The 113436-nt window shown below is 65.8% G+C and carries 109 protein-coding genes and 2 riboswitches (1 of these 111 only partly in view); of the genes, 59 read left to right on the top strand and 50 right to left on the bottom strand.

Annotated elements, in window-relative coordinates:
* Together ACRCUN_RS26715 and ACRCUN_RS26710 are read left to right on the top strand one after the other, a co-directional pair.
* Positions 1–216: the 3' portion of a hypothetical protein gene (locus ACRCUN_RS26715; protein ID WP_462144638.1), read on the top strand. It extends 36 nt beyond the left edge of the window; 216 of the gene's 252 nt are visible here — the last part of the coding sequence; its start codon lies off the left edge, out of view; its stop codon occupies positions 214–216.
* Between the two features lie 48 nt (positions 217–264).
* The gene (locus tag ACRCUN_RS26710; protein ID WP_462144637.1) at positions 265–924 is read left to right on the top strand and encodes an MOSC domain-containing protein; all 660 of its coding nucleotides are present in this window, start codon (positions 265–267) and stop codon (positions 922–924) included.
* Between the two features lie 9 nt (positions 925–933).
* On the opposite strand, the gene ACRCUN_RS26705 is transcribed toward ACRCUN_RS26710, so the two are convergent.
* Complete coding sequence (locus tag ACRCUN_RS26705) at positions 934–1497, bottom strand: sigma-70 family RNA polymerase sigma factor (RefSeq protein WP_462144636.1); 564 nt, start codon at positions 1495–1497, stop codon at positions 934–936.
* A gap of 10 nt (positions 1498–1507) precedes the next feature.
* On the bottom strand, positions 1508–2161 hold the full coding sequence (locus tag ACRCUN_RS26700; protein ID WP_462144635.1) for an HD domain-containing protein: 654 nt from the start codon (positions 2159–2161) through the stop codon (positions 1508–1510).
* Between the two features lie 210 nt (positions 2162–2371).
* Here ACRCUN_RS26700 and ACRCUN_RS26695 point away from each other — a divergent pair, with 210 nt between their 5' ends.
* A complete protein-coding gene (locus tag ACRCUN_RS26695; protein WP_462144634.1) occupies positions 2372–3343 on the top strand; it encodes a GlxA family transcriptional regulator in 972 nt (323 codons plus the stop codon).
* An 11-nt stretch (positions 3344–3354) separates the two neighbouring features.
* On the opposite strand, the gene ACRCUN_RS26690 is transcribed toward ACRCUN_RS26695, so the two are convergent.
* Complete coding sequence (locus ACRCUN_RS26690; protein ID WP_462144633.1) at positions 3355–4419, bottom strand: aldo/keto reductase; 1065 nt, start codon at positions 4417–4419, stop codon at positions 3355–3357.
* 84 nt (positions 4420–4503) lie between these two features.
* Between ACRCUN_RS26690 and ACRCUN_RS26685 the strand changes: the two genes are divergently transcribed.
* A complete protein-coding gene (locus tag ACRCUN_RS26685; protein WP_462144632.1) occupies positions 4504–5049 on the top strand; it encodes a TetR/AcrR family transcriptional regulator in 546 nt (181 codons plus the stop codon).
* A gap of 6 nt (positions 5050–5055) precedes the next feature.
* Here the strand turns inward: ACRCUN_RS26685 and ACRCUN_RS26680 are convergent, their stop codons facing one another.
* From ACRCUN_RS26680 to ampC, 3 genes are all read right to left on the bottom strand, one after another.
* Positions 5056–5745 (bottom strand): Rv0518 family GDSL lipase, encoded by a 690-nt coding sequence (locus ACRCUN_RS26680; RefSeq protein WP_462144631.1) that lies wholly within the window; start codon positions 5743–5745, stop codon positions 5056–5058.
* Between the two features lie 132 nt (positions 5746–5877).
* Positions 5878–7143, bottom strand: coding sequence for an acyltransferase family protein (locus tag ACRCUN_RS26675; protein ID WP_462144630.1), 1266 nt, complete (start codon positions 7141–7143; stop codon positions 5878–5880).
* Positions 7144–7377: 234 nt separating this feature from the next.
* The gene (ampC, locus tag ACRCUN_RS26670; protein ID WP_462144629.1) at positions 7378–8544 is read right to left on the bottom strand and encodes a class C beta-lactamase; all 1167 of its coding nucleotides are present in this window, start codon (positions 8542–8544) and stop codon (positions 7378–7380) included.
* A 75-nt stretch (positions 8545–8619) separates the two neighbouring features.
* Here ampC and ACRCUN_RS26665 point away from each other — a divergent pair, with 75 nt between their 5' ends.
* Positions 8620–8934: a hypothetical protein gene (locus ACRCUN_RS26665; protein ID WP_462144628.1), complete on the top strand. Its 315-nt coding sequence runs from the start codon at positions 8620–8622 to the stop codon at positions 8932–8934.
* A 4-nt stretch (positions 8935–8938) separates the two neighbouring features.
* On the opposite strand, the gene ACRCUN_RS26660 is transcribed toward ACRCUN_RS26665, so the two are convergent.
* The gene (locus ACRCUN_RS26660; RefSeq protein ID WP_462144627.1) at positions 8939–9454 is read right to left on the bottom strand and encodes an Rv1352/Rv1906c domain-containing protein; all 516 of its coding nucleotides are present in this window, start codon (positions 9452–9454) and stop codon (positions 8939–8941) included.
* Between the two features lie 84 nt (positions 9455–9538).
* On the opposite strand from ACRCUN_RS26660, the gene ACRCUN_RS26655 reads away from it, so the two are divergent.
* The 5 genes from ACRCUN_RS26655 to ACRCUN_RS26635 all read left to right on the top strand — a co-directional run bounded on the left by ACRCUN_RS26655 (position 9539) and on the right by ACRCUN_RS26635 (position 15373).
* Positions 9539–10675 carry an alkaline phosphatase family protein gene (locus tag ACRCUN_RS26655; protein ID WP_462144626.1) on the top strand — a complete coding sequence of 379 codons (1137 nt, stop codon included), beginning with the start codon at positions 9539–9541 and terminating at the stop codon, positions 10673–10675.
* Between the two features lie 47 nt (positions 10676–10722).
* Entirely contained in the window at positions 10723–11061 is a 339-nt protein-coding gene (locus tag ACRCUN_RS26650; protein WP_067855814.1) for a DUF732 domain-containing protein, read from the top strand.
* Positions 11062–11107: 46 nt separating this feature from the next.
* A complete protein-coding gene (locus ACRCUN_RS26645; protein WP_462144625.1) occupies positions 11108–11569 on the top strand; it encodes a DUF5078 domain-containing protein in 462 nt (153 codons plus the stop codon).
* Positions 11570–12005: 436 nt separating this feature from the next.
* Positions 12006–12479, top strand: coding sequence for an MmpS family transport accessory protein (locus tag ACRCUN_RS26640; protein ID WP_462144624.1), 474 nt, complete (start codon positions 12006–12008; stop codon positions 12477–12479).
* A complete protein-coding gene (locus ACRCUN_RS26635) occupies positions 12476–15373 on the top strand; it encodes an MMPL/RND family transporter (RefSeq protein WP_462144623.1) in 2898 nt (965 codons plus the stop codon). Before ACRCUN_RS26640 ends, ACRCUN_RS26635 begins: the two co-directional genes overlap by 4 nt.
* A 7-nt stretch (positions 15374–15380) precedes the next feature.
* Here the strand turns inward: ACRCUN_RS26635 and ACRCUN_RS26630 are convergent, their stop codons facing one another.
* Complete coding sequence (locus ACRCUN_RS26630) at positions 15381–16097, bottom strand: ArsR/SmtB family transcription factor (protein WP_462144622.1); 717 nt, start codon at positions 16095–16097, stop codon at positions 15381–15383.
* 537 nt (positions 16098–16634) lie between these two features.
* Here ACRCUN_RS26630 and ACRCUN_RS26625 point away from each other — a divergent pair.
* Together ACRCUN_RS26625 and yaaA are read left to right on the top strand one after the other, a co-directional pair.
* A complete protein-coding gene (locus ACRCUN_RS26625; RefSeq protein WP_462144621.1) occupies positions 16635–17291 on the top strand; it encodes a C40 family peptidase in 657 nt (218 codons plus the stop codon).
* 62 nt (positions 17292–17353) lie between these two features.
* Positions 17354–18100, top strand: coding sequence for a peroxide stress protein YaaA (gene yaaA / locus ACRCUN_RS26620; protein ID WP_462144620.1), 747 nt, complete (start codon positions 17354–17356; stop codon positions 18098–18100).
* A 25-nt stretch (positions 18101–18125) separates the two neighbouring features.
* On the opposite strand, the gene ACRCUN_RS26615 is transcribed toward yaaA, so the two are convergent.
* The 5 genes from ACRCUN_RS26615 to ACRCUN_RS26595 form a co-directional block, all read right to left on the bottom strand.
* Complete coding sequence (locus ACRCUN_RS26615) at positions 18126–19043, bottom strand: TauD/TfdA dioxygenase family protein (RefSeq protein WP_462144619.1); 918 nt, start codon at positions 19041–19043, stop codon at positions 18126–18128.
* A 19-nt stretch (positions 19044–19062) separates the two neighbouring features.
* A complete protein-coding gene (locus ACRCUN_RS26610) occupies positions 19063–20103 on the bottom strand; it encodes a PhnD/SsuA/transferrin family substrate-binding protein (protein ID WP_462144618.1) in 1041 nt (346 codons plus the stop codon).
* A gap of 66 nt (positions 20104–20169) precedes the next feature.
* A complete protein-coding gene (locus ACRCUN_RS26605) occupies positions 20170–20913 on the bottom strand; it encodes an ABC transporter ATP-binding protein (RefSeq protein ID WP_462144617.1) in 744 nt (247 codons plus the stop codon).
* Positions 20900–21787 carry an ABC transporter permease gene (locus tag ACRCUN_RS26600; protein ID WP_462144616.1) on the bottom strand — a complete coding sequence of 296 codons (888 nt, stop codon included), beginning with the start codon at positions 21785–21787 and terminating at the stop codon, positions 20900–20902. Before ACRCUN_RS26600 ends, ACRCUN_RS26605 begins: the two co-directional genes overlap by 14 nt.
* On the bottom strand, positions 21765–22733 hold the full coding sequence (locus ACRCUN_RS26595; RefSeq protein ID WP_462144615.1) for a TauD/TfdA dioxygenase family protein: 969 nt from the start codon (positions 22731–22733) through the stop codon (positions 21765–21767). The genes ACRCUN_RS26600 and ACRCUN_RS26595 overlap by 23 nt, the downstream gene beginning before the upstream one ends.
* 458 nt (positions 22734–23191) lie before the next feature.
* On the opposite strand from ACRCUN_RS26595, the gene ACRCUN_RS26590 reads away from it, so the two are divergent.
* The 6 genes from ACRCUN_RS26590 to ACRCUN_RS26565 all read left to right on the top strand — a co-directional run bounded on the left by ACRCUN_RS26590 (position 23192) and on the right by ACRCUN_RS26565 (position 29441).
* Positions 23192–23812, top strand: coding sequence for a hypothetical protein (locus ACRCUN_RS26590; RefSeq protein ID WP_462144614.1), 621 nt, complete (start codon positions 23192–23194; stop codon positions 23810–23812).
* Positions 23813–23863: 51 nt separating this feature from the next.
* Positions 23864–25339 (top strand): amidase, encoded by a 1476-nt coding sequence (locus ACRCUN_RS26585; protein WP_462144613.1) that lies wholly within the window; start codon positions 23864–23866, stop codon positions 25337–25339.
* Positions 25340–25363: 24 nt separating this feature from the next.
* A complete protein-coding gene (locus tag ACRCUN_RS26580) occupies positions 25364–26770 on the top strand; it encodes a pyridoxal phosphate-dependent decarboxylase family protein (RefSeq protein WP_462144612.1) in 1407 nt (468 codons plus the stop codon).
* Positions 26771–26888: 118 nt separating this feature from the next.
* A complete protein-coding gene (locus ACRCUN_RS26575) occupies positions 26889–27791 on the top strand; it encodes a fructose bisphosphate aldolase (protein ID WP_462144611.1) in 903 nt (300 codons plus the stop codon).
* A 27-nt stretch (positions 27792–27818) separates the two neighbouring features.
* Complete coding sequence (locus tag ACRCUN_RS26570; RefSeq protein ID WP_462144610.1) at positions 27819–28733, top strand: alpha/beta fold hydrolase; 915 nt, start codon at positions 27819–27821, stop codon at positions 28731–28733.
* Between the two features lie 60 nt (positions 28734–28793).
* On the top strand, positions 28794–29441 hold the full coding sequence (locus tag ACRCUN_RS26565) for an MBL fold metallo-hydrolase (protein WP_462144673.1): 648 nt from the start codon (positions 28794–28796) through the stop codon (positions 29439–29441).
* Between the two features lie 7 nt (positions 29442–29448).
* On the opposite strand, the gene ACRCUN_RS26560 is transcribed toward ACRCUN_RS26565, so the two are convergent.
* The 5 genes from ACRCUN_RS26560 to ACRCUN_RS26540 all read right to left on the bottom strand — a co-directional run bounded on the left by ACRCUN_RS26560 (position 29449) and on the right by ACRCUN_RS26540 (position 35923).
* Positions 29449–30714, bottom strand: a complete 1266-nt coding sequence (locus ACRCUN_RS26560; protein WP_462144609.1) for a competence/damage-inducible protein A — start codon at positions 30712–30714, stop codon at positions 29449–29451.
* 48 nt (positions 30715–30762) lie between these two features.
* Complete coding sequence (locus ACRCUN_RS26555) at positions 30763–31992, bottom strand: enhanced intracellular survival protein Eis (RefSeq protein WP_462144608.1); 1230 nt, start codon at positions 31990–31992, stop codon at positions 30763–30765.
* Between the two features lie 75 nt (positions 31993–32067).
* Positions 32068–32292: a hypothetical protein gene (locus tag ACRCUN_RS26550; protein WP_085150463.1), complete on the bottom strand. Its 225-nt coding sequence runs from the start codon at positions 32290–32292 to the stop codon at positions 32068–32070.
* Between the two features lie 9 nt (positions 32293–32301).
* Entirely contained in the window at positions 32302–35040 is a 2739-nt protein-coding gene (locus ACRCUN_RS26545) for a glycoside hydrolase family 2 protein (RefSeq protein ID WP_462144672.1), read from the bottom strand.
* A gap of 145 nt (positions 35041–35185) precedes the next feature.
* Positions 35186–35923 carry a glucose 1-dehydrogenase gene (locus ACRCUN_RS26540; RefSeq protein ID WP_462144607.1) on the bottom strand — a complete coding sequence of 246 codons (738 nt, stop codon included), beginning with the start codon at positions 35921–35923 and terminating at the stop codon, positions 35186–35188.
* Positions 35924–36002: 79 nt separating this feature from the next.
* On the opposite strand from ACRCUN_RS26540, the gene ACRCUN_RS26535 reads away from it, so the two are divergent.
* On the top strand, positions 36003–37079 hold the full coding sequence (locus ACRCUN_RS26535) for an NAD(P)H-dependent amine dehydrogenase family protein (protein WP_462144606.1): 1077 nt from the start codon (positions 36003–36005) through the stop codon (positions 37077–37079).
* A gap of 20 nt (positions 37080–37099) precedes the next feature.
* Here the strand turns inward: ACRCUN_RS26535 and ACRCUN_RS26530 are convergent, their stop codons facing one another.
* Positions 37100–37837 (bottom strand): HAD family hydrolase, encoded by a 738-nt coding sequence (locus ACRCUN_RS26530; protein ID WP_462144605.1) that lies wholly within the window; start codon positions 37835–37837, stop codon positions 37100–37102.
* A gap of 56 nt (positions 37838–37893) precedes the next feature.
* On the opposite strand from ACRCUN_RS26530, the gene ACRCUN_RS26525 reads away from it, so the two are divergent.
* From ACRCUN_RS26525 to ACRCUN_RS26510, 4 genes are all read left to right on the top strand, one after another.
* Complete coding sequence (locus ACRCUN_RS26525; protein WP_462144604.1) at positions 37894–38259, top strand: VOC family protein; 366 nt, start codon at positions 37894–37896, stop codon at positions 38257–38259.
* A gap of 98 nt (positions 38260–38357) precedes the next feature.
* Positions 38358–39488 (top strand): nitronate monooxygenase, encoded by a 1131-nt coding sequence (locus ACRCUN_RS26520; protein WP_462144603.1) that lies wholly within the window; start codon positions 38358–38360, stop codon positions 39486–39488.
* Between the two features lie 135 nt (positions 39489–39623).
* On the top strand, positions 39624–40199 hold the full coding sequence (locus ACRCUN_RS26515) for a TetR/AcrR family transcriptional regulator (RefSeq protein WP_462144602.1): 576 nt from the start codon (positions 39624–39626) through the stop codon (positions 40197–40199).
* Positions 40196–42421, top strand: coding sequence for a molybdopterin-dependent oxidoreductase (locus ACRCUN_RS26510; protein ID WP_462144601.1), 2226 nt, complete (start codon positions 40196–40198; stop codon positions 42419–42421). The genes ACRCUN_RS26515 and ACRCUN_RS26510 overlap by 4 nt, the downstream gene beginning before the upstream one ends.
* 3 nt (positions 42422–42424) lie before the next feature.
* Here the strand turns inward: ACRCUN_RS26510 and ACRCUN_RS26505 are convergent, their stop codons facing one another.
* Complete coding sequence (locus ACRCUN_RS26505) at positions 42425–42808, bottom strand: dopamine receptor D4 (RefSeq protein WP_462144600.1); 384 nt, start codon at positions 42806–42808, stop codon at positions 42425–42427.
* A gap of 221 nt (positions 42809–43029) precedes the next feature.
* On the opposite strand from ACRCUN_RS26505, the gene ACRCUN_RS26500 reads away from it, so the two are divergent.
* Positions 43030–44298, top strand: a complete 1269-nt coding sequence (locus tag ACRCUN_RS26500) for a cytochrome P450 (protein WP_462144599.1) — start codon at positions 43030–43032, stop codon at positions 44296–44298.
* On the opposite strand, the gene ACRCUN_RS26495 is transcribed toward ACRCUN_RS26500, so the two are convergent.
* Entirely contained in the window at positions 44237–44593 is a 357-nt protein-coding gene (locus ACRCUN_RS26495) for a hypothetical protein (RefSeq protein WP_462144598.1), read from the bottom strand. The genes ACRCUN_RS26500 and ACRCUN_RS26495 overlap by 62 nt on opposite strands.
* 92 nt (positions 44594–44685) lie before the next feature.
* On the opposite strand from ACRCUN_RS26495, the gene ACRCUN_RS26490 reads away from it, so the two are divergent.
* The 3 genes from ACRCUN_RS26490 to ACRCUN_RS26480 are packed head-to-tail and all read left to right on the top strand — an operon-like array spanning position 44686 to position 46909.
* Complete coding sequence (locus ACRCUN_RS26490) at positions 44686–45477, top strand: helix-turn-helix domain-containing protein (RefSeq protein WP_462144597.1); 792 nt, start codon at positions 44686–44688, stop codon at positions 45475–45477.
* Between the two features lie 59 nt (positions 45478–45536).
* Positions 45537–46259 (top strand): FadR/GntR family transcriptional regulator, encoded by a 723-nt coding sequence (locus ACRCUN_RS26485; RefSeq protein ID WP_462144596.1) that lies wholly within the window; start codon positions 45537–45539, stop codon positions 46257–46259.
* Positions 46256–46909, top strand: a complete 654-nt coding sequence (locus ACRCUN_RS26480; protein ID WP_462144595.1) for a sterol desaturase family protein — start codon at positions 46256–46258, stop codon at positions 46907–46909. Before ACRCUN_RS26485 ends, ACRCUN_RS26480 begins: the two co-directional genes overlap by 4 nt.
* Here ACRCUN_RS26480 and ACRCUN_RS26475 read toward each other — a convergent pair.
* The 3 genes from ACRCUN_RS26475 to ACRCUN_RS26465 form a co-directional block, all read right to left on the bottom strand.
* Positions 46893–47672, bottom strand: a complete 780-nt coding sequence (locus ACRCUN_RS26475; protein WP_462144594.1) for a L,D-transpeptidase — start codon at positions 47670–47672, stop codon at positions 46893–46895. The genes ACRCUN_RS26480 and ACRCUN_RS26475 overlap by 17 nt on opposite strands.
* 126 nt (positions 47673–47798) lie before the next feature.
* Complete coding sequence (locus ACRCUN_RS26470) at positions 47799–48401, bottom strand: Pr6Pr family membrane protein (RefSeq protein ID WP_462144593.1); 603 nt, start codon at positions 48399–48401, stop codon at positions 47799–47801.
* 22 nt (positions 48402–48423) lie between these two features.
* Positions 48424–49782 (bottom strand): DUF7159 family protein, encoded by a 1359-nt coding sequence (locus tag ACRCUN_RS26465; protein WP_462144592.1) that lies wholly within the window; start codon positions 49780–49782, stop codon positions 48424–48426.
* 258 nt (positions 49783–50040) lie between these two features.
* Here ACRCUN_RS26465 and ACRCUN_RS26460 point away from each other — a divergent pair, with 258 nt between their 5' ends.
* On the top strand, positions 50041–51498 hold the full coding sequence (locus ACRCUN_RS26460; RefSeq protein WP_462144591.1) for a peptide MFS transporter: 1458 nt from the start codon (positions 50041–50043) through the stop codon (positions 51496–51498).
* Here the strand turns inward: ACRCUN_RS26460 and ACRCUN_RS26455 are convergent.
* On the bottom strand, positions 51495–52442 hold the full coding sequence (locus ACRCUN_RS26455) for a threonine ammonia-lyase (RefSeq protein ID WP_462144590.1): 948 nt from the start codon (positions 52440–52442) through the stop codon (positions 51495–51497). The two genes, ACRCUN_RS26460 and ACRCUN_RS26455, sit on opposite strands and share 4 nt — an antisense overlap.
* Before the next feature lie 99 nt (positions 52443–52541).
* Here ACRCUN_RS26455 and ACRCUN_RS26450 point away from each other — a divergent pair, with 99 nt between their 5' ends.
* The gene (locus tag ACRCUN_RS26450) at positions 52542–52964 is read left to right on the top strand and encodes an acyl-CoA thioesterase (RefSeq protein ID WP_462144589.1); all 423 of its coding nucleotides are present in this window, start codon (positions 52542–52544) and stop codon (positions 52962–52964) included.
* A 58-nt stretch (positions 52965–53022) separates the two neighbouring features.
* Complete coding sequence (gene speB, locus ACRCUN_RS26445) at positions 53023–54060, top strand: agmatinase (protein WP_462144588.1); 1038 nt, start codon at positions 53023–53025, stop codon at positions 54058–54060.
* A gap of 18 nt (positions 54061–54078) precedes the next feature.
* Here speB (ACRCUN_RS26445) and ACRCUN_RS26440 read toward each other — a convergent pair whose 3' ends face one another.
* The gene (locus tag ACRCUN_RS26440) at positions 54079–54966 is read right to left on the bottom strand and encodes a cyclopropane mycolic acid synthase family methyltransferase (RefSeq protein WP_462144587.1); all 888 of its coding nucleotides are present in this window, start codon (positions 54964–54966) and stop codon (positions 54079–54081) included.
* A gap of 145 nt (positions 54967–55111) precedes the next feature.
* On the opposite strand from ACRCUN_RS26440, the gene ACRCUN_RS26435 reads away from it, so the two are divergent.
* Both ACRCUN_RS26435 and ACRCUN_RS26430 read left to right on the top strand, forming a co-directional pair.
* Positions 55112–55351, top strand: a complete 240-nt coding sequence (locus tag ACRCUN_RS26435; RefSeq protein ID WP_462144586.1) for an Rv3202a family protein — start codon at positions 55112–55114, stop codon at positions 55349–55351.
* Positions 55352–55368: 17 nt separating this feature from the next.
* Complete coding sequence (locus ACRCUN_RS26430; RefSeq protein WP_462144585.1) at positions 55369–55695, top strand: hypothetical protein; 327 nt, start codon at positions 55369–55371, stop codon at positions 55693–55695.
* Here ACRCUN_RS26430 and ACRCUN_RS26425 read toward each other — a convergent pair.
* From ACRCUN_RS26425 to ACRCUN_RS26415, 3 genes are all read right to left on the bottom strand, one after another.
* Entirely contained in the window at positions 55637–56536 is a 900-nt protein-coding gene (locus tag ACRCUN_RS26425) for a cytochrome c biogenesis CcdA family protein (RefSeq protein WP_462144584.1), read from the bottom strand. The two genes, ACRCUN_RS26430 and ACRCUN_RS26425, sit on opposite strands and share 59 nt — an antisense overlap.
* A gap of 7 nt (positions 56537–56543) precedes the next feature.
* Entirely contained in the window at positions 56544–57062 is a 519-nt protein-coding gene (locus tag ACRCUN_RS26420) for a disulfide bond-forming protein DsbE (RefSeq protein ID WP_462144583.1), read from the bottom strand.
* 103 nt (positions 57063–57165) lie between these two features.
* Complete coding sequence (locus tag ACRCUN_RS26415) at positions 57166–58047, bottom strand: TIGR03854 family LLM class F420-dependent oxidoreductase (RefSeq protein WP_462144582.1); 882 nt, start codon at positions 58045–58047, stop codon at positions 57166–57168.
* An 87-nt stretch (positions 58048–58134) separates the two neighbouring features.
* Here ACRCUN_RS26415 and ACRCUN_RS26410 point away from each other — a divergent pair, with 87 nt between their 5' ends.
* Positions 58135–58578, top strand: a complete 444-nt coding sequence (locus ACRCUN_RS26410; protein ID WP_462144581.1) for a DUF6188 family protein — start codon at positions 58135–58137, stop codon at positions 58576–58578.
* A gap of 52 nt (positions 58579–58630) precedes the next feature.
* On the top strand, positions 58631–59092 hold the full coding sequence (locus ACRCUN_RS26405; protein WP_462144580.1) for an SRPBCC family protein: 462 nt from the start codon (positions 58631–58633) through the stop codon (positions 59090–59092).
* On the opposite strand, the gene ACRCUN_RS26400 is transcribed toward ACRCUN_RS26405, so the two are convergent.
* Positions 59089–59541 carry a hypothetical protein gene (locus ACRCUN_RS26400; RefSeq protein WP_462144579.1) on the bottom strand — a complete coding sequence of 151 codons (453 nt, stop codon included), beginning with the start codon at positions 59539–59541 and terminating at the stop codon, positions 59089–59091. The two genes, ACRCUN_RS26405 and ACRCUN_RS26400, sit on opposite strands and share 4 nt — an antisense overlap.
* A gap of 276 nt (positions 59542–59817) precedes the next feature.
* Here ACRCUN_RS26400 and ACRCUN_RS26395 point away from each other — a divergent pair, with 276 nt between their 5' ends.
* Complete coding sequence (locus tag ACRCUN_RS26395; RefSeq protein ID WP_462144578.1) at positions 59818–61092, top strand: cytochrome P450; 1275 nt, start codon at positions 59818–59820, stop codon at positions 61090–61092.
* Here ACRCUN_RS26395 and ACRCUN_RS26390 read toward each other — a convergent pair.
* A complete protein-coding gene (locus ACRCUN_RS26390) occupies positions 61089–62411 on the bottom strand; it encodes an FAD-dependent oxidoreductase (protein ID WP_462144577.1) in 1323 nt (440 codons plus the stop codon). The genes ACRCUN_RS26395 and ACRCUN_RS26390 overlap by 4 nt on opposite strands.
* A gap of 45 nt (positions 62412–62456) precedes the next feature.
* On the opposite strand from ACRCUN_RS26390, the gene ACRCUN_RS26385 reads away from it, so the two are divergent.
* Together ACRCUN_RS26385 and ACRCUN_RS26380 are read left to right on the top strand one after the other, a co-directional pair.
* Complete coding sequence (locus ACRCUN_RS26385) at positions 62457–63101, top strand: TetR family transcriptional regulator (protein ID WP_462144576.1); 645 nt, start codon at positions 62457–62459, stop codon at positions 63099–63101.
* Between the two features lie 66 nt (positions 63102–63167).
* Positions 63168–64286: an Rv2629 family ribosome hibernation factor gene (locus tag ACRCUN_RS26380; RefSeq protein ID WP_462144575.1), complete on the top strand. Its 1119-nt coding sequence runs from the start codon at positions 63168–63170 to the stop codon at positions 64284–64286.
* On the opposite strand, the gene ACRCUN_RS26375 is transcribed toward ACRCUN_RS26380, so the two are convergent.
* The 4 genes from ACRCUN_RS26375 to ACRCUN_RS26360 form a co-directional block, all read right to left on the bottom strand.
* The gene (locus ACRCUN_RS26375) at positions 64279–64665 is read right to left on the bottom strand and encodes a cupredoxin domain-containing protein (RefSeq protein WP_462144574.1); all 387 of its coding nucleotides are present in this window, start codon (positions 64663–64665) and stop codon (positions 64279–64281) included. The genes ACRCUN_RS26380 and ACRCUN_RS26375 overlap by 8 nt on opposite strands.
* Before the next feature lie 85 nt (positions 64666–64750).
* Positions 64751–65977 (bottom strand): acyl-CoA dehydrogenase family protein, encoded by a 1227-nt coding sequence (locus ACRCUN_RS26370; protein WP_462144573.1) that lies wholly within the window; start codon positions 65975–65977, stop codon positions 64751–64753.
* On the bottom strand, positions 65974–67317 hold the full coding sequence (locus tag ACRCUN_RS26365) for a glutamine synthetase family protein (protein ID WP_462144572.1): 1344 nt from the start codon (positions 67315–67317) through the stop codon (positions 65974–65976). Before ACRCUN_RS26365 ends, ACRCUN_RS26370 begins: the two co-directional genes overlap by 4 nt.
* Positions 67314–68744, bottom strand: a complete 1431-nt coding sequence (locus ACRCUN_RS26360) for an APC family permease (protein ID WP_462144571.1) — start codon at positions 68742–68744, stop codon at positions 67314–67316. Before ACRCUN_RS26360 ends, ACRCUN_RS26365 begins: the two co-directional genes overlap by 4 nt.
* A gap of 141 nt (positions 68745–68885) precedes the next feature.
* Between ACRCUN_RS26360 and ACRCUN_RS26355 the strand changes: the two genes are divergently transcribed.
* A complete protein-coding gene (locus ACRCUN_RS26355; RefSeq protein ID WP_462144570.1) occupies positions 68886–69215 on the top strand; it encodes an MmcQ/YjbR family DNA-binding protein in 330 nt (109 codons plus the stop codon).
* A gap of 8 nt (positions 69216–69223) precedes the next feature.
* Here ACRCUN_RS26355 and ACRCUN_RS26350 read toward each other — a convergent pair whose 3' ends face one another.
* Together ACRCUN_RS26350 and ACRCUN_RS26345 are read right to left on the bottom strand one after the other, a co-directional pair.
* Positions 69224–70348 carry a glycosyltransferase gene (locus ACRCUN_RS26350; protein WP_462144569.1) on the bottom strand — a complete coding sequence of 375 codons (1125 nt, stop codon included), beginning with the start codon at positions 70346–70348 and terminating at the stop codon, positions 69224–69226.
* Positions 70349–70552: 204 nt separating this feature from the next.
* A complete protein-coding gene (locus ACRCUN_RS26345) occupies positions 70553–71473 on the bottom strand; it encodes a dienelactone hydrolase family protein (RefSeq protein WP_462144568.1) in 921 nt (306 codons plus the stop codon).
* Positions 71474–71540: 67 nt separating this feature from the next.
* Here ACRCUN_RS26345 and ACRCUN_RS26340 point away from each other — a divergent pair, with 67 nt between their 5' ends.
* From ACRCUN_RS26340 to ACRCUN_RS26330, 3 genes are all read left to right on the top strand, one after another.
* Positions 71541–72467 (top strand): SDR family oxidoreductase, encoded by a 927-nt coding sequence (locus tag ACRCUN_RS26340; protein ID WP_462144567.1) that lies wholly within the window; start codon positions 71541–71543, stop codon positions 72465–72467.
* A gap of 99 nt (positions 72468–72566) precedes the next feature.
* Positions 72567–74354 carry an N-acyl-D-amino-acid deacylase family protein gene (locus tag ACRCUN_RS26335; RefSeq protein WP_462144566.1) on the top strand — a complete coding sequence of 596 codons (1788 nt, stop codon included), beginning with the start codon at positions 72567–72569 and terminating at the stop codon, positions 74352–74354.
* Positions 74344–74787 carry a nuclear transport factor 2 family protein gene (locus ACRCUN_RS26330; protein WP_462144565.1) on the top strand — a complete coding sequence of 148 codons (444 nt, stop codon included), beginning with the start codon at positions 74344–74346 and terminating at the stop codon, positions 74785–74787. The genes ACRCUN_RS26335 and ACRCUN_RS26330 overlap by 11 nt, the downstream gene beginning before the upstream one ends.
* On the opposite strand, the gene ACRCUN_RS26325 is transcribed toward ACRCUN_RS26330, so the two are convergent.
* From ACRCUN_RS26325 to bfr, 5 genes are all read right to left on the bottom strand, one after another.
* Positions 74784–75149, bottom strand: coding sequence for a VOC family protein (locus ACRCUN_RS26325; RefSeq protein WP_462144564.1), 366 nt, complete (start codon positions 75147–75149; stop codon positions 74784–74786). The genes ACRCUN_RS26330 and ACRCUN_RS26325 overlap by 4 nt on opposite strands.
* A 40-nt stretch (positions 75150–75189) precedes the next feature.
* Positions 75190–76560 carry a type I glutamate--ammonia ligase gene (locus tag ACRCUN_RS26320; protein ID WP_462144563.1) on the bottom strand — a complete coding sequence of 457 codons (1371 nt, stop codon included), beginning with the start codon at positions 76558–76560 and terminating at the stop codon, positions 75190–75192.
* Positions 76561–76589: 29 nt separating this feature from the next.
* A complete protein-coding gene (locus tag ACRCUN_RS26315; RefSeq protein ID WP_462144562.1) occupies positions 76590–77072 on the bottom strand; it encodes a carboxymuconolactone decarboxylase family protein in 483 nt (160 codons plus the stop codon).
* 41 nt (positions 77073–77113) lie between these two features.
* The gene (locus ACRCUN_RS26310) at positions 77114–79171 is read right to left on the bottom strand and encodes an MDR family MFS transporter (protein ID WP_462144561.1); all 2058 of its coding nucleotides are present in this window, start codon (positions 79169–79171) and stop codon (positions 77114–77116) included.
* A gap of 157 nt (positions 79172–79328) precedes the next feature.
* Positions 79329–79808 carry a bacterioferritin gene (gene bfr, locus ACRCUN_RS26305; RefSeq protein ID WP_067859523.1) on the bottom strand — a complete coding sequence of 160 codons (480 nt, stop codon included), beginning with the start codon at positions 79806–79808 and terminating at the stop codon, positions 79329–79331.
* Between the two features lie 240 nt (positions 79809–80048).
* Here bfr and ACRCUN_RS26300 point away from each other — a divergent pair, with 240 nt between their 5' ends.
* Together ACRCUN_RS26300 and ACRCUN_RS26295 are read left to right on the top strand one after the other, a co-directional pair.
* Positions 80049–80681: a fatty-acid--CoA ligase gene (locus tag ACRCUN_RS26300; protein ID WP_462144560.1), complete on the top strand. Its 633-nt coding sequence runs from the start codon at positions 80049–80051 to the stop codon at positions 80679–80681.
* Positions 80682–80693: 12 nt separating this feature from the next.
* Entirely contained in the window at positions 80694–80912 is a 219-nt protein-coding gene (locus ACRCUN_RS26295; RefSeq protein WP_067859463.1) for a (2Fe-2S)-binding protein, read from the top strand.
* Here the strand turns inward: ACRCUN_RS26295 and ACRCUN_RS26290 are convergent.
* Entirely contained in the window at positions 80909–81673 is a 765-nt protein-coding gene (locus ACRCUN_RS26290) for an enoyl-CoA hydratase/isomerase family protein (protein WP_462144559.1), read from the bottom strand. The genes ACRCUN_RS26295 and ACRCUN_RS26290 overlap by 4 nt on opposite strands.
* 25 nt (positions 81674–81698) lie before the next feature.
* The gene (locus ACRCUN_RS26285; RefSeq protein WP_462144558.1) at positions 81699–82439 is read right to left on the bottom strand and encodes an EthD domain-containing protein; all 741 of its coding nucleotides are present in this window, start codon (positions 82437–82439) and stop codon (positions 81699–81701) included.
* Between the two features lie 71 nt (positions 82440–82510).
* On the opposite strand from ACRCUN_RS26285, the gene ACRCUN_RS26280 reads away from it, so the two are divergent.
* Positions 82511–84508, top strand: a complete 1998-nt coding sequence (locus tag ACRCUN_RS26280) for an FUSC family protein (protein WP_462144671.1) — start codon at positions 82511–82513, stop codon at positions 84506–84508.
* 4 nt (positions 84509–84512) lie between these two features.
* Here the strand turns inward: ACRCUN_RS26280 and ACRCUN_RS26275 are convergent, their stop codons facing one another.
* Both ACRCUN_RS26275 and ACRCUN_RS26270 read right to left on the bottom strand, forming a co-directional pair.
* Entirely contained in the window at positions 84513–85142 is a 630-nt protein-coding gene (locus ACRCUN_RS26275; protein ID WP_462144557.1) for a PaaI family thioesterase, read from the bottom strand.
* 19 nt (positions 85143–85161) lie between these two features.
* Positions 85162–85860 (bottom strand): DUF5701 family protein, encoded by a 699-nt coding sequence (locus tag ACRCUN_RS26270; RefSeq protein WP_462144556.1) that lies wholly within the window; start codon positions 85858–85860, stop codon positions 85162–85164.
* Positions 85861–85958: 98 nt separating this feature from the next.
* Between ACRCUN_RS26270 and ACRCUN_RS26265 the strand changes: the two genes are divergently transcribed.
* Genes ACRCUN_RS26265 through ACRCUN_RS26255 form a run of 3 tightly spaced genes read left to right on the top strand, consistent with a single transcriptional unit; the run spans position 85959 to position 89493 of the window.
* Positions 85959–87665, top strand: a complete 1707-nt coding sequence (locus ACRCUN_RS26265; protein ID WP_462144555.1) for a tetratricopeptide repeat protein — start codon at positions 85959–85961, stop codon at positions 87663–87665.
* Between the two features lie 26 nt (positions 87666–87691).
* Complete coding sequence (locus tag ACRCUN_RS26260; protein ID WP_462144554.1) at positions 87692–88174, top strand: nucleoside deaminase; 483 nt, start codon at positions 87692–87694, stop codon at positions 88172–88174.
* Positions 88171–89493, top strand: coding sequence for an alpha-amylase family protein (locus ACRCUN_RS26255; protein ID WP_462144553.1), 1323 nt, complete (start codon positions 88171–88173; stop codon positions 89491–89493). Before ACRCUN_RS26260 ends, ACRCUN_RS26255 begins: the two co-directional genes overlap by 4 nt.
* 4 nt (positions 89494–89497) lie before the next feature.
* On the opposite strand, the gene ACRCUN_RS26250 is transcribed toward ACRCUN_RS26255, so the two are convergent.
* Positions 89498–89941, bottom strand: coding sequence for a DUF1810 domain-containing protein (locus ACRCUN_RS26250; RefSeq protein WP_462144552.1), 444 nt, complete (start codon positions 89939–89941; stop codon positions 89498–89500).
* A 90-nt stretch (positions 89942–90031) separates the two neighbouring features.
* Here ACRCUN_RS26250 and ACRCUN_RS26245 point away from each other — a divergent pair, with 90 nt between their 5' ends.
* From ACRCUN_RS26245 to ACRCUN_RS26235, 3 genes are all read left to right on the top strand, one after another.
* Positions 90032–92200, top strand: a complete 2169-nt coding sequence (locus ACRCUN_RS26245) for an adenylate/guanylate cyclase domain-containing protein (RefSeq protein WP_462144551.1) — start codon at positions 90032–90034, stop codon at positions 92198–92200.
* On the top strand, positions 92197–93597 hold the full coding sequence (locus tag ACRCUN_RS26240; protein ID WP_462144550.1) for a mechanosensitive ion channel domain-containing protein: 1401 nt from the start codon (positions 92197–92199) through the stop codon (positions 93595–93597). The genes ACRCUN_RS26245 and ACRCUN_RS26240 overlap by 4 nt, the downstream gene beginning before the upstream one ends.
* Before the next feature lie 159 nt (positions 93598–93756).
* On the top strand, positions 93757–94764 hold the full coding sequence (locus tag ACRCUN_RS26235) for an esterase family protein (RefSeq protein ID WP_462144549.1): 1008 nt from the start codon (positions 93757–93759) through the stop codon (positions 94762–94764).
* 122 nt (positions 94765–94886) lie between these two features.
* On the opposite strand, the gene ACRCUN_RS26230 is transcribed toward ACRCUN_RS26235, so the two are convergent.
* Together ACRCUN_RS26230 and ACRCUN_RS26225 are read right to left on the bottom strand one after the other, a co-directional pair.
* Positions 94887–96122, bottom strand: a complete 1236-nt coding sequence (locus tag ACRCUN_RS26230) for an AAA family ATPase (protein WP_462144548.1) — start codon at positions 96120–96122, stop codon at positions 94887–94889.
* A 68-nt stretch (positions 96123–96190) separates the two neighbouring features.
* Positions 96191–97360 (bottom strand): DUF262 domain-containing protein, encoded by a 1170-nt coding sequence (locus ACRCUN_RS26225; RefSeq protein WP_462144547.1) that lies wholly within the window; start codon positions 97358–97360, stop codon positions 96191–96193.
* Between the two features lie 251 nt (positions 97361–97611).
* Between ACRCUN_RS26225 and lon the strand changes: the two genes are divergently transcribed.
* Positions 97612–99945, top strand: a complete 2334-nt coding sequence (gene lon / locus ACRCUN_RS26220) for an endopeptidase La (RefSeq protein WP_462144546.1) — start codon at positions 97612–97614, stop codon at positions 99943–99945.
* A gap of 87 nt (positions 99946–100032) precedes the next feature.
* On the opposite strand, the gene ACRCUN_RS26215 is transcribed toward lon, so the two are convergent.
* Positions 100033–101640, bottom strand: a complete 1608-nt coding sequence (locus ACRCUN_RS26215) for a PucR family transcriptional regulator (protein ID WP_462144545.1) — start codon at positions 101638–101640, stop codon at positions 100033–100035.
* Between the two features lie 99 nt (positions 101641–101739).
* Between ACRCUN_RS26215 and ACRCUN_RS26210 the strand changes: the two genes are divergently transcribed.
* The 8 genes from ACRCUN_RS26210 (at position 101740) to ACRCUN_RS26175 (ending at position 113387) form a co-directional block, all read left to right on the top strand.
* Positions 101740–103107: an MFS transporter gene (locus ACRCUN_RS26210; protein WP_462144544.1), complete on the top strand. Its 1368-nt coding sequence runs from the start codon at positions 101740–101742 to the stop codon at positions 103105–103107.
* Positions 103108–103149: 42 nt separating this feature from the next.
* Positions 103150–104178, top strand: coding sequence for an agmatinase (speB, locus tag ACRCUN_RS26205; protein WP_462144543.1), 1029 nt, complete (start codon positions 103150–103152; stop codon positions 104176–104178).
* Positions 104179–104264: 86 nt separating this feature from the next.
* Positions 104265–104363: riboswitch (glycine riboswitch) on the top strand.
* Positions 104364–104523: 160 nt separating this feature from the next.
* Positions 104524–105987 (top strand): D-serine/D-alanine/glycine transporter, encoded by a 1464-nt coding sequence (cycA, locus tag ACRCUN_RS26200; RefSeq protein ID WP_462144542.1) that lies wholly within the window; start codon positions 104524–104526, stop codon positions 105985–105987.
* Positions 105988–106120: 133 nt separating this feature from the next.
* Positions 106121–106211, top strand: a riboswitch (glycine riboswitch).
* A 147-nt stretch (positions 106212–106358) separates the two neighbouring features.
* The gene (gcvP, locus tag ACRCUN_RS26195; protein WP_462144541.1) at positions 106359–109205 is read left to right on the top strand and encodes an aminomethyl-transferring glycine dehydrogenase; all 2847 of its coding nucleotides are present in this window, start codon (positions 106359–106361) and stop codon (positions 109203–109205) included.
* Positions 109202–110317, top strand: coding sequence for a glycine cleavage system aminomethyltransferase GcvT (gene gcvT, locus ACRCUN_RS26190; RefSeq protein ID WP_462144540.1), 1116 nt, complete (start codon positions 109202–109204; stop codon positions 110315–110317). Before gcvP ends, gcvT begins: the two co-directional genes overlap by 4 nt.
* A 15-nt stretch (positions 110318–110332) precedes the next feature.
* Positions 110333–110737 (top strand): glycine cleavage system protein GcvH, encoded by a 405-nt coding sequence (gene gcvH, locus ACRCUN_RS26185; RefSeq protein ID WP_462144539.1) that lies wholly within the window; start codon positions 110333–110335, stop codon positions 110735–110737.
* Positions 110734–112002, top strand: coding sequence for a serine hydroxymethyltransferase (gene glyA, locus ACRCUN_RS26180; RefSeq protein ID WP_462144538.1), 1269 nt, complete (start codon positions 110734–110736; stop codon positions 112000–112002). Before gcvH ends, glyA begins: the two co-directional genes overlap by 4 nt.
* Before the next feature lie 2 nt (positions 112003–112004).
* Positions 112005–113387, top strand: coding sequence for an L-serine ammonia-lyase (locus ACRCUN_RS26175; protein WP_462144537.1), 1383 nt, complete (start codon positions 112005–112007; stop codon positions 113385–113387).
* Positions 113388–113436 lie beyond the last annotated feature (49 nt).

Here is a 113436-nt window from a genome sequence, read left to right as displayed (position 1 = left end):
CTGTCGGCCGCGGCACTCGCGGTCACCCCCATGGGGGTGACCACCATCGTGACGCCGGCGGTGAGTGCGGCCTGCCTGCCGGGTGAAACCGGCGTCACCAACGGATGTGCGCCGTTCTGCGTGCCCGGGAAACAGTTGGACACCGCGACCGGACTGTGTCTTCCGGTGCCGCCGCCACCTCCGGTGCCGAACAGCATCGCGACGCCACTGCTTTAGCGGTCACACCGAGTCGAGACATCCCTTGCGGCCCACTACGCTTGGCTGATGCCCACCGTCTTGACCGTCAATGTCGCTCACCCGCGCCCGAATCCGGCCAATGAGCGGCTTCGCACCGGCATCGACAAGCGACCGGTCGACGGTTCGGTCGGTGTGCGTGCGCCGGGTCCGATGCAGGGTGGGCTCGGCAGTGGCCTGATCGGCGACACCATCGGCAATCAGCAGTTCCACGGCGGTGACGACCAGGCCGTCTACGCCTATGCGCGCGAAGACCTCGACAACTGGCAGATCGAACTCGACAGGGAGATTGCCAACGGTGTGTTCGGCGAGAACCTCACCACTGCCGGTATCGACGTCACCAACGCCCGCATCGGAGAACGGTGGCGGATCGGGTCGGACGGGTTGGAGCTCGAGGTCTCACGGCCACGTATCCCCTGCCGGACGTTCGCGGCCTGGCTCCAGATCAACGGTTGGATGAAAACCTTTACGAAAAGCGCGGTTCCGGGCGCCTACCTACGGCTCGTAAACGCAGGCTCGGTTCGCGCCGGCGACTCGATAGTCGTCACCGAACGGCCCGACCACGACATCACGGTCGGTTTCGTGTTCCGCGCTCTCACCCTGGAGTCGCACCTGCTGCCGGAGATCCTGCAGGCCGACGCGTTACCCGACGAGCTCAAGGAACTCGCAGGCAGGCGCGTCGGTACCTGACCGCGAACATCATTCGTCTGGATGCTCGAGCACCAATCGGCGCCGGCACGCGACTTCCCGAAGAGAACTGCGAAGTTGTTTGCGGCCGCGGTGAACTCGCGACATCACGGTGCCGACGGCGGTGCCGGTGAGGAAGGCGATCTCCTTGTGCGACCGCCCTTCCACGTCGGCGTAGTAGACCGCGATCCGGTACTGCTCACGCAGCGCGTCGAGCGCCGCCTTGAAGTCGTCGTCGGGCAGCGAATCCAGTGCGGCCACCTCAGCGGACCGCAAACTGCCGCCGGGAGGCAGTGATTCGCAACCGTCGAGACGCTCGATCGAGACTTCGGGCGGGCGGCGCTGGCGCGCACGGTATTGATTGATCCACGTGTTGTGCAGGATCCGGTACAGCCACGCCGATGTGTTGGTGCCCGGTCGGAAAGTGTGAAAGCCCGAGTATGCCCGCAGCATCGTTTCCTGCAGCAGGTCTTCGGCGTCCTGCCGGTTTCCGGCCAGGCGCACCGCCGCGCCGTACATCCGGTCCGACAGCGGCAGCACGTCACGCTCGAATCGCGCGGCCAACTCGGTGCACACAGGTTGACCGCTATTCGGGCCAGCTGTTCTGGCGGATCACCTCGACGAAATCCTCACGCACGAAAGCACTGTCGAAATGTGCGAGCACGTCGTCGTTGACCGTGCCGAACGTCGAGTGCGGACGGTGCTTGAACCCGTCGTTGAATGCGCGCAGGATCCGGTTCTTGAAATCGGGTCGCGGGTGTACCGCCGTCACCGCGGCCAGCGCGTCCGGTGTCAGATCGTCCCGGCCGATGCCCAGCACGTCCGTCTCGACGCCTGCGGTGACCAGAGCGATCTCCGGATCGAGGAACTCCGGCACGCCCGGGGTCGTGTGCAGCGCGATGCCCAGCCACACCTTGCGCGCCGCGGCCTCGTCGACACCACGCTGAACTAGGAAATCCCGGGCGGCGTTCGCCCCGTCCACCTCGAACCGCAGTGTCGACGACGACCGGAACGGCTCGGTGAGCCCGAGGTCGTGGAACATCGCGCCGACATAGAGAAGTTCGAGGTCAGGCTGCAGACCGCGCCGCACGCCCTGCAATGCGCCGAAGAAGAAGACCCGGCGGGAATGATGGAACAAGAGGTCGTCCTCGGCATCGCGGATGTACTCCGTCACCTCGCGAACGAGTGCGGTATCGGGCACCTCGATGCCGGCGATCGCATCGGTCATCGGAACTGTCATGGCGAATCTCCTTACTGCTTGTCGCGTTCTGGTGTGTCAGTCGCGCCAGGGGCGACACTGCGACTCGCCCATTCGCTCCTGATAAACGACGCCGGCGCGGATATGGGTCACACTCCGTTTCGGCATCTGCATGCCAGTCTGCGACGGCCGGCGAGGCACAGGGTATGGCCGATGCGCCACGTATCCCACAAGAAGCGACACAATGTTCGGATGAGCGAAGGTCGTCGCCCGCGGGTCACAGTAATCGTCGTATTCGACGGGGTGAAGCTACTGGATGCTGCCGGTCCGGCCGAGGTGTTCGCCGAGGCCAACCAGTTCGGCGCCGACTATCTGCTCAAGGTCGCCTCGGTCGACGGCCGCGATGTGACCACGTCGATCGGAACGACATTCCCTGCGACCGAGACGATCTCGTCGGTCGATCAGGCCGATACGGTCTTGGTGGCCGGCGGTGACCGGTTGGTCGGCATGCCGATCGATCCCGCACTCGTAGCGGCCGTTCGGGAACTGCCCGGCCGGACCCGTCGCCTGGCGTCGATCTGTACCGGCTCGTTCATCCTCGCCAAGGCAGGTCTCTTGGATGGACGGCGGGCCACCACACACTGGCGACACACCGGGCTCCTCGGCCGGGCGTACCCGCAGATCTCCGTCGAACCGGACGCGATCTTCGTGCGCGACGGCGACATCTACACCTCGGCCGGTGTGTCGGCCGGCATCGACCTGGCCCTGGCCCTGGTGGAAATGGACTACGGCAGCGATCTGGTTCGCGACGTCGCGCGCTCACTTGTGGTCTATCTCAAGCGGGCCGGCGGACAGTCACAGTTCTCCACTCTGGTCGAGGCCGATGCACCCCCACAGTCCGTGTTGCGGCACGTCACCGATGCGATCGTGGCCGATCCCGCTGCCGACCACAGCGTGAGAAGCCTGGCCAAGCGTGCGTCGGTGAGCACGCGGCAACTGACCAGGCTGTTCCACACCGAACTCGGGACCACGCCGGCGCGGTATGTCGAACTGGTCCGTATCGATGTCGCCCGAGCGGCACTCGACGCCGGCCGGCCGGTCGGTGACACCGCCCGGCTGGCCGGATTCGGCAGCGCCGAAACACTGCGCCGAGTGTTCGTCAATCACCTCGGTGTGTCACCCAAGGCGTATCGGGATCGCTTTCGCACCACCGTGCGGGACTGACCCCTCATGGGCTACTCAGCCACCGTCTTCGCATGCACCTCGGCATACCGGTTGCCGGAGATCCGGTCAGGCGCGAAAACCTTTCCTAGATAAGCAATGTCGTCGGCACTCAACGCAACTTTCGTGGCCGCCAGATTCTCCCGTACGAATTCGACACGTTTGGTACCTGGAATCGGCACCACGTCGAGGGGCTGCGCGAGCAACCAGGCAAGGGCCAATTGCCCTGGCCGGCAGCCCTTCTCGGTAGCCATTCCGATGAGCGTCTCCACGGGCTGCAGGTTGACCGCCAGATTCTCCGGCGCGAACCGCGGGTTGCTGGCCCGGAAATCGCCGTCCGCGAAGGTTTCTCCGGCTTTCAGCGTACCGGTCAGCGCGGACCGGCCGAGTGGGCTGTACGGGACGAGAGTGATTCCGAGCCGGCGACACGTCTCGGCGACTCCGTTCTCGACACCGCGTTCCCACAGCGAATATTCACTCTGCAAGGCCGTGACCGGGTGTACGGCGTGGGCCCGGCGAATGAGATCGCTTCCTATTTCACTGAATCCGATCGCTCGGACCTTACCTGCGCCTACCAGCTCGCTCATCGCTCCTGCCGTGTCCTCGATCGGCACGCCCTTGTCGAGCCGGTGGCAGTAGTACAGGTCGATCACATCGGTTCCCAGTCGGCGCAGGCTCGCGTCACACGCGGACCTGACGTATTCGGGTCTGCCGTCGATGACGATCCCGTTGCGATCGTCGTTGAGCTTTGCGCCGAACTTCGTCGCGAGCACGACATCGTCGCGCCGGCCCGCGATTGCCCGGCCGATCAGCTCTTCGTTGTGCCCGAATCCTCTGATGTCGACACCGAAGGTGGCGTCGGAGGCACCGTAGACGTCGGAGGTGTCGAGGAAGTTCACGCCCAGGTCGAGTGCGGCCCGGATCGTATTGGCCGACTCGGTGTCGTCAGCCCTTCCGTAGAACTGCGACATCCCCATGCAGCCCAATCCGATCGGACGCACCGTCAAGTCGGAATGGCCGAGGCGGATGCGTGCCGCGCCACCGGCGCCCGGACGCTGTTGGTGAGCAATCGTGGTCATGTAATCCATCCCTTCGTCACAACTAACTGATAGCGTAACTATCACTTAATCGGGTTTGTTCCCGCTCATCGGAGGGAGAGAACAGTGCGCAGCGACGCGTCGGCCAATCGGGAACGGCTGCTGGCCGCCGCCGAGCAGGTTTTCGCCGCACAAGGAACGACAGCCACGCTCGACGACGTCGCCAAGACCGCGGGGGTCGGGCCTGCGACGCTGTATCGGCGGTTCGGCAACAAGGACGCGCTGGTTCGAGAAGTGCTGAGGGTGTTCTTCACCCGGTTGTTGGTGCTTGCGCAGGAAGCCGAGCGCGAACCCCCGGCCACGTGTGTCGACCGATTCCTCGAAACCGTAGGCTACGAACTGGCCGACAAGGCCGGGCTCACCGCCAACATCTGGGGCGACCTCGCGCCGCGCGACCTGGTCGACGAGCTGAGCCGGCGCTCGGCCGCGCTGCTGGCCCGCGCGCAGGAGGCCGGCGCGATGCGCCGCGACCTCACCCGAGCCGACATCACCACCACGGTGTGGGCCATGCGGGGAATCGTGCAGGCCAGCCGGGTCACCGCCGAAGACTCAACCCGTGATGCCTGGCGCCGGCATCTGGGTTACGTGCTCGACAGCTTCCATCGCTGCTGAGCGGTTTCAGATCCAGCGCGGCAGTTCCGCCCCGATCAGCGGGGCGATCTTGTCTGCCATGTACTTGTGGCCGGCATCCGTCGGGTGGATGCCGTCGCCACCGATGAGTTCCGGTCTGCCGACAAACCAGCCCTCCGCGATCGGGTCGATGAACGTCGCACCCGCGTCCCGCGCCTGCGCCCGCAGGATGTCGCGAATGTGCAGCACGGACGGCGGCACGTCGGCGGTGGGCCATGGCGGACCGATGACCAGCAGGCGCGCGGCGGGGGCGATCCGCTCGGCCGACGCCAGGGCGTCGTGGCTCATACGGGTGATAGCCGCCGGATCGGCGTCCTTGTCGTTTCGCGAGCCGAAGAACACGATGAGCGAGTCGTCGGGCTGCACGGCCCTGGTGGTGAGATCTCCGAAGATACTGCCCCGATTGCCGCGCACCACGTAGCCGGCGCCGCCTTCCGCCACGACATCTGCAGTCACCTGCACGCCGCGTTGGGCCAGTTCCTGCCAGGCGATGGTGGTCCAGCCCTTGGGCCCCATGCCACCCTCGGCGGGCGTACCGGTGGTGTAGGAATCGCCGATCACGGCGATGCGGTTGATCTGGGGGTCCAGACCCGAAGTCGTGTACCGCTGGGTCGGGACCTGCCCGAACAGCCCGATGAGCAGGCCAAGCGAGACGATGAACGTGGTCAGACGACCCACTGCTACCTCCACTGCCCGTGAGACGCTGCCGTCCCGCACCGCGATTCCCGATCAGACTCCCAGCCGACGATGACGCGGCGATAACGGCACCATAACAACCTGCGCCGCAGCGTGATTCGGCGTGTTCCAGGTCTATCCTGCACGGGCCGAGATTGCCGGTCTGTCATCGAGGTCCCCGTCGATACGATGCAACTTGCTGTTCGTCGGATCGGCAGGCCTGATGTTGACCATCCTGCGCATCCACCGGCGGGCCGGCTCCTCAACGAGGTGGTACAGCAGGACCGCTCCGACGACACTTATCGCGAAGAGCGCGAGCAGCGTTACCTTGCCCGACAGGTTCGGAGAGAGCGTGAGCTCGAACTGCTTGACCGTCCATATCCACGCCGTGTGCACGAGTTCGTGGACCATGTACAGGCCGAACGAGATCTGACCGCCGTACACCAGCGGCCGGATCGCCAGCAGCGCAGGCAGGCTGCCCGTACCGACCGACAGGGCGACGACCAACGGGACGAACAGGATGTCGACGATTCCACCGGCGTCTCCGACCGTGTTCATCGGGTGGGCGTCGAAGAAGTAGAGGCCGCCGACGATGACCGCGGCCAACAGGATCGATAGGTAGCCCGCGGTGCGGCGGGCGGGATCGGTGAGCTCGAGCTTGCGCACCGCCGCGCACGCGAGCGCCCCGGCGGTGAATTGCATGACGATCCGCGGTAGCCAACTCCACGGCGTATAGAAGTGGCCCGTCGCCATCAGCAGCACCACCGGAGGTAGCGAAACCGCCATGGCCAGCAGCACCAGGCTCCGTGCCCTGGTCGCGCGGGCGATCCGGAAAACCACCAGAATGAGGCCGCCGAACAGCAAGTACGCCAACCATTCCGCGCTGATCGACCACGCCGGACCGTCCCAGCTCGACCCGTCGAAGTACGGCTGGAACCACAACTGGACCAAGAAGAGCTGGCGCACGTAACTCACGGCGTTGTAACCACTGGTGTCTTCGGGCGGTACGTGGCCGACATTGAGGGTGAAGATCAGCCACAGCGCGGCCAGGTGGAGCGTGACCAGATAGACCGGCCACACCCGCGACAACCGCAGCCACAGGAAATGCAGGGTGGCCCGCGTCGACCACGACGGCCCCATGCGATCGAAGTAATTCCACGTGAGCACGAAGCCGCTGAGGATGAAGAACAGGTCGACACCTTGGGCGCCGCAGTCGAGTACCGGCGCGAGTGCCTCGGTGAAATCGGGCGCGACCTCGTACAACAACGGCCGGAAGTGGAACAGCACCACCCATACGGCTGCGACGATGCGCAGTCCCGTCAGGGCTTTTATCTCTGCGCCGCGCACAACACTCTTTCCGTATCCACCCACGCTGTTTCGCCCGCGCCATTGCCGCGGCATGCCGGGCGCATAACGTTCTCACGACCTGGCACCCGCAGCTCTCGCAGACTAGCAGCGTGGGTGCGGCCGTCGCGCGCCCGCAATCCTGTGCGATACCTGGACGGCGCCTGCCAATTCGCCGACTCGAACCCGGGTTGCGTTGCGCAGCAAAATGTTTGCGTGTGCTTGCGGCGGTCACGCGACGATGCTCGCCAGGGCGGTCACGGCGTGTCGGCAATCGCCGGGCTATCGGGCTCAACTTTGCGTGTCGAGTTCCTGCAGAACCGCGTGCGCGGCCGCGACCCGCGCCGGTATGGGAAAGTTCTTGTTGGCCAACATGACGATGCCGATACGGCGATCCGGCACGAATGCGACGTAGCTGCCGAAGCCGTCCGTCGACCCCGTCTTGTTGAACAACGCGGGCCCGGCGGGAAGTTCACCGGGCTCGATCGGCTGCGCGGGCTGCGGTTCCATGGCCATGGTGCTGGAGTTGCCGGCGAGCAGCGCATCCAGCGACACCGGATACGAGTATCGCTCCCAGCCCAGGCCCTGCACCATGTCACCAACCCGGTAGTAACCGATGTGCGTGCCGTCGATCGCGCGCTGCAGCGACGCGTCGAATCGGTATGGCGCAATGTTGGCCTCGATGAACCCGATCAGGTCCGCGGCAGTGGTCTTGACGCCGTACGCTTCGGCGTCGAAGACCCCGGGACTGACCCGGGTCGGCTGATCGGCTTTGTCGTATCCCCAGGCGTATCGGTCCATGGCGCTGTCCGGCACATGGATGTACGTGCTGGACAAGCCGAGCCGCGAGAAGACCTGCGCCTGCATCAGATCAGCGAATTCCCCCCGCATCGCGCGGCTGGTCAGATGACCGAGCAACCCGATGCTCGGATTCGAATAGCGGCGGCTCTCCCCCGGTGCTGCGGTCGGTGCCCACTCGCGGAAGTAAGCGCGCATTCCCGCGTCGTCGGTGACGTTCGCCGGGAACTGCAAGGGCAGCCCGCCTGCGGTGTAGGTGCCGAGCTCGCGCAGCGTGGCGGCGTCGAGCGCGCTGCCGCGCAACTCCGGCAGGTACGCCGACGGGTGCGCGTCGAGCGAGATGGCCCCGGTGTCCTGTGCATACGCTGCCAGCGTTGCGGTGAAAGCCTTACTGATAGAGCCTATTTCGAACAGCGTATGCCGCGATACCGCGGGACCGCCCTGGTTCGTTGCCAACCCGTATTCGGTGAAGTATCTGCGGCCGTCCACCGTGATCGCGACCGCCATCCCGGCAATGCCGTACTGCTCGAGCAGCGGCCGAAACGCCCGGTCGACGGCGGCCTGGACGGGGTCGGGGACGGCCGTTGCGTGCGGCACGGCGCAGACGAGGGCAAGCGCCGCAACAACCGCCGCGCTGACTGCTCGCAGGAGTGCCGCCATCACGTCATCACTCCTTCTGTGGCCGGGGGCGATCCGGTTACGCTCGAATGAGCCGATCTGATGGGGAGGTTCGAGATGACAAGCGTCGTTCGCCGACTCGCCGCAGGCGTCGGGGTGGCACTGGCCCCGCTGGCCACGATGGCGGCCGTCACGGTCGCGGCACCGGCAATCAGCTCAGCGCAATGCGAGGGCGGTTCGTGGTGGGATCCGGTGGCCAACACCTGTCGGCCGCCGGTGGTTCCGTTGCTGTGCGAAAACGGCTGGTGGTGGGATCCGGTCGGAAATACCTGTCGGCCGCCGGTGGTGCCACCGCCCCCGCTGTGCGACAACGGCTGGTGGTGGGATCCCGTCGGCAATGCCTGCAGGCCCCCGCTGATCCCCCCGGCCTGACACATCAGGGCAAGGGCACCTGCGATCCGTCGAACTGACGGGAGTTGGCGTTGAGGGAATTCAGCCAAGCCCACAACTTGGCTTTGGCCACCAAAGCCGGGATGTCGCCGGTGGCGGGCACATCGGCGCTGACCGCATCCGTCTTCTGCCACGCCTGGCAGCCGCTGGTCTTGAAGGCCTTGTCGGTGGCGTCGATCTGAACCGCCTGCGGTTTCTTGGTGAACGCGTTGTCGATGATGTCGCCGCCGTGCAGGTCGGCCATGCGTTTCCAGTAGCAGGTCCCGTTCTCGACCGGCCCGGCCGACGCATAAGTGCCGGGCTCGATGTCCGTTCCGACGACGAATATGCCGTCGTGGTCCATCGCTGTCGCGGGAACGGCCGGGGCCGGCGGCGCCGCAACGCCGGGGGGCGGTGGCGCCGGAGCCGGCGTCGTGGGATCGGCGCTCGCGATACCGCTTGACATGCCGCCAGCAACGATCGCCAACGCGGCAGCGACGGTCACTGCTTTGATCGGCTTCATAAATCGTCAGCGTACCGGTTTCTCCATGAACATCCCCACCGTTGCCCAGACCTGTAGGTGTGACTTCTGTGGCAGGCTCGCCTCGTGGATGTGCCGCAGCCTGATATGAACCTGGCCCATCTCGCCGATGTGGTTCCGTCCGTGCTTGCCGCGATGGGCGCGGCAGGTTTCGAGGCGCGCATCGACCTGCCCACTCCACTTCGCGGTGCGTGCGTCCTGCTGATCGACGGGCTCGGCGCCGAACTGTTGGATGCACACGCCGCCGACGCGCCGGTGCTGGCGGGTCTGCGTGGGCAGACATTGCAGGTCGGTTTCCCATCCACGACGGCCGCCGGAGTTGCCGCCGTCGGCACCGGCTGCCGCTCGGGTGAGCACGGCCTCGTCGGCTACTCGTTCCGGGTGCCCGATGCGGGTGTCATCAACGCCCTGCGCTGGCGGCCACACCCCTGGGGCGAGGACCTGCGCGACACCGTGCGGCCCGAAGGCGTCCAACCGTTGCCCACCACGTTCGAACGGGCTGTAGACGCCGGTGTCGCGGTCAGTGTCGTATCGGGTGCGGAGTTCGCGAGATCCGGACTGACCCGCGCCGTGCTCCGCGGCGGCGAGTACATCGGCGTTCACGCGGCCGGCGAGTTGGCCGCCGCCGTCTCCGGGGCGATCGACTCCGGTGGATTCTGCTACGGGTACCACGCGGACCTCGACCTGGTCGGTCATCTGCACGGACCCGGCTCGACCGCATGGCGCATGCAGTTGCGCCAGGTCGATCGACTGGTCGAATCCGTGGTCGAGACCCTGCCACCGGATGGGTTGCTCGCCGTGGTCGCCGACCACGGCATGGTCACCGTCGACCCCGCCGAGGTCGTCGACATCGACGCGACCACGCCGCTGCAGACCGGCGTGGCCGCAGTGGGCGGCGAAGCGCGTGCGCGCCACGTCTACGCTGATGCCGGGGCCGCCGACGACGTGTTGGCGGCCTGGCGCGAGACACTCGCCGATACCGCGTGGGTGTTGCCCCGCGACGAGGCGATCGCCGCGGGATGGTTCGGTGAACGGGTTCGCGACGACGTATTGCCACGCATCGGCGATGTCGTCGCGGCCGCGCGTGGTGCGGCAGCACTCATTCGGCGTACCGCCGAACCGCTGGAATCGGCGTTGATCGGCCACCATGGTTCGATGACCAGCGCCGAACAGCGAATCCCGCTTTCGATTGCAATGGGTTGACCGGGCAGCGCTCCCGACATCGAGTTAGATGAGCTAAGATTCACCGCATGAAGCTTGCAGGGCTGGCAGTACTCGGCGCCGCCGCGGCCATCGCGTTCGCAGCGCCGGCGCATGCCGAGATCGACACGGATTTCGCCAACGAGCTGCACACGTACGGCATCTACGGGCCACGTGACTACAACGCGTGGATCGGCAAGCTCACGTGTAAGCGGCTGCACAACGCGGTCGATCACAACGCCAACGACTCCGTGGCGTTCCTCAGCAAGAACCTGGACAAAGACAGCACCACGGCGCAGCACTGGCAGTTCTTGGGCACGGCCATCAATTACTACTGCCCCGACCTCCGACACGTGATGGAACAGGCCGCGGCCGACTCGGCCAGATAATCTTCCTGCCGCCTTCCCGAGAACCTGGAGCGATATGTTGAAGCGCATGCGTCCCACAAATCTGATCCGCGCGGGTGTCGCCGCGTGCGCGGTCGCCGGATCGCTGGCCGCCGCACCGGCCCTGGCCTCTGCCGACGCGACCGATGATTACCCGATCCCGAACCGCATCCTCAAAACGCAGTGCGATGCCGAGCAGATCATGGCCGCGGCCCGCGACGTCGAGCCGATCTATTACGAGCGGTACATGATCGACTACAACAACAAGCCGCCGGCCGACCAGCAGGGTGCCCGCGACCGCATCCATTGGTTCTTCTCGCTGGACTACGCCGGCCGCCGGCAGTACTCGGAGAACACCGCGACCAACGCGTTCTACGAGCAGATGTCGTGGCGGTGGCCCAACTGGGCCAAGCTCTTCTTCAACAACAAGGGCGTGGCCGCCAACACCACCGACATCTGCATGAACTACCCGCGCGGCGATATGTCGCTGTGGCACTGGGCAGCTGACTGACGTCTCGCAGGGCCGACGCCCCCGCGTTTTTCGCGGGGGCGTTTGCATTGCTCCAACCGACGGGACTGGGGCGCGGCGTTAGCCGCGTCACTGTCGACCGCGGCGCAGGAGCGCCTAGGGAACCGAGCCGGGCGGAGTGCGCCGGGGGTGACCACCTGTTATGGATCATGGGAACGTATCGTCGCGTGAGCACGCCAAATGCCGCGGCGGTCGTCCTTCCGGCACGCGGGCGGTCAGCGTTTTGCAACTCTGTTAAATCAGCTAATATCTCGCAGTACTTAGTCAACCGGCAAACTGGCAGACCGATGGCGAGGCGTATCGAGGTGCACATGGCACAGAGCAGCTACGACAACCGGGGTCGTATCGACCTCGCGGCAGGATTGTGTGCCAATGCCGTGGTCTCGAATCGGGTCCCCGTGACGGGTGTCGTCGCCTGATGGCCAAAGCTACGAGAACCTCGCGGGGGAAGCAGTTCTCGATCACCGGCCTGGCGCGGCGGTTCTGGATTCCGTTGCTCATCATGGTCGTCGTGGTCGTCGGCGCATTCACCGTCATGCGGGTACGCACCTTTTTCGGTGCCGGGGACGGGACCGGCATCGCCAGCGCGAAGGTCGACGACACCAAGCCGTTCGATCCCAAGGTCGTGGTCTACGAGATCTACGGCGAGCCGGGCGCGACCGCCGACATCAACTATCTCGACCTCGACGCGCAGCCGCAGCGGATCGACGGGGTCACGCTGCCCTGGTCGCTGCGGCTGGAATCCACCGCGCCATCGGTTTTCCCGAACATCGTCGCGCAGGGCAACGGTGACACCATCACCTGCCGCATCACCGTCGACGACGAGCTCAAGGACGAGAGAACCTCCAACGGCGTCAATGCCCAGACCTTCTGCTTGGTGAAATCTGCATGAGCAACCACGACGCCCCCACCGACGCCTTCCCGGCCGCCGGTCCTCCACCGGCACGCCACGGCGGGATCGCGAAGTGGATCCGGCGGCTCGCGATTCCGATCATCCTGGTCTGGATCGCGATCATCGCCATCCTGAACACCGTCGTCCCGCAGCTCGAGAAGGTCGGCGAGATGCGGTCGGTGTCGATGACGCCGGACGACGCGCCGTCGATGATCGCGATGAAGCGCGTCGGCGAGGTGTTCGAGGAATTCAAGTCCAACAGCTCGGTGATGATCGTGCTCGAGGGCGAGGAGCCCTTGGGCGACGATGCGCACAAGTTCTACGACGAGATCGTCGACAAGCTCGAGGCCGACAAGAAGCACGTCGAGCATGTCCAGGACTTCTGGGGCGACCCGCTGACCGCATCGGGCGCCCAGAGCTCGGACGGCAAAGCGTCGTACGTGCAGGTCTATACCGCGGGCAACCAAGGTGAGGCACTGGCCAACGAGTCGGTCGAGGCCGTCCAGGACATCGTCAACAGTGTGCAGGCGCCGCCGGGCGTCAATGCCTATGTGACGGGCCCGGCCGCGTTGTCGGCCGATCAGCAGATCGCCGGCGACCGCAGCATGCGCATGATCGAGGCGCTGACCTTCACGGTCATCATCATCATGCTGTTGCTCGTCTATCGCTCCATCATCACCGTGATCCTGACGCTGGTCATGGTGGTGTTGGGCCTCTCCGCCGCTCGCGGAGTCGTGGCTTTCCTGGGCTACTACGAGATCATCGGACTGTCGACGTTCGCCACCAACTTGTTGGTGACGCTGGCGATCGCCGCGGCGACCGACTACGCGATCTTCCTGATAGGTCGTTATCAAGAGGCCCGCGGTGCCGGCGAGGACCGCGAACAGGCCTACTACACGATGTTCCATGGCACCGCTCACGTGGTGCTCGGCTCGGGCCTCACGATTGCCGGCGCGACGCTGTGCCTGCACTTCACCCGCTTGCCGTACTTCCAGTCGCTCGGTATCCCGCTCGCGATCGGTATGACGGTGGTGGTGTTCGCCGCGCTGACCCTGGGTGCCGCGATCATCACGGTGGCAAGCCGATTCGGCAAGGTGCTCGAACCCAAGCGCGCCATGCGCACCCGTGGCTGGCGCAAAGTCGGTGCGGCCGTGGTGCGTTGGCCCGGACCGATCCTCATCGCGACGATCGCGCTGTCACTGATCGGCCTGCTCACCTTGCCGGGGTACCGGACCAACTACAACGACCGCAACTACCTACCGCAGGATCTGCCCGCCAACACCGGGTATGCGGCCGCCGACCGGCACTTCTCACAAGCCCGCATGAACCCTGAGTTGCTGCTGATCGAAAGCGATCACGACCTGCGCAACTCGGCCGACTTCCTCGTCGTCGACCGCATCGCCAAGCGGATCTTCCAGGTCCCCGGCATCTCGCGCGTCCAGGCCATCACACGCCCGCAGGGAACGCCGATCGAGCACACCTCGATCCCGTTCCAGATCAGCATGCAGGGCACCACGCAGATGATGAACATGAAGTACATGCAGGACCGCATGGCCGACATGCTGGTCATGGCCGACGAGATGCAGAAGACCATCAACACGATGCAGGACATGCTCGGCCTCGTGAAGCAGATGTCGGACACCACGCACAGCATGGTGACGAAGATGCACGGAATGGTCGTGGATGTGGCCGAACTACGGGACCACATCGCCGATTTCGACGATTTCTTCCGGCCGATCCGCAACTACTTCTACTGGGAACCGCACTGCTACGACATCCCGGTCTGCCATTCGCTGCGCTCGATCTTCGACACCCTCGACGGTATCGACACCATGACCGACGACATCCAGAAACTGATGCCGGACATGGATCGCCTCGACGAGCTCATGCCGCAGATGCTCACGATCATGCCTCCCATGATCGAGACGATGAAGACGATGAAGACGATGATGCTGACGATGCAGGCCACCATGGGTGGGTTGCAGGATCAGATGGAAGCGATGATGGAGAACCAGACGGCCATGGGCCAGGCGTTCGACGCTTCCAAGAACGACGATTCGTTCTATCTGCCGCCGGAGACGTTCGACAATCCGGACTTCAAGCGCGGTATGAAGATGTTCCTGTCCCCCGACGGACATGCGGTGCGGTTCATCATCAGCCACGAGGGTGATCCGATGAGCCCCGAAGGCATTTCGCACATCGAAGCGATCAAGCAGGCGGCAAAGGAAGCCATCAAGGGCACGCCGCTTGAGGGATCCAAGATCTACCTCGGTGGTACCGCGGCCACGTTCAAGGACATGCAGGAAGGCTCGAACTACGACCTTCTGATCGCCGGAATCGCTTCGCTGTGCCTGATTTTCATCATCATGCTGATCATCACCCGAAGCGTGGTGGCCGCCGCGGTCATCGTCGGCACCGTCATACTGAGCCTCGGTGCGTCGTTCGGCCTCTCGGTGCTGATCTGGCAGCATCTCATCGGTCTCGAGTTGCACTGGATGGTGCTGGCGATGTCGGTCATCATCCTGCTGGCCGTCGGCGCCGACTACAACCTGCTACTGGTATCCCGGTTCAGAGAAGAGATATATGCCGGCCTGAACACCGGCATAATCCGCTCGATGGGCGGAACCGGCTCCGTGGTGACGTCGGCGGGTCTGGTGTTCGCGTTCACGATGATGTCGATGGCGGTCAGCGAACTGGCGGTCATCGGTCAGGTCGGCACCACGATCGGTTTGGGTCTGCTGTTCGACACCTTGGTCATCCGGTCCTTCATGACACCGTCGATCGCGGCTCTGCTCGGCAAGTGGTTCTGGTGGCCGCAACAGGTGCGCCAGCGGCCGCTTCCGGCACCGTGGCCCAAACCCATTCAGCGAGATCCGCAGGACGCGCTGACCTGACCAGCTGTCACTGCGGCACGCCTGCGCGCTCAAGGCCCGTTTTCAGTTTGGACAACTTGAGTGGCCAGGTGCGTGAAATATCCTGTCGAACAGTGTCTTTCGGCTCGAATTCGTCATGGATCAGCGTCAGCTTGACCTGATCCTCGATCGGTTCGATGTCGAAGGACACCCTTGAGCGGCTCCCCGACGCGGTCGCGTGGAAGGTGTATGCGAGCCGCCCGTATGGGTCGGATTCGAGGATCAGCTGGTCGGGGTGCTCGACGCGCCCGCCGCCTTCGATCCAGACATACGGCGCGCTTTTCTGCCAGTCCGACTCGATGCCGTGCCCCATATAGCGGAGAGAGAAGTCGGGGTTGGTGATCGCCTGCCACAGCCGCTCGGGTGTCGTGTGGATATAGGTGATGTATTCGAACGTCGTGGGCGCGACGTCGAGTGGCGCGAAGTCCCCGAGCGGGTGTACCTCGACCGCACCGAAGCGGTTGATCCAGCGATCGGCGACAGCGCTGATGGGATCGGGATTGAGGTAATGCAGCTTCTCCCGCCCCTGGCGGACGACTGTCACCAGACTGGCGGCCTCCAGTACCGCCAGGTGCTTACTGACCGACTGACGCGCCATCGACAGGCCCGAACACAACTCGCGCAGGCTCTGCCCGTCGCGGTCATTGAGACTGTCGAGCAGCATCCGCCGACTCGGGTCCGCGACTGCCTTCAATACGTCGTCCACGCCCACCCATCCGTTCCTCATGCGCACCGTAGCCCGCCAGATCGAATTATGCAGCCAGTTGGCTGCATGTCAATTGGCCGCATGGGCCGTCAGCCCGACCGGCCGCGTCGCCGTGCCCGCTCGGCGCGATCGACGAAACTTCGCCAGAACAGCACGGTGCCGGTGCGTCGGCGATACCCCAGATACCTCTACACAGGTGCCACCGCCACGGTGCGAGGCGACGGCTCCGCTCGCCGTGAGCTCTCGGCGCATCTGTCCGAAACACGTTATATCCGAGCGTATTTCGAAATGACCGATCTGATCGGCCCGGGTCCTCGTCGTGACGTAAATGGCATAGATCCACTGCGGCAACCACATTGGAAGGGATCCGTCACACCCGCAGAGATCGCCGGAAATGACGCTTAACCGACTGCGAATACCCGTCATTGACTATCACACCGAATGGTATGTGCCGTGAGATAACCGATATATACGCCGTGCTGTGAACGGAGTCACATATTTTGGCGACCATTTTCAGCTCTGTTAATGTCCCGCCGCATGTTTGCTATCGCGACGCTGATGGCGCTTGTCCAGCAGGTATCGGGCACGCCGTACATCTCCGGTGGAGACACTCCGGCTGGAACCGACTGCTCCGGTCTGGCCTCCTGGGTGAGCAACGTGGCCACCGGCCGGCCTGCCTTCGGTGACCGGTTCAACACCGGAAACCAGGAGCGCGCCCTGCTGGCCCGCGGCTTCAAGTACGGCACCCAGCCCGGTGCCCTCGTGATCGGCTGGAACAGCGGCCACACCGCCGTCACGCTGCCCGATGGCACGTCCGTATCGTCCGGCGAAGGGGGCGGCGTCAAGGTCGGCGGCGGTGGCGCCTATCAGCCGCAGTTCACCCACCACATGTATCTGCCCGCCCCCGCCGAACCCGCCGCCCCGCCACCACCACCGGCTCCGCTGCCGTTCGGTGCGCCACCGCCACCAGAAGCGCCGCTTCCGCCCGTCCCCCCGCCACCGCCGGCCGATCCATTCGCACCGCCGCCACCGCCGCCCGCTCCCCTGGCCGCGCCCGCACCGGCCGATCCGCTCGCACCGCCACCACCGGCTCCGCCGATGGCGGTACCGGCGTCGTTCGTGCTGGACGTTCCGCCGCCACCCGGCCCGCCCGCACCCGAGCTCCCGCCGCCACCGCCGGGAATGCCCGTCTGACCCGATCGGGATCACAACGGTCAGATCACCGGACGCCAGGACCGCTCCGCTAACGTCTCGGTGTGATCGTGCTCCTGCCACCCTCGGAGACCAAGCGCGAAGGCGGCGACAGCCCGCCGTTGCGTCTGGACAATTTGAGTTCGCCCGCACTCACACCACTGCGGGAGGCTCTGGTCGACGAGTTGGTCGGTCTGGCGGGCGACCCGCCTGCCTGCCGCAAGGCGCTCGGGCTGTCCGGTGCCCAGGACGCCGAGATCGAGCGCAACGCAGGCCTGCGACAAGCACCGACGATGCCCGCCATCAACCGCTATACCGGCGTCCTGTACGACGCGCTTGACGTCGAATCGTTGCGCGGGGCGGCAGTCGGCCGCGCACGCGCCCGGTTGGCGGTGGGCTCGGCGCTGTTCGGTCTGCTCCGTGCCGACGATCTGGTACCGGCCTACCGGTTGTCGGCGTCCGCGAAACTGCCGGGACGGCCGGGCCTCAGTACGCGCTGGCGTCCGCTGCTCGAACCGGTGCTCGCCGAGCTCGCCGAAAGTGAACTGATCGTGGATCTGCGGTCGGGCTCCTACGCCGCGCTCGGGCGGATACCCCGGTCGGTGCGCGTACAGGTGCTCGCCGAACATCCGGACGGCCACCGCACGGTGGTCAGTCATTTCAACAAGGCGCACAAGGGCCACCTGGCCCGGGCGCTGGTGAGTTCACGCGCCGAACCGAACGACGCCGCCGCAGTGGCCGCCGTCGCCCGCAGAGCCGGCATGCACGTCGAACGCCAGGGCAACGAGCTGACGGTCGTCGTACCCGCCTGATCTCCTGCCGCAGGTCGGCTCGCCGTCAGATGGCGTTGAACGGCTCGCCGTCGAGTGCGATGGACGGCTGCCCGTCGGGTCCCTTCGGCACATCGCCCGCCAATGTCACGCGGTACAACCTCCGGTCATGGTCGGTTGTCAGGTCTGAGGGCGCGAGATGCACGGTCGACCGGTTGTCCCAGAACGCGATACTGCCCGGTTCCCATTTGAACCGAACCGTGTACTCGGGCCGGGCGAGCTCGTCGTAGAACAGGCCGAGCAGCCGCCGGCTCTCGTGCGGCGAGACGCCGGCGATGTGGCTGGTGAATCCGGGGTTCACGTAGAGCGCCTTCTCCCCGGTCTCGGGGTGCACGCGTACCACCGGATGCTCGGTGAGCAGCGGTCGGCGCTGCACGCGTCGCCGGTAATCGTCTGTCGCGGTCGTGCCGTCCGGCGGTGCGAACCGGTGCACGGCCCGCAAGCGGTCGGCGAGCTTCTGCAGCGGGGCCGACAAACCGGCATATGCCGCAACGGTGTTGGACCACTGCGTGTCACCACCGTACGGCGGTATCTCCTCGGCCCGCAGTATCGACGCGAAGGGCGGGTTGACTGCCGCGGTGACGTCGGCGTGCCAGCTCGGTTTGTCGAAACCCCGCGAAGTGTCGTAGCGCGCTTTGAACCGGTCCCGGAATATCGGGTAGATCGTCGGGTAGTCGGGGTCCGGAATCGAATCGAACAACGGATGCGCGGGCGTCGGCGCGCCGAACGCCGCGGCGAATCGCAGATGGTCGTCGTGGCCGATGAACTGGTCGCGGAAGAACACGACCTTCCACTTCAGCAGTGCCGCATGGATTTCGGCGACATGCTCATCGAGCAGCGGTGCGGTCAAGTCGATTCCGCTGATCTCGGCACCGGTCCAACCCGCCTGCGGACTGATGCTCAACGCGGACGCGAGTTGAGTCATTGCTGTTCCCTTCTTTGTTCTAGGACTTGAGCGAACGGGGCGTGACACCGTCGAGTTGGTTCTGCGCGTTGACGATGTCGTTGTAGCGGCCGTCGACATATGGTTCGACATCGACGTGCGTCTTGGTCGTACCGGTCTCGTAGAGCCCGTCGGCCACGCTCTGGAACAGCGCGGTGCTGTCCGCGTCGATCGGGTAGTAGGAGGCGATACCGTCCTCGTCGTACAACGTCTTTCCCTGATCGAACGTGATGCCCTGCTGTTTGACGTAATACTCGTTGATCCACTCGTCGGAGTGCGTGTCCTTCCAGTTGTTGGCCGCGACCGCCCGGCCGACGTAATCACCAATGGCGGCCACTTTCGCCGGGTCATCGAGTACGTCCTTGTGCACGATCAAGCTCTGGATCCCGGTGTTGATGCCCTTGCCGTCGCCGAGGATCGGCGGTTCACCGAGCTGGTAGTACTGGTTGCCGAGCACGATCGCGGCGTCGACCGCACCCGCCGCGAAGGTCGGAACGACTTCCGCCCCGGCCAGTTCCACGGGTTGCACATCGGTTCTGAGGTCGAGGCCGTGCTGTTTGAGCAGCGCAGCGGTGATCATGTGTCTGCCCGAGCCGGGCGGATAGGCGACCCGTTTACCGCGCAGTTGCTCGATGTTCGTGATCCCACTGTCGGGGCGGGCGACGAGGTAGTAGCCTCCGCTGGTCCCCGGATTGGCTTGAAGGCCGATCGTCACCAGGTCGGTGACCCCGCTGTCGACCGCGATGGGAACCGGTGCCTCACCGATCGATCCGACGTCGGCGGCGCCGGATCGCAAAGCCTCGATCACCGCTGCCCCACCACTGAAGTCGGCGAATTCGACCTCGTATGGTGCGCCTTGCCCGGCGCCGGCGAGATTCCACGGCAGGGATTGCGTGGCGTTCTGCTCTGCGACCACGATCTTCGTCCCGGCAGGGACATCGGTCGTGGTCGCGATCTTCACGGAATCGATTGCGGGCCCGGCCTCTTCGGACGAAAGCCCGCACGCGCTCGCAAGCAATGCGACCAACAGGACAGCGGTCATGCGCCACCGCGGACGGACATTGGGATACACGGTCATTCCTTATGTCGGTGTGCCGTTCGGCACGGGTCAGGACTGGTCGTCCGACACGCCCAGTTCGGCGAGCAGACGTCTTCTGAGCGTGACGAATTCGTGGGAGTCTCGGGCTCGGGGCTTGTCCACCGAAACCTGCACGTCGAGCGATATGACGCCGTCGGTCAGCACGATCACCCGGTCGGCCAACACGATCGCCTCGTCGACGTCATGGGTTACCAGCAACACTGCCGGCGTATGGCGCCGGTACAGATCCACCAGCAGGCCGTGCATCTTGATCCGGGTGAGCGCATCGAGCGCACCGAATGGCTCGTCCAGGAGCAGCAGTTGAGGTTCGCGCACCAAAGCCCGTGCGAGCGCCACCCGCTGGGCTTCCCCGCCTGACAATGTGCGCGGCCACACTCTGGCCTTGGTGGCCAGATTCACTTCAGCGAGAGCATCGAGCGCACGTTGCCGCACCGCGGCGGTGGCCGGAAGGCCGATCGTCACATTGGAAAGCACGCGTTGCCACGGCAGCAGCCGGGGATCCTGGAACACGATGGCCCGCCGCTGCGGCACGCGCAGATAGCCGTCGACATCGCTGTCGAGCGCACCGAGCGCCCGCAGGAACGTGCTCTTACCCGATCCGCTGCGGCCCAACAACGCAACGAACTCCCCCGCGCGGATCTCCAGCTCGAGGCCGTCGATCACAACGTTGTCGCCGAAGCGCTTTCGTACGTCTCGGGCGATCACCACGGCTTCGGTCTCCACACCTGCATACCGCGTGTCAGTCGCCGTCATATGCCCGCCTCCAGGTCAGGAGCCGAGCTTCGAGAAAGCGCACAACGAGGATCGAGACCAGGCCGAGAATCGCGTACACCGCGATGAGCACGAACACCACATCGATCTGGAAGTACTCGCGGGCGTCGGTCATCATCCGCCCCAGACCCTTCTTCGCGTTGATGGTCTCGGCGAATATCAACGACAGCCAAGATGCGGTGAGCGCAAGCCGCAGGCCCACGAGGAAGCCGGGCAGTGAGCCGGGGACGATGACGCGATAGATCAGCTCGGCGCGACCGGCGCCGAACGAGCGTGCCGCCTCCACCAGTGCGGCATCGACGCTGCGAATCGCACTGAAAGTGTTGATGTAGATCGCGACCGCCACTGCGAGGGTGATCAGGAGGATCTTGGGAACCTCGCTGATCCCGAACCACACGATCAGCAACGGAACCAGCGCGAAATTCGGAACTGCCCGGAGGACTTCCATATTCGCGTCGACGAAGTTCTCCCCCAGCCGCGACAGACCCGAGATCAACGCAAGGACCAGGCCCAGGACAATCCCGAAAGCGAGGCCATAACCGACGCGCAGCAGACTCGCGACAAGATGCTCTTGAAAAGTACCGTCGGCGATGAGCGTCCACGCAGCGCTCAATACCCGCGTGGGCGGTGGCACCGTCCGCTCGTCGAAAACGCCGGTGGTCGAAAGCACCTGCCACCCGACCACCAACAGAACCGGGCCGAGCAGACGCTGCAATGCCCGTGGCACCGCAGGCTTGCGCTGAGCTTTCCGCACCGCTGCCCGCGGGTCGACGAGACCGGCCGGCTTACCGCTTTCGGCGATCCGGCCGGGTGTCGACAGCACCGTCGACATGTCAGGCGGCCCCGAAGTAGTCACCCGAGATCGATTCCGATGCAACGCCATCCGGACCGACTGGGATGTCACCTACGAGAGTGATGCGGTGCAGGACCCGGTCGCCATCGACGTGTTCGAAATCCTTGGGCGCCAGGTGCAGCGCGGCACGGTTGTCCCAGAACGCGACGCTGCCCGGCTCCCACTTGAACCTGACCGAGTACTCCGGGCGCGCAATCTCTTCGAACAGCAGGTCCAGCACGTGTCTGCTCTCGCGCGGAGCCAGGTTCACGATCTCGCGAGTGAACGACGGATTGACGTAGAGCACCTTCTCCCCGGTCTCCGGATGGACGCGCACAACGGGATGGATCGATGCGAGCGGGTTGCCACGTACGAGATCGCCGATCTTCTCGGTGCTGCGCTCGGCGGAGACCGACGAGCCGAAACGGTGTTCGGCCCGCAACTCATCGATGAACGACTGCACGGCCTCCGACAGGCCGGCATACACCGCGGCCACGTTCGTGAACTGGGTGTCACCGCCGTATGCGGGTACCTGCTCGGCGCGCAGGATCGAATGTGACGGCGGGTTGATCAACGGCGTGACGTCGGCATGCCAACCGGGGCCGTTGGGACTTTGACGCTTGCGGTACTTCGTTCCATAACGATGGTCGTAGGCGGCCGGGGACACGGTGTGGATCTGTGGGAATCCGGGTGGCGCGGAATCACCCTCGTAAGGATGGCCCGGCGTCACGGCACCGAATTGTGCGCCGAAGGCGATCTGGCCGGCGTGGTCGAGGTCCTGGTCACGGAAGAACACGACTTTCCACTTGTGCAGCGCCGCCCGGATCCCGGAAATCTGGTGATCGGTCAACGGTGCTGACAAATCAACGCCGCCGATCACCGCTCCGGTCCAGCCCGACAGCGGCGTGAGCTCGATATCGGTTTCGGCGGCTGCATTTGCATCCGTTGCCGTGGCCGCAACTGTTGTCACTGCCGTGCTCCCCTCGAAAGTGCCTGCAGGTATCGATCATTGGACGCTAACGACGATCGAATCCCGGGTTACCGGTTTGAATCGGCGTGACGAGAAAGCCGAGGCGCCTGCATCCATCCGATTCCGTAGCCGTCGCGCCCGATCCAGATTTCCGGCAACGCAGGGGACAACATGGCCGCACCACCTCAGCGACGTTGCCCGAAGATATTGACAGGCCGGTCAGAACCGCTCCGGCCTGGGCCGGGCCTCGTGGAGTCCTCGGACGGCGGCCAATCCCAGTGTTGCGGACACCCTTTCGCGAGATTCGGGTACGCGGAGCCGTAGCCAACTCCGCCTCGAACCGGGGATGCCCAATTTTCGGGTGTTCCCACGGTCGCCTGTCAGGTCGTGCACAATATGAGGTCGCGTCAGCGACCTTGTTTGTGAAAACTCACCACAACGCCGTCACGGGAGCGAGCTTGGTCACCCACCCAGCGTCCACCTCATGTCCGCCGCGCACCGGTGGAAGGCATCGAAGGCCACCGGAGCGCCGCTGGCTGCCCATCGGCATCGGGGTCGCGGCAACTGCCCTCGTCAGCTCACTGCTCACGGCGTTCGTCGTCTTCACGACACTCGCCGCCAAGCTGTCATCACGTGACTCCACGTATGCGGTGGGCGCGAAAATGCTCGCGGTGAACCCCGATCGGACACCGCGGCACCGCGCGACCGAACAACCCGGCACCGCGACCGTGTCGCCGTTCGCCTTCGACCAGTCAGGATTCATCGGCTCCGGCGCACGCTGCCGAGACACCCAGACGGCACGGGCAATCGGTCGCACCGAAGGCTCCCTCGTGGTGATCTGCCTCGACCGCGCCGGCCGGTTCGAGTACCACGGCGTGCGGTTGACCGACGAGGCGGCGCTCGCCGCGACGGCCCAGAAATCTCCCGACCGAAAGTTCGTGGCACGCAACTACAGCGTGAGTTACGCCGTCTCCCCTACTGAACTACTTGTCACGTCCGGAAACACGGTCATCAAACGCGAACCGATGGTGGAGTATCGCGAAATACTCTCGACGCCGGTGGTCGTCGCGCCTCGCTAGCGCATGCTGTTGCCGGGCGTTGCCCGGCGCCTGCCGTTTAATGTGATGCGGATGGACTCGAAGTTTGCGTTCGAACTCGCCGGCATCGATGCGATCGGTCAAGCCGGTCTCGCCGCTGCTGGTGACGTGACCGCCGTCGAACTTATGGATGCCGCCATCATCCGGACGGAGGCGACTCGTTCGCTCAACGCGGTGATCACGGACCTCTTCGAGCGCGGACGGGCCCAGGCTGCTGAACTCGACGAGTCGGCGGCACTGCGGAACGGCGAGCGGGGCCCGCTCGCGGGCGTGCCGTTCCTGCTCAAAGATCTCGGTGCGGCCTTGGCCGGAGCACCAGAAGCGATGGGGTCACGGGCGTTACGAGACCATGTGGCAACGGATTCCGCCTGGACCGTGCAGCGGTATCTGAATGCCGGCCTTGTGGTGTTCGGAAAGACCAACACCCCGGAGTGGGGCAACCACTGCACAACCGAACCGGTGTTGTTCGGACCGACGGTCAACCCGTGGTCACGTTCGGTGACGCCGGGCGGCTCGAGTGGCGGATCGGCTGCCGCGGTGGCGGCCGGCGTCGTACCTGCCGCGTCCGGCGGGGACGGAACCGGTTCGATCCGCGTCCCGGCATCGTGCTGTGGTTTGGTCGGGCTCAAGCCGCGCCGCGGTCGCGCGTCGTTCGCACCTGACGGTGGTCATGGTTTGGAAGGGCTGGTGAACAATCACGCGCTGACCCGGACGGTGCGTGACTGTGCCGCCCTTCTCGACGTGATCGCGGGCAGCGCCGCAGGCGATCCCTACACCGCCCCGGTACCGGAAGAGACCTTCCTGCAAGCTGTTTCGCACGCACCGCAGCCCCAACGGGTGCTGATGTCGACCACGTCGCCGTTTCCCACCGAGCGGATCGACCCTGCTGTCGTCGCTGCGGTCGAACGGACCGGGCGACTGCTGGAGAGCATTGGGCATCAGGTCGAGGCGGGCGGCCCGTCGATCGATCCGGACACGGTGGCCGACGCGGTTGCGGTGCTGCACAACGTGAGTAACGCTCAATTGCACACGTTCGCCTCGGGTCAGCTCGGCCGCGAGCCCACCGAGGACGAGTTCGAGCCGAGCACGTGGGTGATGATCCGCGAAGGGTTCACCACGACCGGCATGGCATACGCGGACGCCATCGCCGCCGTGCACGCACAGACCCGTCGGTTCGCCGCCGGAATGGCCGGACACGATGTGTTGCTCGTTCCCACTCTGCTGACCGGCCCACCACCGTATGCGCTGCTGAACCAACCGCGCGGCACGACGCGGGCGTTCTTCGATGTCGAATTCGCCACCACCGGCTGGACGTCGCTCGCGAATGTCACTGGCTGGGCCGCGATTTCGCTTCCGCTCGGGGAAACCGCCGACGGCCTGCCGGTCGGGGTACAGCTGATGGCTGCCGACGAGGCGATTCTGCTCAGCATCGCCGGTCAGCTCGAGCAGGCGGCACCATGGGCCGGGCGCAAACCCGCCGGTTGGGTTGCACACGACAACCCAGCGTGACCGGCTGCCCGTAGGGTCGGCGCCATGGCGCACATCCGTCCCGACCGCACCGCCGCCCTCCGCACCGCCGCTGACCACGCCGAAACCTTCCTGAACGGGCTCGACGATCGGCCGGTGGCCGCGCGCGCCGACGCATCGGGCATCCGGGAGTCCCTCGGTGTCACGCTTCCCGACCACGGCGAGGACCCGGCGGCTGTCGTCGAGGCTCTCGCGGTCGGAGCCGACCCGGGCCTGGTGGCCAGCGCGGGTCCGCGACACTTCGGCTTCGTGATCGGGGGCGCCCTGCCGGCCGCGCTCGGCGCGGACTGGCTCGTATCGGCGTGGGACCAGTGCGCGGCGTTCCATTCGCTGTCACCGGCCGCGGCGGCCATCGAGGAGATCACCGCGGGCTGGGTGCTCGACCTGCTCGGCCTGCCGCGCGGTGCGAGTGTCGGATTCGTGACCGGTGCGCAAGCCGCCAACACCACCGGCCTGGCCGCAGCACGCCACGCGGTGTTGGCCCGAGCCGGTTGGGACGTGAGCCGTGACGGACTGATCGGAGCGCCTCGGGTGCGGGTGCTGTGCGGCGAGCAGGCCCACGTGACCATTTACGCCGCCCTGCGGTTGCTCGGATTCGGCGAAGCGGCCGCCGTCCGCGTTGCAGCCGACGATCAGGGCAGGATGAGACCCGAAGCGCTGCAGGCCGAGCTTGTCGCAGGCGATGGTCCGGTCATCGTGTGCGCGCAGGCCGGCAACGTGTCCACGGGCGCCTTCGACGATCTCGAGGTGATCGCCGACCTGTGCGACGCGCACGATGCCTGGCTGCATGTGGACGGCGCGTTCGGGCTGTGGGCGGCGACGGCACCGGCCACCCGGCACCTCACCGCGGGAGCCGAGCGCGCGGACTCATGGGCGGTGGATGCCCACAAGTGGCTCAACGTGCCGTACGACTCGGCGATGGCGATCGTCGCCGATCCCGGCGCGCACGTTGCGGCGACCAGCCTGGCCGGGCCGTATCTGGTGGCCGATCCGGGCCAGCGCGACAACACGAACTTCGTTCCCGAGAGTTCGCGGCGCGCGCGGTCCGTGCCGGTGTATGCGGCATTGCGATCGTTGGGCCGCTCCGGGGTGAGCGACCTCGTCGAGCGCAACTGCGCTCAAGCGCGGCTGATGGCAAGACTGCTGACCGAGCGCATCCCAGGTGCCGAGGTGCTCAACGACGTCGTCCTCAACCAGGTACTGGTCCGGCTGCCCGGAGGCGAGGCCGCAAATCGACGGGCGGTATCGGCGGTACAGGCCGACGGCACCTGTTGGCTGGGCGGCACCACCTGGAATGGCGAGTACGTGCTGCGGGTGTCCTTCTCGAACTGGGCCACCACCGACCACGATGTGGACCGGTCCGCGGCGGCCATCGCCGGCTCGTCGGGCACCCCGCTGAGCGCGCCGGCATGAGGTGGGGGTCCGCCCGCGAATCGCCGCCGAATATCCTCTGAGGCGAATAGCCACCGCCGGCGTCGTCCGGCGGCCAGAATCGCATAGGACGCGTCTTCAAAGGAGTGGGCACCCCGTCATGACGAACCAGGTGAACCAGCAGCAGGCCGACAAGATGACATCGGGCAAGGGCTTCGTCGCCGCGCTCGACCAGAGTGGCGGATCGACCCCGAAGGCGCTGCGTCTGTATGGGGTGGAGGAAAGCGCCTACTCGTCCGAGGACGAGATGTTCGACCTGATCCACCAGATGCGCTCGCGCATCATCACCTCGCCCGCGTTCACCGGTGAGCGGGTGCTGGCTGCGATCCTGTTCGAGCAGACCATGGATCGGTCGATCGAAGGCAAGCCGTCGGCGAGGTTCCTCTGGGAGGACAAGGGTGTGGTGCCGCTGCTCAAGATCGACAAGGGCCTGGCCGAAGCCGCCGACGGTGTACAGCTGATGAAGCCGATGCCGGCACTCGACGAGTTGCTGGCCCGCGGGGTGGAGAACGGCATCTTCGGCACCAAGGAGCGCTCGGTCATCGGCGCCGCCAACCCGACCGGTGTCGCCGCGGCCGTGGCCCAGCAGTTCGAGGTGGCCAAGCAGGTGCTCTCCCACGGACTGATCCCGATCATCGAGCCCGAGGTGACCATCTCGATCTCTGACAAGGCCGAGGCCGAGGACCTGCTCAAGGCCGAGATCGCCAAGAACCTCGACGCGCTGCCCGAAGGCCAGCGGGTCATGTTGAAGCTGACCCTGCCGACCGTCGCCAACCACTACAAGTCGCTGGTCGATCATCCGAAGGTCATGCGCGTCGTCGCCCTGTCGGGTGGCTACTCCCGCGACGAGGCCAACGCGCTGCTCGCGCAGAACAGCGGCGTCATCGCGAGCTTCAGCCGGGCGCTCACCGAAGGCCTGTCCGCACAGCAGAGCGACGACGAGTTCAACTCCACGTTGGACAAATCGATCCAGTCGATTTTCGAAGCTTCGATCGCCGGCTAGGCACAGGACGCGGCGAGGCGCACGCAGATGGTCATGCCCATTGATCGCCCCAAACTGGAGGGCAATGTCGCCGTAGGCGACGGCCGCCAACTCGGATTCGCCGAATTCGGCGATCCACAGGGGCGGGCCATCTTCTGGCTGCACGGCACTCCCGGTGCGCGCCGCCAGATCCCCACCGAGGCCCGGATATACGCCGAGCAGAACCACATTCGGCTGATCGGCGTGGACCGACCCGGCATCGGGTCCTCCACGCCGCATCAGTACGAGGCGGTACTGGATTTCGCCACGGATCTGCGGGCGATCGCCGACACGCTCGGGATCGACAAATTGGCCGTCGTCGGATTGTCCGGCGGTGGGCCGTACACCCTCGCTGCCGCGGCGGCCATGCCTGACCGCGTGGTCGCCGCGGGCGTCCTCGGCGGCGTTGCGCCGATGGTCGGGCCCGACGCCATCAGCAGTCCGCTGATGCAACTCGGCGCGGTGGTCGCGCCGGTCATCCAGGTGGCCGGAGCACCGATCCGGTTGGCCGCGTCCGGCTTGATCCGGCTGATCCGTCCGGTGGCCTCGCCGGCTTTGGAGATCTATGCGCGGCTGTCACCGGAAGGCGACCGGCGGATGCTGGCCCGGCCTGAGTTCAAGGCGATGTTCCTCGACGACCTGCTCAACGGCAGCCGCAAGCAGTTGGCCGCGCCGTTCTACGACATCGTGGTCTTCGAGCGGGACTGGGGCTTCCGGCTCGACGAGGTCAAGGTCCCGATCCGGTGGTGGCACGGCGACCATGACCACATCGTCCCGTTCGCGCACGGCCAGCACGTCGTGGCGAGGCTGCCCGAGGCCAGGCTGACCGAGTTGCCGTACGAAAGTCACCTCGGCGGGCTGGGCTGCGCGCAAGAGATCATGGGTTCGATGATCGACATCTGGGACGCAGGCAAACTCGTCTGACCATCGGGTTGACCTCAACCATTGTTGAGGGTGCAGGCTGCGGTCATGACGACAACCACGATGACCCAGATCGCCTCGGACCTGTGGGAAACCCGCACCGACGCACCGTTTCCCGGGCTTACCACGCATGCATATCTGTGGACCCCCGGCGGGCGCCGGACCGGGTCCAACGCCTTGTTCTACTGCCCGGCCACCGATGCCGACTTCGCCACGATCGAATCGCTCGGCGGCGTCGAGGATCAGTACCTGTCGCATCAGGACGAGGCCGGGCCGATGCTGGCCCGCATCGCCGATCACTTCGGGGCACGCTTGCACGCCCCCGCGGCAGAGTCGGCCACCATCGGCAAACACTCGGACATCCATGTGCCGGTGGCGAGCAGGCACCTCGACGGCAACGGGGTCGAGGTGATTCCCACGCCGGGCCACACCCCGGGCAGCACAAGCTATTTGGTCGAGGGCGCCGATGGCCACTATCTGTTCACCGGGGACACCGTGTTCGTCGGCGACGACGGCCGCTGGTCGACGTTCGTGATTCCCGGCGTCGGCGACGCCACGGCGATGGCCGAGAGTCTGCGGCTGTTGGCGACGCTGGAGCCTGACGTGGTCATCTCCAGCGCATACGGAGACCGCGCTGTCACGGTCCTTGGCGAGCGTTCCTGGTCCGAGTGCGTGGCCGAGGCACTACGCACGGTTCCTGCCACGAACTGACCGGAGATCAGGAACTGGTGGTGAGCGCCCGCCGCAGCAGGTGCATGGCTACCGTCGTCGATCGCTCCCGGATGTCGGAGCGGTCGCCGGGCAACCGCAGAGTGCGTGTCACCGCGACACCTTCGGCCCGCACCGAGAAGCACACCGTGCCGACCGGTTTGTCCGCGGATCCGCCGCCAGGACCCGCGATGCCGGTGATCGCCACCGCGACATCGGCGCCGAAGTGGTGCAGCGCTCCGGCCGCCATCGCATCCGCCACCGGTTCCGAGACGGCGCCGTGCTCGGCGATCAGCATGGGATCGACATTCAACAATTCGGCCTTTGCTTCGTTGGCGTAGGCGACCACCCCACCGGCCAGATAGTCCGACGCCCCTGGCCGATCGGTCAACCGAGCCGCCAGAAGCCCACCGGTGCAGGATTCCGCCGTCGCGATGCGCCGGCCGGCGAGGAGCGCGGCAACCTGATCGTCGACCGTCGCACCGTCCTCGGAAAAAACCGCATCACCGTGGCGATCCCGCAGCAGCGCGAGCAGATCACCATAGGCGCCTGCCGCCTGCGGCTCGTAGCGTGTGACGATCTCGAGCTCGCCACGCCGCAGGCACGTGGTGATCTCTAGCTCGTCGAATCCGGCGATGGAACCCTCTGCCTCGCGCAGGGTTTCGGCCAAACCCGATTCTGGCAGACCGAACATCCGCACCATGTCCTGCCGATACACGGTCCGGCCCGAGATGGCCTGTTGCACAGCGTCTGTCGCGACAGCTCGGGACCACATCGGCTGCAGTTCGCGCGGCGGCCCCGGCAGCACCACCACCGTCGGACTACCCGGAACGACGACGCCGGGTGCGGTGCCGACGGGTTCGAGGACTTCCGCACCGACCGGCACGAGGGCCTGTTTACGGTTGGCCGCGCGGACCGCGTCGAAATCGACGCCGGGACGCCCGCTCATGAGCTTGCGCAGGATGGCAGCGATGCGCTCTTCCAAGGCCGCGTCCAAAACCAGTTCCCGTCCGCAGAACTCGGCCACGGTCGCGACCGTGAGATCGTCTGCGGTCGGGCCCAGGCCACCGGAGGTGATAATCAGGTCCACACCCTCGGCGGCCAGGAACCGCAACTGGGCCTCGATGTCGCGGGGACGGTCGCCACAGATCGTGATGTGGGCGAGTTCGACCCCGAGCTCGAGGAGCTGGTCGGCCAGCCACGGACCGTTGCGGTCCTGAATCCGGCCGGTAAGGACCTCTGTTCCGGTAACGACGATGCCTGCACGTGCGCTCACGGATTGCACCTTACGCATCGGTGCGGGCCTGGTACGAAAACCCCCGACTCAGAAACTGAACCCCAATTCGGCGGGCACGGCGCTGACGAATGCCGCGCTGAGCCGCTGCACAATTTCAAAGTCCTTGGCACGCACGCGGTTTGCCGCGACGAAGCCGTCGGCTCGGTGCCCGCCCAGATACAGGCTGCCCAGCACGTCGAGGTCGAGTTCGACGTCGGCGGCTTCGCCGGTCGGTGTGCATCGTGCCCGGCCGTTCGTGATCTGCACGGCGAATCGTCCGCCGTCGCTGCGGAAACCGTCGGCGACCTCCAGCACCACGTCCAGGTCGGCGGAATAGTGCCTGGCCTCAAGTGCGCGCGGGACGTTCATGATGCGCAACCACAGATCGTCGGCGCTCGACGTCACCCGGGCCAGCCGCGGATTGGTGAGCAGATAGGGCAACGCGTCGCCCGGATGCGTCCAGGTCGTGACCTTCTCCATCAGATCCAGGCCGAGCAGTGCCCGCCACAAGGCCGCGTGCGCCTCGGGCGTGGCGGCGGTGAGCTCACCGACGCGCACGACCTTCGGGCCGTCGCCGTGCAACCGGTACAGCGCATAGCCGTCGCGGTGCAGGAAGGCGAACCATTCGGTGCCGCCGCCACGGGCCTTCTCCCGGTCCGCCAGCAGGTCATCCCACAGTCCCGCAGGCCGTACGAGGCCGCCGGGGGTCTGTCGTCGCCAACGGTCGTAGATGTCGATCAACTCGTCGCGATGTTCAGCCGGTTTGACCATGCGCACGCCGCCCGGATCAGGCGCCGAGGCATGGAAACCGGCGAACCGCCGGTCGATGGACACCTCCTGCACGGTGGTCGCCGGTCCGTAGCCGAAGCGGCCGTAGATCCCGCCCTCGCTCGCCGTCAGGGCCGCGATCGGATAGCCGGCGTCGGCGATCCGATCGTGCAGGTCGGTGTACATCGCGCGCAGAATGCCGCGCCGCCGATGGGTGGGCGCAACCGCGACGAAGCTCAGACCGGCGACCGGAAGTTCCGCCCCGCCCGGCACGGTCAGTGTGAGATCGAGGTAGAGCGACTGCCCGACGATGTCGGCGGACGAACCGTCGCCGCCGTCGCGCACCACGACCGCCCCGCCGGCAGGCACGAGTCCGCGCCAGACGGCCATCGTTTCCGGATCCTCGAGTTCACCGAAAGCGGTGCCGCCGAGCATTGCCATCCCGGCCCAATCGGCGTCGGTGATGTCGTGCAGGATTTGCGGAGTCAGTTCAGTCGCGGTCTCGCTCACAGGATTCGACGGTGCCACACGCGGCCGGTCGGCCGCGACCGATTTTCGGGGTTGGTCAGGCTTTTCGGCGCGGCGTCAGCGCTTGAGCCAGCCGTTCACCGCTGCGAGGTCACGGGTGTAGGTGGTCATGATGTCGTCGTGATACAGCGTTGCACCGCTGATTGCGCTCGACCCCTGCCACACCACGCGGATCCGGGTGGTGCCGCGCTGGTAGACGTCGACGCGGTCGAGATCGCGGTGCTGCCATCCGCCGGACTCGGCCAGCTGACCGAGTTCATGCCGCTCGTCGGTTGTGGTCATGGGCCGATCCTATCGTCGGGCCCGCTGGTCGACTGCCACGACCACCGGCGCGGTGTTGTAGCCGCTGACCCGGACCCACTTCGCGGACGGCTCTGGTTCGCCGATTCGGCCGGTCAGCTCGACCGTCTCTCCGGGATAGACCGTGACGTAGTTGTCGGAGTATTCGATCGGCAGGATCTCGTCACCGTCGCGCGTTGAGGTGATCTCGGCCCGCTCGAAGAACGCGATGCGGCGGGTGGGATTGTGCAGCCGGATGGTCACGGTCGTGCCATCGCCTTCGGGCGACCGCTGAGCCGTCACACGCAGCGGAACCCGCGCCATGGTGTTGAGCGGAGTCATGTCGGCCCAGCTCGTCTGCCGCAGGTCGAACGCCCAGTCGTTGGACGGGCTGCCGACGTCGTCGCGCTGCTGGGATTGCCAGTACGTGTTGTCGGCGATGACCGAGCCTGCGGCGTCGAGGAGTTCGCACCGCACGAAATACACCTCGGATATGTGAGCCGGGCGCGGCAGCCCCAAGACCTGGGTCGCGCCGCCGGATGCCACCGCGACCGGACCGCTCGTCCGGTCGTCGCGCACCTGGCCGGCGAGGTCATAGGTGCGGACCCGCACGCGCAGGTCGTCCCGCGCAGCGGGTGATTGATTGACGACCGTGATGTTGGCCGTGTCATGGTCGCCGGTGGCATACGAGTCGAACACGACCGACAGCGGCCGCAAGCCTTTCTTGGCGCCGAAGTACGCGCCACCCGGCCGCAGGTAATAGTCGAAGAGGTGACCGAAGAACGACGGCCAGTGGTTGTTGAGCATCCAGTAGACCGTCATCTTGTGGGTGGCCCAGCCGAGCGCCGCGAACGCCTCGAACTGCGCGCGGGTGGACTCGTAGTGCGCGGCCTGCGCCTTGCGCGCGAACTCCTCGGCACTGCGTGAGGACCCGTACCGCTGCATGACCGCGGTGCGGATGCTGTTCAGGTTGGCGTTGCCCGGGTCGGCCCCGGCGTGGAAGTACCACGCATCGTTGATCGGCCAGAGTTTGTCGGGCGGGATGAACTTCTTGAGGCTCGCGAACGGCGGGATGTGCTCGTTGTCGCCCTGTTCGGCATTCGCGCCGCGGGCCGCCTGGTAGCGCCCGCTGAACCAGTAGCTCGGCGGACGCCAGGTGTACGGGCCGGCCATATGGATACCGTCCCAATCCACCTCTCCCTTGTCGTCATGGGCCAGCGAGGACACCGTGTCGACGACGGCGTTGGGCCAGTGCAATTCGTCCAGAATGTCGTGGTAGCCGTCGAGGACGGGCTGCGGCGGCTTGCCGTCACTACCGTTGGCCCACAGGAACGCCGACGGATGGCCACGTAGCGACAAGATCTGCGAGCGCAGGCTGTCGTCCGCGACACGGCGATCCTCGTCGTCCCACTGCCACCATTTCTCCCACTGGTTGCAGCACATCCACCCGTACATCAGCGGGATGCCGAGTTCGTCGGCGCGCTCGATGATGTTGTTGCCCGGGAACTTTCCCTCCAGCCGCAGCATGTTGAGGCCCATGTCGCGGACATAGCCCAGGATCGCGTTCTCCCGCTGCGGGTCATACCGGAACAGCAGATCCGGTGTGTACGCCGCGCCGCGAACCAGGAAGTCGCGGCCGTTGACGGTGAGATAGAAGCTGCCGCCGCGCCCGAGAGCCGGGAACTGCTCGTCGTCGTCGCGGTGCTGCTCAACCGTGCGGATACCGAAACGCGACCGGTCGGCGTCGGTGACATGCCCGTACTGCACGAACTCCACCCGCACGTCGTAGAGGTTGGGCTCCCCCATCGTGTACGGCCACCACAGATCGGGATCCGGCAGGGTCAGCGCGGCGAAAGTGTCCGGGTCGAACCGGAGTTCGCGCGTTTCGCCGGGTGCCAGACGCACCGCCTGATCCACCTCGACATCGGGCTTACCGGCCCGGCTGATCGTGGCGCGCACCAGGCCACGCATCGCGTTGCCGGTGGTGTTGCGAATACCGGTGTACACCGTGAGCCGGGCCCGGTCGGTGGCAGGCAGCGGCAGCTCGGTGGTGACCATCGTGTCGCTCAGCACGGCGGGACCGGAGAAGCTCAGGTAAACCGGTTTGAAGATCCCCGCATTGCGGTCGGGCACAAAGGAGTTCCCACGCATCGGGTCCTTGCCCGGCCCCTGGTAGCCGATGCGGTTCCAGTTGATCCAGTCCCACCAGCTGTCGGCGAGCTCCACCCCGTCGATGTCTTGCAGTGCCTGCTCCGGTGTGATCTTGACCGCCAGGGTGTTGGCGTTTCCGCGATTGATCCACGGCGCCACGTCAAGCTCATGCGCGGTGTGCATACCGACCACGACCGAGTTGCCCGCGATCAATGTCCCGTTGAGCCACACCTCGGCGCGGTAGTTGATGCCGGGAAACTCCAGCCGGTAGCTGGAGCTTGCGGGCGGGGCGTCGAACGTCGTTCGGTACCACCAGTCTTGGCGCCATAAGTCATCGGGAACCTTGGCGAGGTTCTCGCCGAAGTACAGATCCGGATAGGTTCCGTCGTCCTGCAGCGCCTGCAGGACGGTCGCGGGCATGGTCTTGACCCCATGCCAATCCCCTGCGACGTCACCCGGCGTCGACAGCGCCGCGCCGTCGGCTCGCACGCTCCGGGCCGACGCCAGCTCCCAACCCTGCGCGAGCTCGATGCGTCCCGACGGCGGTTCGGGCCGGGCGAACGACGGCAGGTCGGCAACGCACAGCGACGACACCAGCATGCTGACGACGGCGGCCACCAGAAGACGAGCGCGTCGGACGGAAATGGGCAGCTCCTCAGGGACCGGTGCGGCACCGCCTGCCGGGCGTGATGCCGTGTTCGGTCATTCTGCCGCCGCGGGCCGCGCGCCGCCGCGCCGGATGCCGTCAGAGCTTGTGTGGTACGTCGTTGACCAGGCCACCGTCCATCACGAATTCGGCACCCGTCGCGTAGCGGGATTCGTCACTGGCCAAGAAGACGACAAAACTCGAGACTTCGTCGGGTTGGCCCGGCCGGCCCAGCGGGATGGTGAGCATGTCTTCCGGGAAATGTTCGGTCATCGGGGTGCGGATGAAACCCGGGTGGATCGAGTTGACCCGAATCTGTTTGGACCCGAGTTCGAGCGCAGCCGACTTCGTCAGACCGCGCACGGCCCATTTGGACGCGACATAGGGGTGCACCATCGCGGCGCCGCGCAGTCCCTCGATCGACGAGACGTTGATGATCGAGCCGCCGCCTGCGGCTTTCATCGCCTTGACCGACGCCTGCATGCCGAGGAACGTCCCGGTCAGGTTGACGTCGATGACCTTCTGCCACTGGGCCATGTCGAACTTGCCGATCTGCCCGAGCGCGACGATGCCCGCGTTGTTGACCAGCACGTTGAGCAGCCCGAAGTCCGACGTCGCGGTCGCGACCGCGGCGTCCCACTGGTCGGCTTCGGTCACGTCGAGATGGACGTAGCGAGCGGCATCGCCGAGCGCGGCCGCGAGCGCCTTGCCCTCGTCGTCGAGGATGTCGCCGATCACCACCTTGGCGCCCTCGGCCACCAGGGCCCGGGCATGTTCGGCGCCCATACCGCGTGCGCCACCACTGATCAGTGCAACTTTTCCGTCAACCCGTCCCATGACGCGTGAGGCTACCGCAGGCACGGCACAAATTAGAACCTGTTCCAATTTTCTTGCCGAGTGGGCATACTTCGTTCCCATGGTCTTTCGCGTCGCCCACATCGGAACTGGAAACGTCGGTCGCCTGGCGCTGACCGGGCTCCTGACCAATCCGGCCTACGAGCTGACGACGCTGTGCGTCTCGGCCGAATCCAAGGTCGGCAAGGACGCGGGCGAGCTTGCCGGCCTTGACCTTTCGACCGGCGTCACCGCCGTCGCCGATCTCGACGCGGTGATCGCGGCCAAACCGGACTGTGCGGTGTACTGCGCGATGGGTGACACCCGCGGACCGGAGGCGATCGCCGACGTGGTGCGGCTGCTGGCCGCGGGCATCAACGTCGTCGGGTCGGCCCCGGTGAGCCTGCAGTTCCCCTGGAAGCTCATGCCGGGCAAGTACATCGCGGGCATCGAGGAAGCCGCCCAGGCCGGCAATGCGAGCCTGTTCATCACCGGCGTCGATCCCGGCTTCGCCAACGACCTGATCCCATTCGCCCTTGCCGGCACCTGCCAGAGCATCGAACAGGTCAGGTGCATGGAGATCGCCGACTACGCGACCTACGACGGCGTGACCGTGATGTTCGACGTGATGGGCTTCGGCAAACCGCTCGACGAGACGCCGATCCTGTTCCAGCCGGGTGTGCTGAGCATCGCGTGGGGTACGTCGATTCGCCAGCTGGCGGCCGGCTTGGGCATCGAGATCGACGACATCACCGAGGTCTGCGAAAAGGAGCCGGCACCCGAGGCGTTCGACATCGCCGCCGGCCACGTCGCGAAAGGCACTGTGGCGGCACTTCGGTTCGAGATCCGCGGCATGGTCAAGGGCGAACCGGCGATCGTCATCGAACACGTCACCCGCTTGCGCGGCGATCTGCGTCCGGATTGGGCACAGCCGGCGCAGCCCGGCGGCTCCTACCGCGTCGAGATCGTCGGCGAACCGTCCTACGCCGTCGACATCTGCCCCACGAGCCGCAAGGGCGACCACAACCATGCCGCGATCGTCGCGGCGGCCGGCCGCATCGTGAACGCGATTCCCGATGTGGTCGCCGCCGCGCCCGGCATCCGGACGACTCTCGACATGCCGCTGGTCACCGGCAAAGGGCTCTACGGGTTGGGCTGACGCGCGCCGGTCCGCTCGGCCTAGCGCCGGCGCGCCACCGGACGGTCCAGCGACAGCACGGGCCAGCCGTGGTTCGCCGCGGCGGCGGCCAGACCGGGCCGCGGATTGACGGGTCTCGGATGGCCCACCAACCGCATCAGCGCGCTGTCCTCGGGACCATCGGCGTAGAAGTAACTACGCTGCAGCTCAACGTCATTGCTCGAACAGAAGCCCTGAACCGCGTCAGCCTTGCGCGCCCCCCAGATGACGGGTTTGACGATTCCTCCGGTCAACCGGCCGTTCTCATCGGTCTCGAAGTGGTTGCACAGCACGTGGCCGATACCGAGGTGACGCGCGACCGGTTCGGCGTGGATGGTCAGCGCCGACGAGCTCATCACGACGGTGTGGCCACGGTCCTGATGCCGACGCACGACATCGCGCATGTGCGGATAGACCCGGTGCGCGAAGCGCTCGGCGAACAGCAGCTCACCGAGGTCGTCCAGTTCGTCGAGCGACTCACCGCGCAGGTATCCGGCGGCCCGCACCAGTAACCGCTCGAACGGCATCCTGCCGATGCGATAGCGGATCGAGGCCTCGATGATCCCGAGGATCTCGCCGAAGGCAGCCTGCCTCTGCCGGATGCGGTGGCGGGCGTGGGCGGTTGCGGTGAACCCGTCCACGAGGGTGCCGTCGAGGTCGAAAAAGGCTCCCACCTGCGCACCGCCCGGACCCGTGCCGATCTCCTCGAGCGATTCCGGTGGCGACAAGGTCAGTCCCATATCGCAAGTACATCAAGGGTCTGGGCTGCCGGTCGAATCCAGACTAGAAATGGGCTATGGCTCCTCAGCCGCAAGACGTCGTCATCAACGACATCGCCGCCGTCGTCGCCACCAGCCGATTCGGCGAGTCACTGGCTTGGTATGCCCGCATCATGGGCCGCGAGCCCGACCTGCAACCGGTGGACGGCGTCGCCGAATGGCAATTGACCGCGACCGCGTGGCTACAGCTCGTCACCGATGAGGCCGCCGCGGGTCGGACGGCGGTTCGGTTCGGGGTCTCCGATCTTGCCGCGACCATGACAGCCCTGGTCGACTACGACATCGAGGTCGGAGAACCGCAGGTCATCGCCGATATGGTCGCCGTCCTCGACGTCGCCGATCCGGATGGCAACGAGGTCTCATTCGTTCAGGAACTTGTTTGATTCAGCCGGGTCCGACCCCGCGCGGCGCCGGTGACGTATTAAACTAGAACACGTTTCAATTCGTGAACTTGTACATCCACCGCCCACAAGGAGCAGGTATGCACACCGCCCTCTGCGACGAACTCGGCATCGAGTTCCCGATCTTCGCGTTCACCCACTGTCGTGACGTCGTGGTCGCGGTCAGCAAGGCCGGCGGCTTCGGTGTACTGGGCGCGGTCGGATTCACCCCCGAGCAACTCGAGATCGAACTGAACTGGATCGACGAGCACATCGGCGATCACCCGTACGGCGTCGACATCGTGATTCCCAACAAGTACGAGGGCATGGATGCCAACATGTCCGCCGATGAGCTCAAGGGCATGCTGCAGTCACTGGTGCCGCAGGAGCACCTGGACTTCGCGAAGAAGATCCTCGCCGACCACGGCGTGCCGATCGACGACAGCGACGACAATGCGCTGCAGCTTCTCGGTTGGACCGAGGCCACCGCGACGCCGCAGGTCGAGATCGCGCTACGGCACCCGAAGATGACGCTGATCGCCAACGCCCTCGGGACACCGCCTGCCGACATGATCGAGAACATCCACGCGCAGGGCCGCAAGGTGGCTGCCCTGTGTGGGTCGCCGTCGCAGGCCCGCAAGCATGCCGACGCCGGCGTCGACATAATCATCGCGCAGGGCGGCGAGGCGGGCGGGCACAGTGGCGAGGTCGGCTCCATCGTGCTGTGGCCGCAGGTCGTGAAGGAAGTGGCCCCGGTTCCGGTGCTGGCCGCAGGCGGTATCGGCAGCGGCCAGCAGATCGCCGCGGCGCTGGCCCTCGGCGCAGCAGGCGCCTGGACGGGCTCGCAGTGGCTGATGGTCGAGGAGGCCGAGAACACTCCGGTTCAGCAGGCCGCCTACGCCAAGGCGTCCAGCCGCGACACCGTCCGCAGCCGGTCGTTCACCGGCAAGCCCGCGCGCATGCTGCGCAACGACTGGACCGAGGCGTGGGAACAGCCCGAGAACCCCAAGCCGCTCGGGATGCCGTTGCAATACATGGTTTCCGGTATGGCCGTCGCGGCGACGCACAAGTACCCCAACGAAACCGTCGACGTGGCGTTCAACCCCGTCGGCCAGGTGGTCGGCCAGTTCGAGAAGGTTGAGAAGACCTCTGCGGTGATCGAGCGGTGGGTGCAGGAGTACCTCGACGCGACGTCGACCCTGAACAACCTCAACGAGGCGGCCGGCGTGTAGACCACGCTTCAGCAAGCAGCGAAATGGCTGCGGAAACTCCGGTTTCCGCAGCCATTTCGTCGTTTCGGCGGCAAGCCTGGTGTGCGACCTGTCGATTATGTATGGTTACATACATAGCCGAAGAAGGGTGAGGATGTGGCCGGCCCGCGCGAACGCATGGTGGTCTCCGCAGCGTTGCTGATCCGGGAGCGCGGGGCGCACCCGACCGCCATAGCCGACGTCCTTGCCCACAGCGGCGCCCCCCGCGGCTCGGCCTACCACTACTTCCCCGGCGGCCGCACGCAACTCCTGTGCGAGGCAATCGATTACGCGAGCGACCAGGTGGCCGCTCGGCTCGACAAGGCGCCGAGTGCCATGGCACTGCTCGACGGTCTGATCGCCGGATTCCGCAAACAACTCCTCGACACCGACTTCCGGGCCGGATGCCCCGTGGTCGCCGTCGCGGTCGAGGCCGGCGACCCGCAACAGTCCGACACCGCGGTTCTCGAACGCGCGGGTGCCGCCTTCGTCCGGTGGACGCAGGTGGTCACGCAGCGGTTGCGGGCCGACGGTGTGGACGCCGGGCGCGCCGAGGAACTGGCGATGCTGATCACCACCGCCATCGAAGGGGCGGTCGTCGTCGCGCGTGCCACTCGTGACGTCAAGCCACTCGATCTGATCCACCGTCAACTGCGCGAGCAATTGGCGACGACGAACGGAGAACCGCAGTGACCGTCGACGAATGGCAGCACACGGCTTGCATTCTGTGCGAATGTAACTGCGGCATCGTGGTGCAAGTCCAGGACCGTACCCTGGCCAAGATCCGCGGCGACAAACAACACCCCGCGTCTCGCGGCTACACCTGCAACAAGGCGCTGAGGCTCGATCACTATCAGAACAACGCCAACCGCCTGACCTCGCCCATGCGACGACGTCCTGACGGCAGTTACGAGGAGATCGACTGGGACACCGCGATCGCCGAAGTCGCGGAGGGATTTCAGCGGATCGCGAAAACCTATGGCGGCGAACGGATCTTCTACTACGGCGGCGGCGGGCAAGGAAACCACCTGGGCGGCGCCTACAGCTCGGCGTTCCTCAAGTCACTCGGGTCGCGTTACCGCTCGAATGCCCTGGCCCAGGAGAAAACCGGCGAAGCCTGGGTCGACGCGCACCTGTACGGCGGCCACACGAGGGGCGAATTCGAGCACGCCGAAGTGTCAGTGTTCGTCGGCAAGAACCCGTGGATGTCGCAGAGTTTTCCGCGCGCACGGGTGGTGTTGAACGAGATCGCGAACGATCCGGCCCGCTCCATGGTTGTGATCGACCCCGTCATCACCGACACCGCCAGGATGGCCGACTACCACTTGCGCGTACGGCCGGGCACCGACGCCTGGTGCCTTGCCGCGCTTGCCGCCGTTCTCGTGCAGGAAAACCTCTGTGACGAGGCATTTCTCGCTGAGCACGTCACCGGGGTTGATACGGTTCGAGCCATTCTCGCTGAGGTCGACATCGCCGATTACGCACGCCGCTGCGGAGTCGATGAACAGCTGATCCGGGCGGCTTCGCGTCGCATCGCCTGCGCCGCCAGTGTCGCGGTGTTCGAGGACCTCGGCGTCCAGCAGTCACCCAACTCGACCCTGTGCTCGTATCTCAACAAACTGCTGTGGATACTCACCGGGAACTTCGCCAAACGCGGTGCGCAACACCTGCATTCGTCGTTCGCCCCGCTGTTCGGCAAGGCCGGGGTCGGGCGCACGCCGGTCACGGGTGCCCCGGTCATCGCCGGGCTCGTCCCGAGCAACGTCGTGCCGCAGGAGATTCTGACCGACCACCCCGACCGCTTCCGGGCCATGATCGTCGAGAGCAGCAATCCCGCGCATTCGATCGCCGATTCGGCCGCCGTACGCGCCGCGCTCGCCGAGCTGGAGTTTCTCGTCGTGATCGACGTCGCGATGACCGAGACCGCCCGCCAGGCCCACTATGTGCTGCCGGCTGCCACCCAGTTCGAGAAGCCCGAGGCGACGTTCTTCAATCTGGAGTTCCCGCACAACACTTTTCACCTGCGCCATCGGCTGTTCGAACCGCTCGCGGGCACCTTGCCGGAACCCGAGATCTGGGCGCGACTGGTGCGCGCCCTCGGAGTCGTCGACGACGCCGAGTTACGTCCGTTGCGCAAAGCCGCCGCCGACGGTCTACCGGCGTTCTCCACGGCGTTTCTGGCCGCGGTCTCGTCGAACCCGGCATTGACGAAAGTGCTTCCCTACGTGCTCTACGAAACGTTGGGTGCGACGCTTCCCGAGGGGCTAGCCGGTGCGGCGGCCCTGTGGGGACTGGCCCAGAAGGCCGCGATGACGTATCCGGACGCCGTGCGCCGAGCAGGGCATGCCGACGGCAACGCGCTCTTCGAAGCGATTCTGACGCACCGGTCCGGCGTGACCTTCACCGTTCACGAATACGCCGACGACTTCAACCTCATCGGCCATCCCGATCACAAGATCGCGCTGGCGATGCCCGAGATGCTCGATGACATCCGCGCACTGCGCGCCGATCGGCCGCCACTCACCAGCCCCGAGTTCCCGATCGTGCTGTCGGCCGGCGAACGCCGTGCATACACCGCCAATGACATCATCCGTGACCCGGCGTGGCGTAAACGCGATGCCGACGGGGCGCTGCGGGTGAGCGTCGAGGACGCCGACGCGCTCGGCCTCGTGGACGGTGGCCGTGCGCTGGTCACCACCGCGGCAGGTCACGCCGAGGCCAGCGTCGAGATCAGCGACGCGATGCTGCCCGGTCATGCCTCATTGCCCAACGGTTACGGCCTGGACCATCCCGACGGCGACGAAGTGGCGGCGCCAGGTGTGGCGCCCAACGTGCTCACTTCCACCGAATGGCGTGACGCCTATGCCGGAACGCCATGGCACAAGCACGTTCCGGCCCGTATCGAGCGGGTGTAGCCGCTACTCCGGTGGCGGCTGCGGAGGCTGCGGCCCCGGCGCCACCCCTGGCGGTGGCAGCGCCGCCGGGTCGAGTGGGCGTTGGGTCAGCAGGAACAGTGCTTCGTTGAAGCTGACGTCCTGGGTCTGCATGGCATGCCAGATGTCGCGCAGGTAGGACACGCCGCGGCCCTGCTGTGGGCCGGCCGGGACATCGGTCGTCCCGGGTGGCAGGTTCTGCAGGCTGGACAGATGCGGCGTGCCCTCCACCGGGTCGGCCACGGCGGGTGCCGGCGGTGGCGGCGGTCCCGGGTCGGCGACCGCCGATGGCGCCGCCAGAACGCCGGCCAGGGCTGCAGCACAGCAGACGGCGACGCCAGCTGCGCTTCTGATAACTCTGCTGTGCACCGCGATCCCCCTTCGTCCAGGTTTTTCCTGTTTTTCCCCTGACCCCGCCGGAGTGTTACAGCTGTGGCGGATGTTCTCTTGAGTTATCCAGTGGAACACGTTTCAGAACGACGCGTCGGGAGTTTTGAGGAGTTTGAGTAACCTCCCGCGAACACTTGGTTCCTTGGTGTAGCAATTGATTACGTGAACTAGACGCCGTACCAAGGAGAACCCCTGTGGTCATGAGCGAGCCTGCCCTTCACCTTCCCGCCGGATTCGACTTCACCGATCCCGACATCTACGCGGAACGGTTGCCCATCGAAGAACTCGCCGAGATGCGCAAGCTGGCACCGATCTGGTGGAACGAGCAACCGCGCGGCGCCGGCGGATTCGACGACGGCGGGTTCTGGGTCGTCACCAAGCACAAGGACGTCAAGGAGGTGTCGCTGCGCAGCGACGTGTTCTCCAGCCTGGAGAAGACCGCGCTGCCGCGCTACCGCGAGGGCACCATCCCGCAGCAGATCGACCAGGGAAAGTTCGTGCTGCTCAACATGGACGCCCCGCACCACACCCATCTGCGCAAGATCATCTCGCGCGCCTTCACGCCGCGCGCCGTGGAACGCCTCCGCGATGACCTTGCCGAACGCGCACGCACGATCGTTCGTACCGCGGCCGCCGAGGGCCGAGGAGATTTCGTCGAACAGGTGTCATGTGAACTGCCACTGCAGGCGATCGCGGGTCTGATGGGCGTGCCCCAAGAGGACCGCAAAAAGCTGTTCGACTGGTCCAATCAAATGGTCGGCGACCAGGATCCGGAGTTCGCGAACAACGACGCCATCAGCGCATCGGTCGAATTGATCATGTACGGCATGCAGATGGCGGCCGAGCGCGCCGAGAATCCCGGCGACGACCTCGTCACCAAGCTTCTGCAGGCTGACGTCGAGGGCCACAAGCTGTCCGACGACGAATTCGGATTCTTCGTCATCCTCCTCGCCGTGGCGGGTAACGAGACGACCCGCAATTCGATCACCCAGGGCATGATGGCGTTCACCGACCATCCCGATCAATGGGAACTGTTCAAGCGCGAGCGGCCGAGCACCACCGCCGACGAGATCGTGCGTTGGGCGACACCGGTCACGTCGTTTCAGCGCACCGCGCTCGAGGACACCGAACTGTCCGGCGTGCCCATCAAGAAAGGCCAGCGGGTCGTGATGTTCTACCGCTCGGCGAACTTCGACGAGGACGTGTTCGAAGACCCGTTCACGTTCAACATCCTGCGCGACCCGAATCCCCACGTAGGTTTCGGCGGTACGGGTGCGCACTACTGCATCGGCGCCAACCTCGCCCGGATGACGATCGACCTGATGTTCAACGCGATCGCCGATGAGACGCCCGACCTCACACCGCTGTCCGCACCGGAACGGCTGCGGTCGGGCTGGCTCAACGGCATCAAACATTGGCAGGTCGACTACCGGGGCGCTGCCGGTGCGACATGTCCTGTCGCGCACTAGTACTCGGATAGTCGATGATGGAGCGCCAGTAGTCTTCGGGGATCTCGGTGTTCGACCGGAGCACCATCGCCAGCCCGGTCGCCATCGCGATGCCGAGCAATCCCAGCCACAGCCCGGCCAGTGCGATCCCGATCCACAACACGGTCGTCAGCGCCGGCCACGGCGACAGCACCGCGAGAACCGGTGCGAAGAAGAACCCGGTTCCGACGTACCACGCCGAACCTGCCCGGTCCGCGGCCATCACGAACCGGAGCCAGCGGGGAATCGGACGTGGGGTGTGCTGCACCGCCTGCATCGTCGCCTCCTCATATTCGTCGACGACTCCACGGTGACGCCCGTGGGGTAATCACCGCAATTACCCGAGAGGTAGTAGCCGCTTGCCGTCGGATGGTTGACACTCAGGTGGTGACCACCCTCGCCGCCCAGACATCGATCGGTCCGCTGATGCGCGAGTGGCGTCAGCGCCGCCGGATCAGCCAACTCGACCTCGCAATCGAGGCGGACGTGTCGGCCCGACATGTCAGCTTCATCGAGACCGGCCGATCCGTCCCGAGCCGCGCGATGGTGCTTCGGCTCGCCGAAGTCCTCGATGTGCCGTTGCGCGAACAGAATCAATTGCTCTTGGCGGCTGGTCTGGCGCCGGTATACACCGAGCGGACACTCGATGACCCCGACATGGGTGCGGTGCGCGAAGGCGTAAGCCGGGTTCTGGAGGCCTACAACCCCTATCCGTGCGTAGTGATCGATCGCGGATGGAATCTCTTGCAGGCCAATGCCGGTGCGGGTGTGATGCTGGAAGGCGTCGCACAGCACCTGCTGGCAGAGCCGAATGCATTGCGCATCACCCTGCATCCCGAAGGCATGGCCCCGCGTATCCGCAACCTGGCCGAATGGCGCCATCACCTCATCACCCGGCTGCGCCGGGAGGTGTCGGTCAGCGGTTCGGCCGAGTTGGCCGACCTCTTGACCGAGATCGAGTCGTACCCGGGCGGATTGGCTCAGGTTCGCGATCTCGGTGGTGTGGTGGTGCCGTTGGAGTTGGCCACACCGCGGGGCGACGTACTCACGTTTCTGTCGACCGTGACCACCTTCGGCACCGCGCTGGATCTCACCGCGGCAGAACTGAGCATCGAGGCCTTCCTGCCCGCCGACGAGCAGACTGCCGCCGCGTTGCGCTGACTGCGAGCTCACTGGTCTGACCACTTGACCTCTTACCGGTAAAGATGCACCATGAGTCCATGGCCTTGCAACCGGTGAACCGGAGATCCGTACCCGAGGACGTGTTCGACCAGATCATTTCCGAGGTGCTCAGCGGCGAGATGCAGCCCGGAGAGTCGCTCCCGAGTGAACGCAAGCTCGCCGAGGTCCTCGGAGTGTCCCGTCCCGCGGTACGTGAGGCGATCAAGCGCCTGACCGCCGCAGGCCTGGTCGAGGTGCGCCAGGGCGACGCAACCACGGTGCGTGACTTTCGTCGGCATGCCGGACTGGATCTCCTGCCCCGCCTGCTGTTCCGAGCGGGCGAACTCGACATCTCCGTCGTCCGGAGCATTCTGGAGACCCGACTGCACAACGGCCCCAAGGTCGCCGAGCTCGCCGCTCGGCGCCGACAGCCCGACTTGCCCGATCTTCTCGATGCGACGCTTCACACCCTGCAAATCGAGCCGGACCCGATCGAACAACAGCGTCATGCGATGACGTTCTGGGATCACGTGGTCGACGGCGCCGATTCCATCGCATTCCGGTTGATGTTCAACACTCTTCGCGCGACATATGAGCCGGTGTTGCCCGCACTCGCCACGCTGATGGCCGAAGAGGTCGGCCGACCGGAGGCATACCGGCGCGTCGCCGATGCCATCGCGGCCGGTGATGCCACCGCTGCCCGGCAGACGGCACACGATCTTCTCGAACCGGGCACCAGCGCACTGCTGGCAGCTCTGGAGAGTCTGGAGGAAAACCGGTGACACGCAAGAACTTCACCCTGGCCGAGGCGGCCCACGAATTCATCAGGCACCCCTCGCCCTGGATGATCGGCGCCACCCTGGCGGTTTCGGCAACCGCGCGCGTGGCCCTCGGCGACTGGCGGCTGACCGACGCTCTGGTGCCCCTGGTGATGCTCGCAGCGTTCCCGTTGTTCGAGTGGATCGTGCACGTATTCGTATTACATTGGCGGCCAAGGCAACTCGGTGCACTCACGATCGACTCGATACTCGCACGCGACCATCGTAGACACCACGTGGACCCGCGCGACATCCCGTTGATCTTCATCCCGTGGCGGGCCCTGCTGTGGGTGCTGCCGGTAGCGGTAGCAGTTGCGGTGCTCGCATTTCCACGGCTCGAGCTCGGCCTGACCTTCTTGACGGTCCTCACGGTCCTAGGGCTGGGATACGAATGGTGCCATTATCTGATCCACAGCGACTACAAGCCCAAAACGGCGGTGTACCGGGCGATTTGGCGTAATCACCGAAATCACCACTACAAGAACGAGCATTACTGGTTCACCGTGACAAGCGCAGGCACGGCCGACCGAATGCTCGGCACCTACCCCGATCCGGCTAGCGTGCCCACGTCACCGACAGCCAAAGACCTGCACGCGGCTACGCCTGCACGATGATGGGATCGCCCACACTGACGGTGTCGAAGTACCAGGCGGCGTTGTCCGGGCTCAGATTGATACACCCGTGGCTCACGTTCGCGTAACCCTGCGATCCCACCGACCACGGCGCGCCGTGCACGTACACACCGCCCCAGGTCACGCGCACCGCGTCGTTGACGGTGAGCTTGTATCCCTCGGGATCGCTCAGCGGAATGCCGATGGTCCGCGAATCCATGACCACGACAGACTCTTTGGAAAGAGCGGTGAAAGTGCCGGTCGGCGTCGGGAATTTGGGCTTGCCCATGGACGCCGGCATCTCACGCACCACCTGATCGTCGATGCTGACGGTGAACGTGTGCGCGTCGATGTCCGCAACACCGACCACCGCGGCGCCGGTTTCGAAGCTGGTTTTGGCGCCACCTGCCGAAACAGCGATGGTCGAATGAGCCGGCCAGAACTGATCGGGAGTCCACTGCATGACATCGTCACTGAGCCAGGTGAACTCCCCCGTCGGGGTGCTCGTCGACGACACCCGCAGGCTCTTCTCGGCGGCCCGGCGGTCGGTCACCGGCGCGGTGAAAGTGACGGTCACGGGATGTGCGACACCCACCACGTCGCCCGCAGCGGGCTCGATCTTGGCGGCGGTGGAGGCGGTGCTGACGCCGGCTTCCGCGACGTTAACCGAGCCGGCGAGCGCGACGACTGCGACCCCGATCGCCGCAAACACCTTCAGTACCGAGCCCCGAACTGTCGTCGTCGTGGGCGATGGTGTGCTCAGCATTCCTCCAGTGTAGGTCGTGGCGCGAGTGGCACCGGTTAGGCGCAGCTCGGCACCGGCCGGCGCGACGTCAGTATCACGGCGGGAGTTGCCCATGGTCACTTCATCGACACGTCCTGCCGGAACGTTTCATCCGACGCCGGCGCGCACTCCCGCCGCAGCACGGCCATGTGCCATCAGGGCGTATCCGAAGCCCACGAATACCAGCCCCAGCAGGCCGATGTTGGTCAACACACCGAGGTTGCCGACTGCATCCGGATCGAGGAAGTAGTACGGCACGCGCCGGCCGGCACTGCTCAACACCAGCAACGCAAGCCCGACGTAGACGGCCGGATACAGCAGCCAGATCAAAGGTTGCCACCATCGGATCGCGCCCTGTGCGCCACCCACGAGCAGCCACTCGGCTACGGCCAGAAGCGGCACCAGTACATGCAAAAGCAGATTGGCCGGCGTGTATCCCATGCTCGCCTCGGTGAGGAAGAGATTCCAGATGACGCCGGCCACCAACACGTAGACCACGACTGCGCCACGCAAACCCGCCCTGGCGTCGGCCCGCCGCGAGACCAGCGTCCAGATATAGAACGCGGCCGCAAGCAGGTTGGCCTGATAGGTGAAGGTGATCAGCCGCCACAAGACGCCAGACCGCGTCGTGACCTCGACCAGCACGATGGCCAGCACCACCGCCGCCACGGTGCAGATCCTCAGGCCCGTCCGCACCGCAGCAGGATTCACCGCATCGAGAATAGCCGCTGTTTCAGGGCATCGGAGGCAGCGGCGGAGGCACCGGTGACGGCGCGATGTCCGGCGGGGGCGCCTGCTCCGGGACAGCGGGCGCGGGAGGCGCCAACTCCGCACCGATCGGTGGTGGAGCGGCGGGAGCCGGTGGCGGCGCGGCTTCCGGCGCAAGTGCGTTCGGTGCCGGTGGCACCGAACCGCCCAACGGCTGCTGTTCTGGCACATCCGGCCCGCCGCGCAACCGGTCACGGATTCTCGTGAGCAATGGCTTCTTGGTGGGCACCGGTGGCGAGAGGACCGGCGGCACCGCCTCTGGCACCGGCGCCGCGGGAACAACCGGCGGCGGGACGTCGGCGGGAACCGTCCCGACATCGGGTTCGGAGATGAACTCGGGTACGACCGGCTCGACGACAGCGGGCGGCTCGACAACGACGGGCGCGACTTCGGGAATCGATGGCGCCGCAGGCGGAATCACCGCAGCGGGTATGTGCTGGGTAGCGGCGGGCGTGCCGGAGACGCTGACCACCGGGCGCGTCTGGCGCGGGCCTGCTTCGGGTTCGGGCGCCGCGACGTGATGACTGATTGCCAACGATAGCGACACCACGAAGGTGATGATCCCGACGGCCAGCATGACCGCGGGGGCGAGCTGCGCAGGCCCCCAACGTCTGCGCCCGGGGTCTCGCGTCGGCTCGGTGAACATGAACCGACCGCGACGCGCTGACGCCAGGGCTGCGCCCCTGGCCAATGCCACGCCTTCGTCGGCCGGCGTGAATACCGGAATTTCAAGGGCAGCTTGCAGTTTCGGCATCACGGCGTCGAAATCGACTGCGGACCCGACGACCACGAGGGCATCCGGACGCGGTGTCGTCGCAGCGAACAGACCGCACAGCCAATCGGTCAGTCCCTGCACGGTCTCGATGCCATGGACCTGGGTGGTGCGTACCGGCCCATCGGTGGGAGTCGCAGTGAGCGCCAAGATCAATTCGGGCTCGATCACGCATACGACTGTGGTGTCGAATCCCACGACACCGGCGATGCCGCGCGCCAACGTGTCCGTAGCCTGCGGGAAGCGGATGGGTAACACGTTCGCGAAACCCGCATCGGACAGCGCCGTCAGCAGTTGGGAGGCTTCGATGTCGGCACCGTCGCTCCACGTGACGCCGATGGACTGCAGGCGGTGACCCCGCTCGGCCGAGACGGCCTCGGCGCGCGCCACCGCGGCGACCACGCGCTCAGTGACTTCAGCCAACGCCAGCGGTTCGAGGTCACGGATGTCGTAGGTCTCGTGGTCGACGGTGGCCCCATCGGCCTCCTGCCCTTCGACAAGAACGAGGCCGACGGTGGACGGAGTCAAAGAGACGCCGAGCACCGCGTCCACATGCACCCCCTCGGAGCTGTGGCCACGAAACGGTGGTCCGCCACCGAAGCATCGGAACGGACCGGAAAATGTGGCCGTCGTCCACCTTGTTCGGCAGACCTTACCGGTGACCTGGACCTCGAGTACACCTGTGGCCCCGCCGCACAGTCACGCGAAATGTGCTGTGTCCCAGAACACCGTGAACACAGCGCAACATCGGTTTGCCGACGAACCGGCGAAAGTCCCCGCCGCAGCGCGGCCGCGTGGCAGGGTGACCGCATGGCTGCAGTGCAGGACTCACACACCCGACGCACGTTCTTCGGCCATCCCGTCGGGTTGGCCAACCTCTTCGGCGTCGAGCTTTGGGAACGGTTCTCCTTCTACGGGATGCTCACGATCCTCGGCTACTACCTGTATTACACGGCCACCGATGGTGGACTCGGTTTACCGAAAACCACCGCCACGGGCATCGTGGGCGCCTACGGCGGCTTGGTCTACCTGTCGACTGTGCTCGGCGGCTGGATCGCCGACCGGGTCCTCGGCATGGAACGCACCGTGTTCTACGGCGGTGTGGTGGTGATGGCGGGACACATCGCATTGGCGGTGATCCCGGGTCTGACGGGCGTCGGTCTCGGTCTCGTGCTCGTAGCGCTCGGTTCAGGAGCGTTGAAAGCCAACGCCTCGTCTCTGCTTGGCACGTTGTACGAGAAGGGCGACGCGCGCTGTGACGGCGGCTTCACACTGTTCTATCTCGGCATCAATCTTGGCGCCTTCGTCGGACCTCTGATCACCGGGTTGTTGCAGACCCGCCTCGGCTTCCATTACGGCTTCGGTGCTGCGGCAATCGGGATGGGGCTGGGACTGACCCAGTATGTGTTGTTCCGGCGCAACCTCGGCACACACGGACGTATCGTCCCGAATCCCTTGCCGTCCAGCGCGATCGGCAAGGTCATCGCTGTCATCGTGGCCCTCGCGCTCGTAGCGGCCGCATTGTCCCTCTCCGGCGTGGTGACTTTGGCGAACCTGTCTCAGGCCACCACCGTCGTGATCGTCCTCGCTTCGCTGATGTACTTCACCGTGATGCTGACCAGCGCCAAGGTCACACCCGTCGAGCGCACCCGGGTCCGGGCGTTCATACCGCTCTTCATTGCCAACGCCGTCTTCTGGTCGCTGTTCCAGCAGATCTTCACGGTGCTGGCCGTGTATTCCGATGAACGGATGAACTGGTCGATCTTCGGCTGGACCGCGCCATCGAACTGGATCGGCTCGATCGAGCCAATCTGGATCATTTTGCTGTCACCGCTTTTCGCCGTTCTATGGACCCGTCTCGGCAATCGTGCGCCGACCACACCGCGCAAGTTCGCCTACGGCGTGATCGGCATGGGCGCAGCGTTCCTGTTGTTTCTGCCCATGGCGGGTACAACCGGACGGGCGGTACCCGCGCTGTTGGTCATGGGCATCATGGCGGTGTTCGCGATCTCCGAACTGCTCCTGTCCCCCATCGGCTTGTCGGTGACGACAAAGCTTGCGCCGGAAGCGTTCCGGGCACAGATGATGGCGCTGTACTTCTTCTCGGTCGGTCTCGGTACCGCGATGTCGGGCGTGCTCGCGCAGCGCTACGATCCCGCGCACGAGTTCGCATACTTCGGCATCCTCGGCGCCGTCGCGATCCTCGCCGGTGCGGCGGTGTTCGCGATGTCGGGGTGGATCACCCGCCTGATGGAGGGCGTGCACTAGACCGACAGGATCTCACGCAGCATCGGCGGCTCGATGTTGCCACCGGACACCACGACGGCGGCGGGGCCGGTAGGTGTCGCCGCCTTCCGGTACCCGGCAAGCGCCACCGCTCCGCTGGGTTCGGCGATCAGGTGGGCACGGTACGCCAGTTCCTGTACTGCCGAACGGATCTCGTCTTCGGTGACGACGATGACATCGTCCAGCACCCGCTGCAGATGGGCGAAGGTCAACTCGGATGGGGTCGATCGCAGACCGTCCGCGATCGTCCGGTTGCGTCGCGCCACCGGCCACTCCACCCGGCGCCCGAGGGCCAGGCTTTCGGCGGTGTCGGCGGCGAGTTCGGGTTCGACGCCGAACACCTTGGCGTGCGGGCACAACGCCCGGATCGCGGTGCCGATGCCCGAGGCCAGGCCGCCACCGCTGACCGGGATGAGTACGGCCGCAACGTCGCTGAGGTCCTGCGCGATCTCAAGCCCGATGGTGCCCTGCCCGGCGATGATGTCCGGGTGGTCGAAGGGAGGTACCAGAACTCCGCCGGTGCGTGCCACAAGTTCGTCGGCAACCTGTTCGCGCTTCCCGGCACCGCACAGCACCACCTCGGCGCCGTGGCCGCGGGTCGCCTCGACCTTGACGTTGGGCGTCTCCTCGGGCATCACGATGTGGGCGGTCACGCCGTACGCCGCCGCGGCGTAGGCAACGGCTTGTGCATGGTTGCCGCTCGAGTACGCGACCACCCCCCTGGCCCGGATGGCCGGATCCAACCGCCCGAGCGCATTGAACGCACCGCGAATCTTGAAAGCGCCGATCGGTTGCAGGTTCTCCGGCTTGAGCCAGAGTGGCCGGTCGGGGTCTCCCCAGCCGGCAGGCAACAGCGGCGTCGCGACGATGTCGGCGGCGATTCTTTGCGCGGCGTCGCGGATGTCATCGATGGTCACGAGTTTCACGGCGTCAAGTCTCGCGTGTCTCGGCGCGCGGTGAAAGTACCGCAGGCCACGCCGGTATTACGGTGGAGCGGCAATGCACGCGAGAGCGGAGGCAATCACGTGAGCGAGTTCACCTTTCCGATCGTGCCGCGCTACGCCGAAATCGACCAGCAGGGCGTCGTATTCAACGGTCACTACCTCACGTGGTTCGACGAGGCGCTCACCGGCCTGCTCGACCACCTGGAAGTGAGCTATCCGGGGCTCATCGCAACGGGCCACGACCTTCAGGTGGTGCACAGCGAAATCGACTATCTGGCCTCGGTGCGGTGGCGCGACTCCGTTCGGGTCGCGGTGTGCTGTGAGCACATCGGGACGACGAGCTTCGCGGTGGGTTTCACGGTTCTGGCCTCCGACCCCGCGACACCGGAGCGCCCGGCCGTGCGTGGCCGCAACGTCTACGTCGTGCTGTCTACGGCTGACTGGACCAAGCGCCCGGTCCCTGAACCGCTGCGGTGTGCGCTCAGTTCTGTTGTTGTTCAATGACGTAACGCGATTCAGCAGACCCGGTCCACGGTCGCGGCCGCGGCGGTAATGTCAGACCATGGGTGCTCATGACGAGGATGGGTCGGGCCGCGAGCTGCCGCCGGGCATGGCCGAGCAGTTGGACCTGCCGTATTCGGGTCTGGTGTCCTTCGGACACCGCCCGTTCCTGACCGAAACCGATCAGCTCGACGCGTGGCGGCCCGATGCCGCGATCGTCGGGGCACCGTTCGACATCGCGACCACCAACCGGCCCGGCGCACGGTTCGGGCCACGGGCCATACGTGCCACGGCCTATGAAGCCGGTACGTATCACCTCGATCTCGGCCTGGAGATCTTCGACTGGCTCGAGGTGGTCGATTTCGGCGACGCCTACTGCCCGCACGGGCAGACCGAGGTCTCGCACGCCAACATCCGGCAACGCGTGCACGCGGTGGCCTCGCGCGGGATCGTTCCGGTGGTGCTCGGCGGCGACCACTCGATCACGTGGCCGTCGGCGACCGCCGTCGCCGATGTACACGGCTACGGCAACGTGGGCATCGTGCATTTCGACGCGCACGCCGACACGGCTGACAACATCGAAGGCAACCTGGCCAGCCACGGCACGCCGATGCGCCGGCTGATCGAATCCGGAGCGGTCCCCGGTACGCATTTCGTTCAGGTCGGCCTAAGGGGCTATTGGCCACCACAGGACACGTTCGAGTGGATGCTGGGGCAGGGCATGACGTGGCACACCATGCAGGAAATCTGGGACCGGGGTTTCAAGGAGGTCATGGCCGACGCGGTATCCGAAGCCCTCGCGAAGGCTGAAAAACTCTACGTCTCAGTCGATATCGATGTGCTGGACCCGGCACATGCACCGGGCACGGGAACGCCGGAGCCCGGCGGGATCACGAGCGCCGACCTGCTTCGCATGGTCCGGCAGCTCTGCTATCGCCATGACATCGCCGGGGTCGACGTGGTCGAGGTCGCACCGGCCTACGACCACGCCGAGCTCACGGTGAACGCCGCGCACCGGGTGGTGTTCGAGGCGCTGGCGGGGATGGCGGCCCGGCGGCGCGACGCCGCGAAGGAGAAGCCTGGCCCGCCCGCCCGATGACCGGACGTGGCGGCGTTTTCAGGAAGCCTTGACCAGCGTGAACTGGCAGACGTCGGTATAGCCCTCGCGGAACAGGTCAGCGCAGCCGGTGAGGTACTTCATGTACCGCTCGTACATCTCCTCGGACTGCAGCGCGATCGCTTCGTCTTTGCGGTCGTGCAACGCGGCGGCCCAGATGTCCAGGGTCTTCGCGTAGTGCGGACGCAGCGACTGAACCAGGTCGACGCGGAAGCCGGCACGCCGGGCATGCTCCTCGACCTGAGCGACATACGGCAGCTCACCGCCGGGGAAGATCTCATCCATGATGAATTTGAAGAACCGCAGCCGGCGCATCGTCAGCGCCAGTCCGCGAGCCTCGAATTCCTCGCCGCTGGGCTTGACGATGGTGTGCAGCATCATCACGCCGTCGTCGGGCAGGGCGGTGTATGCCATGCGGAAGAAATCGTCGTAGCGATCGGCACCGAAATGCTCGAACGCGCCGATCGAAACGATCCGGTCCACGGACTCGTCGAACTGCTCCCAGCCCTGCAGCAGGACTCGGCTGGTCCGGTCGGTGCCGAGCGCCTCGAAACTGCGCGCGACGTGAGCTTGCTGATTGCGGCTGAGCGTCAAGCCGACGACGTTGACGTCATGGCGCTCGACGGCGCGCCGCAGCGTGGCTCCCCACCCGCAGCCGACGTCGAGCAGCGTCATTCCCGGCTGTAACCCCAGTTTGCCCAGCGAGAGATCGATCTTGGCCAACTGGGCCTCCTCGAGCGTCATATCGGGACGCTCGAAGTAGGCGCAGCTGTAAGTCTGGGTGGGATCCAGAAACAGCCGGAAGAACTCGTCGGACAGGTCGTAGTGGGACTGGACGTCCTCGAAGTGCGGCTCGAGAGCCACGAAATCGGTGGTTTTCTCTGGCACGGCAGCCTTTGACAGTTGAAGGTGCTTCTTTTATTGCGTTCCCCACTACCAGGGAACATCCCCCGTCGATCTGCAGGTCTCGGACAGTACCCCATGGACCTGAGAACGTTGAATCACCAGATTACAGGTAGGACAATCGGACGAGATGAGCGTTGACCGACCGGGGGTGATGATGACGCAAACGGGTGACCGTGCGTTCGACGACGTCGTGTCCGAAGCCGACGCGGTCGAGCAACTGACCCCGGTCGGGGTCGACGAGGACGACGAAGGCGCGCTGGACGCCGTCCGCGTGCGGATCTCGACCTACACCGATGCCAACGAAGCCGATCTCATCGAACAGGCACTGGTGATACCGGCCGACGATGACTTCGATTTCGACCGCTGACCTGGAAGGACACATTCATGCGGCTGCCCGAGGCGCTCGAGGACCTGCCCGTCGATCCCGAGATGCCTCGGGTGTTCGGCGACCCGCACCAGACCCCTGACGGATCGACCGTCATACCTGTGAGCAAGGTGCGCCGCCGCGCCGACGGCCGGATGACGGCGCGACCACTCGGGGTCTTCGTCATCCACGGCGGCAAGTCCACCTGGGTCCCGGCTGTCGACAGCACGCGCATCGCGTTGCTCGGTGAGTTCATCGGTCTCGTGGCGGCGACGTTGGCCACCGCCGCTATGGTGCGTCGGCCACCCTGGCCGGACGTGCGCGCCGACGTCTCGCGACGAATCTGACTGCGGCTCGCGACATCAACCCGGCCGCGATCAGCCCGGCCAGCATCAGCACCCACGGCCATGCCCCGTGTAGATGAACCCAGCCTGCCACCGCTCCCTGGACGCGCCCGGCCGCGGCGATCACCGGATCCTGCGGATTTCCTTCGGACGTGAACAGGCGGATCTCGTAAACGCCGTAGTAGCTGACATAGGCGCCGACGGCGATCAGCAGCGCGCCGCTGATCCTGTTGATGTACGGGACGACACGGCGCATCCGATCGACCACCACGGTGCTCGCGAGCGCAGCCGCAACCGCCAGCACGCCCACGATGAGCGTGAAGCCCGCGGCGTAGGCGGCGAATACCCCCACACCGTGCAACGGTGTATCGGATTTCAACCCGGCCCCGGTCACCGCGAGAAACGGCCCGACAGTGCACGACAACGACGCCAGCGCATAGGTGACGCCATACCCCAGCATCGAGCCGAGCCGCGCGGTCGGGGCCCATGTTGTGTTGTGTGTCAAGACTTTCGGGACCAGAAGCCCGAGATGACGGCCCGAAAGCAGCCAACAGCCGAGCCCGAGCAGGACCAGCCCGATGACCACGGTGACGTAGGGCAGATACCGTTGCACGGTGCTGGCGGCCGCGATCGTCAGGGCACCGAAGGTGGCGAACACCGCCACAAACCCGGCGGCCATGGCGATGGTGGCCAGCAGCGCACGCCCCAGTGCCCCGAGCGCTCCCGGTGCGGTTTCGCCGCGCACCACGAGCGCAAGATAACCGGGCAGCATGGCGAATCCGCATGGGTTCAGCGCGGCCACCAGGCCCGCGCCGAACGCCAACCCGATCAGGTTCTGCTCCACGCCCGAATCAGCCGCCGAGCGCGGCCACCCGATTGGCCAACTCCTGCTGCGGCATCGCCGACGTCGGGTTGTTGACGAACGTCGACGTCCCGTCTGCGCGGTAGAACACGTAGGCGGGCTGCCACGGCACGTTGTACCGGGCCCAGATCGCTCCGTCGGCGTCGTTCAGGTTCGGGAAGTTCAAGTTGTATTTGTCGACGAAGCCTTGCATCGCCGCGACATCGGAGCGCGCCGCGATGCCGACGAAGGCCACCTGTGGGTTGGCCGCGGCCACCTGGCTCACCGAAGGCGCCTCCGCGTTACAGAACGGGCACCACGGCGTCCAGAACCACAGCACCGCGGGCCGGCCTGCCAGGCTGGACCCGTCGAACGGCGCGCCCGACAGCGTCGTGCCGCTGAACTGCAGGCGGTCGTCGGCGACCGCGGCGGGTGCGGCGACGAGGGCGAGCGCGACCGCTATCGCGGACAGCACCCCGGCCAGGCCGATGGCGAACGGTTTGTACAGCCGCGGGAATCGGATGCTCATGGCACCATCTCCTTTGCTCAGGGTTCGGCGCGCGTGCGGTGTTCGCACTCCCCTTACACGACGGTAGGCACGGTCGAGTTCACCCGTGCCCGTTTGCACACCTTCAGTTCTGCCGAGGCAGGAGTTCTGCCACGAATCGAGCCACAAAAGCCTCCCGATCGGTCGGCCCGGCCGCTCTGATGACGAACTTCGTCAAGCCCGCGGCCAGGTAGCCGTCGAGTTGGCGGTGCAGCGCCGCCCAGTCGGTGGCGATGAGGTCGGCCGGGTCCACATCAGGTCGGCGGCGGCGCACCGCCGCGACGGTGTCGGCGGGTATGTGGCCGTCAGCGACCGCGAGGCTGATGCCGTAGTGGTCCGGCTCGATCATGCGGCCAGCAGCTTCTGCCGCATGCTCGATCTGTCGGCGCGCCGCGGCCGCTTCCGGTGGCGTGAGGAAGCTGCCGAGCCAGCCGTCGCCGAACCGGCCGATCCGGGTCAGGGCCGACGGTGCGGAGCCGCCGAGCCAGATGTCGAGCGGATGGGCCGGAATCGGCTGGACGTCTGCGGACGGCACGCTGAAGAAGTCACCCTCGAATGAGACGTCGCGCTGCCGCAACACGGCCCGCAGCAGCCGCAGCGATTCGTCGAATACCGCTGCCCGGCGCCCGGGTGGCACCGCGAACACCGCGCGCTCGGCCGTCAGTGCCGATTGGAGGCCGAACACCGGCAGAACGCGTTTGGGCGCGAGCGCCGCGAGCGATGCCAGCTGTTTGGCGACCAGGACCGGATGGCGTCCCGGAAGGATCGCGACCGACGTCCCGACCTTCAACCGGGTCGTGCGGGCCAGCGCGTACGCCATACCTATGAACGGGTCCACGGCCGGCGTATACACGAGTTCGGAGAACCAAACGGAGTCGACACCGGCGCTTTCCAGCTCGTCGACGATGCCGCCCAGCACCTCCGGCCCGGTGTCTGCGCCGAGGCCCACGCCGAACCGGACCTTCATCGGACATCTTCCGCAGTTGCCATACCCAGTGCCAACACCGGGCGGGCGCCTCTTGTGCCCGATGTGCAAGCGGTTCAGAGTAAGAAAATGACCGAACAGTGGATTGAGGGTTGCTTGGTCCAGCGGATCATGTTTCGCGACGGGCTGGTACTCAACCTGAATGACTACAACGAACTCGTCGTCGCGGTGCCGTTCCAGCTGACACTGCCGGCAACCGAACACGACGATTCGGAAGTGGTGTCGATCGACCCGAGGGCGTTGACCGACGAAGTTCGCCCGCTCTTCGACTTCGCCGGGCAGCGCTGCACCCACGCCGACTGGGATGACGAGGGCGGTCTTCACCTGGTGTTCTCCGACGGCCACCGCATCGACGTGCGCCCCGACGAACACCGCACGTCGTGGGAGCTGTACGGCAAGCATCACGGCTACGCGGCATGTCTGCCTCATGGCCGGGTCCGCGTCGTGCGGCACGACCTGGGCGACGACTTGGACAGCGCCGGAGCCGGGTACGACAACCGGGAAAGCGGCTGACCGGCACCACAACGCTCTGGGCGGGTGCCGACTTTACGAATACTGTGACCCCATGCATGCCTCAGTCACGGTGTCGATGGCCGCACCTGCCGAACGAATCTGGGATCTGGTCGCCGATGTGCGCAATACCGGCCGCTTCTCGCCCGAGGTCATGGAGGCCGAATGGCTCGACGGCGCCTCGGGCCCGGCACTCGGCGCCCGGTTTCGCGGTCATGTGAAGCGCAACGAGATCGGGCCGGTGTACTGGACGACCTGCCGGGTCACGGCGTGCGACCCGGGCAAAGAGTTCGGCTTCGCGGTTCTGCTCGGCGACAAGCCGATCAACAACTGGCACTACCGGTTTACGCAGCGGGCCGACGGCACCGAAGTCACCGAGTCGTTCCGACTCAGCGAATCGGTGCCGAACCGGCTGTTCTGGGCCGTGGCAGGCCCGCTGCGTAAACGACGCAACATCCGCGACATGCGCAAGACGCTCGAACGCATCAAGGCTGTCGTGGAGTCCGACGCGGCTTAACGGAAGCCCACCCCGAAGATCGGGACCCATACCCCGAAGAACCACACGCCCCACTGGCGGAAACCGTTGTCCCACACGGGATTCAGGTTATAGCCCCAGTAGTTGATCGTCGGTGGCAACGGACCGTTCCATTGCACCGGCGGCGGCGGTCCCCAGCCCCACGGTGGCGGGCCCTTGCGGTCGTCCCACCAGTCGTGCCGGTTGTTGGCCCACCAGGGACCCTTGTCGTCCCAGTGGTCGTCGTTCCAGTGGCCGCGATCGAAGTCGCGACCGGGTCCGCGGTCACAGAACGGGAAGCAATCGTCGTTGCCGTGTCCTGGCTTGAGCGGAGCCGGCGCGATCGGGCTGGCCGAAGCCACCGGTGAGCCGAACGCCGTGACGCCGAATCCGAGCGCGCCGACCGTCAGCGTCGCCGCAACGGCCTTGCTCAACGCCTTACGCGTATTCATCCACTACCTCCTACTGTGGTGACCCTGGCGCCGGCCATCCCCCAATGGCACGGCGCCGCAACGTCTTGCGACACCACGCGGCAAGACGTTCACCCCGATGACATATCGGCGCGGTGTGCCTGCGCGTTACCCGGACCGCGGCACGGCGCCCGGCGCAATTCGCTGCAACGCGGTGGTGACTGGCCAGACTTTCAGCGTGGTTTGCCCGGGAGTCCCGATTCTCGGGCGGTCTCGCAATTTGAACCCAAGCGCCGAATACCGCCCTACCCTGGCGGTGTGGGTATCGCACCGCGGGTCAACGGAACGGCTCCGCCGGATGTTCCGCTCTCCGACATCAACCTGGGGTCCTGGGACTTCTGGGCGCTGGACGACGACATTCGGGACGGCGCGTTCACGACGCTGCGCGCGCAGGCGCCGGTTTCGTTCCAGCCCGCGTTCGAGGAGGTGGGATTTCCACAAGGAAGCGGGCACTGGGCAGTCACCCGCTACGACGACGTCTTCCATGCGAGCCGCCATCCCGAGATCTTCAGCTCCGCCTCTGGGATCACGATCGGCGACCAAACCCCGGAACTGGCGGAGTATTTCGGGTCGATGATCGCGATGGACGATCCGCGCCACACCCGTCTCCGCAACATCGTTCGCAGCGCATTCACGCCCAGAGTGCTCGCGCTCATCGAGGATTCTGTGCGCGACCGCGCACGGCGGCTGGTCGCCGACATGGTGTCACGGAATCCCGACGGCCACGCCGAACTGGTCACCGAACTCGCCGGGCCGCTGCCGCTGCAGATCATCTGCGACATGATGGGTATCCCGGAGGAGGACCATCAGCGGATCTTCCATTGGACCAACGTGATCCTGGGTTTCGGCGATCCAGATCTCACCACTGACTTCAACGAGTTCATCGCTGTCGCGATGGACATCGGCGCGTATGCCACCGCGCTGGCGGATGAGCGCCGAGCGGTGCCCGCAAACGATCTCACGACGAGCCTCGTCGAGGCCGAGGTGGATGGCGAGCGGCTGACGTCGGCCGAGGTGGCCTCGTTCTTCATCCTGCTCGTCGTGGCCGGCAACGAAACCACGCGCAACGCCATCAGTCACGGCGTCCTCGCGCTCACCCGCTACCCGGAACAACGCGACCTGTGGTGGTCGGCCTACGACGAACTGGCGCCCACCGCCGTCGAGGAGATTGTGCGCTGGGCCTCACCGGTGAGCTACATGCGTCGTACCGTCACGCAGGACACCGAACTGGGCGGCACTTCGCTGGCTGCCGGCGACAAAGTCACCCTCTGGTACGGATCGGCCAACCGCGACGAGTCGAAGTTCGCCGATCCGTGGAAGTTCGACGTGCGTCGTCACCCCAACCCGCATGTCGGATTCGGTGGCGGTGGAGCACATTTCTGTCTCGGCGCCAACCTCGCGCGGCGTGAGATCACCGTGGCGTTCGAGGAACTGCACCGCCAACTGCCCGACATCGCCGTTACCGAGGAACCGGACCGCCTGCAGTCGGCCTTCATCCACGGCATCAAGCGACTGCCCGTCGCCTGGCGCTAAGCCGCACGCTCGGCACAGATCGCCGCGAGTTCGTCGCGCGACGGCCCCGGCGGAACGGGTGGCCGCCAGCCGCTCGCGTATAGCTGCCTGGCCCTGGGCTCGGCCGCAAGGAGGCTGTCCGGCAGTGCGGTCATCTGCGCGTATGGCTCGACGACGGCCCGCACGCTCGAGTCGGCCGCCGCGGCCGCGACAATCAGATCCGAGGGCAACCGCCGGCTCACGTCGACGTCACCGCCCGACCACCGGCGCATACGATCGGCATCGGCGACCACGTGATCGGCAAACCACGGTTTGATATTGGCCGCACACCACGCGTCGAATTCGTCAGCGGCACTGGAGATGTCGATCCCGCATCGCTCGATGGCGCCGGCCAGTGAACGGGCCTGCAGCAATCCGAGCGCCACACCGCGACCCGCGAGCGGCGTTGTGGTACAGACCGCGTCGCCCACCGAAATCAGACCCGGCAGCGCCGGCCGGCCGGTCTGGTCGAGTTGGCCACGATAGCTGTTGTACAACCGGCCTCCTGGAAGCACCGGCGTGATCGGGTGTGACCGATTGGCGTCCACCCAGTCCGCGAGGCCAGGAATCGCTCGAACCGATGTCTCGAACACCCCCTCCTGCCGCAGGCCACGAAGTCGAGGGTCGGACCCGTCGTGATTGATGGTGACCGAGAAGGTGTGGTTGTCGTGCAGAAAGGCGATCGCGAAGTAGCCGGGAAAACTGAGCGACAGCCCGATCGGTGAGTTCACCGGCCCGCGTTGGGCATTGGGTTGGAGGCGATATTGGCGGGTGACGTAGACGGCACCGCAGTCGCCGCCCTCGGCCGGCGGTCGCAGCCCCCGCGTGAATCGGCTGGCCCGTCCCGACGCGTCGATGATCAGATCGGCACCGACACGATTTCCGCCCACGGTGATTGCGACGGCACGGCCGTTCTCCGCCACGACGCGATCGACATGGCCGGTGTGTACGACGACGTTGGGATGTGCCGTCGCCGTGGCACGTAACGCGCGCTCGAAGGTCGACCGCCGACAGAGCAACGCGGCGGGGAGTCCGTTGGCACCTACGGCGATCTCGGCCCCGCGAGCCAGTAGATCATCGAGGACCCCGGGCATTTCGGCGCGCAGCGCATCGACGACCTGACCGCGAAAGGTGTGTGCATGGTGAAACTGCATCACGCCTTTGCGCATCCACGGACCGCGTGGCGGCGGCCCACCGTCGCGGTCGACCACGGTGATCTGGTGGCGCCGGCCGGCCAACGCTATGGAACAGAACAGTCCGACCGGCCCCGCTCCCACGATGACGATGCGCATGCGATCCATTTCAGGTAGCGTGTGACGTAATGAATACACTAAGAGTCACCTGAAATGGTCGACGCTGTCAAGCGGCCGTACCGTTCGGAGCTGCGCACGACGCAGGCTGCCGAGACCCGCCGCGCCGTGGTGGCCGCCGCCGCGGAACTGTTCGTCGAGCGGGGCTACCGTGCGACGACCATCGATGCGGTGGCAGCTGCGGCCGCGGTCAGCCGAAAGACGGTGTTCAGTTCGGCCGGAGGCAAGGTCGATCTGTTGAAGCTCGCCGTGGACTGGGCCATCGCCGGCGACGACCAGCCCGTCGGCCTGGCCAACCGCGACTCGATGACGCGACTTTTCGAAAACGACGACCCGGTACAACTTCTCGTCGGCTGGGCGCATTTGCTCGCCGACATCGACGCCCGCACCGCACAACTGTTCCGCGCAGTCGAAATCGCTGCCGACGAGGATTCCGATGCCGCCGGTCTGCTCGCCGAACTGCACCGGCAGCGGTTGGACGGGGCCCGCAGGGTGGTCAAGCACTTACGCGAGCGTAATGCGCTGACCGCGCGCCGCCGGCCCGGCGACGCCGTCGACGTCGTTTGGCTCGCGACCGATCCGGTGCTGTTCGATCGCCTGGTACGGGTGCGCGGCTGGACCGTGCGCCGGTTCGCCGACTGGCTCGGCGAGACGCTGGTGCGTGAGCTGCTGGTCGGATAGCGGTGGTTTGTCCCGCCGCCGTCGGGGCACTCCACTCAGAGCTGTACACCTAGAGGACGGAGGATCATGCACTCCGAACACTTCCAAACCCTGCTGACGGCCACCGGGCCCTACGGATCGATCTACTTCGACGATTCGCACGACACCGAGGACGCCGCCGCACAGATTGATCTCAAATGGCGCGGGATGCGCGAGGAACTCGCACGACAGGGCGCCGGGGCCGAGCTGATCGACCGGCTGGCCGAGGCGCTCACCGCGAGACCGGCCGCGGTCGGGCGAGGCGGGCGCGTTGTCGTCGCCAACGCCGACGGCGTGCTCATCGACGAACAGGTGAGCCGGGCAGACGGCGCCCCGGTGGTGCGCGTCTCCGAGCTGCCCTACATCCTGCCGGTGCTCGCGCACGGTGTTGAGCAACCCAGCTACCTCGTGGCCGTCGTCGATCACGCTGGCGCCGATATCGAGCTGCACCGCGACGGCACGGTCACCAGCCACACGGTTGATGGCGAGAGCTACCCCGTGCACAAGGCGAGCGGAGCCGAAACCCCTGGCTACGGCGATCCCCAGCCGCGCACCGAGGAAAGCCGCGCGAAGAACATTCGCGCCGTGGCCGGCCGGGTCACCGCGCTTGTCGACGAAGAGACCCCGGAACTGGTGTTCGTCGTCGGTGAGGTGCAATCGCGTAGCGACCTCACCGCCGCACTGCCCGACCGCGTGACCGAACGGCTGGTGCAGCTACAGGTGGGCGCCCGCCACAGCGGGTTCGACCGCCAACAGCTGCACGATGCCATCGGTGAACATCTGCGACAACGCCACGTCGCCGCGATCAACACCGTGGCGCAACGCTTTTCGGCAGAGCTCGGGCGCCACTCGGGTATGGCGACCGAGGGGTTGAACGGAGTGTGTGCCGCGCTGCGGGAAGGCGCGGTCGAGACGTTGATCGTCGGCAGCATCGGAGACGCGACTGTCGTGGCCTCCGACGACCTGGCGACCGTGGCTCCGAACGCCAACGTGCTCTCCGAGCTGGGCGCCGCACCGACACACACATTGCGCGCCGATGAGGCGCTGCCGTTGGTCGCGGTATCGATCGGCGCAGAGCTGATCGGCGCGGCCGAAGACCAATCGCCTGCCGACGGCGTCGCGGCGGTGTTGCGCTACGCGCCGCGCACTCCCGCGCCGGTCACCTGACCGTCAACGTCCCGATCATGGCGGGATGGTAGATGCAGTAGAACGCGTACTCGCCCGGTTCTGACGGCGCGGTGAGGGTTGCCCGTTGCTTACCGTCGACGTGCACGTCGAACGCATCGCCGGTGCGTGCGGTCACCGAGTGCTCGACCTCGTCGTTGTTGACGATCGTGATCTGGGTGCCCGGCGCAACGGTGAGTCCGCCGCTGAACCCCATGCCCTCGATCGTGATGGTGGGCCCGTCCGGGGCGGCCTCGGCCGTCGGGCTCGCGGTGAGCGTCGCGGTCCCGGTGCCGCGTGCCGAACCGTCGTCGGACTGGCCGCAGCCCATGAGTACGACCAGTAGGCCTGCCAACGTGCAGAACAATGCAACCAGCTTCATCCGGGCCCCCTGAAGGTCGTCGGTACCCGATGACGATTATCGATCCGGCCGCGTTCAGTTTTGGCCGGTTCTGCCGATGTGCTGCTCAGAAATATCCGTTGGCGGGCGGCCAGACCCCGTTGACGGCGTAGTTGCCGGCCGCGTGTGCCTTGTAGGCCAGCGGGTTGTGGCTCGCGACCGTGCGGGCGTTGCGCCAGTGTCGGTCGAGGTTCAACGCCCGGGCGGTCGCCGATGCACCCCCGGTGTCGAACAGGCGCTGGGCCGCCGACAATGTCAGCCGTTCGGCCACCAGCTGGGCCTGCGCGACGGTGATCGCCAGTTCTGCCAATGCCTGCCCATCGTGTTCGTGGCCGCCGTCCACCACAGCGTCGATGGAGTCGGCGGCGCCGAGTACCAACGCATTCGCCGCTGCCGCATCGGCGGCGATATCACCTACGGCCTCTAGCACGAACGGATCTCCCGCAGCGGTATCGGCGAGCGAGTGCGCGGCAGGCCTCGCCTTGTCGCGCACGTAACCGACCGCGTCGTCGAGCACACGGTGCGCGATGCCTGCCGCCACCGCCGCCAGATACAGCTGCAGAAACGTGGTGCTGTGGCCGAGGTGTCCGCCATCGGACACCGTCGTGACCTCGTCAGGATGCACCTGCACGTCCCTGAAGCGCGTCCCGCCGCTCGCGGTCAGCCGTTGGCCGAACCCGTCCCAGTCATCGAACAGTTCGACTCCGGGCCGGTCCGTGGGAACTACGACCTGCACATCCTGGCCGTCGGCGTCCACGGCCGACACCGCGATGACATCGGCGAACAGCGAGCCGGTCGAATAGAACTTGTATCCGTTGAGCCGCAACACCCCGTTGGCATCGGCCAGCACCGTGGTGTCCGCACTCGACGGGGATTTCCCCGTGCCATCGGTGATGGCGTTGCCGAACACCAAACCGTCGTTGATCCGGGCGAACCAGCGACGCCGTTCGGCTTCGGTGGCCCGGTTGCTCAACAATCGCTCCGAGTACCCGAAGTGTGCCCGAAGAGCCTGAGCCACATTCGAACTCGCACGGGCGATCTCGATGACCACTGCGAGTACCTCTCGAGCACTGCCACCCGGACCGCCGTAGCGGGCAGGCACCCGCAGGTTGAGCAGACCGGCCGCCCGCAGCCGATCCACCGCCCCGTGCTGCAAAACCCGATCGCGTTCGGCGGCGACGTCACCGGCACGCAGATCGTCGACGAGCGCCGGTAGGCGCGCGACGCGATCGGCCACCGATCCGCCCAACTTCGGTTGCAGGTGGATGTGAGTCCGCTCAGTGGTCGATGTCATGAGCTCGCCAGGCAGCGCCGGCGTTCCCAGTCGCTGACATGCCGGGTGTACGCCAACCACTCGCTACGCGCGATCGTCGCGAAATCGTGCACGGAATCCGCACCGAGGATCTCGGTTATCGTGTCGTCCTGGGCTGCCAATGCGATTGCTGTTCCGAGTGATTCAGGCAGTGGCGCGCCTTTGCCGTAGAGATTCCCACCCTCGGCGACCGGTGGCGTGCGCCCGGCTTCGATACCCGCGACCATAGCGGCCAGCGCCGAGGCGATCAACCAGTATGGATTGGCATCCGAAGCGCCGCTGCGCAGTTCGATACGTGTGGCCGACGGATCCGCCCCGACCAGCGACCGCACGGCGGCACTGCGGTTGTCGCGACTCCAGGTCACCGTCGCGGGTGCGAACGAATCCGGTGCGAACCGCCGGTAGGCGTTGACCGAGTGCGCCCCGAACAACGTGATCGACGGCAGATGCTCGAGCAACCCCGCGATCGCGAACAACGCCAGCTCATTCTCGGCGCCGTCCACCGGAGCGAAGGCGGGGCTACCATCACGCCACAGCGAGATGTGCAGGTGCGCCGAACTGCCCGAGTGTTCCGTGAACGGCTTGGGCATGAAGCTGGCGATCTTGCCGTGCTTGCGCGCGACTTCCTTGGCCGCGTACTTCAGCCGAGCCGCATCGTCGGCGGCCTCCAGCGCATCGGTGTAGATCAGATTCGCCTCGACCTGGCCCGGCCCGTATTCGGTTTCGATTCCCTCCAAACGCGTGAACGCGCCCAGGGTTTCGTGCAGGTCGCTCAGCAGCGGATCGAGCGCGTTCGCATTCTCCAGGGAGTAGGCGTGGATATCCGGTTGAAACGCCGAACCATCCGGGTCGAGAAGGTAGAACTCCAGTTCCACGCCGACCTTGGCGGTGTAGCCGAGGCCGGCAAGTCGAGCCAGCACCCGCTTGAGCGTCGCGCGGGGATCCAAAAGCGACGGCCGCCGATCGTGGGTCACGATGTCGGATATCAGATGCGCGGCGCCGGTGCGCCACGGCAACAGCCGGAAGGTGGTCAAATCGGGTACGGCGTAGACATCCGGATATCCACCCTCCCAGTTGGTCAGTCTCAGGGTGTCGATCACCGTGGCATCGGTGTTCCATCCCAATGACGCCTCACAGAACGCGAATCCGGTGCCAGCGGCCCGGCCGAGGAACCCTGCTGCGGGTATTCGCTTTCCCTGGGCGTGCCCGAACGGGTCACTCCAGGCGACCTCGATCTCGGTGACCGAGCCGCCATCGATGGACTTCACCAGTGCGTGCTCGGGTGTTGGGGCGGTCCGGTCGACAACGCCGTTGACAGTCATGAGGCGTTGCCCACCCGAGTTCCGATGGCGCCGCCAATGATGAAGGCCCCCAATAGAACGCCGATGATCACCCACGCCAGCACGCTCGAGCCGCCGACCAGGTCGTTGAGGTTGGTCAAGATGAGCACGAGCGCGCCAGAAAGACCGGCCAGACCGAGTGCGGGCGCAATCCGGACCCGCCACAGCGAGTTGCCGCGCCGGTCACGGCTGAAGTACACCAGCACCGCGACGCTCGTGGCGATCATCAATACGACCACGCCGACCGTCGTCGCACCGGCGAACCACGTGTAGAACTGCGCGGCGGGATCCAGGCCGAACACGACCGCGAGCAGCACGCTCACCGCGACCACCCCGGAGATCCACAACGATGCCCGGTGCGGTGAGCCGTGCCGATCGTGCGGCCGGCTCAACGCCGCGGGCAGCACGTCGCGCTGCGACAACGCGAACACGTAGCGCGATGCCACATTGTGAAACGCCAGAATGCACGCGAACAGGCTCGTGAAGTAAAGCACCGTGATGATGTCGGCGCCCACCGCCCCGAGGTAACGCTGTGCCGTATCGCTGAGGAAGGTGCTGCCGGAATCGGTGGCGCGCGCAATGGCGTCGTCGTCACCCCACCCCGAGATCAGCGCCCAACTGGTCACCGCGTAGAACACCCCGATCAGAATCAGCGCGACGTACGTGGCGCGCGGAATGGTGCGCTCCGGGGTGCGGGCCTCGTCGCGGAAGATCGCCGTCGCTTCGAAGCCGACGTAGCTGATGATCGCGAACAGCAACCCGATTCCGAGCGATCCGGAGAAGACCGCGGTCGGATTGACGATGCCCGATGACAGACCGTGGTCGCCGCCACCCTGCACCACGATGACGAGGTCGAGCACCAGGACGATGGCGATCTCGGCGGTCAGCAGGACGCCGAGCACCCGGCTGGAAAGCTCGATGTTGCGGTACCCGAGGTACGTCGTCACCACGAAAGCCACCGCGGCGAACAGCCACCACGGCAAGGTAGGCCCGCCCGCCAACTCGACCACACTGGCGCCCGCCGGTCCCAGTAGGCCGTAGACGCCTGCCTCCAGCGCGACATAGCTGACCAGCGCGACGAATGCGATGCCGATGCCCGCCGGAAAGCCAAGTGCCTGGCGCACGTAGGAGAAGAACGCGCCCGCCTCGTCGACATGCGGAGTCATGGCAGTGAATCCGACGGCGAACAGCAGCAGCACCAGTGTGGAGACAATGAAGGTCGCCGGGAAGCCCGCGCCGTTGCCCGACGCGATGCCCAGCGGCACCACGCCGCCGATCACGCCGAGCGGTGCGGCCGCGGCGACGACCATGAACACGATCGAGGCGACACCCAGGTTGCCGCGCAGGTGCCGCCTGGCCGGTGGTGGTTGACCGTCCAAAGAATCTGGAACCGTGGTGATTTCGGACATGATCGACCGTCCTAACGGCAACGTGGGTGTTGAGCTGACCCGCGGACCATAGGGCCGCGCCGCCGTCAGTCACCAGATCTGGCGTCACCGTGCGCAAAAGTCGAACGGTTAAAATACGGGATTCCTACCGGAGGTCACCCTGTGCTCGACGCTGACGATGTGCGCCGCATCGCGTTGTCCTTTCCCGAGACCACGGAAAAGGAGCGTTGGAACCATCCGACGTTCGATGTCGCGGGCAAGATGTTCGTCACCGTCCCCGACGATGAGAGCTCATTCGCAGTGCGCTGTCCCAGATTCGAGCGCGACGAACTGATCGCCGCGGAACCACACAAGTTCTGGGTTCCCGCGCATGAGGCACCATCTGCATGGGTACGTGTCCGGTTGGCTGAGCTGGAGGATTCCGCGGAGCTGCACGATATTCTGCTCGACTCGTGGCGACAGGCCGCCCCGACGAGGCTCACGGCAGGCTAGCGCCCGGGTCACGCACCGGTCGCACGGCCGGTATCCCCGAGGACGTCGAGCATCCCGGCGGCCGCGCGGGTCCAGGTGAACTGCTCGGCACGTTGACGAGCGCTGCTGCGCCGCTGTGGTTCCGGCCGGCTGATAACCGAAGTGACGGCATGCGCGATGGCCTGAGGATCGTTGTCCGCGGTGGCACCGCTTTCGGACGTGAGAATCTCGGCGAGCGCCGACGTGCGGGACACCACCGCCGGCGTTCCGCAGGCCAGCGCCTCCAGCGCGGCAAGCCCGAACGTCTCGTGTGGGCCTGGTGCCAGCGCGACGTCGGCCGACGCCAGGATCGTCGCAACGGTGTCGCGGCATCCAATGTACCCGGTGAACGCGACCGGCAACCGCGACGCCTGACGTTCGAGCCGGGCCCGCAGCGGCCCCTCCCCGACCACCACCAACCTTGCATCGACTCCCGAATCGCGCAGTGCAGCAACGGTATCGATGCTTCGATGGGCGTGCTTTTCGACCGACAACCGCCCGCAGTGCACCAGTAGCGTCTGTTGAGGGTCGGCCCAGCGGCTGCGCATCTGCACCGACCGGCGACTCGGGTGGAACTGGTCCAGATCCACCCCGAGCGGCACGGTGGCCACATTCTCGGCGCCGATTCGGTCGAATTCCTCGCGGGCGAATGCCGTCGTACACACCACCGCGTCGTAGTTCGCCGCCGTGCGCCGGTTGGCGAAGTTGGCGACCGCGCGCGCCATGGACCGCGGAAGCACCTGCCCGACAAGCCGATCGAGCCGCTCATGCGAGATCATCACGGTGGCTACGTCATGCCTTCGGCCCCATGGCCCGAGTGAGCGCAGCGTGAGCCGATCCGAGACCTCCAACGCGTCGGGGTCAAGCCGTCGAAGCAATGAGGTGACCGGGCCGGGCAGCACCGCACGGTATCCGCCGGTGAACGGGATCAGCCTGGCAGGCAGCGAAATTCGCACCACACCGCTGGGCAGCACATGGCGCTCCGGATGAGATCCGGGCACGATCAGGTACACCTCGTGGCCTGCCGAACAATACTCCGCGCCCAGGCGGTCCACCGCGGTGCGCAGTCCCCCCGAACGCGGGCCGTAGAAGTTCGCGACCTGGACAACCCGCATTGCACGATCAGAACCGGGCCGTGTGTGCGGTCAACAACGCACTCGCAACGGGTGTCTGAACACGCGCTGAACTCCGCGACGGGAAGCTGGTCCCCGGCCTGCGACCGCCGCCGTTGTCCCGCCAGAGTGGCGCTGGCGTTGCGGAGCCACTCTGGCGTGACAGTGGTGGTCGACACCGCCGGTCGAAGACGGCGGTGTATGCGCTCAGGCGAGGTGCGTGGCGAACCAGTCCTGGACCCGGCGCCACGCGTCGGCGGCCGCGGCGGCGTTGTAGCGATCGCCGGTGTCGTTGAAGAACGCGTGATTGGCGTCGGGCTCGGTGACGAGTTCGTGTACCAGGCCGGCCTTTTCCAGGGCGGCCCGGGCCACCGGCTCGGTGGCATTCACGCGCTGATCGAGCGCGCCGTAGAACCCGAGCACCGCAACGTTCTTGGAGCCGGAGAAGTCGGGGTTTTCCGGTGTAGGCCCGTAGAAGGGCACGGCGGCCGCCAGTTGCGGGGTTCCGACGGCGAGCAGCCGCCACACCAGTCCACCGCCCATGCAGAATCCGACGGCCGCGATCTTGCGGTCGGGCACGCGCCGCTGCAGTTCGTCGAGGCCGGATTTCAGGTTCGCGACGGATTCCTCGGGTGCGATCTTGCTCAGTGCAGCGGTGGCGTCGGCGGGGTCGGTGAACTGCGCGGTCCCGCCTTGTGCCGACAACAGGTCGACCGCGAGTGCTGAGTATCCGATGCCGGCGAATCGGCCCGCCACCGACCTGACGTAGTCGTTGAGCCCCTTGTTCTCATGGATGACGAGTACTCCGCCCTTGGCATCGGGCGCCTCGGCCCACGCACCCTGCAGTTCACCCGCAGGCCCGGCCCAGGTGACCGCTTCGGTGGGCAGAGCGCCCTCAGAACCCGGAGGCGGACCCGATGCCGCCGGGCCTGAACCGGTCACGGTCTCGGTGGCCGACGTCTCGGTGGTCGGCTGCTGGGTCGAACTGCACGCGGCGATCAACGAGGTGGCAGCAGCCGTGCTCAGGCCGAGCAGTGCGAGCCGGCGCAGGGCTTCACGACGCGACAGCAGGCCGTCGAGATGATCGGTGGCGATTTCCTCGGCAATGTACCGCTGCAACGGGGTCACGAAGCCGAGTATGCGCCGAAATGCTGAACTGCAGTGGTCGAACGGCTTGCGGCGCGATACTCATCGGATGGGGTGGTCACTGGAGCCAGACGCCTTGCGGGGGCGCGTCGCGGTGGTTGCCGGAGCGACGCGCGGCGCGGGTCGCGGTATCGCCGCGGCGCTCGGCGAAGCGGGCGCAACCGTGATCTGCACCGGTCGCAGCAGCGTCACCGGTAACTGCACGTCCGATTACGACCGCCCCGAAACCATCGAGGAAACCGCAGAACTGGTATGCGACCTCGGTGGCTCGGGGATCGCCATCCAGGTCGATCACCTCGATGTCGGACAGGTCCGCGCCCTGGCCGGCCGCATCACGGTCGACCATGGCCGTATCGACATCCTGGTCAACGATGTGTGGGGTGCCGAGATACTCAAAGGTGCGCCGCCCACGTGGGGCCGGCCGATGTGGCAGCACGACCTCGACGACGGACTGCGCATACTGCGGCTGGGCATCGACACCCATCTCATCACCTCGCATTGCCTGTTACCTTTGCTGGCCAAGGAGCCCGGCGGCCTGCTCGTCGAGATATCGGACGGGACAACGGAATTCAACAACAACAACTATCGGTTGTCGGTGTTCTACGACTTGGTGAAAAACGCCGTCAACCGGTTGGCGTTCAGTCAGGGGCATGAACTCGCGACTTTCGGCGGGGTCGCGGTGGCCATCACACCGGGCTGGCTGCGTTCGGAGATGATGCTCGACAACTACGGCGTCAACGAGGTGAATTGGCGAGCTGCGCTCGATCCGGTACGGGCCGACGGCTACCCGATGGCCCCGCCCGGATTCGCCGAATCCGAGACACCGCGATTCGTCGGCCGGGGTGTGGCCGCCATCGCCGCCGACCCGGACCGCGCACGGTGGAACCAGCGGTCGGTGAGCTCGGTCGATCTGGCCCGCGAGTACGGGTTCACCGACCTCGACGGACGACAACCCGACGCATGGGCGCCGATATAGCCGCAGTTCAGACGGCAGGCGCGGAAGCCAGTAGACATTTTCTGAAATCTGTTCACGGATTTCGTTGACACCCGGCGCCGCCGGTTGTTCTATGACGGGGTGACCTTCGACACAATCATCCGTGACGGCCGCTGGTTCGACGGCACCGGTGGACCGTCCGCTGTGCGCAACATCGGGATCCTCGGCGGACACGTCGTCGAGATCTCGGCGCACGAACTCGACGCGACGGACTGCCCGCACGTCATCGACGCCACCGGCAAGTGGGTGCTGCCCGGCATGCTCGACATCCACACCCACTATGACGTCGAAGTCCTCAACGGGCCGTCGCTGTCGGAATCGTTGCGTCACGGGGTGACGACGGTGATGTTGGGCTCGTGCTCGCTGTCGACCGTGCACGTGAACGGCGTCGACGCTGGAGACCTGTTCGGGCGTGTCGAAGCCATCCCGCGCGAGCACGTGATCGCCGCTGTCGACGACAACAAGACCTGGACGAACTGCGAGGAGTACATCGCCGCCCTCGAAGGGCTGCCCCTCGGGCCCAATCTGGCCGCGTTCATCGGGCACTCGGATATGCGTACCGCGGTGATGGGACTCGACCGGGCCACCCGCAAGGATCAGCGCCCCACTCGGGCCGAGCAGGCCAGGATGGAGCAGATGCTCGAAGAGGCCCTCGACGCCGGTTTCGTCGGAATGTCTTCGCAGCAGCTGCTTTTCGACAAGATCGACGGCGAGGTGTGCCGTTCGCGGACGTTACCGTCGACCTACGCCAAACCACGCGAGCTGCGCAGGCTGAAGTCGCTGCTGCGCCGGGCCGGGCGGGTGCTGCAGTCGGGCCCCGACATCCAGAACCCGGTGAATCTCGCGTCGCAGGTCGCCCAGTCCCTCGGCATCTTCCGCAATCCGCTCAAGACCAGCCTGCTGTCGGCTGCCGACATCAAGGCCAATCCGTACGCGATCCTGATGATGGGACCGCTGGCGCGGGTCGTCAACGCACTGGGCGGCAATTTCCGGTGGCAGCACCTGCCGGTCCCGTTCGAGGTCTATGCCGACGGTATCGACCTCGTGGTGTTCGAGGAGTTCGGGTCGGGCGCGGCGGCTCTGCATTTGCGCGACGAGGTCGAGCGCAACGAATTGCTGCGTGACGAGTCCTACCGACGTCGCTTCCGCAAGGATTACGACGCCAAGTTCGGGGTGCGGGTATGGCATCGCGACTTCTTCGACGCCGAAATAGTGGCATGTCCCGACGAATCGGTGATCGGGAAGTCGTTCGGACAGGTCGGCGTGAAGTGGGGCGTGCATCCCGTCGACGCGTTCCTCGATCTCGTCCTCGAACACGGCACGGCGGTGCGCTGGCACACCACGATCTCCAATCACCGCCCCGAGGTGCTCAAGAAGCTGGCCGGTGATCCGGGGATCCAGATGGGCTTCTCCGACGCTGGCGCACACCTGCGCAACATGGCCTTCTACAACATGGGCCTGCGCCTGCTGCGCCACGTCGTGGACGCCGAGAAGGCGGGCACGCCGTTCATGTCGGTGGAACGGGCCGTGCACCGGCTCACCGGGGAACTCGCCGATTGGTACCGCATCGACGCCGGTCATCTGCGCGTCGGTGATCGCGCCGACGTGGTTGTCGTCGATCCGGCGCGCCTCGACGAGTCCCTGGACGAATACGCAGAAGACACCGTCGAGTCCTACGGCGGCCTGTCGCGCATGGTGAACCGCAACGACGACACCGTCAACGCCGTGTTGATCGGCGGTCGCGCCGTGTACCTCGACGGCACGCTCACCGAAGTGGTCGGGGCGCAGCGCACCGGCAGGTTCTTGCGAGCCGCGCACCGCTCCCCCGCCCTGCCCGCCCAGAAAGGTGAATTCGCCGGTGTCCGTTGAAGATACGGTTCTCGGAATGTGGAAGGCGCTGTCCGGCCGGGACTGGGACTTGCTCAAAACCTATCTGGCCGAGGATTGCATCTACCTCGACATGCCGGTCGGCCCCGCCGCTGCCGCCAAGGGTCCCGATGACATCGTCAAACGCCTCAAGATCGGCCTCGAACCACTGGCCTCCTACGAGAACTTCGATGGGCTGCTCATCGCGAACGGTCAGGACGCCATGTACGAGCACCACGAGCAATGGCATTGGGAAACCGGTGAATCCGCCGTCCTGAAGTTCGTCACCGTGCACCGCGTCGAGGGCGGCAAGATCACGTTGTGGAAGGACTACTGGGATATGGGGGCACTCGCCAACCACGCCCCGCCGACCTGGATGGCCGACTTCGCCAACGCGGACATGTCATGGGTGTACGACGCGACCGGGCAGGTCTAGCCGATACCCCACACCAGACAGAACGGGTGTCCCGCCGGATCGCGAAACACCCGGAACATCCCGTCCTCGACCGCACCGTCGACGCGCGCGGCGCCAAGGGCAAGCACCTGCTGCTGGGCGGTGTCGGGATCATCGACCTGGATGTCGAGGTGGAACTGCTGAGATCCGCCCGGATCCGGGAAAGTCGGCGGCTGGTGCTGCGGTGAGTACTGACATGCCAGCCTTCGACCCGCCGGATCGGTGACGACCACCCACGTCTCGTCTTCTTCGGAGATTTCCCCGCCGAGCACCTCGGCGTAGAACGCGGCCAGCTTGCGCGGCTCCTGACAGTCGAGCACGACAGAACGTAGCTTTCCGATCATGACATCGGTATTGCCGCCTGCGGTATGGAGCAAACCGGCGTCAGACGCTCCAGGCCATTCGGAACCGGTCGGCGAGCGCTTCGGGGTCGAGGTCACCGAAGTTCTCGTGCTCGTAACGCCGCACCGCGAGAACCGCGTCGACCACCTCGTTGCCCAAAATCTCGCGGATGAGGTCGGACGCGTCGAGAGCGGCCAGCGCATCGATCTGGCGGCTCGGCAGCAGCGCGACATTCTGCGCGGCGCGCTGGTCGTCGCTCAGGCTGGCCGGGTCGACCGACACTTCCGCCGGTAACGCGAGATTCTGCTCGATCCCGCGATGGGCGAGGCCGAGGATCGTCGCGGTGGCGAGGTAGGGGTTGGCCGACGGGTCGATGACCTTGACCTCGACATTGGCGCCATACGGATTACTCGGACCGCCGATGAGGAATCGCACTGCGGCTTCCCGGTTTTCGGTGCCCCAGCAGTTGTGCGCCCCCGCCCAGTGTCCGGGCTGAATGCGTAGACCCGATACCACCGAGCCACACAGGACGCCCTGCGCGGCGGGCAACCCGGCGAGCAGGCCGGCAAGCGCCGACTCTCCGTCGGGTGTCATACCGCGCGCCTCCGATCCGCCCGAGAACACCGGGATGTCACCGCGGCCGAGCGAAAAATGTTGATGCGAACCGGAACCCACACTGTCGGCGAACGGGACCGGTGACAGGCTCACGCGCATGCCGTAGCGCCTGGCGACTCGGCCGACGATGATGCGCATGAGGATCAACTGGTCCGCCGCGGCGACGGGCTGTTGCGGCGACAACGAGATCTCGAACTGGTTCGCGCCGTACTCGGGATGGAACTGCTCGATCGTCACCCCCGAATTGGTGGCCGCGTTCATGACATCACCGACGAAGCCTTCGAATTCCAGCAAGCCGGCCAGCCCGTACTGGGCCCACGACACCGAGGGCAGGCGACTGCCGTCGGGACCTACGAGGACGAACTCCATCTCATGTCCCACGAGCGCGGTGAGACCGGCGGCATCGAGCCGGTCGGCCACGCGCTGCAGGACGCCGCGGCTGCAGTACGGATCCGGTGTCCCGTCCTGGTTGTAGAAAGCGCCTGGCGCCCAAGCCAACCCGTCACCGAGAATACGGAGCGCACCGAGGTCGATCCGGATACGCTGATCCCCCACCACACTGATGGCATCACCGAACACGATGCCGGTCTGGTCAATGGTGAAGGCGTGAAACACCGGACTGGCCCCGAGCCCGGGGTCGGCGAATATCCCCATCCGTCGGAGCGGAACGGTTTTTGCGTGCGTCAGCCCGGCCGGATTGACGACCGTGCCGATGAGTGTCGCGACCCCGTCCGATTCGAGCTGGGCGATGGCCGCTGCCGCGAGGGGTTTGCCCGTTCTCGATGTCGCAGCTGTCACAACCTCATTGTGCGCCGCGGCGGTGCCGCCTACAGCGTGATCTTGCAGGTTTGGCCGATGTCGAGTGTCCGCAGCATCCGGCCCATCCCCAGCCACATCGCGCACGACAACGCCAGGTCGGTCAACAGCTCGGCGTCGAAGTGCTCGGCGGCGCGCTCCCAGAATTCCTCGTCGTCGCGAAGTTCGGTGTGCTCGGTGGCGAACCGATGCGCGAACTCGGCGGCGATGCGCTCGGCGGGGCTGTAGCCGGGCCACGTCTGCCATTCTGCGGCGTGGTCGTAGAGATCCTCGTCGACCCCGGCTGCCGCACCTTCGCCATCCCGGGTGTTCTGGCAGACCATGCATTCGTTGTCGAGCGCGATCACCATGCGGGCGAGTTCGCGAACCCGCAGCGGCAGCCGGCCTTTGGTGTACACCGCGTTGGTGAAGTTGGCCATGGCGGTGCCGATTTCGGGCGATCGCAGGACCCAGCCCGCCACGTCGTCGTCGGGGAAGTCTCCAATGCGGCTCATGGCCGAATCGTACGCGCGCGGGCGAATATCTGGAACAAGTTCTAGTTTTTCTCGACAGCGCCGGCGGTGGCCAACTCCTCGCGGTCGTCGCTCCAGTCCCGCTGCACCAGCACTCGATGGGCGATGCGCTCGAGCGCCGCCTCGACCTGAGCGCGGTCGGGCCGACCGTCGAAAGACGATGACGCGGCGAGTTTGTCGACGATGAGCCCCACGAGCGCAGCCGACACCGCATCGACCTGCCGCGCCCCGCTCTGGGTCAGCCACAGTTGGTCGCCGGTGCGTAACGCGTAGCCGTCGGTGACGAGTCGGTTGAACGTGGGTTCGAGCACTTCGTACGGCACGCGTAACCGGTCGGCGATCTCGGTCAATCGGGCGGTCCCGAACACCTGGCTCTGCCGGTATATCCGCAGCAGTGCCCACAGCCCGGCCACGTCGAGTTCGCATCCTGGACATCCGGCGACCGTGCGCAACCGGATCTCGGGCGAATGGCGCATCAAGCGGCTGATCGCGGTCTCCAGGACCTTGTCGGGAGACTCGGAGCTCGGCATGCCGAAGCCTTCACCGAGGTCAACGGCCAACGCAGCCTCCGTCTCACGCAACGGCACTTCCTTGAGGAACAACGCGACGACGAACCCGATCAGCGCCACCGGCGCGGCACACAGAAACACCAGATCCAGCGCATCGGCATAGGCATTCACGATCGGCGCGGCGGCTTCCTGCGACAGTTCGTGCAGAGCCTTTGGCGAATCTGCCGCGACGGGCGGGGCGCCGCTCGCGGCGAGCGCACCGGGTAACCGATCCGACAGGAAGCCGGCGAACAGCGAGCCGAAGACCGCGGCGCCGAATGAGCTGCCGATGGTCCGGAAGAACGTCACCCCCGACGTCGCGACGCCCAGATCGTTGAAGTCCGCGGTGTTCTGCACGATGAGGACGAGCACCTGCATGCACAGACCGATGCCCGCGCCCAGGATGAACAGATACAGAGACTGCAGGGGCACCGGCGTCGCGGCGTTCATCCTCGACAGCAGCACAAAACCGATCAACATGATCGCCGTACCCGCGACCGGATAGATCTTGTAGCGGCCGGTGCGCCCGACGAGGCTGCCGCTCACAGTCGAGGTGATGAGCAACCCGATGACCATGGGCATGGTGCGCAACCCGGACTCGGAAGCCGAGACGCCGCCGACGAACTGCATGAAGGTGGGCATGAATGTCAGCGCGCCCAGCATCGCGAAGCCGACGACCAGCGACAGCACACAGCACACCGAGAACACCGCGTTGCGGAACAGGCGCATCGGCAGAATGGGTTCGACCGCTCTGTTCTCCGCCCGCACGAACAGCGCCAAGGCGACGACGGACACCACGATCAGCCCGATGAGCGCCGGCGACGTCCATCCCAACTCGCCGCCCATGCTCGTCGCCAGAGTCAGGCCGGACGCCCCGATCCCGACCCAGACGATTCCCGCATAGTCGATCACGGGGCGCGCCGGACGCGCCGCCCGCGCCGGGATCGTGGCGGCGGCGACCGCAAGCACCACTATGCCGACCGGGATGCTGAGCCAAAACGCCCACCGCCAGCCGAGGTGATCGGTCACGAATCCGCCGAGCAGTGGCCCGGCCACGGTCGTGACACCGAATACGGCTCCGAGCGCCCCCTGGTAGCGACCGCGGTCCCGTAACGGGATCACCTCACCGATGAGGGCGGTAGACGTGACCATGATGGCGCCACCGCCGATGCCTTGCAGCGCACGCGCCGCCACAAGCATCGCCATCGATCCCGACAGCCCGCTGAGAACCGACCCGGCGAGAAAACACAGCACCGCCACCTGGTACACGGCTTTGCGGCCGAAGATGTCGCCGACCTTGCCGACCACGGCGGTGACGACGGTGGACGCGAGGAGGTAACTCGTCACGACCCAGGACTGATGGCCCGCGCCACCGAGGTCGGCCACGACGGTGGGAAGCGCAGTGGCGACGATGGTCTGGTTGAGCGACGCCAGCAGCATGCCGAGCAGGACCGCGACGAACACCAGATTGCGACGCCGCACACTCAGCAACACGGTGTCGGACGACTGTTCGGCGGTCGGTGCGCTCGTCATGACTTCCTTTCGCCGGCCATGTTGGTTCCGTGAAGGACATCGTTAGACAGGCTATGAAAGTTACAGCGCGAACAAAGCCGCCCCGGGCGACCGGCGATTGACCGGCTACCCGGGGCGGCTTGAGCCGAAACCCCGCTATCGGGGCACTACGGGACCGCTACTGCGGCGGCCGGGATACGCACTGCGCGGCGTAGAGCTGCTCGCCGAGCTTGTCCATGAGCTCGAGCTGGGTCTCGAGGTAGTCGATGTGACCCTCCTCGTCCTTGAGGATGCCCTCGAACAGATTCGCGCTCACCGCATCCTGCTTCTCGCGGCACATCAGGATCCCGGGTTTGAGTCGCGCCACGACCTCGTACTCGATCGCGAGGTCGGCCTCGAATTGTTCACGCAGCGTCTGGCCGACACGCAACGAAAACAGCCGCTGATAATTCGGCAATCCGTCCAGCAGCAGAATTCGGTCAGTAATGGCCTCGGCGTGTCGCATTTCTTCGAACGATTCGGACCGGGTGTGTTCGGCCAGTTCGGTGAATCCCCAGTTGTCTTGCATCTTGGAATGAAGGAAATACTGGTTAATCGCCGTGAGTTCGCTCGTCAATTGCTCGTTGAGCAATTTCAGAACCTCCGGGTCGCCTTGCATGGTCACTCCTAAACACCTTGAGGGCTGATCAAGTGTCGCTGTTTGCCGTGCACTTCCAATCTAGTGCAGAAAGTGCTGGGCGGCGCAATAGATAAGCCCATTCTCGGCATGTTCTTGGGGTGTTGCCGGACGGTGGGACCGCCACTGCCCGAACCGTGGCCACGAAGACTGGACTGCCTGTCCTAACTAAGGTTAGACTGCGCTAACATGTCGCCAAGTCAGCAGGAAAGGCCGGTAAAAATGGGTGAGTACGATTTGCACTCACTCATTCTTTCCTGCGATTTTCGCGTCGACGATGTCGAACAGATGTGGAAATGGATGAAGAAACATCGTTCGGGATTGTTGTCGATAGGCGCGCACCATGTGGTGCTGTACAAATCCATTTGGGAGCCCGGCCGGGTGCTCGTGACGATCGGCATCCGGCATGCTCGATCCATTCGCGATGTGTTGCGTTCACCGGCGATTTTCGAATGGTTCGACATATCCGGCGTCGAGGATATTCCGCCGATATTCGGCGGCGAGGTCGTCGAGAAGATCGACCTGGCCGAGCCGACGCCCGAGGAATATGTCGCAGGCGTCATTGTCGGGGCGGTCGCTTCGGTCGATGACGTGCCCACCCTCATGCGGAAAGTGCACGACGGACTCGGCCGCTTCGAACACAGCGGCATCCGCAAGATCTGGGTGTACCAGGCCCTCGACGACGGCCGCGAAGTCATGATCCTGCAGGAAATCGAGAACGAGGTCAGCGCGCGACAGTGGATCGATCACCCCGATGCCGCCGCCGAGTGGATGACCAAGGCGGGATTCGGGGCCTATCCGAGCCTGTTCGTCGGCAAATTGGCCCACATCATGACCGTTGAAGACCAGGAATAGCCGGGTGCGCTGATGTTTGTCTGTCTGTGCACCGGAGCGACCAGCCACGTCGTCAACGAAATCGTGGCGGCCGGCGCGACCACGTCCAAAGAGGTCGCTGAGGCCTGCGGTGCCGGCGCCGACTGCGGCCGGTGCCGGCGCACCATTCGCGCGATCATCGCCGCCGCACAGTCACAGCCGGTCGGTGGCCGCGCTCAGTTCAACGGCTGCCCGTCGCGCACGGGCACCTAGCCGCCGGACCCCTTACGGTCGGCGAATGCCGCGAGGGCGTCGGCGTTGGCAGCAGCGCCCACCAGTTCCACGAACAGTGCCTTCTCCCGGTCGGTTGCGGCCACGATGGCGTCGCGGATCGGTGCGGTCATCGTCTGCTTGACCGCCTGCAGGCTCGAAATCGGCTTAGCCGCCAGGATTTCGGCGTGTCGACGCGCCTCGGCCAGCAGGTCGTCGGGTTCGCACACCTTCCACACCAACCCCATCTCGCGTGCCTCGGTGGCGCTGATCCACTCTGACGACATCAGCAGCCACGACGCGTTCTGCCTGCCGACCAGCCGCGGCATGAGGTACGACGAGGCCGCCTCGGGTGCGACGCCGAGGCTCGTGAACGGGCACTTCAAGCGCGCGGTCGCCGACATGAACGCGAGGTCGGCGAACCCGAGGATCGTGGTGCCGATTCCCACGCCGACGCCGTTGACCGCGCAGATCAGGGGCTTGTCGAACGCCGTCAGCGCCTCGATCATCCCGTAGAACCCGTGCTCCCCCGGCGTGAAATCGGGATTGGTGATGCGTGTCTGCATCTCGACGAGATCATTGCCCGCCGAAAAGGCGCGTCCGGCGCCGGTCAACAGGACCACAGCCACCTGCGGATCCTCGGCGGCTGCGCGCAGCGCGTTCGTCATCTCGTCGTACAGCGCCTCATTGAACGCATTGAGCGCTTCGGGCCGATTGAGCGTGAAAGTGCGTACCCGGTTGGCGTCCTCGATCTCGAGCGTCACGCGTGCAGCGTAACTAGAACACGTTTCAGTCGGTATGACCGGGTGCGGCGATGTGCCCGGCGAGCGGCCCGGTGAATGGGCTGGAGTACACATAGCGGCTCGTCGGGACGGTATCGATGTTTGTGCTGGCGCCGAACGCGTCCGTGCTGGCCACCATCCGCTGCATACGGTCAGCCAGGTCCGCGTCGTCGGCCGCGCCGAAGAACGCACGCAGATCCGACACCGCCGCGAGCGGGAACAGTTCCTCCACGATGGCCGCGAGCGCCGGGGCGCCGGGCGTGAGCGCGCGCACCACGGTGTTCTGCGTGTAGCCGAAGGTGGCCTGGGTTTCGATGGCGACCGGGGTGTGGTCGATGTGCCAACGGTGTAGCCACGTCGGCTCGTCGAGTTCGGCAGGCCGGCGCAGCAGGGCAATGTTGGCCAACCCGTCGGTGCGCTCACCGGGCGCGGTTTCCGGCGCGGGCAGCGGCACCGACTCCGTCACGAGATAGGCTGCCAGCGCGTCGCATTCGGCAGCGAGTAGATCGATCGCGGCCCGCACCTCCTGACCGTAATACTGCTGGACCCACATGCTCACCACGGCGACGACGGGCGGCTCGAGCGTCGTCAACGTCATGAGGGAATCGCGCACCGCGCCGTCTCGGACGTTGAACGTCAGCCCGGACGGCCCGAGGTCGAGCACGCTGTCCCGGACCTGCGAAAGCAATCGCGTGCACCAGGTTTCGTCGGCCTGAGCGGCCCGCATCGTCACGATGACCTTTTCCACGATGGAAACCTACAACGGGCAGCGTGGCGTGGTTGGCCACCCAGCGGGACTCGCCGAGCAAGAATGGGCTGGTGCAGACCGGTGGACAGGCGGCCGACGCCCTACGGCTGAGCACCCCCGACGCCGGTGCGGTGCTGCGCAGCCTTGCCGGCGTCCTCGCGGTGACGCTCGCGGCGTTGGCGTGGGGCTCCGGCCCGACAGCCATGTGGACACTCGGTGCTGGCGTGATCGCGGGCGCCATCGCCTTGCAGCGCAGTCCCGGCGGCCGGGTCCCGCTGGTCGTCACCGCGTCGCTCGAATTGTCTGCGGTGGTCCTCCTCGGCGTCCTCACCGGCGCTCACAGCGTGCTGTTCGTCGTCGTCGTCGCGGCATGGTGCTTCGCAGCGGGCATGCAGTGGTCGCTCGGCGCGAATGCGGGCCTGGTGGCATCGGCGGCGAGCGCGTTGTTGGTCGTCGCTCCCCCGGTCGGACCGACGCTGCGTGACGCGCTGCTGGCTCCGGCACTCGTATTCCTCGCAGGCCTGGTGCAGGCAGCGCTCATCGCGGTATGGCCACCGCGGCGGTGGCGCGCTCAGCGGGAGGGACTCACCCGCGCATACCGGTCGTTGGCCACCGACACACGCAATCTGGCCGCCGACCGTTCCGTCGATGTCGACGACGCCCCGCTCACCTGGTTACGTGAGGTGTTCGCCGACTCCCAGGTCAGTCAGCGCCCGCGGGCATATCACGGCGGATACCGCTTGCCCGAACGGCTTTCGGCCACCCTGGCATCATTGCGGTCGACGGCCGACGACGACCCGGACAGTGGTCTGACACAGCTGCTGACCGCGGCCGCCGCTCTGCTCGATTCGATCGCCGACCACGGGCACACCGCCCGGCGCGATGCCGAACACGCGCTGGCCCGGGTCGAGACCGCCGCGGCGGCGGTGACGGGCACCGAGGCGACGCTCGCACAGCGCTTCTCCGAACAGCTTCGCGAGGCGGCGGCCCTGCGGTTCGGGCAGCTGCACCGACCGGATCTCATCGGATCGCTGGCATCGGCCCCCGCGGTGGTCCGCTCGCATCTGACCCGGACTTCGCCGATCCTGCGGCACGCCGTCCGATTGTCGGTGACCACGGCGCTCGCAGTGGCCGCCGCGCGGTTCGGCGGGCTCGAGCATGGGTACTGGATGGCACTGACCGTCGTCGTCGTGCTGCGACCGGAGACCGCACACACCTACACGCGATGCGCGGGGCGCATGGCTGGGTTGGCCGCCGGGATTGTCATCGCGTCACTTGTCACGTTGATGTGGCAACCGGGCGGAATCGGCTCGGCGGTGTGCGCGGTCGCGTTCGTCGGCGTGGGATACGCGGTGTCGCGCTTCGGATATCTCACGGTCGGCGTGGCGGTGGGCGCCATGGCGGTGTTCGTCGTCGGCGCCAGCGGCGCGGCGGGCTGGTCGGGTGTCGCTGACCGGTTGTTCGGCGTACTCATCGGAGGCGGTCTCGCCGTGATGGCCCACGTGGCGCTGCCCGACCATGCGCTGATCCGGCTGCGGCAACGTGCCGGCGAACTCTTGATGACCGAGATCGACTATGCCGCCCTGGTCGTGAAGGCATTCGTGCACGAGGTCGACCACACGGCCGAAACCCTGTCGGCGGCCTGGCAGCGGGCGTTTCGGGCGCGAGCCGCGTTCGAGGCAGCGTGGGGTGCCGCTCGGCTCGACTCGCCGACGCTGCGCCGGTGGCTGCGGTCGTACCGCACCGCGTTGAACGCGGTGACCAGTGCCTGCAGCACGCTGGAGAACAGCCTGCCGAGTCATCCGTCGTCGGCACTACACAGCGAGTTCGTCGCTGCCGTGGACGATTACGTGGAGGCATTGCGCGGCGCGCCACCCAGTCCTGCGGTGCCGTGGAGCTTGAACACCGCCGAACTGTCGGCCGCGCTGCAGCGCGTCCACGATGTCGCCACGACGCTGGCATCCGACAACGGCGCCGCGCGCATCCTGGTCGCCGAGCTGTCGACCATCACCCGAAGCCTGGTGGGCATCTCCATCGACCGGGTCCAGCCCGCCGAGGGTTCGCGCTAGCGGATCAACCCCGCGCCCACTTCGGCAGGATGAACACGCCCTCGGCCTCCGCGGTGATCCCATCGGCATCCGAAACATGGCCGCTGGCAAAGGCTTTGATCCCGTCCGTACGGGTGATCCGACCCTCGGCGTGCAGGTCACCGAGCGGCGTGGCACGCAGGTAGCGGATCGTCAGCGTGCCGGTGAACCGAGGGCTGACCGGGTCACTGGCCGCGACCTCGCCGAGCACGTGGTCGAGCACCATCGCGACGATGCCGCCGTGTACATGGCCGGGCGGACCCTCATAGGCGGCACCGAGACGAAAGTCGGTTGAGACGGCGCCCGAGCCGTCCTTGACGATCACCAACGGCGGCGAGATCGGGTTCCGGATGCCGATCGCGGGGTTGCCCCATGGCATGCGGGCGCCGTCGGAGGTGTAGCGGACGCCGAACGGTCCGTCCATCTGCTTGGCCCGCAGCCGCGCCGTCACGGCGTCGATCTGTGCCTTGGCGGCGGCCACCTCGGCGTCGTCCACCTCGGAGCGGATCGTGGCGTCGATCAGGTCCCGGACCGACTCGGCCAATGGCTCGTACACCGACCGAAGCCGGTGCACATCGGCAGCACTGAGATGCTCAACGTGGGTGAAGCCCGCCATGCGAAGAACTAGAACACGTTCAGTGCACGCGTGTCGAGTTGCCTTCCCCGGCGGGAACAGCGGTTCTGGCTCCCGCCGAAGCGAATCCGAGCCACGTGTGACGGTTGCCGGCCCAGCACCAGCCGACTTTCGGGGCGTTGCGGTTTTCCGGCCCATCGCGCCCCGTGCCGTTGCTGATCCACAAAGCCGGGGTACGGGCATCCAGCGTGCCGTCGCGTTTGCGCTTGCGCGAGCCGATCGTCATGAAACAGTGGCCCCGTTCCAGAATGCCCGGTTGCTGCAGCACCCAGAACAGACCCTCGGTGAGTGTCGAAGGCGTGCGCCCGGCGGCAGCTATCGCCGGCAGCGCCTCGTCGGGCGACCAGTTCGCCATCGCGTCGCCCCGGTCGAGTCCGGATACGAGATAAGCAGGCCGATCCGGCACGGTCACGGAGTCGATCGCGGTGAACTCGTCGACGTCGTCCATGTCGCTCACCACGAATCCTGGCTTGTCGTCGACCGTGAGAAGTGACGCCAGCGTGCGGGCCGAGATGAGATCGGGGTGCACAACCAAAAGCGCCGCCGGTTCGCCGGGTTGACGCGCCGCGGCTCGTACCGCGGATGCACTGAGCCCGCCCACGGTGTGCAACCCGAGCGCGATGAGTCGTTCGGCTTGTTCACCGAGGCCCGGCAGGGTGGCCGGGGCGGTCGAGGGGACAGGGTGCGCGGTGTTCGGCATCCTCCCCCAACGACGCATGCCCGCCGCTTGTTCCGAGCCGCTCACCGATACGCGGCAATTCGGCTCAGCGTTTTGTGCAACGCTTCTCACCGGCACCGATGCTGAACTATCGTGCGAGCGTGACGGCTTCAGCCTCGACCGAACCGTACTACCGGCTCGGGTCCTATCACCGGCCGGTTGACACACCGGCGCCGCAGGCCCAGCTCTGGTTCGACCGTGGCATGGTGTGGGCCTACGCGTTCAATCACGAAGAGGCGATTCGTTGCTTCGAGCGGGCGCTCGAACTCGACAACGACCTCGCGATCGCCCGCTGGGGCATCGCCTACTCGATCGGGCCGAACTACAACAAAGCCTGGGACGCCTTCGATCCCGTCGATCTGGAGACGTCGCTGCGGCGGGCGCGCACCGAATTGGAGCTGGCCACCGAGGGCCGGGCCTCGGCGGTCGAGCGCGGCCTGATCGCGGCACTGCAGATGCGGTTCCCGACCGGCGACGCCGGTGACATCCCAGCCTTGCTCGCCGGCCATGCCGGTTACGCCGATGCGATGGTGACGCTGGCACACCGATATCCCGACGACACCGACGTGCAGACGCTTGCGGCGGATGCCTTGCTCAACGTGACCGCATGGGCGCTGTGGGACGGCCGCACCGGTGAACCTGCACCGGGCTCGCGAGTCCGTGAGGCCGAACAGATTCTCGACGGCGTGCTGGCCACCCCGGCCGGACGTGAGCATCCAGGGGCGCTGCACCTCTATATCCACGCCATGGAGATGTCGGCCACCCCGCAGGCCGCGCTGCCTGCTGCCGATCTACTGCGCGATCTGGTGCCCGATGCCGGACATCTACAACACATGCCCAGCCACATCGACGTGCTGTGCGGCGACTACCGGAGCTCGGTGACCTCGAATCTGGCTGCCGTCCAAGCGGATCGGGCGTTCGTCGAACGGCAGGGCCCGCTCAACTTCTACTCGCTCTACCGGGCCCATGACCTGCATTTCGTGGTGTACTCGGCAATGTTTCAGGGCAGCTCACAGATCGCATTGCACGCCGCCGACGAACTGTCCCGGCAATTGACCCCCGAACTCCTTTCGGTGGCCTCCCCGCCCATGGCGGACTGGCTTGAGGCGTTCGTGCCGCTGCGGGTACATGTGCTGGTGCGATTCGGCCGCTGGGACGAGCTGATCGCCGAACCGCTGCCAAGCGATCCCGAGCTGTACTGCACGACGACGGCCACCGTCCACTACGGTCGCGGCGTGGCATATGCCGCGCGGGGACGGCTCGACGCGGCGCGAGCGGAACGGGATGCGTTCGACTCCGCCTACCAGCGCATCCCCGAAAGCCGATATCTGTTCAACAACACCAGCCTCGACATCCTCGCCATCGCACGCGAGATGCTCAACGGCGAGATCGCCTACCGCGAGGGTGATTACGACACGGCGTTCGCAAACCTGAGACGCGCGATCGAATTGGACGACGCACTGCCCTACGACGAACCGTGGGGCTGGATGCAGCCGACCCGGCATGCCTATGGCGCGCTGCTGCTCGAACAGGGCCGGGTCGAGGAAGCCGCTCAGGTGTATGCCGCCGATCTCGGTCTCGACCCCACGCTGAGCCGGTCGTGCCAGCATCCGAACAACGTGTGGAGCCTGCACGGCTATCACGAATGCCTGCGGCGGCTCGGCCGGGACGCCGAGGCGGCGATCGTCGGCAAGCAGCTCGAACTGGCGCTGGCGCGTGCCGACGTCCCGATTACGGCCTCGTGCGCGTGCCGCCTCGACGTCGCCGATCCGTGCTGCGGCAGTTGAGCGCACTCCCCGCGTAAACTCCGGCTGTGGCCATCAGCGACGACGATCTTTCGCACCTGCGCCGATGTGTTGAACTAGCGGCTGAAGCCCTCGCCGACGGCGACGAGCCGTTCGGCTCGATTCTGGTCGACGAGTCCGGCGCCACCCTGTTCGAGGACCGCAATCGCGTCAAGGACGGCGATGCCACCCAGCACCCGGAATTCGCGATCGCCCGCTGGGCCGTCAACCGTCTCGATCCGCCGCAACGTGCGCGTGCCACGGTGTACACGTCCGGCGAGCACTGCCCGATGTGTGCGGCCGCGCACGCCTGGGTTGGTCTGGGCCGCATCGTCTATGCGACCTCATCGGCGCAGCTGACCGGTTGGCTGACCGAATGGGGTGCACCACCGGCACCGGTCGCGGGCCTGCCGATCAACACCGTCGCCCCCGGCGCCGAAGTCGAGGGACCGGTCGACGAATTCGCCGAGCCGATGAAGGCGCTCTACGCGGCGAAATTCCAGCCGTCATGACAGAACCCGGATGGGTCGCCCACGCCATCTGGTGGCAGATCTACCCGTTGGGCTTCGTTGGTGCTTTCCCGGCCGACCAGCCGCCCACTGCCGATGACCACCGATTACGTCGAATCGTCGAATGGCTCGACCACGCTGTGGAACTCGGGGTGTCCGGCATTGCACTCGGCCCGTTGTTCGAGTCACGCACACACGGCTACGACACCACCGACCACTTCCGCATCGACCCCCGGCTCGGTGACGATGCGGATTTCGATCACCTGATCGCCGAAGCCCATCAACGCGGCCTGAAGGTACTGCTCGATGGCGTGTTCAACCACGTGGGAACAGATTTCGAGCAGTACCGCCAAGCCCTCGAAGGCGGGCCCGACCACCCGGCGTCGGAATGGTTCCGCCGGCGCGGAGCACAGTCGGAGTTCACGACGTTCGAGGGGCACGGCGAGCTGATCGCGCTCAACCATGACAACCCCGACGTGGTCGAGTACACCGCGACGGTGATGCGGCACTGGCTCGGCCGCGGTGCCGACGGCTGGAGACTGGACGCGGCATATGCCGTACCCGATCGATTCTGGGCGCAGGTGCTGCCCGCGGTACGCCGAGAGTTCGCCGACGCGTGGTTCGTCGGCGAGGTCATCCACGGCGACTACCAAGCCACCGTCGCTGCCGCGACCTTCGACTCGGTCACCCAATATGAGCTGTGGAAGGCGATCTGGAGCAGCCTCAACGACGGCAACTTCCACGAGCTCGACTGGGCACTGCAGCGGCACAACGATTTTCTCAGGACCTTCGTGCCGCTGACGTTCATCGGCAACCACGACGTGACGCGCATCGCCAGCCAGCTGGAGAATCCGCAGCATCTCGAGCACGCGCTGGTCATCCTGCTCACCACCGGCGGAACCCCGAGCATCTACGCGGGCGACGAGTCGGCTTACCGTGGCGTCAAAGAGGACCGGCGCGGCGGAGATGATGCGGTACGCCCCGCGTTCGGCTCGCCGCCCGCTGATTCAGCGCAACCGGGCGCCGACGTTCGGCGGCTGCACCAGTACCTCATCGGGTTGCGCCGCCGTCACCCGTGGCTGCACACCGCGACCACGTCCGCGCTCAGCCTGACCAACACTCAATACGTCTACCGCGCCGACGGTGACGCGGGAGCGCTCATCGTGGCCCTCAACGTCGATGACGCACCCCTTCGGGTTTCCCTGGCCGAACTCGGCGTACCCGCCGGCCTGGTGGTCGCCGGTTCCGGCGCGCCACCGCAGGCCGAGGTCACCGACCCCGAGGTGGCCGGCCACAGTTGGCTCATCATCGAGCCACGCTGATCGGTCAGCCCAGCAGGCCGAGGGTGGCCGGGTCCGGCATACCGTCGTACAGCCGATCGAGCACAGCCACGAACTCATCGTCCTTCTCGCCCGAGTTCGAGGCCACCTCAGCGAACAAAGTCATCGAGGAACGCACCTTGAGCCAGTCCGGCCAGCCGAAGATCTGTTCGGCAGTCTTGTCTTCGATTTGCGCTACCGCACCGGCACATTCGCGTAACCGGGGACCGAGCGTGTCGTGCCTCAGGTAGGCGAGCGCCTCCGCACGCGAGGAGATCCCGAAATAGTGTGCGGTCGGACTTCTGCCCAAACCGCGTAGCTGCGGGAAGATGAACCAGATCCAATGGCTGCGTTTCCTGCCCGTGCGCAATTCATCGAGCACCGTCGGGTAAATGCGGTCCTGCGCTTCGGTGAAGCGCTGTAGATCAAACGGATCATCTTCGGTGACCACAACGTCAAATATTCCATAAACCCGGCTGCCGACAACGATTTCGCCACAAAGTGCTCAGCCTAAGCATTGCCCAGCTAACCTTTGTTTTCGATGACAACGACAACCGAGCCAGCCGCATCCGTTGAACCGGCGCCGAAGTCGAAGAAACTCCGGCGCCGGATGCTGTCCCGCATCAGCATCCAGTCGAAGTTGTTGGCAATGCTGCTGATCACGAGCGTGCTGTCGGCCGCGGTCGTGGGATTCATCGGCTACCAGTCCGGCCGGAGTTCCCTGCGCGACTCGGTGTTCGACCGTTTGACCGAAGTGCGTTCCGCGCAGGCCCGCCAGTTGGAATCCGAGTTCCAACTTCTACGCAATTCGCTCATTATCTACACCAGGGGCACAACCGCGACCGAGGCCGCCGACGCCTTCACCGCCGGGTTCGATCAACTGGGCAACGCATCGATCAGTCCCGCGCAGCAGAAGTCCATCACCGACTGGTACGAGAACCAATTCGTCAAACCGGAGGACTTACAGAACGGAAACGAAACCGACGTCGCCGCCGTACTCCCAAGCTCGAATGCACAAAAGTACCTACAGGCCAATTACATGGCACCGTTCACCGATTGGGACGAGGCGATCAAGTTCGACGACGCGGGCGACGGGAGCGCGTGGTCGGCGGCGAATGCCCGCTTCAATGATTTCTTCCGGGAAATCGTGACCCGGTTCAACTTCGAGGACGCGCTATTGCTCGACACCCGGGGCAACGTGGTCTATAGCGCCTACAAAGGCCCCGATCTGGGCACCAACGTCTACACGGGCCCCTACAAGGGCGGCAATCTCACCGAGGGGTACAGAGAAGCCCTGGAGTCCAACGCCGTCGACTATGTCGCGATCACCGATTTCGGCCCCTACCAACCGGCGGACACCCCGACGGCGTGGTTGATGTCGCCCATCGGTACCGGCGGTGCCGTCAAAGGTGTTTTGGCCCTGCAGTTTCCGATCACCGGCATCAACCGGCTCATGACCATGGACAAGAAGTGGGAAGAAGCCGGGATGGGCAAAACCGGCGAGACGTACCTGGTCGGCCCGGACGGTCTCATGCGGTCGGATTCGCGGTTGTTCGTCGAAAACCAAGACCAGTTCAAGCAGGATGTGATCGACGCGGGTACGCCGCCCGACGTCGCCGAGGAATCGATCCGGCAGGGCGGTACCACCCTGGTGCAGCCGGTGAACGATGAGGCTTCGAAGCTGGCCCAACGCGGCCAATCCGGCTCGATCATCGAAACGGATTATCTCGGCAACGAAACCTTGCAGGCGTATGCGCCGGTCGACCTGGTCGGGCTCGATTGGGCGGTGGTCGCCAAGATCGACACGTCCGAAGCATTCGCGCCGGTCACGAAGTTCACCCGCACGCTCGTCCTGTCGACTGTCGCGATGATCTTCGTGGTGTGCATCGCCGCGATTCTGCTGGCGAGATTCTTCGTGCGACCGATCCGCCGGCTGGAGGCAGGTGCCCAACAGATCAGTGCCGGCGACTACGGCATCTCGTTGCCGGTGCTGTCGCGCGACGAGTTCGGCGACCTCACCGTGGCGTTCAACGAGATGAGCCGCAATCTGCGTATCAAAGAAGATCTGCTGGAGGAACAACGCCGCGAAAACGACCGCTTGTTGCTCTCCATGATGCCCGAGGCGGTGGTCCAGCGTTACCGCGAAGGCGAGGAGACCATCGCGCAGGACCACCAGAACGTCACCGTCATATTCGCAGACCTCATCGGGCTCGACGAGTTGGCGGCCGAGATGAGCTCCGACGAGCATCTGGCGATCGTCAACAAGCTGGTGCGCCAATTCGACGCGGCCGCCGAGAATCTCGGCATCGAACGTGTCCGAACATTGCACAACGGCTACCTGGCCAGCTGCGGGCTGACCGTGCCGAGGCTCGACAACGTGCGTCGGACCGTGGATTTCGCCGTAGAGATGCAGCGCGTCGTGGACCGCTTCCGCGGTGAGACGGGATACGACCTCAAGCTGCGGGCCGGCATCGACACCGGCACCGTCAGCAGTGGGTTGATCGGGCGGTCCAGCCTCGCCTACGACATGTGGGGTTCCGCGGTCGACCTGGCCTACCAGGTGCAGAGCGGGGCCCCGCAGCCCGGCGTGTACGTCACGGACTCGGTGCACGAGGCGACCCGCGACATCCGCCAGTTCACCGCGGCCGGATCGGTCACGGTCAGCGGAGCCGAACGGCCCATCTGGCGGTTGGCGGAGCGCCAGGCATGAGAGGTGTTCTGGAGGCCGACTGGTTCTACTGGGCCCTGGCTGTCGCGATCGGGTTGCCGATCGGCCTCGTGCTACTGACCGAACTACACAACGTGCTGGCGCGTCGGGGCAGCTACCTTGCCAGGCCGATCGGCCTCCTGCGCAACTACATCCTCCCCCTCGGCGCGTTGTTGATCCTGCTCGTCAAGGGCAGCGAGATATCGGTTGAGGCAACAACGGTACGGATCGTCGCCACCGCATTCGGGTTCGTCGTGATGATCCTGTTGCTGTCGGGGCTCAACGCCACCCTGTTCCAAGGAGCCCCGGAAGGCAGCTGGCGCAAGCGTATTCCGTCGATCTTTCTCGATGTTGGTCGATTCGCATTGATCGCGATCGGGATCGGGATGATCCTGGCCTACGTATGGGGCGCCAACGTCGGCGGCTTGTTCACCGCTCTCGGCGTCACCTCGATCGTGCTCGGCCTGGCGCTGCAGAATTCGGTCGGCCAGATCATCTCCGGTCTGCTGTTGTTGTTCGAGCAGCCTTTTCAACTCGGCGATTGGCTCGACACGCCGTCCGCGCGTGGCCGCGTGGTCGAGGTCAACTGGCGGGCAACGCATATCGACACCGGCAGCGGTATGCAGATCATGCCCAACTCGGTGTTGGCCGGAGCGTCGTTCACGAATCTCAGCAGGCCGGAAGCGTCGCACTCGCTGTCGATTGTCACCGCGTTCACGTCCGCCGACCCGCCGGACGAGGTGTGCGCACTCCTCGTCCGCATCGCGACCCAATTGCCGCAGCGGCGTTCGAACGCAGTTCCCAAGGCTGTCCCGATCGGCGGCGGCGAGTACAAGACTTCTATCCCACTGCGAACCCCGGCCGACGACACCGCGGCGCGCGCGACGTTTCTACGGTGGCTCTGGTATGCGGCGCGGCGGGCCGAACTTCATCTCGATGGGGCCGATGACACGTTCGCCACACCCGAGCGACTGGACAAGGCCGTGCGGCAGATGGCGCCGACGTTGCGGCTCAGCCATACCGAACAGCAGGAAGTGCTCAGCCACGCCACCTTGACCCGCTACGGCACCGACGAAGCGATCCAGGTCGCCGGAGAAGTACCGGCTCGCATGAGTTTCATTGTCTCAGGCCGTGTTTCGATGACAGTGACCGGTAAGGACGGTGCCATCGTCCCGGTGCGCACCCTCACCGACGGCGATTTCCTCGGGCAGACCACACTGACGCGCGAAGGCGCCCTCGCGTCGGCGCATGCCGTCCAGGAAACGACGGTCCTCCAGGTCGAGCGCCATTTCCTCGAGGAATTGGTCATGCGTAACCCGCTGCTTCTGCACGAGCTCGGCCGGATGATCGAAGAGCGCCGGACCGCCGCACAGCAGGCATTGACGGCCTCCGCCAAGTGAGAAGACAGGTCTCGGCACCGAGTCGTAATCGTTAGCCAACCGCGATCTGCCCCTCCGGCGCTGTTACGCCTGTGACTGGTGTGACGCATGGTTTGCTAAGCACCACACAGCGACGGCAATTGCTTGTGGCATGCGAAGAAAGGTGGGTTGGTTGCCGTTATGAAGGTCATCAAAGACATGCGTGGCATAGCAGCGTGGAAAGCGTTGCGCCGCTTCATCGTCGGGGCGCTGGCAGCACTGGCCCTGCCGGGGTTGATCGGGTTCGCCGGGGGGTCGGCGAGCGCGGGGGCCTTCTCCCGGCCAGGCCTGCCCGTCGAGTACCTCGACGTGTTCTCGCAGTCCATGAACCGCAACATCCGCGTGCAGTTCCAGGGCGGCGGACCGCATGCGGTCTATCTGCTCGACGGCCTGCGCGCCCAGGACGACTACAACGGCTGGGACATCAACACGCCGGCGTTCGAGTGGTACTACCAGTCGGGCCTGTCCACGGTCATGCCGGTCGGCGGGCAGTCCAGCTTCTACACGGACTGGTATCAGCCATCCAAGGGCAACGGGCAGGACTACACCTACAAGTGGGAGACGTTCCTGACGCAGGAACTGCCGGCGTGGCTGGAGGCCAATCGCGGTGTGTCGCAGACCGGCAACGCTGTCGTCGGTATCTCGATGGCGGGCAGCGCGGCCCTCACCTATGCGATCTACCATCCGCAGAAGTTCATCTACGCCGGCACCCTGTCGGGCTTCCTGAACCCGTCTGAGGGCTGGTGGCCGATGCTGATCGGGCTCGCGATGAACGACGCCGGAGGCTACAACGCAGAGAGCATGTGGGGTCCGTCGACCGATCCGGCCTGGAAGCGCAACGACCCGATGGTCAACATCAATCAGTTGGTCGCCAACAACACACGGCTCTGGATCTACTGCGGCACCGGCACTCCGTCGGATCTGGACGCCGGGGCCTCGGGCGGCAATCTGATGGCGGCGCAGTTCCTCGAAGGACTCACCCTGCGGACGAACATCACGTTCCGGGACAACTACATCGCGGCCGGCGGCACGAACGCGGTGTTCAACTTCCCGCCGAACGGCACGCACGCGTGGAACTACTGGGGTGCACAGCTTCAGCAGATGAAGCCCGACATCCAGCGGGTGCTGGGCGCACAGTCCGCCACGTAGAGAACCACCCACCCAGGGAGCCTGCCGTTTCCCCCCGACGGCAGGCTCCCTGCTCTATGTCTGGAGTTTCTATGTGCGGAGTTGCGACACCAAAACTATGCACGATGTACAGGCATCCGGCGTCAGCGACGAAGCTGCGCGAGGAACTCCGCTACCGATTCGGGGTTCTTTTCGCACCAGGAAACGGACAGCGTCCGTAGCACAAATTGTCTGCCATATTCATCGCCCAGTTTGTTAATCCAATCATGCACGTCAGCGCCCTCAATTGAATCCAAAAAAACTTCCAAGCGCGCTGTATCGACGCTCAATGCTTCAGCCAGGTCGGTGACATCAAGACTTTTCATAAGAGTATCTGGGTCTGAGTCGCCAGGAAGGAACATGGTTGGCCACTCCGACGGCTTCGACGCTTCGACCTTCCCACGCTGATCTCCATCGAACACAAATGCGAAATAGATGTCAGGCCGGGGCGACTTCGGAAGGCAGGACCTTAGCGATTGCATATAGCCTTCGCCGGAGCCCCATACAACGGTTGAAGCGCGCGCAAGATAATTACTGCCCGCCTCGAGAATCGCGCGTGTCAAAAACCATGCCGACTCATCTTCACAGAAGAAGACATGCCTAATTGGCGGTCTTGATAGCAGAGAATCAGCGGCCGATGGATCGTCTGATAAAAACACGCTGACGGATTCTCCCGCTGCATCGCTGCGTAGGAGCAGGAAGCCGTTCTCCGCCCTAGCTTGATGAATCATCTCTTCGGAGTGGGTGGAGATGATTACCCGCCAACGTCTTGTGAGGCAAATACGGAGCACGCGAGCCAACAACCGAGACACACCAATTGGGGGAAGAAAAGCGTCCGGCTCATCAAGTAGTAATGTGATTTCTTTCACGTCGCGGTACTGCTCTAGGATCCAAAAGAGGAAATGGACCGAGAATTCCCCCAGTCCCATGTCGCGCGAAGTGTACTCAACGCCGCGGTACCGCACTCGAAAATACGGTACGGACGGCTGATCGGACGACCAGCGAAATCTACTTGCGACCGTATCATCATCAGGCTCAACCTCGAAAGAGAACCATTCGACCATTTCGTACTCGCGCCCAACAATGCGAGCGATGTCGCTAAGCCGTTCTTCGTCGAGGTTTAGAGGAGTGAATTCCTCGGTCATATCGTCAAAATCGATACGCGACCGAAGTATCATCAATGCTTGCTCACATAGATAATGCAAATCAATCATCAACGAGGAATCACCGAGATGGCTCTGAAGTCCGCGCAGGAACCGCGTTTTTCCTGCACCGTTCTTCCCACCCACAACTATGCAAGGCTCTGCCAGGTCGACTGAGATCTTGTCGGTGAGCTTCACTATGTTTGGCTCGTCGCGACCGCGCGACCTCCGCAGCTGACTCCAGACTGCAGATTCCCTAACTTCCCTCACCGGGCCGCCTCAACATCACTCAGTTGATCGCCCCAGTTGCGGTAGTCGATAAACTCAAAAAACAGCGGCTGGTGCCTTTCACCTGGCGAGCTCGCAAGTTCGGACAAGAGACGATTGGATCGTTTAACCTCCGGAGTGGAGAAATTAGCCTGCGAGTAAAGATGAATCGCTAGATCACGCGTTAAAACAGATGAGACGTCAGTAACGCGATACGATGCACGATCGTCATATAGCCGTATGACTTCCTGGAGTCCGTGCGAAACGGGCCGCTCTACCATGGACTCGCCGCGCCGAAGAGCGAGTCGGTCACTCTCAAAGTTCCGCAACAAATGGCCTGGCAGCTCGCCTGTGATAGCAGTCGCCCAGTCTGAGTAGATAAGCCAGGTCTGTAGCGTACCCTTATTGAAGCGAACCTTATCGCCGACTGAAGAGATTTGCTCTTGCAGAACATGCCCGGCCCGCGAGACACGCTGGATTGTTTCCTCAGAGAATTCGGAGGATCTGTAATAATTCTCCACAACAGTGTTGTTAATATGAGTTCGCAACGTTCCCAATTCAACTGCGACACATGTTCGCGCGACGATATCGTCGTAGGCCAAACGTCCATTCGCAAAGCCGATGACTTCACGCTTCAGTAGCCCAGATTCAGTTAGGTGTTTCACGAGATCTTTAATTTGATCTCGCGCTTTACCATGCAATGCGTTACGCTTTTCCGGCGGTGTAAGATTATAAGACTGGTTGAGTCGAAAGAACAGTTCATTCGGCTCCTGAGGTAGGTATTCACTAAGCGTAATTGTCTGTATCACAAATCGCTTGACAGCCCTTTTCACCGTGTCCGGAAGGCTGTCGTAGCGCAATCCATCTAGTTCTTCAATCTGAGGGTCTCTGGGCTCAATTGACCCGTCAACAGGGATCTTATTGTCAAAGAAATCCCGGATAGCCGCCAGTCGCTGTTGTCCGTCAAGCACTTCTTCGCGCCCGTTGTGGTCAATAACAATGTGGACAGCGGGTATATACCACTCACGGAGGATGGTGTCGACAAGTCTCTGCCGCCGCCGCGAGTCCCAAATTTCGCCTCGTTGAAAATCAGGCTGGAGGTCTAATTCTCCAGCATTAATTCTACTGACGATCGTTTCAAGTTGTAGATCAGACTTGCCTAGTTTCATGCGGACCGGCCTTCGTGGAAAGTGCGTTCAAACAGGACTGCCTGGCCGTCACTAGAGCCGCACACGGATGCGCGGATATAGCTCGACCGACTGTGGGTCCTTGATGCGATCACGATCACATCATCGTCGACGCCGACTCGTGCGTCGCGACCAACACAGCCGAGTCCCCTCCGAGGCAGGTTCATTCACCCGCCGGGAACAAATCGGAACACCGCAAGGTTGAGCGCATCAGACTGAACTTTGGAGGTTTGATGTCCGAACCAATCGCAGTGCCCGTGTTGTTTGTGAGCGAGCCGATCCTGCTGCCCGGAATGGTGGTGCCGATCGAACTCGACGACGCCGCCCGTGCGGCCGTAGAAGCGGCCAAGGCCGCCGCTCCGACGGGTGAGACCGGCAAGCTACTGATCGCACCGCGCCTCGACGACCGCTACCCCACCTACGGCGTGATCGCGTCGATCGTGCAGGTCGGCCGGATGCCCGGCGGTGGTGCAGCCGCCGTTGTGCGGGGTGAGCGGCGTGCCCACATCGGCTCCGGGACCACCGGGCCGGGCGCGGCGCTGTGGGTTCTGGTGGAAGAAGTCGCCGAGACCGAATCCGACGACGAGACCAAGGCGCTGGCGGCCGAGTACAAGAAGCTGCTGCTGGCGATGCTGCAGCGGCGCGAGGCGTGGCAGATCGTCGACGTGGTCAACAAGATCACCGACCCTTCGGCACTCGCCGACACCGCGGGCTATGCGTCCTACCTGACCGACGTGCAGAAGCGGGAACTGCTGGAGACCGAGAACGTCGCCGCGCGGTTACGCACCCTGATCGACCTGACCAGCGAACACCTGGCCGAGGTCGAGGTCAACGACAAGATCGCCGAGGACGTGCGCTCCGGAATGGACAAGCAGCAGAAGGAATTCCTTCTGCGCCAGCAACTCAATGCCATCCGCAAGGAACTGGGCGAGGGCGAACCCGATGGATCAGAGGACTACCGGGCCCGTGTCGAGGCCGCCGACCTGCCCGAGAAGGTGCGCGAGGCGGCATTGCGCGAGGTCGGCAAGTTGGAACGGTCCAGCGAGCAGAGCCCCGAGGGCGGCTGGATTCGCACATGGCTGGACACCGTTCTTGACCTGCCGTGGAATGAACGCACCGAGGATTCCACCGATCTCAAGGGTGCCCGCGAGATTCTGGACGCCGACCACCACGGGCTGGGCGACGTCAAGGATCGCATCGTCGAGTACCTGGCCGTCCGAGCTCGGCGCGCCCAGCGCGGCATGGCCGTCGTCGGCGGCCGCGGATCCGGTGCGGTGATGGTGCTGGCGGGGCCTCCCGGCGTGGGCAAGACCTCGCTCGGTGAGTCCGTGGCGCGGGCACTCGGCCGCAAGTTCGTGCGCGTCGCCCTGGGCGGTGTGCGCGACGAGGCCGAAATCCGCGGCCATCGGCGAACCTACGTTGGCGCGCTGCCCGGCCGGATCGTGCGAGCCATCGGCGAGGCGGGTTCGATGAATCCCGTTGTGCTGCTGGACGAGATCGACAAGGTCGGCTCCGACTACCGGGGTGACCCGTCGGCCGCGCTGCTGGAGGTCCTTGACCCGGCGCAGAACCACACGTTCCGCGACCACTACCTGGATCTCGACCTGGATCTGTCCGACGTCGTGTTCCTGGCGACGGCCAACGTCATCGAGAACATCCCGTCGGCGCTGCTGGACCGCATGGAGCTGGTGCAGATCGACGGATACACCGAGGACGACAAGGTCGCCATCGCACGCGATTACCTGCTCCCCCGCCAGGCCGACCGCGCGGCACTGACCGAAGCCGAGGTGACTGTCACCGACGCCGCGTTGCGCAAGATCGCCGCCGATTACACCCGCGAGCCGGGTGTGCGGCAGTTCGAGCGGCTGCTGGCCAAGGCGCTGCGCAAGGTCACGACCAAGTTGGATTCCGCAAACGCGCCCATCACGATCGACGAGCCGGACCTCGTGGAATACCTGGGTCGTCCGCGGTTCACGCCGGAATCCGACGAGCGTACGGCGGTGCCCGGTGTCGCGACGGGCCTGGCTGTCACGGGTCTCGGCGGCGACGTGCTCTACATCGAGGCGAACTCGAACGATGGCGAGCCGGGATTGCAGCTCACCGGTCAGCTGGGCGATGTGATGAAGGAGTCGGCGCAGATCGCACTGTCCTACGTGCGGGCCCACGCCGAGCAGCTCGGCGTCGACCCCAAGGCGCTGGACCGGCGCATCCACGTGCACGTGCCCGCGGGCGCCGTGCCCAAGGACGGTCCGTCGGCCGGTGTGACGATGGTGACAGCACTGGTGTCGATGGCGACCGGGCGACAGGTGCGTGGCGACGTCGGCATGACCGGTGAGGTCACGCTGAACGGCCGCGTGTTGCCTATCGGCGGGGTCAAGCAGAAGCTGTTGGCGGCGCAACGAGCGGGGCTGTCAACGGTTTTCATCCCGCAGCGCAACGAGCCCGACCTGGACGATGTCCCGGCCGAGGTGCTCGAAGCGCTGGAGGTCAAGCCGATGACCGACGTGGCCGACATCATCGCCCAGGCGCTGGAGCCGGCGGCTGAGGCGGTCACGGTCGCGGCCTGAGCCGCGGCGGCCCGTCTGGTGCGAGCGTGCGGGTTTGCCGGTGACGACACGGAGTGTCGGCCGGCACACCCGCACGCTCGTCGTGCGTCAGACCACGGGCAGTCGTCGGGATGCGCTGACGTCGCGGCTGCGCATGTCCTCCTCGGCGTCGAGCAGCTCGACCGCCCGCAGTGCCAGCCACAGTTCGGCGAGCGAATCGGTCTCTGCCAGATCGAGTTTGGTGATCTCAGCGACCCGCCGCATGCGGTACATCACCGTCTGCCGGTGCACATGCAATGTCTGCGCCGTCTGCTGCCAGGACCGTCGGTTTCGCAGGAATGCGTCGAGGGTTTCGACGAGATCGGTGTTCTGTTCGCGGTCGTAATCCTGCAACGGGCGGAGCACACGGTCGACCAGGGCTTGCGCGTCGCCGACGCTCGACAGTCCCAGCCAAGATGGCCCGCTGCCGTACCGCGACACTGAAACTCCGCGCCGCTGTGCGAGCGAAAAGGCCCATGACGCTTCGCGAATCGACTCCTGCAGCCGGTTGATGGAGCCCAGACGCTGGCTGATCCCGATTCGGGCCGTGGGGCCCAGCGCCCGCGCCAGCACGTCGTCGAACGACGAGTCCTCGGGCACCACGGCGTAGAGAATCCCTTCCCGTGTGGTGCACACGTACGGAATCGAATGGCGCCACAGCGAGTTGTGCACGTGGAGCACCCGGTCGTCGTCGGAGCTGTGCGCGGCGATCAGCACGACCGTCGCGGGATCCAGACCGAGATCGACCAGTTGCCCGGCCGCGGTCGGACCGTCGATGCGGCTCTCCAACAGTCGCTCCAGGAATGCCGAACCCTGGCGCCGACCGTGTTCCAGCATCAACTGCGTCTGCGACAACTCCAGGCTGACGACTGTCGCCGCGTGCTGAAGCTGAATGGGGTCGACGCGCCTGCCCTCGGCAGTGACGGCCACCAGCGCGGCACTTGGATGTCGTTGAATGTCGGTGAGCAAGGCGGTATTCCCGGCGACAGTAGGTAGACCGAAAGCACCCGCGGCAACATTCGTGAGGCCGTCGGACAACGCGACGACCGCCTCCCGCGTGGTGGCGTCCAGCTCGGCCGCTTGCGGAAACCACGGCTCACCGGTGTGTCGATCGCAGACGTGGAGCCGGCAACCCAGTTCGCGTTCCAGCGCGGCGAACAACTCCGCCGACGTGGTGGCGCGCGCGATGTGACGGCGAACCAGGTCGTAGATCCGCACCGTTCGGGTGAGGCGGCTGGATTGGTCGAGCAGCGTGGCTTCGGCGACGGCCCGGGAGATGGCCACGAACGGAAGCGGATAGCGGATGTTCAAAATCGGCAGCCCCAGCCGGTCGCTGGCCGCCATCACGTCGTCACTGAGGTCCGGGCAGTACATCTTTTCGCCGATCGCCAGCCCGGACACGCCGGCCTGGTTCAATCGCTCGACGACAAGCACCTGCTCGACCGATCCTGCGGGAAACGACAACCCGTTGGTCATCAACAGTTCGCCGCCGGTGACCCAGCGCCACAGTTCGGGGAGATCGGACGTGTGTGTCCAGGAGATCTCCCGGCTCAGGCCCGATGCCCCGGCGAGGACCTCCAAGCCCAGGTGGGGTATTTCCGCCAGCTCACCGACTGTGATCGCGATGGCGCCGCCTCCGTTCCGGTTTAGTCGATCGCACAAACCATAGGCGCGCATTTTGCGCATCGTCTACTCGCGGACATGCCGCCCCCGCCGCCATGCTGTGTCTCGGCTCACATCTCCCCCGTTCGAGAGCCCCGTCACGCAGGAGCTTCCATGTCCCAAGCCGGCCACCTCATCGACGATGCGCCGCTCACGTCGTTCCACAAGAAATTGACTCTGTTCTCGTCAGGTGGACCGTTCATCGACGGCTACGCGCTGTCCATCATCGGCGTCGCCCTCATCACGCTCGAACCCGCGATGAACCTGTCGGCCACCGAGATCGGGCTGATCGGCGCCGCCAGCCTCATCGGCATCTTCGTCGGCGGTGGGGTGTTCGGATACGTCACCGACAAGGTCGGTCGCCACCTGATGTACATCGCCGACCTGATCGCGCTCGCCGTGTTCTCCGTCCTCTCGGCGTTCGCCACCGAAGCCTGGCAGCTCATCCTGCTGCGGTTCCTCCTGGGCGTCGCGATCGGCGCCGACTACCCCATCGCCACATCACTGCTGGCCGAATTCCTGCCGAAAAAACAACGCGGCCGACTACTCGGGGCGATGTTCGTGGTCTGGGCCGTGGGTGCCGCGGCCGCCTACGTCGTCGGCTTCCTCCTTCGCGATTACGGGCCCGATGCCTGGCGACTGCTGTTGGCGAGCCCGGCCGTGTTCGCCGTGATCACCCTGTTGGCACGCATGGGAACCCCCGAATCGCCGCGCTGGCTGCTCAGCAAGGGGCGAGTCGCCGAAGCCGACGCCGCGATCAAGCAGGCCTTCGGACCACAGTTCGGCGTTGGCGACCTGGACCATAATGACGGCGAAACCGCCAGGAACACTTCGTTCGCGCAGGTCTTCAAACGGCCGTACCTGAACCGCACCATCTTCGTCGCCGTGTTCTGGACGGCCCAGGTCATCCCGCTCTTCGCGGTCTACACCTTCGCGCCCGACCTGTTGGCGTCCTTCGGCCTCGAGGGCGACGCCAACCTCTACGGCGGATCACTGTTGATCTCACTGCTGTTCGTGGTCGGCGGCATTCCGGGCTTGTACCTCGTCGAGAAAATCGGCCGTCGTGCATTGCTGATCGGATCTTTCGCCGTGATCGCGGTCGCGCTCGCCATACCCGCCCTCATACCGGGGATCCCACCCGTCGCGTTCTTCATCGCGCTGGCCGTGTACGCGGTGGCCTCCGGCGCCTCCAGCTTCCTCGAAATCGTCTACCCCAATGAGCTTTTCCCCACCGAGGTCCGGGCAACCGCGGTCGGCGTGGGCACCGCGGTGAGCCGCATCGGCTCCGCGGGCGGCACGTATCTGATGCCGCTTGCCCTGACCGCACTGGGCGCCGGTGGCGCGCTCGGAGTCGGGGCCGCGGTTACCGCAGTGGGTTTGGTGGTCGCGATCTTCATGGCACCCGAAACCCGCGGCGTCGCACTGACCGAGAGCGCGGCGCCGTCACCATCCGATGCCGGCGAACAACTACCCGCGTCCTGAGCAGTCCCCGCAATCCCGCACTCAACGAAAGACAGGAAACCAGTGAGCATTCGACCGACCGTTCCCACCGTCGACGCACGTACCGGCCTCGTCGGGGCGGTGCCCGCCACCGAGGTACCCCGCTACGCGGGCAAGAGCACCTTCGCCCGCATCGCCGATGTGCACGAGGTGAGCGACTACGACATCGCCATTCTCGGGATCCCGTTCGACGGCGGCACGTCGTACCGACCGGGCGCCAGATTCGGTCCGCTGGCCGTCCGCCAGGCCGCGCGGACCATCCGTCCGGGCTATCACGTCGAACTCGGGGTCGCGCCGCTGCAGACCGTTCAGGTCGTCGACGCGGGCGACATCTCGGTCACGCCGTATGACATCGCTGCCGCGTGCCGGCAGATCCAGGACCACACGGCCGACATCCTCGGTGACGGCGACCGCCGCATCGTCGCAATCGGTGGCGACCACACGATCGCACTGCCGAATTTGCGTGCGCTGCACGCCAAGTACGGGCCGGTGGCCCTCGTGCACTTCGACGCCCACCTCGATACGTGGGACACGTATTTCAACGCCCCGGTCACCCACGGCACGATCTTCCGCCGCGCATTCGAGGAAGGACTGTTGATCGAGGACCACTCGATCCATGTGGGTATCCGCGGGCCGATCTACGACGAACTCGACCTGCGGGATGACGCCGACATGGGATTCAAGATCATCCGGGCCGGCGATCTGGACGTGATCGGTACCGACGCCGCGGTCGACATCGTGCAGCGCCGTGTCGGCGACGTGCCGGTGTACCTCTCAATCGACATCGACGTGCTCGACCCGGCGTTCGCGCCCGGCACCGGCACACCGGAAGCGGGTGGTTTCACCTCGCGCGAACTACTGCGCATGCTACGCAAGCTGAGCGGCCTGAGCATCGTCGGCGCCGATGTCGTCGAGGTCGCGCCGGCCTACGACCACGCCGAGATCACCTCGGTGGCCGCAGCGACCATCGTCTTCGATCTCGTGTCGCTCATGGTCGCCGACCGTACCGCGCAATCGGAAGTGCAGGCGGGCGCCGCGATGGCCCGAGCCTGACCACGGTGGACGCAATCGGATCCGACTGCTAACGTGACGCGCGGCACACTTCGAGTTTCGGAGTGGCTCATAACTCAAAACGCCGTTGAGTCGCGGCGGGAGAGCCCCGCCCCATCCAGTTGGCGGGCGCCGCAGGAGCAAATCCTCCCCAGGAATCTCTCAGGCACCGGTACCGCCGCGACTAGGCACCTCTGGAAAGCAGTCGAACACAACAGGTTCGGCTCACCGAAGGGGCAAGCGGATCGTCGGAGACGGCGGTTCGCGAAAACTCTCAGGTTCAAGCGACAGAGCGGGGAGGCGCCCGCAGCCCGCGCTCCCCTTCGCGCCTGAGATCCTTGAGGTGTTATGTCCCAATCCAGTGATCTGACCGCTCCCAAAGCGGATTCGACTTCTCCCTCAGACGAGCCGCGGCTCGACCGGCAGCTCTCCAACCGGCACATCCAGCTCATCGCCATCGGCGGCGCCATCGGCACCGGCCTGTTCATGGGCTCGGGCAAGACGATCTCGCTCGCCGGCCCGTCGGTGATCTTCGTCTACATGATCATCGGCTTCATGTTGTTCTTCGTGATGCGGGCCATGGGCGAGCTGTTGTTGTCCAACCTGCATTACAAGTCGTTCGCCGACTTCGCGGCCGATCTGCTGGGGCCGTGGGCCGGCTTCTTCACGGGCTGGACGTACTGGTTCTGCTGGATCGTCACCGGTGTGGCCGACGTCGTCGCGATCTCCGGTTACGTGAGCTACTGGTGGGGCGACCTGCCGCTGTGGATACCAGCGCTGGTCACAGTCGGCGTGCTGATCGGGCTGAACCTGCCCACGGTGCGCGCGTTCGGTGAAACCGAGTTCTGGTTCGCACTCATCAAGATCGTCGCGATCGTCGCACTCATCGTCATCGGGCTCGTCATGGTGGCCCGCCACTTCGAGGCGCCCAACGGCGCGGTGGCGAGCTTTGCCAACCTGTGGAATGACGGCGGCTTCTTCCCAACCGGTCCGATGGGATTCGTCGCCGGATTCCAGATCGCGACATTCGCATTCGTCGGTATCGAACTGGTGGGTACGACGGCGGCCGAAGCCAAGAACCCCGAACGCAACCTGCCGAAGGCCATCAACTCGATCCCGGTTCGCGTGATGCTGTTCTACGTCGCCGCGCTCGCGGTGATCATCTCGGTGACGCCGTGGCGCGAAATCAGCCCGGACAACAGCCCATTCGTGGCGATGTTCAGCCTCGCCGGGCTCGGCATCGCGGCATCGGTGGTCAACTTCGTCGTGCTGACCTCGGCAGCGTCGTCGGCCAACTCGGGCATCTACTCAACCTCCCGGATGGTGTACGGGCTGGCCCAGGAAGGTGACGCACCCAGCCGGTTCGGCAAGCTGACGTCACGGCGGGTGCCGGCCAACGCGTTGTTCCTGTCCGGGGTGTTCCTGCTGTCGGGCGTCGTGATGGTGGTGGTCGGCGACTCGATCATCGAGGCATTCACGATCGTGACGACCATTTCGTCGCTGTGCTTCATGTTCGTCTGGTCGATCATCCTCATCAGCTATTTGACCTACCGCAAGCGCAGGCCCGCACTGCACGAGGCGTCGAAGTTCAAGATGCCCGGCGGCATCGTGATGTGTTACGTCGTGCTGGCCTTCTTCGTGTTCCTGGTCTGGGCCTTCACCCAGAAGCAGGACACGCTGCAGGCACTGTTGGTCACGCCGATCTGGTTCATCGTGCTCGGCGTCGCCTGGGCGGTGCTGCGGCGACGTCCGGGGCACCTGGCCCGTGAAGCCAAATTCCGTGCCGATCTCGAAGCGGCAGAACGGGACTGATCGCACCAGCGTCGGAGCGGCGTCCCCACGGCGGGACGCCGCTCCATCCTGCGTGATCGAAAAACGTTGCACGCCAACGTTTTGCATGTTCGCATCGATCATGTAAGGTGTGGTGAACAACTCAATACGCCGTTGACCCGCAGCGGGAGAATCCTCCGTCAGGAGGCGCCGTAGGAGCAACTTCCTCCCCGGGAATCTCTCAGGCTCAATACCGCTGCGTCGAGGCAACTCTGGAGAACAGTGCCCATTTCGGCACTTACCGAAGGTGTACAGCGCAACAGCGCCCAGACTCTCAGGTTTCAGGACAGAGCGGGGAGGTGTCCCAGTTGACGTCCGGTATCCCCGGACGCTACCGAAACCGGAGTCACCTCGTGAACTTCCCCGCGCGCCACATCGGCCCCGACGCCGACGAAACAGCTCACATGCTGCGCAGCCTGGGCTACCGCGATCTCGATCAGCTCATCGATGCCGCGGTGCCCGACCAGATCCGCATCACCGAACCGCTCGATTTGCCGGCCGCCCGCGATGAGGACCGCGTGCTGAGCGACCTGCGTGCGCTGTCCGAACGCAATCAGCCCCACGTGCAGATGATCGGCCTGGGCTACTACGACACCGTCACACCGGCCGTCCTGCGCCGCAACATGCTCGAATCGCCGGCCTGGTACACCGCATACACGCCGTATCAGCCGGAGATCTCCCAGGGCCGGCTCGAGGCGCTGCTGACGTTCCAGACGATGATCCAGGACCTCACCGCACTGCCGATCGCAGGCGCATCCCTGCTCGACGAGGCCACCGCGGCGATGGAAGCGGTGCTGCTCATGCGGCGCGCCAACAAGACGAAGTCCAGCCGCGTCATCCTCGATGCCGAGTGCCTGCCGCAGACGATCGCCCTCGTGCGCGGCCGGGCCCGAGCGGTGGGCATCGACGTCGACGTCGTCGAACTGTCGGACGGCCTACCCGAAGGTGACGCGTTCGGTGTGGTGCTGCAGGCCCCGGGGGCCAGCGGCGTGGTGCGCGACCTGGCGGAGCTGATCGCTGACGCCGCCGCCCGCGGAATGCTGACAACCGTTGCCGCCGATCTGCTTTCGCTGACGCTGCTGCGCGCCCCCGGTGAGCTGGGCGCCGACATCGCCGTCGGGTCGGCACAGCGGTTCGGCGTGCCCCTGTTCTTCGGCGGTCCGCACGCCGGTTACCTGTCGGTGCGCGCCGGGCTCGAACGCATGCTGCCCGGCCGCCTGGTCGGGGTTTCCCTGGACAGGTCGGGCGCCGCAGCTTATCGTCTGGCGCTGCAGACCCGCGAGCAGCACATCCGCCGCGACAAGGCCACCAGCAACATCTGCACGGCACAGGCACTGCTGGCCAACGTCGCCGCGATGTACGCGGCCTATCACGGCCCCGACGGCCTGCGCGCCATCGCGACTCGCGTCCACCGGCACGCCGGCGCCATCGCGTCCGGTCTGCGCGCGGCCGGGCACCACGTCGTCCATGAGCGGTTCTTCGACACGGTTCTGGCGCACACCCCCGGCGCGGCACAACGATTCGTCGCCGCCGCCGAGGCCGACGGCATCAACCTCAGGCTCGTCGACGCCGACCATGTAGGCATCGCGTGCGACGAACGAACGACCGACGACATCGTGACCCGGGTGCTCGCGGTGTTCGACGCAACCCGCCAGCCCGCCGTAACCACCGGATTTCCAACGGAACTCGTGCGCACCTCGACCTACCTCGACCACCCGGTGTTCCACGAGCACCGGTCGGAGACGGCGATGCTGCGCTTCCTGCGCGAACTCTCCGACAAGGATCTCGCTCTCGACCGCAGCATGATTCCGCTCGGTTCGTGCACGATGAAGCTCAACTCGGCCGTCGAGATGGAGCCGATCAGCTGGCCCGGATTCGCCGGTATCCACCCATACGCACCGGCCGGGCAGACCGAGGGATACCTGGCGCTGATCGCCGACCTGGAGTGCTGGCTCGCCGAAATCACCGGTTATGACCGGGTTTCGCTGCAGCCCAATGCCGGATCCCAGGGCGAGCTGGCCGGGCTGCTGGCCATCAAGGCCTATCACTGCTCGCGCGGCGAATCCCACCGCGATGTCTGCCTGATCCCCCAATCCGCACACGGCACCAACGCCGCGTCGGCGGTACTCGCCGGCATGCGGGTGGTGGTCGTCGGGACGGCGGCCAACGGCAACATCGACATCGCCGACCTGCGGGCCAAACTCACCGCCCATGACGGCTCGGTCGGCGCCATCATGCTCACCTACCCGTCCACCCACGGCGTGTACGAGAACGACATCACGACGGTGTGCGATCTGGTCCACGCGGCGGGCGGCCAGGTGTATGTCGACGGAGCCAACCTCAACGCCCTGGTGGGCCTCGCCAAACCGGGCCGCTTCGGTGGCGACGTGTCACACCTGAACCTGCACAAGACATTCTGTATCCCGCACGGCGGCGGAGGCCCGGGCGTCGGCCCGGTAGCCGTGCGGGCCCACCTGGCGCCGTTCCTGCCGGGCGATCCCCTGTCCGACGATGGACCGCCACCCGTCTCGGCCGCGAACTACGGTTCGGCGGGCATTCTTCCGATCACCTGGGCCTACCTGGCGCTCATGGGCCCCGACGGCCTCACCGCTGCAACGAAATTCGCGGTGCTGGCCGCCAACTACCTCGCCGATGCGCTTACCGAGCACTACCCGGTGCTCTACACCGGTCCCGCCGGGCTCGTCGCGCACGAGTGCATCCTCGACCTGCGCGCGCTCACCAAGACCACGGGAGTGACCGCCGAGGACGTCGCAAAGCGCTTGATCGACTACGGTTTCCACGCGCCGACGTTGTCGTTCCCGGTGAACGGCACACTCATGGTCGAACCCACCGAGTCGGAGAACCTCGCCGAACTGGACCGGTTCATCGAAGCGATGATCGCGATCCGCCGCGAGATCGACCAGGTCGGCTCGGGGGTCTGGCCGCTGGAGCAGAGCCCGTTGCGACAGGCACCACACACCGCCGAACACGTGACCGCACCCGACTGGGATCTGCCCTACGACAGGCAGTACGCGGTGTACCCGGTCGATGCGTTGCGCCGCAACAAGTATTGGCCGCCGGTGCGCCGCATCGACGGTGTGCACGGGGACCGCAACCTGGTGTGTTCGTGCCCGGCACCGGAAGCCTTCGAGATCACCGACGCCCCCGCCGTATCCGACCGTGAGGACGTGTTCGCATGACCAGTACCGCACCAACCACCACGTCGCCGTTGCTCGGCGAGCACCGCGAGCTCGGCGCGACGTTCACCGATTTCGCGGGCTGGCAGATGCCGCTGAAGTACGGCAGCGAACTCACCGAGCACCATGCGGTCCGCCGCACCGCCGGTTTGTTCGACCTGTCGCACATGGGCGAGATCGAGATCAGCGGTCCGCAGGCCGGTGCGGCACTCGACTTCGCGCTCGTCGGCGAGCTGTCCAAGATCGCGGTCGGCCGTGCCAAGTACTCGCTGATGTGCGACGCCGACGGCGGCGTGATCGACGACCTGGTGGTGTACCGACTGGCCCTCGAGCATTTCCTGGTCGCCGCCAACGCGGCCAACGCGCCGACCGTCGCCGACGAATTTGCTTCGCGTACAATGGGTTTCGAGGCCATCGTGACGGATGTGTCCGGCGACACCGCGCTGATCGCGGTCCAGGGTCCTGCCTCGGCGTCGATCGTGCAGGCACTGGCGCCCCAGCACCAGGCCGAGGCCATTGCCGCGCTCAAGTACTACGCGGTGACCACCGCCGAGGTGGCTGGTCTAGAGGTACTGCTGGCCCGGACCGGCTACACCGGCGAGGACGGTTTCGAACTGTACGTGCCCGCCGAGCAAGCTGTGGCGCTGTGGCGGGCCTTGGCCGACGCGACCGCGGGCATAAATGGGAGCCCGGCCGGCCTGGCCTGCCGCGACACCCTGCGCCTGGAAGCCGGCATGGCGCTGTACGGGCACGAATTGACCTTGGCGACCAACCCGTACGAGGCGGGCCTGGGCAAGGTGGTGCGGTTGACCAAGGACTTCGTCGGCCGCGATGCGCTGCAACGTCTTTCCGAGCAGCCCCTGAAGCGGACCCTGGTCGGGCTCAAAGGCGCCGGGCGGCGGGCCGCGCGCGCCGGGTATTCCCTGCACCAGGCCGACAACGCCGAGCCGGTCGGCGTGGTGACCTCGGGTGCGCTCTCCCCCACCCTCGGATACCCGATCGCCCTGGCCTACCTCGACGTCGGCCTCGCCGAACCCGGAACCGCGCTCACCGTCGACGTACGCGGCAAACGGGAACCGTTCGAGGTCACCTCATCCCCCTTCTACCGCCGCTAGCCGAGAGGAAAACCGATGTCTGCCACCCCGATTCCCGACGACCGCAGCTACACCGAGGAACACGAATGGGTGCTCATCGCGCCAGGGGCCGACCTGCCCGACGAGCCGGTGCGGATCGGTATCACCGCCGTCGCCGCGCAGGCCCTCGGTGATCTCGTGTACCTCGACCTGCCCGAGGTGGGTGCGACCGTGACGGCCGGTGAAGTCTGCGGCGAGGTCGAATCCACCAAGACGGTGTCCGAGCTCTACCCACCGGTCAGCGGTGAGGTCACCGAGGTGAACACCGCCGCCGTCGACGACCCGAGCCTGGTGACGTCCGATCCCTACGGCCAGGGCTGGCTGTTCGCGGTCGCGCCCACCGACACGGCCGTGCTTCTCACCGCCGCCGAATACGCTGACAAGAACGGAGTTCCGGCATGAGCGTGCTCAACGACACCCTGGTCGAATTCGATCCCGAGATCGCTGAAGCGATCGACCTCGAACTGCAGCGCCAGCGCGTCGGCCTCGAGATGATCGCCTCGGAGAACCATGCCCCACTCGCGGTGATGCAGGCGCAGGGTTCGGTGCTCACCAACAAGTACGCCGAGGGATATCCGGGGCGCCGCTACTACGGTGGATGCGAGCACATCGACGTCATCGAACGGCTCGCCATCGGCCGCGTCAAGGAATTGTTCGGCGCCGAGTTCGCCAACGTCCAACCGCATTCGGGCGCACAGGCCAACGCGGCCGTGATGCATGCGCTGATCAAGCCGGGCGACACCATCCTCGGGCTGTCACTGGACTGCGGCGGCCACCTCACCCACGGCATGCGGCTCAATTTCTCGGGCAAGCTCTACAACGTCGCGGCCTACGGAGTCTCCCCATCCGACTACCTCATCGACATGGACGAGGTCGCCAGGATCGCGCGGGAATGCAAGCCGCAGTTGATCATCGGCGGTTGGTCGGCCTATCCACGCCAGCTCGACTTCGCGCGCTTCCGAGAGATCGCCGACGAGGTCGGCGCCTACCTCATGGTCGACATGGCCCACTTCGCCGGTTTGGTGGCGGCGGGCCTATACCCCTCCCCGGTGCCCCACGCGCACGTCGTCACCTCGACGACCCACAAGACACTCGGCGGTCCCCGCGGCGGGATCATCCTCACCAACGAGGCCGAGCTGGCCAAGAAGCTCAACTCGGCGGTGTTCCCCGGCCAGCAGGGCGGCCCGCTCGAACACGTCATCGCCGCCAAGGCCGTCGGCTTCAAGATGGCCGCGCAGCCGGAGTTCGGCCAACGCCAGCAGCGTGTCCTGCGCGGTGCGCGGATCCTCGCCGACCGGCTGAGCCAGCCGGATGCAAAAGAGGCCGGCATCACCGTGCTGACCGGCGGCACCGACGTGCACCTCGTGCTGGTCGATCTGCGGGACGCGGCGATCGACGGCCGGCAAGCCGAGGACCGGCTCGACGCGATCGGTATCACCGTCAACCGCAACGCCGTGCCGTTCGATCCGCGGCCGCCGATGGTCACATCGGGCTTGCGGATCGGCACGCCCGCACTGGCGGCCCGCGGCTTCGGCGATGACGACTTCGGCCGTGTCGCCGACCTTATCGTCCGCGCTTTGGTCGCGGCACCGGACGCCGACGTCAGCGACCTGGCCGACCAGGTCCGCGCGCTCGCCGACAAGTACCCGCTCTACCCAGGACTGTAAGCATGACCATCAGCGTGTTCGAGCTCTTCTCGGTCGGCATCGGGCCGTCGAGCTCGCACACCGTCGGACCGATGCGGGCAGCCGCGCGATTCGCCGAGGATCTCAGCAGGGACGGGCTGCTCGGCGAGGTGGCCGCTGTCGATGTCGATCTGTACGGTTCGCTCGCGGCCACCGGGGGCGGCCACGGCACGATGCCGGCGATCCTGCTGGGTCTCGAGGGGTACCAGCCGGAGACGATCGAGACCGACGAGATGGAACGTCGCCTGCGGGAACTGCGCACCAGTAGGCGCATCAACCTGGGCGGACGCGTGCCGATTGCGTTGGCCGAAGACGACATCCGGCTGCATCCGCACACCGTGCTGCCGCGCCACCCGAACGGGATGACCATCACGGCGTGCGACGGAAGCGGGCACCAGGTGCGGTCGGAGACGTACTTCTCGGTGGGCGGCGGATTCGTGGTCAGCGAATCCGAGCCCGAGCAGAACCGAAGTGCGTCGCACAACGCATGGTCGTTCGGCTCGGCCGCCGAACTGCTCGACCTGGCCGACCGGCACGGCCTGCCGATCAGTGCCGTGATGCTCAATCACGAGATGGTGACACGGCCACAGCAGGAGATCCGCGAACGGCTGCTGCACATCCGCGACGTCATGACGGCCTGCCAGCGTCGCGGTATCACGCGTGACGGCGACCTGCCCGGCAACCTGCGGGTGCGCCGCCGCGCCCGCGACTGGTACGAGCGACTCGACGCCGAAGACCCGAACCGGGACCCGGCGTTCGCCGAGGACTGGGTCAACCTCGTGGCGCTCGCGGTCAACGAGGAAAATGCCTCGGGCGGAAGGATTGTCACCGCACCGACCAACGGCGCCGCCGGCATCATCCCCGCGGTGCTGCACTATGCGCTGCACTACACCGCGGCAGGCAAGTCCGATCCGGACGACACGGCAGTACGTTTCCTGCTCACCGCCGGGGCCATCGGCTCGCTCTACAAGGAGCGCGCGTCGATCTCCGGCGCCGAGGTCGGCTGTCAGGGCGAGGTCGGCTCGGCCGCGTCCATGGCCGCCGCCGGACTGGCCGAAATCCTCGGTGGCACACCGCAACAGGTCGAGAACGCCGCCGAGATCGCGATGGAACACAGCCTGGGCTTGACCTGCGACCCGATCGGCGGGCTCGTACAGATCCCGTGCATCGAGCGCAACGCCATCTCGGCGGGCAAGGCCATCAACGCCGCGCGCATGGCGCTGCGCGGCGACGGGACACACCGGGTGACGCTCGACCAGGTGATCGAAACCATGCGCTGCACCGGGCTGGACATGAGCGCCAAGTACAAGGAGACCTCGACCGGTGGCCTCGCCGTCAACGTGTCGGTGAACCTTGTCGAGTGCTGAATCAGATTGAGGGAGAATAGAAGTGAGCAATGAGACCGGTACCGCGCGT

The organism is Mycobacterium venezuelense, from assembly GCF_054919535.1.
Note: the sequence above shows the minus strand (reverse complement) of the source record. Positions and strands in the feature narration are given on the sequence as shown.

Bases quoted from the DNA above. Each gene is read 5' to 3' on its own strand.
- ACRCUN_RS26710 (WP_462144637.1), top strand. From the start codon at position 265: ATGCCCACCGTCTTGACCGTCAATGTCGCTCACCCGCGCCCGAATCCG.
- ACRCUN_RS26700 (WP_462144635.1), bottom strand. From the start codon at position 2,161: ATGACAGTTCCGATGACCGATGCGATCGCCGGCATCGAGGTGCCCGAT.
- ACRCUN_RS26695 (WP_462144634.1), top strand. From the start codon at position 2,372: ATGAGCGAAGGTCGTCGCCCGCGGGTCACAGTAATCGTCGTATTCGAC.
- ACRCUN_RS26690 (WP_462144633.1), bottom strand. From the start codon at position 4,419: ATGACCACGATTGCTCACCAACAGCGTCCGGGCGCCGGTGGCGCGGCA.
- ACRCUN_RS26675 (WP_462144630.1), bottom strand. From the start codon at position 7,143: ATGCCGCGGCAATGGCGCGGGCGAAACAGCGTGGGTGGATACGGAAAG.
- ampC (WP_462144629.1), bottom strand. From the start codon at position 8,544: ATGGCGGCACTCCTGCGAGCAGTCAGCGCGGCGGTTGTTGCGGCGCTT.
- ACRCUN_RS26665 (WP_462144628.1), top strand. From the start codon at position 8,620: ATGACAAGCGTCGTTCGCCGACTCGCCGCAGGCGTCGGGGTGGCACTG.
- ACRCUN_RS26660 (WP_462144627.1), bottom strand. From the start codon at position 9,454: ATGAAGCCGATCAAAGCAGTGACCGTCGCTGCCGCGTTGGCGATCGTT.
- ACRCUN_RS26650 (WP_067855814.1), top strand. From the start codon at position 10,723: ATGAAGCTTGCAGGGCTGGCAGTACTCGGCGCCGCCGCGGCCATCGCG.
- ACRCUN_RS26645 (WP_462144625.1), top strand. From the start codon at position 11,108: ATGCGTCCCACAAATCTGATCCGCGCGGGTGTCGCCGCGTGCGCGGTC.
- ACRCUN_RS26640 (WP_462144624.1), top strand. From the start codon at position 12,006: ATGGCCAAAGCTACGAGAACCTCGCGGGGGAAGCAGTTCTCGATCACC.
- ACRCUN_RS26635 (WP_462144623.1), top strand. From the start codon at position 12,476: ATGAGCAACCACGACGCCCCCACCGACGCCTTCCCGGCCGCCGGTCCT.
- ACRCUN_RS26625 (WP_462144621.1), top strand. From the start codon at position 16,635: ATGTTTGCTATCGCGACGCTGATGGCGCTTGTCCAGCAGGTATCGGGC.
- ACRCUN_RS26615 (WP_462144619.1), bottom strand. From the start codon at position 19,043: ATGACTCAACTCGCGTCCGCGTTGAGCATCAGTCCGCAGGCGGGTTGG.
- ACRCUN_RS26610 (WP_462144618.1), bottom strand. From the start codon at position 20,103: ATGACCGCTGTCCTGTTGGTCGCATTGCTTGCGAGCGCGTGCGGGCTT.
- ACRCUN_RS26605 (WP_462144617.1), bottom strand. From the start codon at position 20,913: ATGACGGCGACTGACACGCGGTATGCAGGTGTGGAGACCGAAGCCGTG.
- ACRCUN_RS26585 (WP_462144613.1), top strand. From the start codon at position 23,864: ATGGACTCGAAGTTTGCGTTCGAACTCGCCGGCATCGATGCGATCGGT.
- ACRCUN_RS26580 (WP_462144612.1), top strand. From the start codon at position 25,364: ATGGCGCACATCCGTCCCGACCGCACCGCCGCCCTCCGCACCGCCGCT.
- ACRCUN_RS26575 (WP_462144611.1), top strand. From the start codon at position 26,889: ATGACGAACCAGGTGAACCAGCAGCAGGCCGACAAGATGACATCGGGC.
- ACRCUN_RS26570 (WP_462144610.1), top strand. From the start codon at position 27,819: ATGGTCATGCCCATTGATCGCCCCAAACTGGAGGGCAATGTCGCCGTA.
- ACRCUN_RS26565 (WP_462144673.1), top strand. From the start codon at position 28,794: ATGACCCAGATCGCCTCGGACCTGTGGGAAACCCGCACCGACGCACCG.
- ACRCUN_RS26550 (WP_085150463.1), bottom strand. From the start codon at position 32,292: ATGACCACAACCGACGAGCGGCATGAACTCGGTCAGCTGGCCGAGTCC.
- ACRCUN_RS26545 (WP_462144672.1), bottom strand. From the start codon at position 35,040: ATGCTGGTGTCGTCGCTGTGCGTTGCCGACCTGCCGTCGTTCGCCCGG.
- ACRCUN_RS26540 (WP_462144607.1), bottom strand. From the start codon at position 35,923: ATGGGACGGGTTGACGGAAAAGTTGCACTGATCAGTGGTGGCGCACGC.
- ACRCUN_RS26535 (WP_462144606.1), top strand. From the start codon at position 36,003: ATGGTCTTTCGCGTCGCCCACATCGGAACTGGAAACGTCGGTCGCCTG.
- ACRCUN_RS26530 (WP_462144605.1), bottom strand. From the start codon at position 37,837: ATGGGACTGACCTTGTCGCCACCGGAATCGCTCGAGGAGATCGGCACG.
- ACRCUN_RS26525 (WP_462144604.1), top strand. From the start codon at position 37,894: ATGGCTCCTCAGCCGCAAGACGTCGTCATCAACGACATCGCCGCCGTC.
- ACRCUN_RS26520 (WP_462144603.1), top strand. From the start codon at position 38,358: ATGCACACCGCCCTCTGCGACGAACTCGGCATCGAGTTCCCGATCTTC.
- ACRCUN_RS26500 (WP_462144599.1), top strand. From the start codon at position 43,030: ATGAGCGAGCCTGCCCTTCACCTTCCCGCCGGATTCGACTTCACCGAT.
- ACRCUN_RS26495 (WP_462144598.1), bottom strand. From the start codon at position 44,593: ATGCAGGCGGTGCAGCACACCCCACGTCCGATTCCCCGCTGGCTCCGG.
- ACRCUN_RS26490 (WP_462144597.1), top strand. From the start codon at position 44,686: ATGGTTGACACTCAGGTGGTGACCACCCTCGCCGCCCAGACATCGATC.
- ACRCUN_RS26485 (WP_462144596.1), top strand. From the start codon at position 45,537: ATGGCCTTGCAACCGGTGAACCGGAGATCCGTACCCGAGGACGTGTTC.
- ACRCUN_RS26475 (WP_462144594.1), bottom strand. From the start codon at position 47,672: ATGCTGAGCACACCATCGCCCACGACGACGACAGTTCGGGGCTCGGTA.
- ACRCUN_RS26460 (WP_462144591.1), top strand. From the start codon at position 50,041: ATGGCTGCAGTGCAGGACTCACACACCCGACGCACGTTCTTCGGCCAT.
- speB (WP_462144588.1), top strand. From the start codon at position 53,023: ATGGGTGCTCATGACGAGGATGGGTCGGGCCGCGAGCTGCCGCCGGGC.
- ACRCUN_RS26435 (WP_462144586.1), top strand. From the start codon at position 55,112: ATGAGCGTTGACCGACCGGGGGTGATGATGACGCAAACGGGTGACCGT.
- ACRCUN_RS26430 (WP_462144585.1), top strand. From the start codon at position 55,369: ATGCGGCTGCCCGAGGCGCTCGAGGACCTGCCCGTCGATCCCGAGATG.
- ACRCUN_RS26420 (WP_462144583.1), bottom strand. From the start codon at position 57,062: ATGAGCATCCGATTCCCGCGGCTGTACAAACCGTTCGCCATCGGCCTG.
- ACRCUN_RS26415 (WP_462144582.1), bottom strand. From the start codon at position 58,047: ATGAAGGTCCGGTTCGGCGTGGGCCTCGGCGCAGACACCGGGCCGGAG.
- ACRCUN_RS26410 (WP_462144581.1), top strand. From the start codon at position 58,135: ATGACCGAACAGTGGATTGAGGGTTGCTTGGTCCAGCGGATCATGTTT.
- ACRCUN_RS26405 (WP_462144580.1), top strand. From the start codon at position 58,631: ATGCATGCCTCAGTCACGGTGTCGATGGCCGCACCTGCCGAACGAATC.
- ACRCUN_RS26400 (WP_462144579.1), bottom strand. From the start codon at position 59,541: ATGAATACGCGTAAGGCGTTGAGCAAGGCCGTTGCGGCGACGCTGACG.
- ACRCUN_RS26390 (WP_462144577.1), bottom strand. From the start codon at position 62,411: ATGGATCGCATGCGCATCGTCATCGTGGGAGCGGGGCCGGTCGGACTG.
- ACRCUN_RS26385 (WP_462144576.1), top strand. From the start codon at position 62,457: ATGGTCGACGCTGTCAAGCGGCCGTACCGTTCGGAGCTGCGCACGACG.
- ACRCUN_RS26380 (WP_462144575.1), top strand. From the start codon at position 63,168: ATGCACTCCGAACACTTCCAAACCCTGCTGACGGCCACCGGGCCCTAC.
- ACRCUN_RS26375 (WP_462144574.1), bottom strand. From the start codon at position 64,665: ATGAAGCTGGTTGCATTGTTCTGCACGTTGGCAGGCCTACTGGTCGTA.
- ACRCUN_RS26370 (WP_462144573.1), bottom strand. From the start codon at position 65,977: ATGACATCGACCACTGAGCGGACTCACATCCACCTGCAACCGAAGTTG.
- ACRCUN_RS26365 (WP_462144572.1), bottom strand. From the start codon at position 67,317: ATGACTGTCAACGGCGTTGTCGACCGGACCGCCCCAACACCCGAGCAC.
- ACRCUN_RS26360 (WP_462144571.1), bottom strand. From the start codon at position 68,744: ATGTCCGAAATCACCACGGTTCCAGATTCTTTGGACGGTCAACCACCA.
- ACRCUN_RS26350 (WP_462144569.1), bottom strand. From the start codon at position 70,348: ATGCGGGTTGTCCAGGTCGCGAACTTCTACGGCCCGCGTTCGGGGGGA.
- ACRCUN_RS26340 (WP_462144567.1), top strand. From the start codon at position 71,541: ATGGGGTGGTCACTGGAGCCAGACGCCTTGCGGGGGCGCGTCGCGGTG.
- ACRCUN_RS26325 (WP_462144564.1), bottom strand. From the start codon at position 75,149: ATGATCGGAAAGCTACGTTCTGTCGTGCTCGACTGTCAGGAGCCGCGC.
- ACRCUN_RS26315 (WP_462144562.1), bottom strand. From the start codon at position 77,072: ATGAGCCGCATTGGAGACTTCCCCGACGACGACGTGGCGGGCTGGGTC.
- ACRCUN_RS26310 (WP_462144561.1), bottom strand. From the start codon at position 79,171: ATGACGAGCGCACCGACCGCCGAACAGTCGTCCGACACCGTGTTGCTG.
- bfr (WP_067859523.1), bottom strand. From the start codon at position 79,808: ATGCAAGGCGACCCGGAGGTTCTGAAATTGCTCAACGAGCAATTGACG.
- ACRCUN_RS26300 (WP_462144560.1), top strand. From the start codon at position 80,049: ATGGGTGAGTACGATTTGCACTCACTCATTCTTTCCTGCGATTTTCGC.
- ACRCUN_RS26295 (WP_067859463.1), top strand. From the start codon at position 80,694: ATGTTTGTCTGTCTGTGCACCGGAGCGACCAGCCACGTCGTCAACGAA.
- ACRCUN_RS26275 (WP_462144557.1), bottom strand. From the start codon at position 85,142: ATGGCGGGCTTCACCCACGTTGAGCATCTCAGTGCTGCCGATGTGCAC.
- ACRCUN_RS26270 (WP_462144556.1), bottom strand. From the start codon at position 85,860: ATGCCGAACACCGCGCACCCTGTCCCCTCGACCGCCCCGGCCACCCTG.
- ACRCUN_RS26265 (WP_462144555.1), top strand. From the start codon at position 85,959: ATGCTGAACTATCGTGCGAGCGTGACGGCTTCAGCCTCGACCGAACCG.
- ACRCUN_RS26255 (WP_462144553.1), top strand. From the start codon at position 88,171: ATGACAGAACCCGGATGGGTCGCCCACGCCATCTGGTGGCAGATCTAC.
- ACRCUN_RS26245 (WP_462144551.1), top strand. From the start codon at position 90,032: ATGACAACGACAACCGAGCCAGCCGCATCCGTTGAACCGGCGCCGAAG.
- ACRCUN_RS26240 (WP_462144550.1), top strand. From the start codon at position 92,197: ATGAGAGGTGTTCTGGAGGCCGACTGGTTCTACTGGGCCCTGGCTGTC.
- ACRCUN_RS26235 (WP_462144549.1), top strand. From the start codon at position 93,757: ATGAAGGTCATCAAAGACATGCGTGGCATAGCAGCGTGGAAAGCGTTG.
- ACRCUN_RS26225 (WP_462144547.1), bottom strand. From the start codon at position 97,360: ATGAAACTAGGCAAGTCTGATCTACAACTTGAAACGATCGTCAGTAGA.
- lon (WP_462144546.1), top strand. From the start codon at position 97,612: ATGTCCGAACCAATCGCAGTGCCCGTGTTGTTTGTGAGCGAGCCGATC.
- ACRCUN_RS26215 (WP_462144545.1), bottom strand. From the start codon at position 101,640: ATGCGCGCCTATGGTTTGTGCGATCGACTAAACCGGAACGGAGGCGGC.
- ACRCUN_RS26210 (WP_462144544.1), top strand. From the start codon at position 101,740: ATGTCCCAAGCCGGCCACCTCATCGACGATGCGCCGCTCACGTCGTTC.
- cycA (WP_462144542.1), top strand. From the start codon at position 104,524: ATGTCCCAATCCAGTGATCTGACCGCTCCCAAAGCGGATTCGACTTCT.
- gcvT (WP_462144540.1), top strand. From the start codon at position 109,202: ATGACCAGTACCGCACCAACCACCACGTCGCCGTTGCTCGGCGAGCAC.
- gcvH (WP_462144539.1), top strand. From the start codon at position 110,333: ATGTCTGCCACCCCGATTCCCGACGACCGCAGCTACACCGAGGAACAC.
- glyA (WP_462144538.1), top strand. From the start codon at position 110,734: ATGAGCGTGCTCAACGACACCCTGGTCGAATTCGATCCCGAGATCGCT.
- ACRCUN_RS26175 (WP_462144537.1), top strand. From the start codon at position 112,005: ATGACCATCAGCGTGTTCGAGCTCTTCTCGGTCGGCATCGGGCCGTCG.